Origin of the sequence: Mesorhizobium sp. M5C.F.Ca.ET.164.01.1.1, from assembly GCF_004792125.1 — a bacterium.
GTDB lineage: Bacteria > Pseudomonadota > Alphaproteobacteria > Rhizobiales > Rhizobiaceae > Mesorhizobium > Mesorhizobium wenxiniae.
The window spans coordinates 114,623-226,437 of the sequence record NZ_SRTG01000006.1; the positions used below are offsets into that span (position 1 = coordinate 114,623).

At 62.1% G+C, this 111,815-nt stretch carries 115 protein-coding genes, 2 tRNA genes and 2 pseudogenes (2 of these 119 running past the window's edge); 68 read left to right on the forward strand and 51 right to left on the reverse strand.

Going from position 1 to position 111,815, the window contains the following annotated elements:
- Positions 1-232 carry the 3' portion of an EAL domain-containing protein gene (locus tag EN807_RS26120; RefSeq protein ID WP_135937388.1) on the forward strand. It extends 2,348 nt beyond the left edge of the window, so the window shows 232 of its 2,580 coding nt (coding positions 2,349-2,580); its start codon lies beyond the left edge, outside the window; the stop codon is at positions 230-232.
- A 115-nt stretch (positions 233-347) separates the two neighbouring features.
- Here EN807_RS26120 and EN807_RS26125 read toward each other — a convergent pair whose 3' ends face one another.
- The gene (locus tag EN807_RS26125) at positions 348-1,238 is read right to left on the reverse strand and encodes a hypothetical protein (RefSeq protein ID WP_135937256.1); all 891 of its coding nucleotides are present in this window, start codon (positions 1,236-1,238) and stop codon (positions 348-350) included.
- Between the two features lie 507 nt (positions 1,239-1,745).
- Here EN807_RS26125 and EN807_RS26130 point away from each other — a divergent pair.
- From EN807_RS26130 to EN807_RS26140, 3 genes are all read left to right on the forward strand, one after another.
- Complete coding sequence (locus EN807_RS26130) at positions 1,746-2,468, forward strand: LuxR family transcriptional regulator (protein WP_135937257.1); 723 nt, start codon at positions 1,746-1,748, stop codon at positions 2,466-2,468.
- 83 nt (positions 2,469-2,551) lie between these two features.
- Positions 2,552-3,208, forward strand: a complete 657-nt coding sequence (locus tag EN807_RS26135) for an acyl-homoserine-lactone synthase (RefSeq protein ID WP_135937258.1) — start codon at positions 2,552-2,554, stop codon at positions 3,206-3,208.
- A gap of 123 nt (positions 3,209-3,331) precedes the next feature.
- Positions 3,332-3,952, forward strand: a complete 621-nt coding sequence (locus EN807_RS26140) for a hypothetical protein (protein ID WP_135937259.1) — start codon at positions 3,332-3,334, stop codon at positions 3,950-3,952.
- Positions 3,953-4,296: 344 nt separating this feature from the next.
- Here the strand turns inward: EN807_RS26140 and EN807_RS26145 are convergent.
- Positions 4,297-4,370, reverse strand: a tRNA-Gln gene (locus tag EN807_RS26145).
- 355 nt (positions 4,371-4,725) lie between these two features.
- On the reverse strand, positions 4,726-5,658 hold the full coding sequence (locus EN807_RS26150) for a lysylphosphatidylglycerol synthase domain-containing protein (protein ID WP_135937260.1): 933 nt from the start codon (positions 5,656-5,658) through the stop codon (positions 4,726-4,728).
- A gap of 290 nt (positions 5,659-5,948) precedes the next feature.
- On the opposite strand from EN807_RS26150, the gene EN807_RS26155 reads away from it, so the two are divergent.
- Together EN807_RS26155 and EN807_RS26160 are read left to right on the forward strand one after the other, a co-directional pair.
- Positions 5,949-7,328 (forward strand): Ppx/GppA phosphatase family protein, encoded by a 1,380-nt coding sequence (locus EN807_RS26155; RefSeq protein ID WP_135937261.1) that lies wholly within the window; start codon positions 5,949-5,951, stop codon positions 7,326-7,328.
- 58 nt (positions 7,329-7,386) lie between these two features.
- Positions 7,387-8,082, forward strand: coding sequence for an RlmE family RNA methyltransferase (locus EN807_RS26160; RefSeq protein WP_065008018.1), 696 nt, complete (start codon positions 7,387-7,389; stop codon positions 8,080-8,082).
- 180 nt (positions 8,083-8,262) lie between these two features.
- Here the strand turns inward: EN807_RS26160 and EN807_RS26165 are convergent.
- Positions 8,263-8,797: pseudogene (locus tag EN807_RS26165) on the reverse strand (MFS transporter); the annotation flags it as partial.
- Positions 8,798-8,920: 123 nt separating this feature from the next.
- Between EN807_RS26165 and EN807_RS26170 the strand changes: the two are divergent.
- Positions 8,921-9,910 (forward strand): IS1595 family transposase, encoded by a 990-nt coding sequence (locus EN807_RS26170; protein WP_135937262.1) that lies wholly within the window; start codon positions 8,921-8,923, stop codon positions 9,908-9,910.
- 280 nt (positions 9,911-10,190) lie between these two features.
- Here the strand turns inward: EN807_RS26170 and EN807_RS26175 are convergent, their stop codons facing one another.
- Complete coding sequence (locus EN807_RS26175; protein ID WP_135937263.1) at positions 10,191-10,373, reverse strand: hypothetical protein; 183 nt, start codon at positions 10,371-10,373, stop codon at positions 10,191-10,193.
- On the opposite strand from EN807_RS26175, the gene EN807_RS26180 reads away from it, so the two are divergent.
- From EN807_RS26180 to EN807_RS26190, 3 genes are all read left to right on the forward strand, one after another.
- Positions 10,372-10,944 (forward strand): hypothetical protein, encoded by a 573-nt coding sequence (locus tag EN807_RS26180; protein WP_135937264.1) that lies wholly within the window; start codon positions 10,372-10,374, stop codon positions 10,942-10,944. The genes EN807_RS26175 and EN807_RS26180 overlap by 2 nt on opposite strands.
- Before the next feature lie 368 nt (positions 10,945-11,312).
- On the forward strand, positions 11,313-12,815 hold the full coding sequence (gene guaB, locus EN807_RS26185) for an IMP dehydrogenase (protein ID WP_065008021.1): 1,503 nt from the start codon (positions 11,313-11,315) through the stop codon (positions 12,813-12,815).
- Positions 12,816-12,840: 25 nt separating this feature from the next.
- On the forward strand, positions 12,841-13,383 hold the full coding sequence (locus EN807_RS26190; protein ID WP_189522579.1) for a hypothetical protein: 543 nt from the start codon (positions 12,841-12,843) through the stop codon (positions 13,381-13,383).
- Between the two features lie 42 nt (positions 13,384-13,425).
- Here EN807_RS26190 and rnd read toward each other — a convergent pair whose 3' ends face one another.
- From rnd to EN807_RS26210, 4 genes are all read right to left on the reverse strand, one after another.
- Positions 13,426-14,577 carry a ribonuclease D gene (rnd, locus tag EN807_RS26195; RefSeq protein ID WP_135937266.1) on the reverse strand — a complete coding sequence of 384 codons (1,152 nt, stop codon included), beginning with the start codon at positions 14,575-14,577 and terminating at the stop codon, positions 13,426-13,428.
- Positions 14,578-14,675: 98 nt separating this feature from the next.
- The gene (locus EN807_RS26200; protein ID WP_135937267.1) at positions 14,676-15,920 is read right to left on the reverse strand and encodes an MFS transporter; all 1,245 of its coding nucleotides are present in this window, start codon (positions 15,918-15,920) and stop codon (positions 14,676-14,678) included.
- A gap of 159 nt (positions 15,921-16,079) precedes the next feature.
- Positions 16,080-16,586 carry a DUF3280 domain-containing protein gene (locus EN807_RS26205; protein WP_135937268.1) on the reverse strand — a complete coding sequence of 169 codons (507 nt, stop codon included), beginning with the start codon at positions 16,584-16,586 and terminating at the stop codon, positions 16,080-16,082.
- A 245-nt stretch (positions 16,587-16,831) separates the two neighbouring features.
- A complete protein-coding gene (locus EN807_RS26210; protein WP_135937269.1) occupies positions 16,832-17,233 on the reverse strand; it encodes an MAPEG family protein in 402 nt (133 codons plus the stop codon).
- Positions 17,234-17,533: 300 nt separating this feature from the next.
- Between EN807_RS26210 and aspS the strand changes: the two genes are divergently transcribed.
- Positions 17,534-19,324 (forward strand): aspartate--tRNA ligase, encoded by a 1,791-nt coding sequence (gene aspS / locus EN807_RS26215; protein WP_189522586.1) that lies wholly within the window; start codon positions 17,534-17,536, stop codon positions 19,322-19,324.
- Between the two features lie 269 nt (positions 19,325-19,593).
- Here the strand turns inward: aspS and EN807_RS26225 are convergent, their stop codons facing one another.
- Entirely contained in the window at positions 19,594-20,784 is a 1,191-nt protein-coding gene (locus EN807_RS26225) for a hypothetical protein (protein ID WP_135937271.1), read from the reverse strand.
- Between the two features lie 264 nt (positions 20,785-21,048).
- Between EN807_RS26225 and parC the strand changes: the two genes are divergently transcribed.
- Both parC and EN807_RS26235 read left to right on the forward strand, forming a co-directional pair.
- The gene (gene parC / locus EN807_RS26230) at positions 21,049-23,301 is read left to right on the forward strand and encodes a DNA topoisomerase IV subunit A (protein ID WP_135937272.1); all 2,253 of its coding nucleotides are present in this window, start codon (positions 21,049-21,051) and stop codon (positions 23,299-23,301) included.
- A 260-nt stretch (positions 23,302-23,561) separates the two neighbouring features.
- Positions 23,562-24,770, forward strand: a complete 1,209-nt coding sequence (locus tag EN807_RS26235; RefSeq protein WP_135937273.1) for an AI-2E family transporter — start codon at positions 23,562-23,564, stop codon at positions 24,768-24,770.
- Here the strand turns inward: EN807_RS26235 and EN807_RS26240 are convergent.
- The 3 genes from EN807_RS26240 to EN807_RS26250 all read right to left on the reverse strand — a co-directional run bounded on the left by EN807_RS26240 (position 24,758) and on the right by EN807_RS26250 (position 27,152).
- Positions 24,758-25,654: a DMT family transporter gene (locus EN807_RS26240; protein ID WP_135937274.1), complete on the reverse strand. Its 897-nt coding sequence runs from the start codon at positions 25,652-25,654 to the stop codon at positions 24,758-24,760. The genes EN807_RS26235 and EN807_RS26240 overlap by 13 nt on opposite strands.
- Before the next feature lie 127 nt (positions 25,655-25,781).
- The gene (locus EN807_RS26245) at positions 25,782-26,546 is read right to left on the reverse strand and encodes an arginyltransferase (RefSeq protein ID WP_127314425.1); all 765 of its coding nucleotides are present in this window, start codon (positions 26,544-26,546) and stop codon (positions 25,782-25,784) included.
- A gap of 135 nt (positions 26,547-26,681) precedes the next feature.
- A complete protein-coding gene (locus EN807_RS26250) occupies positions 26,682-27,152 on the reverse strand; it encodes an RDD family protein (protein ID WP_135937275.1) in 471 nt (156 codons plus the stop codon).
- Between the two features lie 205 nt (positions 27,153-27,357).
- Here EN807_RS26250 and sthA point away from each other — a divergent pair, with 205 nt between their 5' ends.
- A complete protein-coding gene (gene sthA / locus EN807_RS26255; protein WP_135937276.1) occupies positions 27,358-28,746 on the forward strand; it encodes a Si-specific NAD(P)(+) transhydrogenase in 1,389 nt (462 codons plus the stop codon).
- A 12-nt stretch (positions 28,747-28,758) separates the two neighbouring features.
- Here sthA and EN807_RS26260 read toward each other — a convergent pair whose 3' ends face one another.
- Positions 28,759-29,430 (reverse strand): alpha/beta hydrolase, encoded by a 672-nt coding sequence (locus tag EN807_RS26260; RefSeq protein ID WP_135937277.1) that lies wholly within the window; start codon positions 29,428-29,430, stop codon positions 28,759-28,761.
- 205 nt (positions 29,431-29,635) lie between these two features.
- On the opposite strand from EN807_RS26260, the gene opgC reads away from it, so the two are divergent.
- Positions 29,636-30,811 carry an OpgC domain-containing protein gene (gene opgC / locus EN807_RS26265; RefSeq protein WP_135937278.1) on the forward strand — a complete coding sequence of 392 codons (1,176 nt, stop codon included), beginning with the start codon at positions 29,636-29,638 and terminating at the stop codon, positions 30,809-30,811.
- A 10-nt stretch (positions 30,812-30,821) separates the two neighbouring features.
- Here opgC and EN807_RS26270 read toward each other — a convergent pair whose 3' ends face one another.
- The gene (locus tag EN807_RS26270; protein ID WP_135937279.1) at positions 30,822-31,904 is read right to left on the reverse strand and encodes a LacI family DNA-binding transcriptional regulator; all 1,083 of its coding nucleotides are present in this window, start codon (positions 31,902-31,904) and stop codon (positions 30,822-30,824) included.
- A 143-nt stretch (positions 31,905-32,047) separates the two neighbouring features.
- On the opposite strand from EN807_RS26270, the gene EN807_RS26275 reads away from it, so the two are divergent.
- Positions 32,048-32,191, forward strand: a complete 144-nt coding sequence (locus tag EN807_RS26275; RefSeq protein ID WP_127314430.1) for a hypothetical protein — start codon at positions 32,048-32,050, stop codon at positions 32,189-32,191.
- 64 nt (positions 32,192-32,255) lie between these two features.
- The gene (locus tag EN807_RS35735; protein WP_189522580.1) at positions 32,256-32,420 is read left to right on the forward strand and encodes a hypothetical protein; all 165 of its coding nucleotides are present in this window, start codon (positions 32,256-32,258) and stop codon (positions 32,418-32,420) included.
- 106 nt (positions 32,421-32,526) lie between these two features.
- Here the strand turns inward: EN807_RS35735 and EN807_RS26280 are convergent, their stop codons facing one another.
- Complete coding sequence (locus EN807_RS26280; RefSeq protein ID WP_135937280.1) at positions 32,527-32,901, reverse strand: DUF423 domain-containing protein; 375 nt, start codon at positions 32,899-32,901, stop codon at positions 32,527-32,529.
- A 43-nt stretch (positions 32,902-32,944) separates the two neighbouring features.
- Positions 32,945-34,204 (reverse strand): multidrug efflux MFS transporter, encoded by a 1,260-nt coding sequence (locus EN807_RS26285; RefSeq protein WP_135937281.1) that lies wholly within the window; start codon positions 34,202-34,204, stop codon positions 32,945-32,947.
- Positions 34,205-34,380: 176 nt separating this feature from the next.
- Here EN807_RS26285 and EN807_RS26290 point away from each other — a divergent pair, with 176 nt between their 5' ends.
- Together EN807_RS26290 and EN807_RS26295 are read left to right on the forward strand one after the other, a co-directional pair.
- Complete coding sequence (locus tag EN807_RS26290; RefSeq protein ID WP_135937282.1) at positions 34,381-35,046, forward strand: GntR family transcriptional regulator; 666 nt, start codon at positions 34,381-34,383, stop codon at positions 35,044-35,046.
- 58 nt (positions 35,047-35,104) lie between these two features.
- On the forward strand, positions 35,105-35,365 hold the full coding sequence (locus EN807_RS26295; RefSeq protein WP_135937283.1) for a DUF982 domain-containing protein: 261 nt from the start codon (positions 35,105-35,107) through the stop codon (positions 35,363-35,365).
- A 55-nt stretch (positions 35,366-35,420) separates the two neighbouring features.
- On the opposite strand, the gene EN807_RS26300 is transcribed toward EN807_RS26295, so the two are convergent.
- Positions 35,421-35,579 carry a hypothetical protein gene (locus EN807_RS26300; RefSeq protein ID WP_023798419.1) on the reverse strand — a complete coding sequence of 53 codons (159 nt, stop codon included), beginning with the start codon at positions 35,577-35,579 and terminating at the stop codon, positions 35,421-35,423.
- Positions 35,580-36,056: 477 nt separating this feature from the next.
- Between EN807_RS26300 and EN807_RS26305 the strand changes: the two genes are divergently transcribed.
- The gene (locus EN807_RS26305) at positions 36,057-36,749 is read left to right on the forward strand and encodes a glycosyl transferase family 90 (protein WP_348640265.1); all 693 of its coding nucleotides are present in this window, start codon (positions 36,057-36,059) and stop codon (positions 36,747-36,749) included.
- 34 nt (positions 36,750-36,783) lie between these two features.
- Here the strand turns inward: EN807_RS26305 and EN807_RS26310 are convergent, their stop codons facing one another.
- Complete coding sequence (locus tag EN807_RS26310) at positions 36,784-37,827, reverse strand: aldo/keto reductase (RefSeq protein WP_135937284.1); 1,044 nt, start codon at positions 37,825-37,827, stop codon at positions 36,784-36,786.
- Positions 37,828-38,088: 261 nt separating this feature from the next.
- On the opposite strand from EN807_RS26310, the gene ppk2 reads away from it, so the two are divergent.
- Positions 38,089-39,009, forward strand: coding sequence for a polyphosphate kinase 2 (gene ppk2, locus EN807_RS26315; protein ID WP_135937285.1), 921 nt, complete (start codon positions 38,089-38,091; stop codon positions 39,007-39,009).
- Between the two features lie 236 nt (positions 39,010-39,245).
- Here the strand turns inward: ppk2 and EN807_RS26320 are convergent, their stop codons facing one another.
- Positions 39,246-39,890, reverse strand: a complete 645-nt coding sequence (locus tag EN807_RS26320; RefSeq protein WP_135937286.1) for a dihydrofolate reductase family protein — start codon at positions 39,888-39,890, stop codon at positions 39,246-39,248.
- A gap of 218 nt (positions 39,891-40,108) precedes the next feature.
- A complete protein-coding gene (gene hemB, locus EN807_RS26325) occupies positions 40,109-41,140 on the reverse strand; it encodes a porphobilinogen synthase (RefSeq protein WP_135937287.1) in 1,032 nt (343 codons plus the stop codon).
- Positions 41,141-41,346: 206 nt separating this feature from the next.
- Between hemB and EN807_RS26330 the strand changes: the two genes are divergently transcribed.
- The 4 genes from EN807_RS26330 (at position 41,347) to EN807_RS35740 (ending at position 44,232) form a co-directional block, all read left to right on the forward strand.
- A complete protein-coding gene (locus tag EN807_RS26330; protein WP_135937288.1) occupies positions 41,347-42,390 on the forward strand; it encodes an enoyl-CoA hydratase/isomerase family protein in 1,044 nt (347 codons plus the stop codon).
- Positions 42,387-42,809: a DUF6163 family protein gene (locus EN807_RS26335; protein ID WP_135937289.1), complete on the forward strand. Its 423-nt coding sequence runs from the start codon at positions 42,387-42,389 to the stop codon at positions 42,807-42,809. The genes EN807_RS26330 and EN807_RS26335 overlap by 4 nt, the downstream gene beginning before the upstream one ends.
- A 256-nt stretch (positions 42,810-43,065) precedes the next feature.
- Positions 43,066-43,581 carry a winged helix DNA-binding protein gene (locus EN807_RS26340; RefSeq protein WP_095485756.1) on the forward strand — a complete coding sequence of 172 codons (516 nt, stop codon included), beginning with the start codon at positions 43,066-43,068 and terminating at the stop codon, positions 43,579-43,581.
- A 486-nt stretch (positions 43,582-44,067) separates the two neighbouring features.
- Positions 44,068-44,232, forward strand: coding sequence for a hypothetical protein (locus EN807_RS35740; RefSeq protein ID WP_210240000.1), 165 nt, complete (start codon positions 44,068-44,070; stop codon positions 44,230-44,232).
- 1,082 nt (positions 44,233-45,314) lie between these two features.
- Here the strand turns inward: EN807_RS35740 and EN807_RS26345 are convergent.
- Both EN807_RS26345 and EN807_RS26350 read right to left on the reverse strand, forming a co-directional pair.
- Positions 45,315-46,145: a hypothetical protein gene (locus tag EN807_RS26345; RefSeq protein ID WP_135937290.1), complete on the reverse strand. Its 831-nt coding sequence runs from the start codon at positions 46,143-46,145 to the stop codon at positions 45,315-45,317.
- Between the two features lie 21 nt (positions 46,146-46,166).
- Positions 46,167-46,775: a hypothetical protein gene (locus tag EN807_RS26350; RefSeq protein ID WP_135937291.1), complete on the reverse strand. Its 609-nt coding sequence runs from the start codon at positions 46,773-46,775 to the stop codon at positions 46,167-46,169.
- Between the two features lie 387 nt (positions 46,776-47,162).
- Between EN807_RS26350 and EN807_RS26355 the strand changes: the two genes are divergently transcribed.
- The 3 genes from EN807_RS26355 (at position 47,163) to EN807_RS26370 (ending at position 50,759) form a co-directional block, all read left to right on the forward strand.
- Positions 47,163-48,416 carry a L,D-transpeptidase family protein gene (locus tag EN807_RS26355; protein ID WP_135937292.1) on the forward strand — a complete coding sequence of 418 codons (1,254 nt, stop codon included), beginning with the start codon at positions 47,163-47,165 and terminating at the stop codon, positions 48,414-48,416.
- A gap of 365 nt (positions 48,417-48,781) precedes the next feature.
- A complete protein-coding gene (gene glyA, locus EN807_RS26365) occupies positions 48,782-50,095 on the forward strand; it encodes a serine hydroxymethyltransferase (protein WP_135937294.1) in 1,314 nt (437 codons plus the stop codon).
- 82 nt (positions 50,096-50,177) lie between these two features.
- Complete coding sequence (locus EN807_RS26370) at positions 50,178-50,759, forward strand: hypothetical protein (RefSeq protein WP_135937295.1); 582 nt, start codon at positions 50,178-50,180, stop codon at positions 50,757-50,759.
- An 80-nt stretch (positions 50,760-50,839) separates the two neighbouring features.
- Here EN807_RS26370 and EN807_RS26375 read toward each other — a convergent pair whose 3' ends face one another.
- The gene (locus tag EN807_RS26375; protein ID WP_135937296.1) at positions 50,840-51,154 is read right to left on the reverse strand and encodes a hypothetical protein; all 315 of its coding nucleotides are present in this window, start codon (positions 51,152-51,154) and stop codon (positions 50,840-50,842) included.
- Positions 51,155-51,341: 187 nt separating this feature from the next.
- Between EN807_RS26375 and nrdR the strand changes: the two genes are divergently transcribed.
- From nrdR to EN807_RS26435, 11 genes are all read left to right on the forward strand, one after another.
- Positions 51,342-51,818: a transcriptional regulator NrdR gene (nrdR, locus tag EN807_RS26380; RefSeq protein WP_127314444.1), complete on the forward strand. Its 477-nt coding sequence runs from the start codon at positions 51,342-51,344 to the stop codon at positions 51,816-51,818.
- 2 nt (positions 51,819-51,820) lie between these two features.
- Positions 51,821-52,945 carry a bifunctional diaminohydroxyphosphoribosylaminopyrimidine deaminase/5-amino-6-(5-phosphoribosylamino)uracil reductase RibD gene (gene ribD, locus EN807_RS26385; protein ID WP_135937297.1) on the forward strand — a complete coding sequence of 375 codons (1,125 nt, stop codon included), beginning with the start codon at positions 51,821-51,823 and terminating at the stop codon, positions 52,943-52,945.
- Positions 52,945-53,562, forward strand: coding sequence for a riboflavin synthase (locus tag EN807_RS26390; RefSeq protein ID WP_135937298.1), 618 nt, complete (start codon positions 52,945-52,947; stop codon positions 53,560-53,562). Before ribD ends, EN807_RS26390 begins: the two co-directional genes overlap by 1 nt.
- Positions 53,563-53,656: 94 nt before the next feature.
- Positions 53,657-54,151, forward strand: a complete 495-nt coding sequence (ribH, locus tag EN807_RS26395) for a 6,7-dimethyl-8-ribityllumazine synthase (RefSeq protein ID WP_127319900.1) — start codon at positions 53,657-53,659, stop codon at positions 54,149-54,151.
- Complete coding sequence (gene nusB / locus EN807_RS26400) at positions 54,148-54,648, forward strand: transcription antitermination factor NusB (RefSeq protein WP_135937299.1); 501 nt, start codon at positions 54,148-54,150, stop codon at positions 54,646-54,648. Before ribH ends, nusB begins: the two co-directional genes overlap by 4 nt.
- A complete protein-coding gene (locus EN807_RS26405; RefSeq protein ID WP_135937300.1) occupies positions 54,645-55,865 on the forward strand; it encodes an MFS transporter in 1,221 nt (406 codons plus the stop codon). Before nusB ends, EN807_RS26405 begins: the two co-directional genes overlap by 4 nt.
- Positions 55,866-56,142: 277 nt before the next feature.
- Complete coding sequence (locus tag EN807_RS26410; protein ID WP_135937301.1) at positions 56,143-57,054, forward strand: ABC transporter substrate-binding protein; 912 nt, start codon at positions 56,143-56,145, stop codon at positions 57,052-57,054.
- A gap of 251 nt (positions 57,055-57,305) precedes the next feature.
- Positions 57,306-58,472: an ABC transporter permease gene (locus EN807_RS26420; RefSeq protein ID WP_135937390.1), complete on the forward strand. Its 1,167-nt coding sequence runs from the start codon at positions 57,306-57,308 to the stop codon at positions 58,470-58,472.
- Positions 58,469-59,407, forward strand: a complete 939-nt coding sequence (locus tag EN807_RS26425) for an ABC transporter ATP-binding protein (RefSeq protein ID WP_135937302.1) — start codon at positions 58,469-58,471, stop codon at positions 59,405-59,407. The genes EN807_RS26420 and EN807_RS26425 overlap by 4 nt, the downstream gene beginning before the upstream one ends.
- Positions 59,404-60,168 (forward strand): ABC transporter permease, encoded by a 765-nt coding sequence (locus EN807_RS26430; protein ID WP_127319910.1) that lies wholly within the window; start codon positions 59,404-59,406, stop codon positions 60,166-60,168. Before EN807_RS26425 ends, EN807_RS26430 begins: the two co-directional genes overlap by 4 nt.
- 268 nt (positions 60,169-60,436) lie before the next feature.
- Positions 60,437-62,578, forward strand: a complete 2,142-nt coding sequence (locus EN807_RS26435; RefSeq protein ID WP_135937303.1) for a sodium-translocating pyrophosphatase — start codon at positions 60,437-60,439, stop codon at positions 62,576-62,578.
- A gap of 272 nt (positions 62,579-62,850) precedes the next feature.
- Here EN807_RS26435 and EN807_RS26440 read toward each other — a convergent pair whose 3' ends face one another.
- Complete coding sequence (locus tag EN807_RS26440) at positions 62,851-63,396, reverse strand: outer membrane protein assembly factor BamE (RefSeq protein WP_135937304.1); 546 nt, start codon at positions 63,394-63,396, stop codon at positions 62,851-62,853.
- A 114-nt stretch (positions 63,397-63,510) separates the two neighbouring features.
- Here EN807_RS26440 and EN807_RS26445 point away from each other — a divergent pair, with 114 nt between their 5' ends.
- The 7 genes from EN807_RS26445 to EN807_RS26475 all read left to right on the forward strand — a co-directional run bounded on the left by EN807_RS26445 (position 63,511) and on the right by EN807_RS26475 (position 68,617).
- Complete coding sequence (locus EN807_RS26445) at positions 63,511-64,053, forward strand: ubiquinol-cytochrome C chaperone family protein (protein WP_135937305.1); 543 nt, start codon at positions 63,511-63,513, stop codon at positions 64,051-64,053.
- A 6-nt stretch (positions 64,054-64,059) separates the two neighbouring features.
- Complete coding sequence (locus tag EN807_RS26450; protein WP_135937306.1) at positions 64,060-64,623, forward strand: DUF177 domain-containing protein; 564 nt, start codon at positions 64,060-64,062, stop codon at positions 64,621-64,623.
- Positions 64,624-64,753: 130 nt separating this feature from the next.
- Positions 64,754-65,824, forward strand: a complete 1,071-nt coding sequence (plsX, locus tag EN807_RS26455; RefSeq protein WP_135937307.1) for a phosphate acyltransferase PlsX — start codon at positions 64,754-64,756, stop codon at positions 65,822-65,824.
- 9 nt (positions 65,825-65,833) lie between these two features.
- Complete coding sequence (locus EN807_RS26460) at positions 65,834-66,805, forward strand: beta-ketoacyl-ACP synthase III (RefSeq protein WP_065008063.1); 972 nt, start codon at positions 65,834-65,836, stop codon at positions 66,803-66,805.
- 104 nt (positions 66,806-66,909) lie between these two features.
- Positions 66,910-67,233: an integration host factor subunit alpha gene (locus EN807_RS26465; RefSeq protein WP_126041188.1), complete on the forward strand. Its 324-nt coding sequence runs from the start codon at positions 66,910-66,912 to the stop codon at positions 67,231-67,233.
- Positions 67,234-67,429: 196 nt separating this feature from the next.
- On the forward strand, positions 67,430-67,972 hold the full coding sequence (locus EN807_RS26470; protein WP_065008065.1) for a MerR family transcriptional regulator: 543 nt from the start codon (positions 67,430-67,432) through the stop codon (positions 67,970-67,972).
- Between the two features lie 306 nt (positions 67,973-68,278).
- On the forward strand, positions 68,279-68,617 hold the full coding sequence (locus EN807_RS26475; protein ID WP_127318881.1) for a hypothetical protein: 339 nt from the start codon (positions 68,279-68,281) through the stop codon (positions 68,615-68,617).
- 56 nt (positions 68,618-68,673) lie between these two features.
- Here the strand turns inward: EN807_RS26475 and EN807_RS26480 are convergent, their stop codons facing one another.
- A complete protein-coding gene (locus EN807_RS26480) occupies positions 68,674-68,949 on the reverse strand; it encodes a hypothetical protein (protein WP_135937308.1) in 276 nt (91 codons plus the stop codon).
- A gap of 66 nt (positions 68,950-69,015) precedes the next feature.
- Here EN807_RS26480 and EN807_RS26485 point away from each other — a divergent pair, with 66 nt between their 5' ends.
- The 3 genes from EN807_RS26485 (at position 69,016) to EN807_RS26495 (ending at position 69,941) form a co-directional block, all read left to right on the forward strand.
- The gene (locus EN807_RS26485; RefSeq protein WP_135937309.1) at positions 69,016-69,294 is read left to right on the forward strand and encodes a hypothetical protein; all 279 of its coding nucleotides are present in this window, start codon (positions 69,016-69,018) and stop codon (positions 69,292-69,294) included.
- Between the two features lie 105 nt (positions 69,295-69,399).
- Positions 69,400-69,684, forward strand: a complete 285-nt coding sequence (locus EN807_RS26490; RefSeq protein ID WP_095521717.1) for a helix-turn-helix transcriptional regulator — start codon at positions 69,400-69,402, stop codon at positions 69,682-69,684.
- Positions 69,685-69,864: 180 nt separating this feature from the next.
- Positions 69,865-69,941, forward strand: a tRNA-Pro gene (locus EN807_RS26495).
- A gap of 31 nt (positions 69,942-69,972) precedes the next feature.
- On the opposite strand, the gene EN807_RS26500 is transcribed toward EN807_RS26495, so the two are convergent.
- From EN807_RS26500 to EN807_RS26515, 4 genes are all read right to left on the reverse strand, one after another.
- Positions 69,973-71,232, reverse strand: a complete 1,260-nt coding sequence (locus EN807_RS26500) for an O-antigen ligase family protein (RefSeq protein ID WP_135937310.1) — start codon at positions 71,230-71,232, stop codon at positions 69,973-69,975.
- Positions 71,229-72,764 carry an undecaprenyl-phosphate glucose phosphotransferase gene (locus EN807_RS26505; protein WP_135937311.1) on the reverse strand — a complete coding sequence of 512 codons (1,536 nt, stop codon included), beginning with the start codon at positions 72,762-72,764 and terminating at the stop codon, positions 71,229-71,231. The genes EN807_RS26500 and EN807_RS26505 overlap by 4 nt, the downstream gene beginning before the upstream one ends.
- 107 nt (positions 72,765-72,871) lie before the next feature.
- Positions 72,872-74,002: a glycosyltransferase family 4 protein gene (locus EN807_RS26510; protein ID WP_135937312.1), complete on the reverse strand. Its 1,131-nt coding sequence runs from the start codon at positions 74,000-74,002 to the stop codon at positions 72,872-72,874.
- 5 nt (positions 74,003-74,007) lie between these two features.
- Positions 74,008-74,571: a polysaccharide biosynthesis/export family protein gene (locus EN807_RS26515; protein ID WP_127209626.1), complete on the reverse strand. Its 564-nt coding sequence runs from the start codon at positions 74,569-74,571 to the stop codon at positions 74,008-74,010.
- Positions 74,572-74,930: 359 nt separating this feature from the next.
- Between EN807_RS26515 and EN807_RS26520 the strand changes: the two genes are divergently transcribed.
- Positions 74,931-77,120, forward strand: a complete 2,190-nt coding sequence (locus tag EN807_RS26520; protein WP_135937313.1) for an exopolysaccharide transport family protein — start codon at positions 74,931-74,933, stop codon at positions 77,118-77,120.
- A 48-nt stretch (positions 77,121-77,168) separates the two neighbouring features.
- On the opposite strand, the gene EN807_RS26525 is transcribed toward EN807_RS26520, so the two are convergent.
- Positions 77,169-78,398 (reverse strand): GNAT family N-acetyltransferase, encoded by a 1,230-nt coding sequence (locus EN807_RS26525; RefSeq protein WP_135937314.1) that lies wholly within the window; start codon positions 78,396-78,398, stop codon positions 77,169-77,171.
- A gap of 90 nt (positions 78,399-78,488) precedes the next feature.
- Between EN807_RS26525 and EN807_RS26530 the strand changes: the two genes are divergently transcribed.
- The gene (locus EN807_RS26530; protein ID WP_135937315.1) at positions 78,489-79,544 is read left to right on the forward strand and encodes a polysaccharide deacetylase family protein; all 1,056 of its coding nucleotides are present in this window, start codon (positions 78,489-78,491) and stop codon (positions 79,542-79,544) included.
- A 143-nt stretch (positions 79,545-79,687) separates the two neighbouring features.
- Here EN807_RS26530 and EN807_RS36790 read toward each other — a convergent pair.
- Positions 79,688-79,904: pseudogene (locus tag EN807_RS36790) on the reverse strand (sulfite exporter TauE/SafE family protein); the annotation flags it as partial.
- 177 nt (positions 79,905-80,081) lie between these two features.
- On the opposite strand from EN807_RS36790, the gene EN807_RS26540 reads away from it, so the two are divergent.
- The 4 genes from EN807_RS26540 (at position 80,082) to EN807_RS26555 (ending at position 82,540) form a co-directional block, all read left to right on the forward strand.
- Entirely contained in the window at positions 80,082-80,528 is a 447-nt protein-coding gene (locus EN807_RS26540; protein WP_135937316.1) for a thiosulfate oxidation carrier protein SoxY, read from the forward strand.
- A gap of 15 nt (positions 80,529-80,543) precedes the next feature.
- A complete protein-coding gene (gene soxZ / locus EN807_RS26545; protein ID WP_189522582.1) occupies positions 80,544-80,870 on the forward strand; it encodes a thiosulfate oxidation carrier complex protein SoxZ in 327 nt (108 codons plus the stop codon).
- 90 nt (positions 80,871-80,960) lie between these two features.
- Positions 80,961-81,275: a c-type cytochrome gene (locus EN807_RS26550; protein ID WP_135937317.1), complete on the forward strand. Its 315-nt coding sequence runs from the start codon at positions 80,961-80,963 to the stop codon at positions 81,273-81,275.
- Complete coding sequence (locus tag EN807_RS26555) at positions 81,272-82,540, forward strand: NAD(P)/FAD-dependent oxidoreductase (RefSeq protein ID WP_135937318.1); 1,269 nt, start codon at positions 81,272-81,274, stop codon at positions 82,538-82,540. Before EN807_RS26550 ends, EN807_RS26555 begins: the two co-directional genes overlap by 4 nt.
- Here the strand turns inward: EN807_RS26555 and EN807_RS26560 are convergent.
- The 9 genes from EN807_RS26560 to EN807_RS26600 form a co-directional block, all read right to left on the reverse strand.
- A complete protein-coding gene (locus EN807_RS26560) occupies positions 82,518-84,734 on the reverse strand; it encodes a heavy metal translocating P-type ATPase (protein WP_246684366.1) in 2,217 nt (738 codons plus the stop codon). The genes EN807_RS26555 and EN807_RS26560 overlap by 23 nt on opposite strands.
- Positions 84,731-85,459: a sulfite exporter TauE/SafE family protein gene (locus tag EN807_RS26565; protein ID WP_135937319.1), complete on the reverse strand. Its 729-nt coding sequence runs from the start codon at positions 85,457-85,459 to the stop codon at positions 84,731-84,733. Before EN807_RS26565 ends, EN807_RS26560 begins: the two co-directional genes overlap by 4 nt.
- A gap of 30 nt (positions 85,460-85,489) precedes the next feature.
- Positions 85,490-85,612 (reverse strand): hypothetical protein, encoded by a 123-nt coding sequence (locus EN807_RS37485; RefSeq protein ID WP_281034079.1) that lies wholly within the window; start codon positions 85,610-85,612, stop codon positions 85,490-85,492.
- Between the two features lie 153 nt (positions 85,613-85,765).
- Positions 85,766-85,990, reverse strand: a complete 225-nt coding sequence (locus EN807_RS26570) for a hypothetical protein (RefSeq protein ID WP_065007038.1) — start codon at positions 85,988-85,990, stop codon at positions 85,766-85,768.
- Between the two features lie 150 nt (positions 85,991-86,140).
- The gene (locus tag EN807_RS26580; RefSeq protein ID WP_135937320.1) at positions 86,141-87,805 is read right to left on the reverse strand and encodes a cbb3-type cytochrome c oxidase subunit II; all 1,665 of its coding nucleotides are present in this window, start codon (positions 87,803-87,805) and stop codon (positions 86,141-86,143) included.
- Positions 87,802-89,244: a cbb3-type cytochrome c oxidase subunit I gene (locus EN807_RS26585; protein WP_135937391.1), complete on the reverse strand. Its 1,443-nt coding sequence runs from the start codon at positions 89,242-89,244 to the stop codon at positions 87,802-87,804. Before EN807_RS26585 ends, EN807_RS26580 begins: the two co-directional genes overlap by 4 nt.
- 145 nt (positions 89,245-89,389) lie before the next feature.
- Positions 89,390-89,854: a hypothetical protein gene (locus tag EN807_RS26590; protein ID WP_246684372.1), complete on the reverse strand. Its 465-nt coding sequence runs from the start codon at positions 89,852-89,854 to the stop codon at positions 89,390-89,392.
- Between the two features lie 12 nt (positions 89,855-89,866).
- Complete coding sequence (locus EN807_RS26595; protein ID WP_135937321.1) at positions 89,867-91,012, reverse strand: metallophosphoesterase; 1,146 nt, start codon at positions 91,010-91,012, stop codon at positions 89,867-89,869.
- A gap of 90 nt (positions 91,013-91,102) precedes the next feature.
- The gene (locus EN807_RS26600; RefSeq protein WP_246684374.1) at positions 91,103-91,819 is read right to left on the reverse strand and encodes a carboxypeptidase regulatory-like domain-containing protein; all 717 of its coding nucleotides are present in this window, start codon (positions 91,817-91,819) and stop codon (positions 91,103-91,105) included.
- A 172-nt stretch (positions 91,820-91,991) separates the two neighbouring features.
- On the opposite strand from EN807_RS26600, the gene EN807_RS26605 reads away from it, so the two are divergent.
- The 4 genes from EN807_RS26605 to groL all read left to right on the forward strand — a co-directional run bounded on the left by EN807_RS26605 (position 91,992) and on the right by groL (position 96,060).
- Positions 91,992-92,597 (forward strand): SCO family protein, encoded by a 606-nt coding sequence (locus EN807_RS26605; RefSeq protein ID WP_135937322.1) that lies wholly within the window; start codon positions 91,992-91,994, stop codon positions 92,595-92,597.
- Between the two features lie 80 nt (positions 92,598-92,677).
- Complete coding sequence (locus tag EN807_RS26610; RefSeq protein WP_135937323.1) at positions 92,678-92,920, forward strand: hypothetical protein; 243 nt, start codon at positions 92,678-92,680, stop codon at positions 92,918-92,920.
- A gap of 173 nt (positions 92,921-93,093) precedes the next feature.
- On the forward strand, positions 93,094-94,362 hold the full coding sequence (gene hemA / locus EN807_RS26615; protein ID WP_135937394.1) for a 5-aminolevulinate synthase: 1,269 nt from the start codon (positions 93,094-93,096) through the stop codon (positions 94,360-94,362).
- Between the two features lie 54 nt (positions 94,363-94,416).
- Positions 94,417-96,060, forward strand: a complete 1,644-nt coding sequence (gene groL / locus EN807_RS26620) for a chaperonin GroEL (protein WP_135937324.1) — start codon at positions 94,417-94,419, stop codon at positions 96,058-96,060.
- Positions 96,061-96,275: 215 nt separating this feature from the next.
- On the opposite strand, the gene EN807_RS26625 is transcribed toward groL, so the two are convergent.
- Positions 96,276-96,494, reverse strand: coding sequence for a DUF2842 domain-containing protein (locus EN807_RS26625; protein WP_029353452.1), 219 nt, complete (start codon positions 96,492-96,494; stop codon positions 96,276-96,278).
- Positions 96,495-96,646: 152 nt separating this feature from the next.
- Here EN807_RS26625 and EN807_RS26630 point away from each other — a divergent pair, with 152 nt between their 5' ends.
- Positions 96,647-97,738, forward strand: coding sequence for a COX15/CtaA family protein (locus tag EN807_RS26630; RefSeq protein ID WP_135937325.1), 1,092 nt, complete (start codon positions 96,647-96,649; stop codon positions 97,736-97,738).
- Here the strand turns inward: EN807_RS26630 and EN807_RS26635 are convergent.
- The 3 genes from EN807_RS26635 to speB are packed head-to-tail and all read right to left on the reverse strand — an operon-like array spanning position 97,728 to position 100,537.
- Complete coding sequence (locus EN807_RS26635; RefSeq protein ID WP_135937326.1) at positions 97,728-98,567, reverse strand: aminoglycoside phosphotransferase family protein; 840 nt, start codon at positions 98,565-98,567, stop codon at positions 97,728-97,730. The two genes, EN807_RS26630 and EN807_RS26635, sit on opposite strands and share 11 nt — an antisense overlap.
- Positions 98,568-99,500 carry an N-acetyl-gamma-glutamyl-phosphate reductase gene (argC, locus tag EN807_RS26640; RefSeq protein WP_135937327.1) on the reverse strand — a complete coding sequence of 311 codons (933 nt, stop codon included), beginning with the start codon at positions 99,498-99,500 and terminating at the stop codon, positions 98,568-98,570.
- Between the two features lie 29 nt (positions 99,501-99,529).
- Positions 99,530-100,537: an agmatinase gene (gene speB / locus EN807_RS26645; RefSeq protein WP_135937328.1), complete on the reverse strand. Its 1,008-nt coding sequence runs from the start codon at positions 100,535-100,537 to the stop codon at positions 99,530-99,532.
- A gap of 401 nt (positions 100,538-100,938) precedes the next feature.
- On the opposite strand from speB, the gene EN807_RS26650 reads away from it, so the two are divergent.
- Positions 100,939-101,997 (forward strand): glycerophosphodiester phosphodiesterase family protein, encoded by a 1,059-nt coding sequence (locus EN807_RS26650; protein ID WP_135937329.1) that lies wholly within the window; start codon positions 100,939-100,941, stop codon positions 101,995-101,997.
- A 58-nt stretch (positions 101,998-102,055) separates the two neighbouring features.
- On the opposite strand, the gene EN807_RS26655 is transcribed toward EN807_RS26650, so the two are convergent.
- Complete coding sequence (locus EN807_RS26655; RefSeq protein ID WP_135937330.1) at positions 102,056-102,928, reverse strand: aldo/keto reductase family oxidoreductase; 873 nt, start codon at positions 102,926-102,928, stop codon at positions 102,056-102,058.
- 95 nt (positions 102,929-103,023) lie between these two features.
- Here EN807_RS26655 and EN807_RS26660 point away from each other — a divergent pair, with 95 nt between their 5' ends.
- Positions 103,024-103,932, forward strand: a complete 909-nt coding sequence (locus tag EN807_RS26660) for a LysR family transcriptional regulator (RefSeq protein ID WP_135937331.1) — start codon at positions 103,024-103,026, stop codon at positions 103,930-103,932.
- A gap of 78 nt (positions 103,933-104,010) precedes the next feature.
- Here EN807_RS26660 and rpsI read toward each other — a convergent pair whose 3' ends face one another.
- The 4 genes from rpsI to EN807_RS26680 all read right to left on the reverse strand — a co-directional run bounded on the left by rpsI (position 104,011) and on the right by EN807_RS26680 (position 106,436).
- Positions 104,011-104,493 (reverse strand): 30S ribosomal protein S9, encoded by a 483-nt coding sequence (gene rpsI, locus EN807_RS26665; RefSeq protein WP_023717316.1) that lies wholly within the window; start codon positions 104,491-104,493, stop codon positions 104,011-104,013.
- 1 nt (position 104,494) lies between these two features.
- The gene (rplM, locus tag EN807_RS26670) at positions 104,495-104,959 is read right to left on the reverse strand and encodes a 50S ribosomal protein L13 (protein ID WP_023798353.1); all 465 of its coding nucleotides are present in this window, start codon (positions 104,957-104,959) and stop codon (positions 104,495-104,497) included.
- A gap of 264 nt (positions 104,960-105,223) precedes the next feature.
- On the reverse strand, positions 105,224-105,874 hold the full coding sequence (locus tag EN807_RS26675) for a LysE family translocator (protein WP_135937332.1): 651 nt from the start codon (positions 105,872-105,874) through the stop codon (positions 105,224-105,226).
- A gap of 97 nt (positions 105,875-105,971) precedes the next feature.
- Positions 105,972-106,436, reverse strand: a complete 465-nt coding sequence (locus tag EN807_RS26680; protein ID WP_135937333.1) for a PaaI family thioesterase — start codon at positions 106,434-106,436, stop codon at positions 105,972-105,974.
- 171 nt (positions 106,437-106,607) lie between these two features.
- On the opposite strand from EN807_RS26680, the gene EN807_RS26685 reads away from it, so the two are divergent.
- The 6 genes from EN807_RS26685 (at position 106,608) to EN807_RS26710 (ending at position 110,972) form a co-directional block, all read left to right on the forward strand.
- Positions 106,608-107,429, forward strand: a complete 822-nt coding sequence (locus tag EN807_RS26685) for an enoyl-CoA hydratase (protein WP_135937334.1) — start codon at positions 106,608-106,610, stop codon at positions 107,427-107,429.
- A gap of 16 nt (positions 107,430-107,445) precedes the next feature.
- A complete protein-coding gene (locus tag EN807_RS26690; protein ID WP_127318167.1) occupies positions 107,446-107,868 on the forward strand; it encodes a VOC family protein in 423 nt (140 codons plus the stop codon).
- 10 nt (positions 107,869-107,878) lie between these two features.
- Complete coding sequence (locus EN807_RS26695) at positions 107,879-108,655, forward strand: AAA family ATPase (protein ID WP_135937335.1); 777 nt, start codon at positions 107,879-107,881, stop codon at positions 108,653-108,655.
- Positions 108,652-109,173 (forward strand): CoA-binding protein, encoded by a 522-nt coding sequence (locus tag EN807_RS26700; RefSeq protein ID WP_127318171.1) that lies wholly within the window; start codon positions 108,652-108,654, stop codon positions 109,171-109,173. Before EN807_RS26695 ends, EN807_RS26700 begins: the two co-directional genes overlap by 4 nt.
- A 146-nt stretch (positions 109,174-109,319) precedes the next feature.
- Positions 109,320-110,600 carry an O-acetylhomoserine aminocarboxypropyltransferase gene (locus EN807_RS26705; protein WP_135937336.1) on the forward strand — a complete coding sequence of 427 codons (1,281 nt, stop codon included), beginning with the start codon at positions 109,320-109,322 and terminating at the stop codon, positions 110,598-110,600.
- A gap of 21 nt (positions 110,601-110,621) precedes the next feature.
- Positions 110,622-110,972: a cupin domain-containing protein gene (locus EN807_RS26710; protein ID WP_135937337.1), complete on the forward strand. Its 351-nt coding sequence runs from the start codon at positions 110,622-110,624 to the stop codon at positions 110,970-110,972.
- On the opposite strand, the gene EN807_RS26715 is transcribed toward EN807_RS26710, so the two are convergent.
- Positions 110,973-111,815 carry the 3' portion of a cytochrome P450 gene (locus tag EN807_RS26715; RefSeq protein ID WP_135937338.1) on the reverse strand. Its footprint extends 414 nt past the window's final position, so 843 of the gene's 1,257 nt are visible here — the last part of the coding sequence; its start codon lies beyond the right edge, outside the window — the gene reads right to left on this strand; its stop codon occupies positions 110,973-110,975.

The following is a 111,815-nucleotide window of genomic DNA, read 5'->3' on the forward strand; positions in this document are numbered from 1 at the left end:
CATCCCAATTGTCAAATCGCCGCAACGAAGGCAGGTCGTCTCGTCGATCATTGAAATCGGCAAATCCCTGGGTATTGAGGTCGTAGCGGAGGGTGTCGAGACGATGGAGCACGCACAGACACTCAAGAGCTTGGGCTGCGACATACTGCAGGGTTATGCCTTCGGGCATGCGTTGGATTCCGACGGACTAAAGGCCTTTGTTCGATCTCGGCGTCTGCGCACGGCCAGCTAACTGTTGACGTCCGCCTCAAGGCCTCCGGCAGGGAAGCCGATCTGCACGCACACGACGGGCTTGTACGGCAGCGGTGTATGACTGGCTTGGTGCGTGAATCTGTCTTTCGGGCGGTTCAGTCTCGGCGATGGATACGCATCTCGATGATGCTGCTTTCCACTAGCGACTGCACTCCCGCGCTTCCAATGCCTGAAGCGTAATCGGCGAATGCCCAGATGCCTACGTTGAAGGTGTATTCGCCCGGGTCGATTCGTCCTCCCATGCCACCGGGGAATACGCTCGTGAAGCCTGTCCGAACGCTCTCATTCTCTGATAGGCCGCTCACGCGTCTGCGCCACAACGGAAAGGTGCCCGCCATCAAGACCTGGCCACCCTTCATAAAAGTCGTCTCCAGGCCACCCTCCGAGGTGGCGCTCGCACCAATGCCGCGTGCCCCAATGGCGAAGGAATGGCGTGATGAGCGCGGCGCGAACAACTCGACGGCGATCGGACGATCGGTCCGCACGATGCAGCCGACGCCGATGTGTGCGTGGACAAAACGGCTGGCGCCACCCGCGACCCCGCCGCCGGCGCGCGCATCCACGCCGAGGCGTCCCCGTTGGTCGCCGCTCTGGCTGAACGGAGGGGCCCCTCCGTTGTGATGCCATCTCCAGGCGAAGTCGTAGGGAGGAAGCCGCTGCTCGACGCTGCTGTCAGTCGGCGACGCAGGGATCACGTGATCGCGCCCTCCGCCAGGCGGGCCCTGCAGGCGCAGGCGGTCCTTAGCCTTGAATGGCCGCATGCCGACCCCTTCGAGCGCCTCTGCAACTCCGGGGTCCGCTCGGATCAGCTTCGCAAGGCGCGCCGTGATCGCGTCATGCAGCTTGTCCTCCTCGGCCGCTCGCTCGCGCGCGGCGTCGGCCTCCGCACGCGTGCGCTCCGCCGCCGACGCGATCGACTGCTCGACTATTTCGCGCTGACCCGGCGCCAGGCTCGCACTGAAGTAGATTTCGATGCCCTCAGGCATGGCGATATCCCCCCGTTCGAACGCTTGAGCTTAAGACCACGATTTTGGTCCCGGCGAAGCGATGGTCAAGAAGAAAGTTAGCGATCTCTAATGATTGTCTGTGAGCAGTGGGGACGCCAGCTTGCGGTTCCCCGCTGCAGGTCGGGCCTAATCCGATCGCGCCCGCTCTCCGCCAGAGGCGCGGGCCTTTTTCATTCGTTCGGCCGATGCGCCTGCCTATGGCGAAGATAGCATCGAGAGTCCGTTTGCTGTTCTCAGCGGCGGCTTTCAAGAATTACTGCTGCGCGCAGCGTTGCACCGGAGATGGGTCGCCGATAGGTGCCGAGGTCGAAACGATCCATTCCCTTCTCATAAGTCTGCCGGCGACCCCGGGCCGATTGCGAAGAAGTTGCGCTGGCACGAGTGTGGGGAAACGCAACCGTTGTGATTGGCAAGGTAGCGGTGGTATATTTGAAGATTCTAATTTGAGGTATGCTAATATTTCGGCGAGGAGACGGGGCCTCTGGCATGATCGATTCAGACGTGTTCGACTTTGTCGAACGCTGCAGGAAACACACAGCTACCGGGGCGCTGCTGAGCGACCTGCTCGAAACCGTGAGGAATCTCGGCTTCGAGCACCTCATCCTTAGCGGCGTGCCGCTCGGTGGGCAGAAGCTTGCACCGATGGTTGAACTGAATGGCTGGCCGGCCGGCTGGTTCGAACGCTATGTCGAAGCCGAGCATGCCGCAGTTGATGGTGTTTGCATCTACTCGGCAAAGACCTTGAAGCCGTTCCTTTGGTCCGAAGTCCCGGCAAAGTGGTCAGACACAGAAGGCTCACGACGCGTCGCCGGCGAGGCGACGGAGTTTGGCATCTGGAGCGGCTTCGCCGTGCCGATGCTCAGCGTTCACCACTGGCAATCCGTGCTGTCGTTTGCCTCTTCGGCCAAGTGCTGCACGCTCTCGCCGCGCCATCAAGTGCAACTGGTTACGATGGCAGTCTACGCCGGCATGTCGATCCAAGCTTTGTCGAACGAGGATGACGGCGACGAGGGCCTGCTGACCGACCGGGAAAAAGAGGTGCTCTTGTGGGCTGCGGCCGGCAAGACATCGTCGGAGACATCCCAAATCCTTGGCCTGACCGAGCGCACGGTCAAATGGCACTCCACACGAGCCAGGGAAGCTTTTGGCGTCGTAACGACCACGCAAGCGGTGGTCGAGGCAGTGCGCCGACGTTTGATCCATCCCTAAACGCGTCAACTGTCCCATCGGACAGGTGACGTATATTAGCGCGACTGCGAATATCCCTTTGAGAACGATCGGGGGATCGCGCCATGATAACGGCCCACGTAGTCAACGCGCATAACAAGCATCTCTATGAAAACGAATTCGACGAGTTTCTGCGCCGGCGGCACGATTTCTTCGTGCATCAAAAACACTGGCGCCCTCCGAGCCCGGACGGTCGCGAGCTAGACCAATTCGATACGGATGCAGCGACCTACTTGCTGGGTATTGAAGAAGGTCGCGTCGTGACCTCGGCTCGATTGATCCCAACGAGCGAGCCGCACATGGTCTCGGAGGTCTTTTCTCACATGTGCGAAAAATCGGGCGTCCCCAGGCGTCCCGATTGGGCCGAATGGACCCGCACCTTCGTCGTTCCCGACAAACGCTCGACCGGATTGCGGGGCACGCTGACACAGCTCTGCTGCGCGGTGATGGAATACGCGTTGGACGAGGGTTTGAGCGCGGTCGGCGGCGTCCAGGAAACCTACTTCATGCCGCACCATGGGGCGCTGAAATGGCGGGCCGAGCCGATGGGCATGGCCAGGGAAGAAAACGGCGAGTGGTACATCGTCGCGTATATCGAGGTGAATGAGGCGGCGCTCGCGAGCGTGCGGAAGATACTGGGGATCAACCACTCACTGCTCGTTCGGCGCGGAGCCCAGCTTCCATTTCTCCGTTGGCCTGAGGAGCGCTTGGAGGTCGCCTGATGAGCTCAAGTGGACCATCCTTAGAAGGCGATCGCGTAAAACTATTTTTGTCGACGAGACATGCAGCAACGACGAGGAGAAAGACCATGCAACCCGCAGTGATAATCGAAGTTCTTGTATTGCTTGATGCGTGGTGTTCTTGAAGAGCCCAAGACCGGCATATACATGCACGAGGAGGAGAAAATGCACCGACCGCTACTAACTGCGTTACTTGGAGCTTCTGTCATATTTTCGCTCAATCTGGGTTCGTCGGCAGGAGAACCCAAGTCTGTAACGGGAAAAGTGACTTTAAAAGCCAATTGTACGTCTGGGGCAACTGGAGGTGATGGTCGAAGGAAGTCCTGTTACTCTCCTTGGCAGGAGTATAAGACGCCGGGAGATTTCGTCATTGCGGAACGCTCCAAGGCGATCCGGATGACTTCCGCGAACGGTTCGGCGAACGACTGTAACAACCACTTCGATGGATATGTCGAGGTGATTCCCGGCACGGGCATCATGCAGCCGACAATATTCCGCCTGCAGGCGCATGCGCGCAGCCCAAGAGGGCATTGGTCAGGGCGAGGATGGACTTACTGCGAGGCGGATTTTGTGCAGGTCGAGATACAGCGGCTTTCGGAAGAGGAGAAGACGCAGGTGTCGGCATTGCAACCAGTTAAGGGAGAAACGGAGCCCCAAGCAGATTTGGGTGGGCACGGTGTTGAGCCTGCCAGTGTCCAGTTCGAGGAGTCGATCGTTTCGGAGTAAAGCATGGCACTTAGCTTTCGCCGGCCAGGAATGGGCGGCGAAAGCGTCGTGCCCTGCAGTTATGATATCAGCACTGCTCGCACGCCTCGTACCCTGTGGCGAGCAACGCGTGCTGTCTCGGATCGGGAAAAAGCAAGGAATTGGCAGTGGGCCGGGTACAAACAGGGAGACCAACCCACTCTGATGGCGGGCGTTTCCTCGTCGCAATGTGTTGCTATCCATGTTGCCATTCGCAGCCTCCGCTCATTCCCAAGCGTTACAAATCAAGGGCTTGCGTTGCGACATGTAGCACGACCTAGCAAATGAGTTCTGGCCGTGTTAATACCTAAGTCATTGAAATCGTTTGGCTGGGGAACCTGGATTCGAACCAGGACTAACGGAGTCAGAGTCCGTGGGTCTACCGTTAACCTATTCCCCAGCAGGACGCGGTTGAAGAAAACCGCGGGCAGGGCGGCGATGGCGCCGCGCGTGCCTTGTAGCCGCCGCCGGAAAATAGTCAAGCCTGCCCAGGCATTTCAATTCGGCTCTTACACACTCCGGGGCGAGATAGCGAGGCCACTGCATCGCTGCGTTCTTCGGCCACTGTAACGGCATGGATCCTAGGGTCTCCGCGACGTCGCTTCGCTCCCGCTCCGCCCTAGGATGACGAAGGCGTGGCGGCTTATGGCTGGTCGCAAATGTTGGAAATTGGCACTAGTCGAACAGGAGGGCCTCACTGGCGTTGTGCCCCATTCTTCACGCGCATCTTCAGTCCGAAACGATTGCCCGGCATCTCAATTCCCACTCCGGCCGAGCTGCGAGTGCTCGAAGTACAGCACGACGCCAAGCGCTATCACCAGCGGGATGATCAGGTAGAACAGCCGGAACACCAGGAGTGCGGCCAGCACACCGACCGGGTCCATGTGCGACAGGCCGGCGAGGAAGACGACTTCGAACACGCCGAGTCCGCCCGGCGCATGCGAGATCTGGGCGACCGAGAACGACACCAGGAAGATGCCGAGCACGACGAAATAGCCGGGATTACCAGCCGCTGGCAGGGCGAAGAAGATGATCGCCGCCGCTGCCAGAAGCTCGATCGGGCCGATCAGCAATTGCCGCGCGACGATCGGCAGGGCCGGATAATGGATCTGAAAGCTGCCGATCTTCAGCGGTCTGAGATGCAGCCAACTGCCGAAGACATAGGCCGCCACCAGCAGCAGCATGGCGACGCCCGCGGCCATGGTCAGGCCATGATGCGGTGCGCCGGAGAACCGGTCGATGATTTCAGGCTCGAAGACCAGCACCAGGCCGGAGACGAGGATCGTCGACAGCACGAAGGTGATCCAGCAGATCGCCACCAGCACGCCGACATCCTTTCCGGTGAGGCCCCTGGTTCCGTAGGCGCGGTAGCGGATCACAGCGCCTGAAAATACCGAGCCGCCGATGTTGTGCGACAGCGCATAAGTAGTGAATGAGCAGAAGGTGACGAAGAGCCAAGAGACCTTCTTGCCGATATGCAGGAGCGCGATGTGGTCGTAGCCGGCCAGCGATGCATAAGCGATGACCGAGCTCAGCGCGGCGAGCATCCAGCCGCGGGCAGGGATGGCGACGATGCCGTCCCAGACATCGTCGAGCGAGATGCCGCGCAGTTCGTGCAGTAGCAGCCACAGCGAGAATACGACCGCCGCAATGCCGACGACCGGCCAGAAATAGCGCCTCCAGTTCATGGCGTGACGATCATGCGTTGCAGCCCCGTTGCCCTCTTTCGGTTCGCGTCAGGGAAACTGGCCGCGATTCCGAATGTTCCATTCCGCCATTTCAGAAATGCCTTATCGAAGCCGGCTATTCAACCGGCAACGCGCGGCTCTTCCTGCTGCCGCTTCATGCCGCCGGCAAAATTCGGCCCCTGCGCTCTTGGTGATCCGGCCCGGCGCTGCTAGTCTGGCGGCAACTTAGAACACATGAAAGCGCCTGCTGCGTCCGAACTCCGGTTCGCGCGGCGCCGGAAGGAACGACAGTGGAAGACCACGACACCGGCGCTGGCGCGCCGGAAGTGGGCGTGTCCAGGGCTTTGCCGCCGCGTTCAGGCCAGGCAAGCCCATCCGCCGGTCGGCAGAATGGCCGCCCGGTGCAGCCTTGGTCCGGTCACGGACAGGCAGGCGACGCGTCCCAGCATCAGAATGGCCAGAATCAGAAGGCCAAGACCAGGAAGCGGCGCAAACGCCGGCGCGGCCGCAAGGTTTTCGTGCGCGATGACGCACACCTCGCGGCGGCCGGGCTGTCGGCGGCCGCCGACAGCGCTCCAGCCAGCCGTCCTCCCGAGGCGATCGTCGCGCCTTTGCCCTCAGCTGCGCCAAGCAGGCCGGAGCAGGATGTTCGCCGCCCACCGGCACAGGAACTGCCGGTGTTTGCGGCACTCGATCTCGGCACGAACAATTGCCGGCTGCTGGTGGCGGTGCCGACGCGCCACGGCCAGTTCCGCGTCATCGACGCTTTCTCGCGCATCGTCAGGCTGGGCGAGGGCCTCACCGCCAATGGCCGGCTTGGGCAGCCGGCGATGGACCGTGCGGTGGAGGCGCTGAAGATCTGCGGCGACAAATTGCGCAGCCGCAAGATCAGGAAGGCCCGGCTGATCGCCACCGAAGCCTGCCGCACGGCCGCGAACGGCGCCGAGTTCCTCGACCGCGTCGAGCGCGAGGCCGGCTTGAAGCTCGAAATCATCGACCGCCAGACCGAGGCGCGGCTGGCGGTGTCGGGCTGCGGCTCGCTGGTCGACCGCGACACGCAAGGCGTCGTCCTGTTCGACATCGGCGGCGGCTCCTCGGAAATCGCGCTGATCGACCTCACCGGCCACCGCTCGCCGAGGCTCGCCAACCATATCGTCTCCTGGACGTCGCTGCCGGTCGGCGTGGTCTCGCTGGCCGAGCGCTTCGGCGGCCGCACCGTCACCCGCGAGGTTTTCGCCGCCATGGTCGAGGATGTGGCTGTGCGCCTGCGTGCCTTTGATGGGCGCGACCGGCTGAGTCACGTGCTCGCCAGCCCGAAATTTCATCTGCTCGGCACCTCGGGCACGGTGACGACGCTGGCCGGCGTCCACCTTGACCTGGAACGCTACGATCGCCGCCGGGTCGACGGGCTGTGGATGGATCGCGACAGCGTCGACCGTATGGTCGAGAAGCTGGTCGGCTGGGATTTTCAGCAGCGCGTCGCCAATCCGTGCATCGGCGCCGATCGCGCCGATCTGGTGCTGGCCGGCTGCGCCATCCTGGAAGCGATCCGCGCGGTGTGGCCGTCGGAGCGGCTGCGCGTTGCCGACCGCGGCCTGCGCGAGGGCATATTGAGCGAATTGATGGCCGACGACGGCGTCTGGCGCAACAATGGGCGTGGCAGAGCATGATCCCGAAAAGTGGCAATCGGTTTTCGGAAAAGATCATGCTCAATCAAGAAGTCAGGCAATGACCAAGAAACCGGAAAAACCAGGCTCTGCCGGCATTCGCGTGCTGAAGACGCGGATCAAGAAGAAAAGCGGCCTGAAGGAATCGTCGCGCCGCTGGCTGCAGCGCCACATCAACGATCCCTATGTCCAGCGTTCCAAGGCCGACGGCTACCGCTCGCGCGCGGCCTACAAGCTGATCGAGATCGACGACAAGCACCATCTGCTCAAGCCCGGCATGAAGGTCATCGACCTTGGTGCGGCACCCGGCGGCTGGTGCCAGGTCGCCGCCGCGCGGACGAAATCGACGGCCGAACACCCGCATGTCGTCGGCATCGACTATCTGGAGATGGACGCGGTGCCCGGCGCGCCAGTGCTGCTGATGGATTTTCTCGACCCGCAGGCCCCGGAAAAGCTCGCCGAAACGCTCGGCGGCCAACCGGACATCGTGCTCTCCGACATGGCGGCGCCGACCACCGGCCACCGCCGGACCGATCACATCCGCACCATGTATCTGTGCGAGGTAGCCGCCGATTTCGCCCTGTCGGTACTGAAGCCGGGCGGCCATTTCCTCGCCAAGACGTTTCAGGGCGGCGCCGAGAACGAATTGCTCGCCAGGCTCAAGCAGAATTTCCGCTCGGTCCATCACGTCAAGCCGCCGGCCTCGCGCGATGAGTCGGTCGAGCTTTATCTGCTCGCGAAGGATTTTAAGGGTTAGCGTCTTTTCCTTCTCCCCTTGTGGGAGAAGGTGGCCTCGTGAAGCGAGGTCGGATGAGGGGTGTTCCAGCTTGGCAACACGCTTGCAGTTATCATCGCCTCGTTTCTTGCAACACCCCTCATCCGTATCGGCGCTGCGCGCCGATCCACCTTCTCCCACATGGGGAGAAGGGAAGGAGCCTCAACCACCAGGCGGGCTCGCCTCCAGCGTCTTGGGCGCCGTCAGCCCGCCATATCCTGACACGGCGTTGCCGGCGTCCGGCGCCAGCCGCATGAACGACAGCGATGCGGCGGCCGACACGGCCGCGACGATGAAGAACGCGATGTGGAAGTCGCTCAGCGTCAGCGGCCCGCCATGGATTGTCGTCGACACTTCCAGGATGCCGCCGGCCAGCGCCACGCCGAGCGCGATCGACAGTTGCTGGAACACCGCGGCGATCGGTGTTGCCCGGCTGGTATCGGCGGTCGAAATCTCGGCATAGGCAAGCGCGTTGATGCCGGTGAAAAACATCGAGCGGATGAAGCCGCCGACGAGCAGGGCGGCGAGGATCAGCACATAGGGCGTGTCGGGCGTGAACAAGCCGTTGGCGATCGACGCCGCCGCGATCACGGCAGGCAGGGCGGTTACCACGGCTCAGGTCGGATGTCGCCTTACCTTGCCGTCACATTTGTGCGACCAGGGCAGCGGTGCCAGCCAGGAGCCCTGCGAAGAATGGCGCCGAAAAAAATCCGCCGCCGCAGCGGGTCGCAGGCGCAAATCAGCACCATGAATAAATTCCTAATTATATACTTGACGTACCAGACGAAATTTGCGATAACGAATCCAAGGAGTTACCGCAATGTTCGATCTGACCGCCGCAATTTACCACGACGCCGACAAGGCCCGCGAACATCTGGAGGCTATCCATTGGCCTCATGGTCCGGTCTGCCCTCATTGCGGCAATGCCAATCCAGAACGCATCACGAAGCTGGCTGGCAAGTCCACGCGTCCCGGCGTCTACAAGTGCAACGAATGCCGCCTACCGTTCTCTGTCACTGTCGGCACCGTCTTCGAGCGCTCCAAAATCCCGCTGCATAAGTGGGTGCTGGCTTCGCATCTCTATGCGTCGTCCAAGAAAGGCATGAGCGCTCACCAGCTGCACCGTATGCTTGGCGTCACCTACAAGACCGCTTGGTTCATGGCGCACCGCATCCGCGAAGCCATGAAGGAAGACGTTGCATCGTCTGGCCCGCTTGGTGGTGAAGGCAAGATCATCGAAGCCGACGAAACCTACTTCGGCAAGCGCGAGACGCCGCGAAAACATGCACGCCCACGTCCCAAGGGTTGGAAACCCACCAAGTCGGGCAAGTCAGGCGGCGCGCAGAAGCGCGTCGTTGTTGGCCTTGTCGAGCGTGGCGGCAAGTCCCGCATGTTCCATTTGAATGACGCCAACATGGCAACTGTTCGCGACGTGCTGGTGCGCAACGTATCCCGTGACACAACGCTCTATACCGACTCATCGGGCCTCTACACCCGCACCGGCGAGGAATACGCCTCACACAAGACAACCAATCATTCCGTTGGCGAGTACGTCCGCTATGAGGACGGCGCGTCGATCCATTCGAACACGATTGAAAACGTGTTCTCAGTCTTCAAGCGCGGCATGGTCGGCGTCTATCAGCATTGCGGCGAGGCCCATTTGCACCGCTACTTGGCCGAGTTCGATTTCCGCTATAACCGTCGCGCCGCCCTGAAAGTCTCGGATGCAGAACGTGCCGCCGACTTGCTTCGCATGGCCCGCGACAAGCGCCTTACCTATCGGCGGATTGGTGAAGCCGGTATCGCCTAAGCAAAAGGCACGAAAACTTCTCCGCTTGCGAAAGAAACGCCGACTCGACTCTGAGTAGGCGTTTCATCATTGTTTCGTCGGTCTTGTGATTCGGTCGTCACCACACCTCGCGGGCACACCTCTAAGGCGGGCCACTGCCCGAGAAAGGAGGTGATACGCATGAGCAAGACCTACAAGATCGGCCAGAGTGCCGTGACGGGCCGCTTTACGACGGTGAAAACTGCCCAAAGCAAACCCACCACGCACATTGTTCGCACGATCAAAAAGTGACGTAGCTAGGCTACTGACCTTCCGGGCGGTTGTTCTTCGCGGGATTGCCGCCCGGTTTCCGTTTTGCATTCGTCTTGGTTAATGGCCGGTTAACCGGCTTGTTCCCCGTCCTGTGATCGGGCGGCGTTTTCAGCAGGCGGCGCAAAACCTCGTCGCCCTTTTCCTGGTCTTTGTCTTTGGGGGTTTTTGTCATGGAAGAATACCGCGTCACCTTGGACAAGGGCGGCTTAAACCGCGATTTCGTTTTCGTCGGCGGCCCGCTGGATAAGCCGGAAGGTTTGGACGAATTATTTAGCGCCCTTGGCGTCGCTTCTGCTCAGTGGGCGCGACTAGAACAACATATTGATGCGGTGCTCATCCACGTCAATAACCGCGAGCACTCAAACACCATTTTCAATGCCGACCACCCAATTAGTTTTCAGAACAAGGTGAAGTTGCTGAAACGATGGTTCAATCAACATCCGGCTCTGGCTAACCTTACCGTGGACATCCGCACGCTGACCACCAAACTGAAGGAACTAAACCCGCACCGTAACAACCTGATTCACGGAGTGCTTGAAAGCTGGGATGCCGCCACCAAAACATGCGTTCTGCGAACTATAAAGTTCATCGGAGATGACGAATTCAACCTGTCGACTCACGAATACACGATTGAGGGGATCAAGACCGTTTCCGAGTTGACTGCGATGTCCAACCGCTACCTGTCAACGATCTCGCGAACGATCTTCACGAAAGATGCGCTCGCACAACTGCGAACACCTTGACCGCGCACTCCGCGTCCAAATCGTCGTTGTCGTCCCATTGATGGCGATTAATCAACCTCGCCAATTCGTCAAGGCAAGCGGGGGTCATCCCTTCGGGCAGGATAACCCCGTTATGTTCTTTTGCCGGCCTGTCGGGCAATTTCCATATCCTTCGGAATTTGGTACGTCAAGTATATAATTAGGAATAAATTCCTAGCATAATTGCCGTCACACAAAGCGATGACCACGCGCCCACATACGTACACAACCAATCGGCTTTTCATCGGCGACGGGACGTGTTACGAGCCAGCGCCAATCCTGAAAGGGAAGAAGACGAGTCGGCGCTGTCCATCCGGTCCAGCGCTTTTCATGCATTCCGAGGGCTGGCCATGGCAAAGATTATCGAAACGTCCACGGGCGCATTGGCGCTGACCTTTGACGATGTGCTGCTGCAGCCGGGTCATTCCGAGGTCATGCCGGGCGAGACCGACATCCGCACCCGCATTGCCGGCGACATCGACCTCAACGTGCCGATCCTGTCCGCCGCCATGGATACCGTGACCGAGGCGCGTCTTGCCATCGCCATGGCCCAGGCTGGCGGCATCGGCGTCATCCACCGCAATTTCTCGCCGGCCGAACAGGCCGAGCAGGTGCGGCAGGTCAAGAAATTCGAATCCGGCATGGTGGTCAACCCCGTTACCATCGGCCCCGACGCGACGCTCGCCGACGCCTTGGGGCTGATGCGCACCTACAGCATCTCGGGCATTCCGGTGGTCGAGAATGGCGGCGCCGGCGGGCATAAGGTCGGACGGCTGGTCGGCATCCTGACCAACCGCGACGTGCGCTTCGCTTCCGACCCGGCCCAGAAAGTCTACGAGTTGATGACCCGTGAGAACCTGATCACGGTCAAGGAAAATGTCGATCAGGACGAGGCCAAGCGGCTCCTGCACCAGCACCGCATCGAAAAGCTGGTCGTGGTCGATAGCGACGGCAATTGCGTCGGGCTGATCACCGTCAAGGACATCGAGAAGTCGCAGCTCAACCCGCACGCCACCAAGGACGTGCAGGGACGCTTGCGCGCGGCGGCCGCCACCAGCGTCGGCGATGACGGTTTTGAGCGCGCCGAGCGGCTCATCGACGCCGGCGTCGACCTTCTGGTGATCGATACCGCGCATGGTCATTCGCAACGCGTGCTCGATGCGGTGACGCGGGCTAAAAAGCTGTCCAATTCGGTCCGCATCCTGGCCGGTAACGTCGCCACGTCAGAAGGCACGCTGGCGCTGATCGATGCCGGCGCCGATGCCGTCAAGGTCGGCATCGGGCCCGGCTCCATCTGCACCACCCGCATCGTCGCCGGCGTCGGCGTGCCGCAGCTTTCGGCAATCATGTCGGCGGTCGAGACAGCGCAGAAATCGGGCGTCTCGGTCATTGCCGATGGCGGCATCAAATATTCCGGCGATCTCGCCAAGGCGCTCGCCGCCGGCGCCAGTGCCGCCATGATCGGCTCGCTGCTGGCCGGCACCGACGAGAGCCCGGGCGAAGTCTATCTGCACCAAGGCCGCTCGTTCAAAGCCTATCGCGGCATGGGCTCGGTCGGCGCCATGGCCCGCGGCTCCGCCGACCGTTACTTCCAGGCCGAGGTGCGCGACACGCTGAAACTGGTGCCGGAAGGCATCGAAGGGCAGGTGCCCTACAAAGGACCTGTGTCCGGCGTGCTGCACCAGCTTGCGGGCGGCCTGAAAGCCGCTATGGGTTATGTCGGCGGGCGCGATCTTGCCGATTTCCGCGATCGCGCCACCTTTGTACGCATATCCAACGCCGGACTTCGTGAAAGCCACGCCCATGACGTCACGATCACCCGCGAAAGCCCGAATTACCCCGGCGGAGCCTAACCAGCTCGCACGAAGCCTGACGGCAATGATGCTGCGGCTGACACGCCACGCTGCACCGCTCTGTTTTGTCGCGATGGCGGTTTTCGTCGCCATGACGGCGATGGAGTTCCTCTATTTCCGCCAGCTGAGTGGTGGCCTGCCGTCGCTCGATTTGCGCTGGACCGGTTTCACCCCGGATGAGGGCATGGCCTGGTTGACGGCGCTCGGCCGTCGCGGCAGCGAGATCATTCTGGTCTGGCACTATCTGACCTTCGACCTCTTGTTCCCGGCGCTGCTGTCGCTGACGCTGGTCAGCCTGATCCTGGCCACAGGGCGGCGGCTGAAGACCTTCCGGGCTCTTTCCGCACAGCTTCAATCATTATTCGCGCTCGTCCTGGTGCTGCCCTACACGCTTGCCGACTATGCGCAGAACATCGCGGTGGCCCGGCTGCTCTCGGATTTCCTCTCGGCCAATCCGGATGCGCTGTCCTTCGCCTCGGCGCTGATCGTCACCAAATTCGCGCTTCTGGCGATACCGGTGATCGTCATCGCGGTTTTCCACCTGGCCGGTCAGCCGCGCCAGCGTTGACTTCCCTTCTCCCACAACAAGGGGAGAAGGATGTGGCAGACGCTACACATCGAACAGCGCGATCTTGCGCTTGTCGAACTTGATCGCAATCTCGCCGCGCACCAGTTTGAGCGCGGCCTCGCCGAACACGGCGCGTCGCCAGCCATGCAAGGCCGGCACGTCGGCGGCCTCGCCCTCGGCGGCGATGCGGTCGATGTCGTCGCTGGAGGCCAGCACCTTCGAAGCGACGCCCTCCCTTTCGGCGACGATCCGCAACAGGACTTTCAACAATTCCGCGGCGGCATTGGAGCCTTCGGGCGGCTGATAACTCTTCGGCAGCTTCGGCATCTCTTCCCTGGGCAAGGCAAGCGCGCTGTTGACCGCGCCAAGCAGCGCCGTTGCCGTTGCCGATCGTTCCCAACCCTTCGGCGTGGTGCGCAGCTTGCCGAGTGCTGCCGCATCGCGCGGCGCCTGCTGCGCCACCTCGTAGATGGCGTCGTCCTTGAGCACCCGGCCGCGCGGCACGTCGCGTTCGCGCGCCTCGCGCTCGCGCCATGCCGCCACCGCTTGCACGATCGCCAGCTCCTGCGGCTTGCGCAGCCGCATCTTCAGCCGCTTCCAGGCATCCTCCGGATGCGGATCGTAGGTCTGACGCGCAGTCAGCACCTCCATCTCTTCGTTCAGCCAATGAGCGCGGTTTTCCCGCACCAGTTCGGCGCTGAGGTGCTGGTAGACCTCGATTAGATGGGTGACATCGGCGAGCGCGTAGTCGAGCTGCTTTTCGGAAAGCGGCCGGTGGCGCCAGTCGGTGAAACGTGAGGACTTGTCGAGCCGAGCGCCGGTGATCTTCTGGACGAGCTGATCATAGGAGACGCTGTCGCCGAAGCCGCAAACCATCGCCGCCACCTGGGTATCGAACACCGGATGCGGGACCAGGTCGCCGAGATGAACGATGATTTCGATGTCCTGGCGCGCAGCATGGAAGACTTTGACGATGGCCTCGTTGGCCATCAGCCTGAAGAACGGCTTCAGGTCGATATCGGGTGACAGCGGATCGATCAGCGCCGTCACCCCGGGCGCCGCGATCTGGATCAGGCAGAGGATCGGCCAAAAGGTCGTCTCGCGTATGAATTCGGTGTCGACGGTGACGAAATCCGACTTTTCGAACGCGGCAACAGCGGTCTCAAGTTCTTCTTGGGTGGTGATGACGTGCATCAAATCGCTTTTGGCAAAAGGGTAAGGTCTCCTTCAATTTCAGCCGCGCGGGCTTTCGTCAAGCGGCAGCCCCGGGTTCAAGACATAGGGGACCGTCATCATTGCTTCGCAGGCCCGTCGGAATCATCGTTGCGCTTGGCCAGTCGGGCGAAGACCGTCGATGTACGCAAAAGGCCGATGAAACGGCTGCGATGGCCGGCCGGCACGCCCGATCGCACCTGCATCCGGTACAGGATGACGACGGCAAAGATCGCGTAGACGGTGGCGGTGAACACGAACAGCGCGCTTGGCCCGAAATACTGCATCGCCGTCGAGGCGGCGAACGGGCCGCCAATGGCGCCGAAGGAATAGAACAGCATCAGCGCCGCGTTGATCAGCACAAACTCGCCTTTGTCGGCGCGGTCGTTGGAATGCGCCGCCGATAGCGAGTAGAGCGGCATGGCGAAGCAGCCGAAGATGAAGACGATCACGAAGTTGAGGGAAGGGTCGCTGCGCGCCCAGAACACCAGCGCCAGCGATGCGAGCAGCGCGCAGCACGTCGTTATCAGCAGCACGGAACGCCGGTCCCAGCGGTCGGACAGATAGCCGAGCGGATACTGGATGATGGCGCCGCCGAAGATGCCGACGCTGACAAAGGTGACGACGTCGGTAACCGACATGCCGATCTGTTCGGCATAGACCGGCGACAATGTGCGAAAGGCGCTGTTGGTGACACCGACGGCAATGCAGCCGAAGCAGCCGAGCGGCGAAATCCGCCAGACGCGGGCCAGGTCGAGCTTGACGTCTTCCGGCGGGGTCGGGTTGGAGCGGTCGCCGAGCGACACCGGCACCAGCGAGAGCGTGATCATGATCGACATGACGGCGAAGATGGCGAAACCGCTGGCGCCGACGATCGGGATCAGGAACTGTGCGCCCGTGACCGAACCGATGTCGACCATCCGGTAGATGGCCAGCACACGCGCGCGGTCCTTGTTGGCTGCCCCGGAATTGAGCCAGGCTTCCATGATGGTGAACAGGCCGGCGAAGCAGAAGCCGCCGGCGAGGCGCAATACGCACCACATGACCGGGTCGACGACCAGCACCAAAAGCAATGTCCCGGCGGAAGCGATCGCCGCCAGCGCGGAAAAGGCGCGGACATGGCCGACGGCCTTCATGATGTGGGTGACGGCGAGGCAGCCGAGCAGGAAGCCGGCGAAATAGAACGTGCCCATCAGGCCGATGGTCGAGGCCGAAAATCCCTCCTGCGCACCGCGCAGCGCGATCAGGGTGCTCTGCAGGCCGTTGCCGCCGAGCAGGATGCCGGCGGCAATAAGGAGCGGGATCAGAGGGCGCATGGAGGACATGAAGGAAGGCCTGTCGTTGATCCTTCTTGAACCATCGCCCGCGCCAATGCCAGCGGCAATTCCCGGCAATTAGCAGACCAGCGGCGACAATCAGTTTCTCGGTTTTAGCTGAGGGGCGATCTTTCGCGCTCCCGATGGCGCGCTAGGGTGATGGGCGTCCTACCGCAGAATTCTGTTCGTCATCAGCCATTTGACGGAGCGGGGCCACGCGTAGTTCGGCCCCATGCGAAGATCGGTAAAGCCCTGAGAAACAGGTTTCCCGGTTTCAGCGTCGAGGATGCGAATGAACATGGTGTGTTCTGTTCGGTTGACGCGCGTTACGACGCCCAGCAAGGCAAGAGATGCGCCGTGCTCTTTGGCGATTTTGCTTTCACAGCCACCGCAATTGCGCAATCCGTGCGGTGCAACCGCCTGCTCATCTGTCGCTGGCGCATCAACCACTGTAAAACGTCCGGACTGGGAGAGCATGTCCTTCGCCACTTGTGCCGACTCGGACAGATAGCGCCTATCGTGTTCATCCGGGGGAATTATTCCTGCCCCAGCGCTCTTGTCCTCCAATTCGAAAGGAAACACCTCGATTGACACCGGCTTTGTCTGCTGAGCGTGTGCAAATGTACAGGTGCCAACAAGCAGCGTCACCAGGACGGTCAATGTGCGAAAGCGCATGATAGTCCTCCCATCGTGACGGCCATTGTACACGGCTCGACCACCCTGATCACGATCAAAGCAGAAGATAGCAGTCGCCTTCCGTCAGCCGAAGCGCCTCAGGCTGAAGGAAGTAGACTTCGCCACGCGGTCATAAAGCTGCGCGGGGCACGGCTACTGACGACCACTATCTCGCACTGACCGCAGCCGACCTGATCTAACTCAAAACTGCAAGGTCGCGACGCCGCCGTGACGGCGGTCGGGCACTATAGCTCGGGCCAGGCTGACGCAAACAAAAGAAGGACAATTCCGACGAACGCGACGTTCCAGACGAGCGAACGGAGCAGGGGGACGCCTGCTGCGTAAAGTGGCAGGTAAACCAGCCTGGCTGAAAGATAGAGACCAGCTCCCCACTCGCTGAGCGCGCTCTCGCGGCCGAGCGCATGGACAAGGAAGACCGCGGCCACAAACACCGGGAACGTCTCGAGGAAATTTCGAAGCGCCCGTTCTAGGCGGCCTGCGACTCCGGTGAGCGGGGGCATTTCGGCATCACGAGAGCTGGCCGTCCAGCGATAACCTCGCTGGAGACTGGCTGCGTGGGAGGAGATAATAATTTGGATCAGACAGACCACGCAGCTTGCTGCAAGCGCCACCAGTTCGAAGCTCATCCACCTCACTCCTGTCCGTTCCTTAAGACGTCACTCGAGCCGTGCATTGTGTGCCGATTAAAGCCTGATCGCGACGTTTGATCTGTAATCGACCAGTCACCGCCGAGAGCAAACCCCGCACCATTCAACATCGCGCGACACGTTTTCCACGGCGGGGGTTCACAAGCCGAAGTTCGAACGAAGTTGCTCCCGAGCGCCGCCTGCCTTGACAAAGGCGGCCTCTCATGTGCTTTTCGCCCAAATTTTCGGGCCGGGCCATCATGCCTTGGCCGCAATCAACATCCGGACTTATCAATGACAATGCATCGTTACCGCAGCCATACCTGTGCCCAGTTGAGGAAGAGCGACGTCGGCTCTTCCGTTCGCCTGTCGGGCTGGGTTCATCGCGTGCGTGATCATGGCGGCCTGCTCTTCATCGATTTGCGCGACCACTATGGTCTGACCCAGATCGTCGCCGACCCGGATTCGCCGGCTTTCAAGATTGCCGAGACCGTGCGCGGCGAGTGGGTCATCCGTGTCGACGGCGAGGTCAAGGCCCGCCTGGCCGAGACCGCGAACGCCAACCTGCCGACCGGCGAGATCGAGGTTTTCGCGCGCGAGATCGAAGTGCTGTCGGCGGCCAAGGAACTGCCGCTGCCGGTGTTCGGCGAGCCGGATTATCCCGAGGACATTCGTCTCAAATATCGCTTCCTCGACCTGCGCCGCGACACGCTGCACAAGAACATCGTGGCGCGCACGAAGATCATCGCCGAGATGCGCAAGCGCATGGGCGAGGTCGGCTTCACCGAATTCTCGACACCGATCCTGACCGCTTCGTCGCCCGAAGGCGCGCGCGACTTCCTGGTGCCGTCGCGCATCCATCCCGGCACCTTCTACGCGCTGCCGCAGGCACCGCAGATATACAAGCAATTGATCATGGTGTCGGGCTTCGATCGTTACTTCCAGATCGCGCCGTGTTTCCGCGACGAGGACCCGCGCGCCGACCGCCTGCCGGGCGAATTCTACCAGCTCGACCTGGAAATGAGCTTCGTCGAGCAGGACGACGTGCTCCAAACGATGGAGCCTGTCATCCGCGCGGTCTTCGAGACCTTTGCCGCTGGCAAGCCGGTGACGCAGGAGTTTCCGCGCATTGCCTATGACGTTGCCATGCGCAAATACGGCACCGACAAGCCGGACCTGCGCAACCCGATCGAGATGCAGGCGGTCTCCGATCATTTCCGCGATTCCGGCTTCAAGGTGTTCGCCAACATCCTTGCCAACGACCCGAAGGCTGAGGTCTGGGCCATTCCGGCCAGGACCGGCGGTTCGCGCGCCTTCTGCGACCGCATGAATTCCTGGGCGCAGGGCGAGGGCCAGCCGGGCCTCGGCTATATCTTCTGGCGCAAGGAGGGCGAGAAGCTCGAAGGCGCCGGTCCGCTCGCCAAGAACATCGGCGAGGAGCGCACCGAGGCGATCCGCCAGCAACTTGGTCTTGCCGATGGCGACGCCGCCTTCTTCGTCGCCGGCGACCCGAAGAAATTCGTCTCGTTCGCGGGCGCGGCGCGCACTCGCGCCGGCGAGGAGCTGAACCTTGTCGACCGCGACCGCTTCGAACTGTGCTGGATCGTCGACTTTCCCTTCTTCGAATGGAACGAGGACGAGAAAAAGATCGATTTCGCCCACAATCCGTTTTCCATGCCGCAAGGTGGCATCGACGTGCTCAACGGCGAGGATCTGCTTGGGATCAAGGCGTTCCAGTATGACATGGTCTGCAATGGTTTCGAGATCGCGTCTGGCGGCATCCGCAACCATCTGCGGGAAACCATGGTCAAGGCATTCGAGACTGTCGGGCTGGACCGCGAGACGGTCGAGGAGCGCTTCGGCGGCCTCTACCGCGCCTTCCAGTACGGCGCACCGCCGCATGGCGGCATGGCGGCCGGCATCGACCGCGTCGTCATGCTGCTGGTCGGCGCCAAAAACCTGCGCGAAGTGACGATGTTCCCGATGAACCAGCAGGCCTATGACCTGTTGATGAGCGCGCCGTCGGAAGCGAGCCCGCAACAGCTTCGCGAATTGGCGCTGCGAGTCGCGGTGACCAAGAAAGAAGCTTAAAAACCTCCCGCAACCGATTCTAAACGCTGTCGGTTTGCGCTGCCCCTCATTGCCCTGCCGGGCTTTTCTCCCCGTATAGTGACTGGGAGAAAGATGCCGTCACGAATGGTTTCGCCAGCTGCCTGCGTTGCAAAATGGGCGCCAAGGTCGCGGCCATTTCCCTTCTCCCCGTCACTATACGGGGAGAAGGTGCCGTCAGACGGATAAGGGGCGGCGCTGACACTTCCAATGCAAGCGCATTTTGCAAAACCGGCCAGAGACCGCTCCGGTCAGTCTTCGTTCGCCTTGACCGTCACGCCAAGCGTCTTCGGCAGGTCGAGCGGGTTGGACATGGCACCCGCCATGATCAGCGCGAACGGCACTGCCGCCGGCGGCTCGGCCAAGATCTCGAGGCTCTGCGGATCGTCGAGAAATTTGCCGACTGCCGCCGACACTTGCGCCGTCAATTCGGGATTGTTGAGCTGCGCCATGCCGAAAGGCACGATCGCCTTGGCCTGGTTGGCGATGTCCTTGCCGGACATGCCTTGCTGCTTGCCGACATAGTCCAGCACCTTGTTGGTCAGCGAATCGTCGTCGAAGCGAATCGAAGCGCTGTTGAACGAAAGCTGCTGCAGGACGCCGAGCATGGCCATGCCTTGCGCCGAGTTGTCGGCGCCTTCGGGCTGAGCCGCCATCTTCTTCTGCATCTCCTGCAGCGACTTGATGACGTCCAACGTGTAGCCGCCGAGACCGAAGGTCATGCCGAGCGTTCCGGCATTGTCGACGGAGATGTCGTATTTCGACAGCTCCATCTTGCCGTCCGCGGGCTGCCAGGTGCCCTCCATTTGAAGGTTCCCGGTGATGTTCTGGTAACCGAGCGCGTTGATCACGTCCTTGGACTTCGGGTCCTCGACCAGCGTCAGGTCGGCATTGAACTTTTCCGTGGTCCCGGAAAATTCCATCGCCTTGCCGTCGGCCGGTGGGGTGATTTCGATGGCGAGTCCGTCCATCGAGAATGCGGTCTTGTCGGCAACCTTGACCGTCATGTTGTCGAGTTCGGCCGATTTATACATCATCATTGAGCCCAGCGGGCCTGTGGCGCCGTCAGCCGGAACCGTCATGTCGTGGATGATGAAGGGGCTAAGGTCGACCGTGAGGCCGTCCTCGCTGTGCCGGAACGCCGCAGTCGAGACGGTTTCGATTTCATAGCCGCCATTGGCTTCGGTCACGCCTTCGAGTGTGACGTCACCGATCTTGAACGGTTCCTTTTCGGCCGCCGGTTTGAAGGCCACGCCTTGCAGCACCATGCTGGAGGCATCGCCCGTCACCCCGGTCCAGGAGATGTCGACGCCCTGGGCGGCGAGAGCCGCCTTCAGCCGGTCGGCGACTGCCGCATCCTGCGCCAAGGCCGCGTTCAGCGGCAGCGTCAGCAGGAAGGTCGAAAGGGCGAGTTTGTTGAGTGTCGAGCGTCTGATCGTCATCGCGAGTCCCCTGAGAGTGTCCTGAAGATTGTTTTTTCAACTCGTTGCGCCGTCACCCTTCCGTGATGAACTGGACGGGAAAAAGGCGTTCTCCCGCACAATGGTCGAAAACCATGGCGAAAGGCAAATCCGATCCATTGCCATAGAGCCGGGATGTAACCGATTGATGTTGGTCGGCGCAGCAGTGCGTCCAGTTCATGTTGCGGAAGGAGGCGCAGTCAAGCGCCTCTTGCCGCGAATCACCCGCTCGGCTAGTCCCAGCCCATGGGAAAAAGGCTTTTGCCGCCTGGCGATGGCGGTGGCGACAACATCGAGCCGGTCGATCTGAAGAAAGCGCTGGAAGAGCGCTATCTCGCCTATGCGCTGTCGACCATCATGCACCGGGCGCTGCCGGATGTGCGCGACGGGCTGAAGCCGGTCCATCGCCGCATCATGCATGCCATGCGGCTGCTCAGGCTCAACCCCGACCAGGGGTTCGCCAAATGCGCCCGCATCGTCGGCGAGGTGATGGGCAAGTTTCATCCGCATGGCGACCAGTCGATCTACGACGCGCTGGTGCGGCTGGCGCAGGATTTTTCGATGCGCTATCCCCTGGTCGACGGGCAGGGCAATTTCGGCAATATCGACGGCGATAACGCCGCCGCCATGCGCTACACCGAAGCGCGCATGACCGATGTGGCGACCGAGCTGCTGTCCGGCATCACCGAGGATGCGGTCGACTATCGGCCGACCTACAATGAGGAGGACGAGGAGCCGGTCGTGCTGCCCGGCGCCTTCCCGAACCTGCTCGCCAACGGCTCGTCCGGCATTGCCGTGGGCATGGCGACCTCGATCCCGCCGCACAATGCCGCCGAGCTCTGCGACGCCGCGCTGCATCTGATCGAGCACCCCGATGCGCCGGTGACGGCGTTGATGGACTTCGTCCAAGGTCCGGATTTTCCGACAGGCGGCATCATCGTCGATAGCCGCGCGTCGATCCTCGAAGCCTATGAAACCGGTCGCGGTGGTTTCCGCGTCAGGGCGAAATGGAGCCAGGAGGACCAGGGCAGGGGCACGTGGAGCATCGTCGTCACCGAAATCCCCTACGGCGTCCAGAAGGCGCGGCTGATCGAAAAGATCGCCGAGCTTCTGATGGCGCGCAAATTGCCGCTGCTCGAAGACATCCGCGACGAGAGCGCCGAAGACGTCCGCGTCGTGCTGGTACCGAAGAGCCGTTCAGTCGATCCCGGCATCCTGATGGAATCGCTGTTCAAGCTGACCGAGCTCGAAAGCCGCTTTCCGCTCAACATGAACGTCCTGTCGCGCGGCAAGATACCAAACGTGCTGTCGCTGAAAGGCGTGCTCAAGGAATGGCTGGAGCACCGCCGCGAGGTGCTGATCCGCCGCTCCAGGCATCGCTTGGGCGAGATCGAAAGGCGGCTGGAGATCCTCGCCGGCTATCTGATCGCCTATCTCAACATCGACGAGGTGATCAGGATCATCCGCGAGGAGGACGAGCCCAAGCAAGTGATGATGGCGCGCTGGTCGCTCACCGACAACCAGGCCGAAGCCATCCTCAACATGCGGCTGAGGGCCCTGCGCAAGCTCGAGGAATTCGAGATCCGCAAGGAATTCGACGGCCTCACTATCGAGAAAAAGCAGATCGAGGCGCTGCTTGCGTCCGACGCCAGGCAGTGGTCGACGATCAAGTGGGAAGTCTCCAGCATCCGCGAGAAATTCGGACCGGAGACCGAGCTCGGCAAGCGCCGGACCCAGTTCGCCGACGCGCCCGAACATGACCTGACCGATATCGCCCATGCGATGATCGAGCGTGAGCCGGTCACCGTGGTCGTTTCGGAAAAGGGCTGGCTCAGGGCGATGAAAGGTCACCTGACCGATCATTCGTTGCTGACCTTCAAGGAGGGCGACAGCCTCAAGCTCGCCTTCCACGCCCAGACCACCGACAAGGTGCTGGTCTTCACCACTGGCGGCAAGTTCTACACGATCGGCGCCGACCGGCTGCCGGGCGGGCGCGGCCATGGCGAACCGATCCGCATCATTGTCGACATGGACAACGACCAGGACATCGTCACCGCCTTTGTCCATGATCCCAAACGCAAGCTGCTGCTGGTGTCTCACGACGGCAATGGCTTCATCGTGCCGGAAGAGGAAGTCGTCGCCAACACCCGCAAGGGGAAGCAGGTCATGAACGTCAAGGCGCCCGACGAGGCCCAGCGCTGCGTTCCGGTCGCCGGCGACCATCTCGCCATCGTCGGCGAGAACCGCAAGATGCTGGTCTTCCCGCTCGCCGAGATCCCTGAGATGGGTCGCGGCAAGGGCGTTCGCCTGCAGAAATACAAGGATGGCGGCGTCCTCGACCTCAAGACCTTCACGCTCGCAGGCGGTCTCTCCTGGCAGGATTCGGCCGACCGCACCTTCATTAAATCACGTGAAGAGCTGATAGAGTGGATTGGTGCTCGAGCCTCGGCCGGACGCATGGTGCCGAAGGGATTCCCGAGGACGGGGAAATTTGGGTAGCTGCTAATCTCCCCTTGAGGGGGAGCTGGCCGGTAGGCCAGAGGGGCCGCCGCGCGTAAGGCGCCAGCCTCCCCTGTTCGCAATAAGAGGTCGCGTCTGAACGTCCCGACCCCCTGTCGCCTTCGGCGACATCTCCCCCTCAAGGGGGGAGATTAGCGCCTCCATGCAAACATTTGGAATGTCGTCACGATTGCTGCACTATCATGGTACATAAGCATCGCTACATAAAGGGGACACACGCCTTTGGGAGAAATGGGCATTTGAAAGAAGCCAGGATTAAGAAACCGGAAGGGCAGCAGCGCTTATTCGGCCTGTCGACGCCGGTCAGATCCGCCGTCATTCCGCCGCTGTCGGCGGCGCGCTGGCTCCTGGTGCTGATCGTTGCCGCCGGGGTCTATTTCTTTCATGGTTTCCTGGTCCCGGTGCTGGCTGCTCTCGTCATCGCCTTTGCCAGCTGGCCGGCCTATCGGCGGCTGCTTGCTGCTGTCGGCGGCAACCGCACGATCGCCGCGACATTGGCGATCCTGTTCATCCTCACTTTCCTGGTGGTGCCGATCGCGCTCGCCGGCGCCTACGCCAGCAACGAAGTCCGCGAATGGGTCGGCTGGGCGATCGAAACCAACCGCGAAGGCGCGGTGACGCCGCACTGGATCGCCACGCTGCCTGTGGTGGGCGACTGGCTGAACGAGCAGTGGACGCGCAATCTCGGCCATCCCGGCGGCATCGGCGAACTGATCCAGTTGATCAGCGGCGCCAACATCGGCAGCATCTACCGCGGCGTGCTGGCCGCCGGCGGCAGCGCCTTCGGTCTTCTGCTGGCGCTGCTGTTCATGATGATCGCGCTGTTCTTTGCCTATCGCGACGGCGAGCATTTTGCCGGGCAGGTCGACCGTCTCGGCGAACGCATCCTGCCGACCAGGTGGGAGCGGATTTCACGCGTCGTGCCGGCGACGATTTCCTCGACGGTGACCGGCATGACCATTATCGCCATCGGCGAGGGGGTGGTGCTGGGCGTGGCCTACTGGCTGGCCGGCGTGCCGTCGCCGGTGACGCTCGGCGCCCTGACCGGCATCATGGCGCTGATCCCCGGCGGCGCACCGCTGTCCTTCACGCTTGTTTCGATCTATCTCGCCGCCAGCGGCTCGCCGATGGCCGGGTTGGCGCTGTTCATCTGGGGGAGCGTCGAACTGTTCATCGTCGACAAGACACTGCGTCCGAAACTGGTCGGCGGCCCGATAAAGCTGCCGTTCCTGCCGACCTTTTTCGGCCTGATCGGCGGCGTCAAGACGATGGGCTTTCTCGGCCTGTTCATCGGCCCGGTGCTGATGGCATTGCTGGTCGCGATCTGGCGCGAATGGCTGCGCGAGGTGGAATTGGCCGACGAACTTGCCGCCGCAGCACCGGCGGAGCTGGAAGGGTCGCCGCCGCAAATCGAAATCGTTGCCGAGAAGAAGTCTCAGGCCGGGTGACTGACCGCAAGCCTTGCGCGGCGCTTGCGCCCCTCATGCAGTTGCCATAGCGAATGGGCGACCAGCGTGACGATCAGGATCGCGCCGCCGATCAGGCTGTTGCGCGACGGCGTCTCGGCAAAGATCATCCACATCCAGACCGGCGCCAGCACAGTTTCGAGTAGATAGAACATCGCCACTTCCGGTCCCGAAATATATTTCGGCCCGTTGGCGAGGCAGAAGAACGAGATCGGCATGATGACGGCGCCGTTGAAGATGATCCACCACGGCGCGTTCACCTGAAGGCCTTCGCCTGAGACCATGAACACTGCGACGGCCAGGGGCAGGATCACGCCGATCAGCGATGTGAACCCCATGTCCTTGCCGCTGGCACGCGAGATGGTGATGGCCAGCGCGATGAAGAAAGCCGAGCACAGCGCCATGAGATCGCCGAACAGGTGCCCGGTGCCGATCGAATCGCCGACGATGATCGCGACGCCGACAATCATGACCAGCATCGCGGCGACCGTGACCAGTCGTGGCCGCTCCTTCAGGAACAGCCAGGACAGCAGTGCCGCGAACACGGTGTTGAAGGCCAGGATGAAGACCAGATTGGCGGTCGTGGTGTAATAGATACTGGTGACGAAGGTGACCGAGGTCAGTCCGTAGCATATCGCGACAACGAGCCCCGACCATCCGGGGATGAGCTGCGGCGCGTTCCTGCTCAGCGAGCGCCAGACGGCCCAGATGATCAGCGCCGCGACCAAGGTGGTGCCGGTGCGCAGCAGGAGGATCGTCCACGCGCCGCCGTCGGCGAGCCGGATCAGTGGAATGTCGATGGTCAGCGTCAGCCCGCCGATGGCGGTGATGAGAAGGCCCTTCTGGTGATCGTTGTGGGACGACATGGCAATTCTCGCAATGATGTGGAGGCAGGCGCAAAATTGGCCCAGCGTCTGTCGTTCCAGCCAAGCGGCCGAAAACCAGCGGCATCCCCCTTGAAACAGATTTAAGGATGGTTGGCGAAGGGGCGGATCAGCGCGAAACCGCTTCGTGGTCGTAGCGTTCCCAGCCTTTCGGGCCGAGATGCTCCTGCGGCATGAAGCGCATCTTATAGTTCATCTTGCGCGAGCCGTTGACCCAGTAGCCGAGATAGACATGGGGCAAGCCCATCGCCCTGGCGCGGGCGATGTGGTCGAGGATCATGAAGGTGCCGAGCGAGCGGTCCTCGAAGTCCGGATTGAAATAGGAATAGACCATCGACAGGCCGTCGGCCATCTTGTCGGTGAGCGCCACCGCGATCAGCTCGCCCTGGCCCTTGCCGGTGATGAAGCTGTCGGGGCCGCGGCGCCGGTATTCGATGACCTTGGTATCAACATGGGTGTCCTCGACCATCATGGCGTAGTCGAGCACCGTCATGTCGGACATGCCGCCGCGGCGATGGCGGGCATCGAGATAGCTGCGGAACAGCGAATACTGCTCGGTGGATGGTTGCGCGTCGTGCATGGCGCCGATGAGGTCTGAATTGTGTTGTATCACCCGCTTCATGTTGCGGCTGGCAGTGAATTCCTGGGCCAGGATGCGTACCGAAACGCAGGCGCGGCAGGTCTCGCAGGCCGGCCGGTAGGCGATGTTCTGCGATCGCCGGAAGCCGCCTTGCGTCAATAGGTCGTTCATCTCCGATGCCTTGTCGCCGACCAGATGCGTGAACACCTTGCGCTCGAACTGGCCCTCAAGATACGGGCACGGCGACGGCGCGGTCAGGAAGAACTGCGGCGACTGGGTAGGATGGTGCGTCATCGAACCTTGGAAACACTCCTGCGAATCATACCTTTGGCGCGGACGGCGAAAAATTCAACAGGATTGTGAAGGCGTGGGGGAGCGGAAGCCGTCACTTTGCACATAAAAGCTCGCGGGACTGATGAAAAGCTGATCTTAGCGGTCACTGCGGCTGACCACTGTGCCCAGCAGCAGGTCGTGCAACGTGCGTTTGCGGTCGGCAAACAGCGAGACCAGAAGGACCAGCGGCGTCAGGATGACGTTGCCGGCCCAGAACAGCACCGAATGCACCACCGCCGTCAGCCCGTCGATGCGGGTGCCGTCCAGACGGTCGAGCCGGATTCCCATCATCTTCATGCCTGTCGTGGCCTGGTCGGCGCTGCCGAGCGTATTCCAGATGTAGAGGATGGCGACGGCCGGCACCAGGACGGAAAACAGCATCCAGCCGAGGCCGAGCGTCAGAATCCCGAGGAAGAATACCAGGAGCGCGAACGGAATGGTGAGCAGCGCGACGATGCAATAGTCGATGACGAAGGCGAGGACACGCCGCGTGCGCACGCCGTCATAGGCCCTGATATCATCGAGCCGGGAGGTGATGATTTCGCCGTCGAGAACGCGCGCGTTCATGTCATTTCCTCGCAATCAGGCCCGGGATAGGGTGCGGGCCGCCTGGTTTTGAAATGGTGAAGTCTTGCGACGGAATCAAGATCGGGCGTTTCCGCCGCATGCGGTGGAAACGGGCACCGGGTACAGCCCGAATCGGTTGAATTTGCAGCGCCGATGGCGTTAGCTTGCTGCAGTGCAACAAAGTGCAGGCGAGGGGCAGGGCGACATGGATTACGACATGCTGGTCATCGGCAGCGGCCCTTCCGGGCGCCGCGCCGCGGTGCAGTCGGCCAAGCTCGGCAAATCCGTGCTGGTGGTCGACAGGGGCCGGCGTCTTGGCGGTGTTTCCGTGCATACCGGCACCATCCCGTCGAAGACGCTGCGGGAAACCGTGCTCAATCTCTCCGGCTGGCGCGAGCGCGGCTTCTACGGGCGCGGCTACCGGGTCAAGCAGGACATTTCGGTCGGCGATCTGATCGAACGCCTGCACAAGACGCTCGATCACGAGGTCGAGGTGCTGCAACACCAGTTCATGCGCAACACGGTCAAGAGCGCGCGCGCCGCAGTCAAGTTTCTCGGTCCCAACAGAGCGAGCCTGACGACGGAAACCGGCGACTACAGCGAAGTCGGTTTTGCGCATGCGCTGATCGCGGTCGGTACCCGCCCGCACCGGCCGCGCGACGTGCCTTTCGACAAGATCCGTATCTTCGACAGCGACGAGATGCTGGAGCTCGAGCGCTTGCCGCGGACATTGACGGTGATCGGCGCCGGCGTCATCGGCGTCGAGTACGCGACGATCTTTTCGGCGCTCGACGTGCCGGTGACGCTGGTCGAGCCGCGCAACACCATCCTCGATTTCGTCGACCGCGAGATCGTCGACGATTTCATCCATCAGATGCGTGACCGCGGCATGACGATCCGGCTCGGCAGTGCGGTCAAGGAGATTGCCTCGAAACCCGACTACGCCGAGGTGACGCTTGCCGACGGCCGCACCATACGCTCGGAGATGGTGCTCTATGCCGCGGGGCGCAATGGCAATGTCGGCGCGCTCGGCCTGGACGTGGTCGGCATCGAGGCCGACTCCCGGGGTCGCATCAAGGTCGATCCGCAGACCTTCCGGACCAGCGCGCCGAACATTTATGCCGCCGGTGATGTCATTGGCTTTCCGAGCCTCGCCTCGACCTCGATGGAACAGGGCAGGGTGGCCGCCTGCCACGCCTTCGGCGTGCCCTTGCCACCGCCGCCGGAAACGTTTCCCTACGGCATCTACGCCGTGCCGGAAATCTCGACCGTCGGCCAGTCCGAGGAGCAGGTGCGCGAGAGCGGCGGCGCGTATGAGGTCGGCGTGGCGCGCTTCCGCGAAACCTCGCGGGGCCATATCATGGGCGTCAACACCGGCTTCCTGAAGCTTCTGTTTTCGATCGAAACGCGCCGGTTGCTCGGCGCGCATATCGTCGGCGAGGGCGCGACCGAACTGATCCATATCGGCCAGGCGGTGATCAATCTCGGTGGCACCGTCGATTTCTTCGTCAACAACACCTTCAACTATCCGACGCTGGCCGAAGCCTACAAGATCGCCGGGCTGGATGCCTGGAACCGGATGGGGCGAGGGTAAGATCTCGGCTCATCAATTTGCCTGCGCAATAGTGGTTGCCGGGCCGGCCAGCCATTGCCTGACGATTTCAGCATCCCGATCGCCGATTTCATGGCCGGAGGCGATCGTGTGGGCCTCGACCTCGGCACCATGCCGGCCGAGCAGTCCGACCAGCGCGAGTGCGAAGGGCCCGTAGGTGAGGTCGGCGGCGCCGGATATGATTGCCACCCGTGCCTTGCGGAGATCCGCCGGCGGCACCTCGTCCAGCACGGGCATGGGCCGCAGCAATGCTGCTCGGGCGATGAGCTGCGGATGCAGCAGCATCACGCTTGAAACCAGGTTGGCGCCGTTCGAATAGCCGAGAAAAATTCCCCGGGAGAGGACGAGGTCGTGGCGTTTCGCCACCTCGGTGATGAAGGCCGCGAAAGCGTCCGCCTCTTTGCGGATGCTACCCTGTTCGAAGCGTATGGGCGAGATCCGTCTGAACCAGCGGAAACCGTCCTCCTGGGCGATACGGCCACGCACCGCCACCGACACAGCGTGCGGCGCGATTTGCTGCCCCAACGCGACCAGAGTGGTCTCGTCGACACCAGATCCATGCAGCAGAAAAAGGCATTCGCCGGTTGGTTCTGCTGGTCTGTAGAGGCGATAGAAAAACGGCAGGTCGCGCCGCAAAAAGCCGTCTTCCGGAGGTTTTTCGGCCATAGTTGCATCCTTTTGATTTCGCGTCGTTTTTGTTCATTTGCCGGCTTCAAAACGGAATATTTTCGGGCTCCTTCAAAGTTGATTGAACCGGGCGCATTTCAGTCCGTTTGTTCGCGATATGCTCCTGCGGGGAGGAATCGAAGCGGTGCGTCGGGCGGTCGCATCGATCGCCGGCATGAACAACCAGCTTTGAGGCCTTTTATCGATGACCATGCCAAATTCGGAACGCGATACGCGTATCGATGTGTTCCGCGCTCTCGCTCTGCTGATCATATTTGTCGACCACGTCCCGGGCACGCTTTTCGAAACCCTGACCTATAAGAATCTTGGTTTTTCGGATGCCGCCGAGGCCTTCGTGCTGATCTCCGGCATGTCAGTCGCGCTCGCCTACGGCTCAAAATTCCAGTCCGGAAACAGGCTCGTGGCGACACTGAAATTGTGGCGTCGCGCCGGTGTGCTCTATGTCGCCCACATTGTCACGACGATGGTGGTGCTGGCCATCTTCTGCGCGGCGGCGGTGTTCGCGAAGCGGCCGGACATGCTGACGCTGATCAACATCGAGCCATTGATCAGGAACCCGCAGCAAGCGCTGATCGGCATCGTCACGCTTGGCCATCAGCTCGGCTACAACAACATCCTGCCGGTCTATGCGGTGCTGCTGCTGATGACGCCAACCTTCCTGCTGTTCATCAGCCACAGGCCTTTGGCGGCGCTCGCCCTATCCGGAGCCCTATGGCTGGTTGCCGGGATCTACCAGATCGCCCCGCCGAATTATCCTGAGCCCGGCTTCTGGTTCCTCAATCCGCTGTCGTGGCAATTCCTCTTCAACATCGGCCTGGCGAGCATGCTGCATATCAGGCGCGGCGGCACCATTCCAGTCAATCGCTGGCTGGTCGGCGCGTCGGCGGTCTATGTCGCGGCGGCGTTGGTCTGGGTGCACAGCCCGCTATGGGGGCACGTGTCGTGGCTGGACCTGCCGGTGGTGCTGACCGGCTTCGACAAGACATTTTTGTCGCTGCCGAGGCTGCTGCACATCCTGGCGGTGACCTATCTGATTGTGGCGTTTCCTGCTGTCTCGAACCTGTTCCGCACCGGCCGCGACCATCCGCTCGCCATATTGGGCAAACGATCGCTGCCGGTTTTCATCTCCGGCACGGTCATGGCCATGGCGGCGCAGGTGATGAAGCTGCTCAACCCGGGCGGGTTTGCCTTTGACAGCTTGCTGATCGCCGCCGGCATCGCCATGCAGTTCGTGCTCGCCTATTATCTCGAATGGCTGTCGGGTATTGGGCGGTCCGGCATGAGCAAGCCGGTCCGCAGCGAGGCGCCGCCTGTCCATGCGTCCTTCGGTGTGGGTGCGATGGCGACTACCAACCGGTAGACGTTCGGGCTCAGGCTGTTTTGGGCGGCGGCCCGGAAGAGGCCCTGACGACAAGCTCGACGCCGAGCGTCTCGCGCCGCACCGTGCCGTCGAAATCGAGGATCGTTCGCGCGGCCCGGCGGCCGATCTCGGCAATCGGCTGGGCGATCGTGGTGAGCGCAGGATCGCAAAGGGCGGCGTCAGGCACGCCGTCGAAGCCGATGATGGAGACGTCGCCGGGAACCGCGATACCACGCGCGGCCAACCATTCGATCGCGACCATGGCAATCCGGTCCGACATCGCCAGGATGGCTGTCGGCGGCTCTGCCGCGGCGAAGATCGTCTCGAGACCTGCTCTGGTGCTGGCTTCGTCGTTTTCGGTCTCGTATACCGGAATCCCGGCGGTATCGACGCCGAACCGGGAAAGTGCCTCGAAATAGCCGACGAGGCGATCGCGCGTGCCGGGGTAGACGGCCGTCCGAACCTGCTCCGGCGAGACAGGACCGGTCCTGTCGTCGGCGAAAGGCAGCGACAGAACGGCGAAGCGTCGATGGCCAAGCTCGGCAAGATGGTGCGCCGCCAGGCGGGCGCCGGCGACATTGTCGACGCCGATTGCCGAAACAGTGTCGTCGTCGAAGCCGAGCTCAAGCGCGACGAAGGGGAGTTTGCGTTCGCGCGTCAGTTCGACCAAGCGTGAGCCGCCCTCGATGCAGAACAGGATGAAGCCGTCGACCAGCGCGCTCTGGATGTTCCAGGCAAGCTTCTCCTGATTGCCGGCCGATACCAGCGCGATGCCGGCGCCGGTGGCGTCACATGCCTCGGAAATCCCGGCCATCATCGCGCGGGCAAAGGGATCGTCGAAGAAATAGGACAGCGGCTCGGTCGTGGCGACGCCGATCGCGTTGACCTTTCCGGCACGCAGCAGCCGGCCCTTCGGATCGGGACCTGCATAGCCCATCGCCTCGGCCGCCGCCTTGACGCGCTCGCGGACTTCCTCGCGTACGATCTCGGGACGGCTGAACACGTTGGAGGCGGTGCCGTGCGAAACCCCTGCGGCCTTGGCTATGTCGGCCAGCCGGATGGATCGTGTATTGCCTTCGGTGGATGACGCCATTTTCTGCCTCCGGACTCCCTATCCAACATCTAGCACCTTTGTTGGATCGATTCAAATTTTGCTTGACATTGGTGCATTTGGGTGTATTTTTGAATCGATCCAAGTTTAGCGGCCAACTGTCGATCGGATCGAAGGAGAGAGCCATGCACCCCGTTAATTATCTGTTCGAAGACATCTATCGCAATGACTGGAGCATTACCTCCAACGCGGTGACCCGGAAACGTCGCGGCAGCGCCGGCCCGTGGATCCGCGATCTGCGTTTTCTCGTGGAGCGCAAGCGGAGCTGATCGGCACGGCATTTTCGGGGCTGTCGATTGGATCGATTCAAGTTTGAAAAAAGGAAATCAGGCCATGCATCCGATCAATCATTTGTTCGAAGACATCTATCGCAACTATTGGGGCATCTCACCGGCCATCAATAGGCCGGAGCGGCGCCGCCTGACCAAGCCGGCGGCACGCAATCGCGACCTGCCGGTCCGGCCCGAACGCCGGCAATATTGGCCATCGTCTGACTGACCGTGGTTTGGCGGAACCCGGCCGTTTCGCCCGCAAGCGCCGCACTTTGAGGTGGGGAGGGCTAGGATGCCAGCCGGACTCCCCGATTGGTCCGGGGAATGCCGTCTCAGGGGCGCGGGCGCGCCAGCGCCGAGGCTGCAACCGCCAGCCAGCCGGCGATGAGCAGGGTGCCGCCGATCGGCGCCGACATCGGGAAAAGCCGCGAGCCGAGGAAGTCCCGGGCGAGGAGATCACCGCAGAATAACACAAGCCCGACTAGAAGAATGACGCTTGCGGTTAGCAGGATCCGGTTTGCGCCGACGAGGCCGACGGCAAGAAAGACCGGCGCATGCATGAGCAGGAACGACGCGACCGTACCGACGAAAGCGCCGCCCAGATGTGCCGCCGCGGCGGAAAGCGTCACGCCGGCCGCGCCGCACAGGCCGCCGGTGAAAACGAGGATGCGGCCGCTGCCGCTTGCTTGTTGCTCGGCCGTGCTCATGTGTCTCTGGTCTCCGTGAAGCAGTGATAGCCCGCAAACGGTGTCAGGATTTGCGTGCCTGCACCAGCATGTCGCGTCCGCGGCGTGACTGGACCAGCCAGTTATACGCCGCTCCGGCCGCCATCAGCACGGATGTGCCGAGAAATACCGCGCGCATGCCGAAATGACCGCCGACGAAGCCGCCGAGCAGCGGCCCGGCGACCTGTCCGACATACTGCGCCGAGATCGACAAGCCGAGCACATTCCCGCCGACGCCGTCCGGAACATTGTGGCGGATGACGCTGGTGATGCAGGGCAAGAGGCCGCCAAGCGCCAACCCCATCAGGAAACGCAGTCCAACGAGCTGCCAGCCCTGCGTGACGAAGGCCTGCGGGATCAGCAGCAGCGCCGAGACGGCAAGCGCCCCAATGATGACGTTCCAGTGACCGACGCGGTCTGCGAGCTTGCCGAGTCGCGAGGCCGACAGGATGGCGCCAAGTGCTGCCGCCGACATGACGACGCCGGAGGTCAGTGTTAGCAGGCTTTGGTCCTCGATGAGCTGCTGGACGTAGACCGTGATGATCGGCTCGATCGACATGGTGGCGAAGCTCAACAGCGTGCCGGTCGCCAGCATGGCGACGACCGGGCGCTTGTCCGAGATTTGCGACCAACCGCGTTTCGGCTTCTCAGTCGATGCTGATTTGTCGGCTACCGGGCGAGGGTTCTCCTCGATGAGAAAAGTCGTTGCCAGGAACGCCAGGAAAATGACTCCGCCGGCGAGCAGGAAGGTTGCGCGGATGCCGATCAAGGGCGGCAGCGCGCCGCCGAGCAGGGGGCCGACGAGGGCGCCTGCGGTGATGCCGGCCGACAGCACGCCAAGCGCCCAGCCTGACCGGTCCTTCGGCGTTTGCATGGCGACGAGAATGGTCGAACCCGAGGAATAGCCGCCGGCGAAACCGATCAGCAGGCGCAGCAGCACCAATTGCCAGACAGTCTCCACCATGCCGGTCAGCGACATGCAGGCGGCCATGCCGAAACTGGCACGCACCAGCATCAGCTTGCGGCCGTAGCGGTCGCCCAGCCGTCCCCACAGCGGCGCCACCAGCGCGGCGGCGAAGAACGTCGCGCCATAGGCGATGCCGGACCACTGCACGATCGCCGCGTGCCCCTCGGCACCCAGCTGCTCGACGTAAAGCGGCAGGAAGGGCAACAGCAGCGTCATCGCGACAAGCGTGCTGAACGAGCCGGCAAAGCACACGGCGAGATTGCGGCGCCAGTGGATGTTGTGGGCGCCTTGCGTGGCAGGGGTGGCGTCTTGCGGCATGTCCTGTCCTGTCCGGCAAGTCTGTCGGCGGCTTGCTGCGGATACCGTTTTGGGATACCAAGTTGGTATCCGTCATGGACGCAAGCTCGACGGCTGTCAATGCGGCGCTCTCAAACGTGATCGCCAAACCCTGAACGCGACCAGTTAGCCAGAATAAATAGCCAGAACGGAACCCCATGTCGCAGATGCAGAATGTCGAAAAACAGCTTCGCGGAATGATCCTCGGCCTCGAGATCGGCCCGGGCGAGCGGCTGACGGAGCGCTGGATCGAAAGCCGCTTCGGGGCCTCGCGTACGCCGGTCAGGGCAGCATTGCTGCGGCTCGAGACGGAAGGTCTGGTCTGCCGCGACGGGCGCGGCTGGACGGTGTCGCCGATCAACCTCACCGAGCTCGAGCAGATCGCCGTCTACCGCGACGCGGTCGAGGTCGCAGCGGTCAAGCTGACTTGTGCCTTGGAGGACAGGAGCGCCGTCGACGTCATCGAGGCGATGCTGGACTCCTGCGACGCCGGCACCCCGCGCGAGGAATGCCATCGCGTCGGCATGGATTTTCACATCGAGCTCGCACGCCTGTCCGGCAACGAGTTCCTGTTTCGGGCGGTTCGTGACGCGATGACGAGGCTCTCCCGCGCGCGCTGGCTGGAGGTGCGCGACGAGGCGGCGCTGAGCCGTGCCTGGGCCGAACATCATGCCATTCTGGCGGCAGTGCGGGCTGGCGACGCAGACGAGGCGGCACACCGGCTTTCGGCCCATATCGTCGGCAGCCGCGACCGGCTGGTGACGTCGCTGCACAACGACCGGCGCGGCCTGCGTGCCAGGGGATTTGCCGTCGTCGCGGCGTGATTGCGGAGGCAACCACTTTCGCCCTCGCTTCGCTGGCGCCGATGGCGTAAGAGCGGCGATGGAAAACAACCGATTTGAAACACCTGTGACCGTCAAGTCGGGCGCGGAGGGAACCACTCAGCTCTTGCGTACGGTCCGCGAGGCTTCCGACTTCCTCCTCAACAACTGGCCCGGCAAGCGCAGTCCAAAGCATCGCGAAGCGCTGCAGGCCTGCCATGATGCGCTGGCCGGCGACAAACCGGCGATGACCGCAAGGCGCGCCTTCATCGCCGCCGCGCGCGAGGTGAACGTGTTCGTCAGCGACAAGGCGCAGGCCTGAAGACGCAGCGGGATTCCTAGGCCAAATCCGATCCGCCTCGCGGGCTGGATGCGTTTTACTCTGCCGTTTCCGTTTCGGTCTCGGACGTGGTCTCGTCTTCGGGTTTCGAACGTTCCTTGGCTGCCACCTTGGCCGCCTGCTTTTCCGCCTTCTTGGCGGCCTTCTGCCGGTCGCGTTCCTTGCGTTCCTGGCCGTAATTCGGTGCTCGCGCCATATCTCTTCCTTTCACAATCCCAAGGTTCTTAGCCCTGCCTAGGAGCATTGGGCTCCAAACACAACACCGCAAAGAGCGATCGGCTCCATACACAGCCGGCAGGCTAGCTGAACACGGTTCTGTGGCTTGCAACATAGCTGGCACAATGGTGTAGGAGGGGCCGGGGGGCAAATCACAAGCCTACTTTTTACCAAGTGACCGATGGCCACCCTTTAAAGAAACGCACAGAAGCTATTCTACTATGCGCGCAATGCCGTACGCGATATTGCACCAGGCGATGTTCCGCCGCAGGCTCGCCGGGCTGCTCGATCAGGCCAGGCTTTCGGATGGATCGGTCCGCGCGCGTCTCAATTATTACAATAGGTTAAAGGCGCCTTTCGCGCCGAGCGCCGGCGCCGTGCCGGTCAGCCGGCTGCCGAGAGGCCGGAGCATGTAAACTACGATCTGAAGGAATTTGCCCGCTACTTCGATCCCGATTTGCGCATCGACCTCGGATTCGGCGACGTCATCGAAGTGCCTGCGATGCCGTCGATCGTCAAGGATCGGCCGATCGCCGGCGACAACAGGAACGGGGTCCTGTTCAAGCTCAACAAGTTCCGCCACTTCCACATGCCCGCCGACGATGTAGCCTTCGCGGACAAGCTTCCGGTTGCGGTGTGGCGCGGCGAGCTCAACAACCCGATAAGGACCTTGCTTCTCGAGGCCGCGCGCGATCTGCCCTTTTGCGATGTCGGCACGCCCAAACCGACGGCAGCGCCGGAATATCGCAAACCTTATCTGAGCATCGATCAGCAGCGGCGCTGTCGCTATATCATTTCGCTCGAAGGCAACGATGTGGCGACCAACCTAAAATGGATCATGAGTTCGAATTCGCTGTGCCTGATGCCGCCGCCGACATATGAGACATGGTTCGCCGAAAGCGAACTCGTGGCCGATGTTCACTATGTGCCGCTCGAACCTGATTTCACGAATCTTGCCGAGCGGGTGCAATATCTCGAACGTCATCCGACCGAGGCCGAGCGCATCGTTGCCGCCGCCAACGCCTATTGCCGCAAGTTCGCCGACGAACGGGCCGAGCAGGCGATCTGCTTGCTCGTGCTCTACAAGTACTTCGTGCTCAGCGGCCAGATCGAGTCTGATCCCGAGGTCTGGCGTTTTATCTCAGGCTAACCCGCGGCGACCTTCGACCAGATCCGGACCGTTGTCAGATATCTTCCCGGTCAAGAACCAGATCGGCCGGACCAAACCGGTCCTTTGCCGTGAACTGCTGGTGCCAGTAGGGATACAGGACGGGCGGGCGGCTCACAGCGTCCAGGCGTGCGCGCTCATCGCTGGTCAGCACCAGGCTTGCAGCGGCGATATTGTCCTTGAACTGCGCTTCGGTCCGTCCGCCGATCACCAGCGAGCTGACGGCCGGCCGGCCGAGCAGCCAGGCAAGCGCCACCTGCGCTGCCGAGACGCCATGGTTCTTGCCGATATAGGCAAGCACATCGACGATCCGCCACAGCCGGTCCTCATCACGGATCGGCGGTTCCGTCCAGCCGCTGAGCTGGCGGGAGGTGGCCTGGTCGCGGTGGTATTTGCCGGACAGCAGTCCACCGGCGAGCGGGCTCCACACCAACACGCCAAGCCCCTGGTCGACCGAGATCGGCAGCAGTTCATATTCGGCTTCGCGTGCTTCCAGCGTGTAGTGGATCTGCTGGGTGACGAAGCGCGGCTGGTGCTGGCGGTCGCTGATCCCCAGCGCCTTCATCACTTGCCAGCCGGAATAGTTGGAACAGCCGACATAGCGGACCTTACCCTGGCTGACGAGCGTGTCGAGCGCGGCGATGGTCTCCTCGAGCGGCGTCGTGCCGTCCCATTCGTGCAGGAAATAGATGTCGATGACGTCGGTCCTGAGGCGCTTCAGGCTCTTCTCGCACTCGCGGATCAGATGGTAGCGCGACAGCCCTTCGTCGTTGGGGCCCGTGCCGATCCGCATTCGCGCCTTGGAGGCGATCAGCACATCGCCCTTGCGTTTGCCGCCGAGCGCTTCGCCGATGATCTCTTCCGAAAGCCCGTTCGAATAGACATTGGCGGTGTCGATGAGATTGATGCCGGAATCGATGCAGAGGTCGATCATCCGGCGCGCCTCGTCGAGATCGGTCTTGCCGACCGCCGAAAATGCGCCGGCGCCGCCAAAGGTCATGGTGCCCATGGTCAGCGTCGAAACCTTCAGCCCGGAACGGCCGAGAGTGCGGTATTCCATGTCAGATCCTCGCAATTGCGTTGAGAAGGGCTGCTTCGAAGGCCGCCCGAGGGGAGCCTGGCATTTGTAGGACAATCGGAGCCGCTTGTCGTGCATGCCATTGGAGGCCGATCGATCACATCTCCCGGATTTGCGCGAGCCGGCACACAGGCCGGCTGCAATAAAACCGTCATTGCCGGCCTGTATGCAAGTCGGCTCAAGGTGTTCGGTCTTGGCCGGCAGGCCGGACGCCGACAGGGGCTCGCACGCGGAGCAGCATAAATGACCGAAGCAAAACAGAATTCTCCTGCCAAGGACTGGCTGGAGGCGGAGCTCGCCGACACGCTTGACGAAGATTACGAGCTGGAAATGTCGGAACCGGCGCTGTCGCTGGAGATCGCCAAGATCTACAAGAAAGCGCATCCGCCCTCGATGGATCGCCAGCAATATTTTCGCGACCTGATCACGCTGCAATCCGAATTGATCAAGCTGCAGTCCTGGGTGGCATATCACAAGAAGAAGCTGGTCGTGGTTTTCGAGGGCCGCGATTCGGCCGGCAAGGGCGGCGTCATCAAGCGCATCACCCAGCGGCTCAATCCGCGCATCTGCCGCGTCGTAGCCTTGCCGGCGCCGACCGAACGCGAAAAGTCGCAATGGTATTTCCAGCGCTACGTCCCGCATCTGCCGGCAGGCGGCGAGATCGTGCTGTTCGACCGCTCCTGGTACAACCGCTCCGGCGTCGAAAAGGTGATGGGATTTGCCGAACCGGATCAGGTCGAGGAGTTTTTTCGCGACGTGCCGGAGTTCGAGCGCATGCTCGTCCGCTCCGGCATCACGCTGGTCAAATACTGGTTCTCCATCACCGACGAGGAGCAGCAGATGCGTTTCCAGATGCGCATCCATGATCCGATGAAGCAGTGGAAGCTGTCGCCGATGGACTTGCAGTCGCGCGTGCGCTGGGAGCAGTACACCAAGGCCAAGGAAGAGACGTTCGCCCGCACCAACATTCCCGAAGCCCCCTGGTTCATCGTCGAAGGCAACGACAAGAAGCGGGCGCGGCTGAACTGCATCGATCATCTCCTCAAGCAGATGCCTTATGAAGAAGTGCCGCACGAAGAGATCACGCTGCCCGACCGCGTCTTCAATCCCGAATACGAGCGCCAGGTGCTGCCGCGCGAGCTGTATGTACCGGAGAAGTATTGAGGCAGGGTTCCCTTCTCCCCGTCAGTATACCGGGAGAAGGTGCCGGCAGGCGGATGAGGGGCGGCGCCGACCTCGGCAGTTGAACCCGGCCAAGTTACTGCGTGGGCCAAGCTCATTCTGACGCAATCTTCGATCGATCGCGCCGCCCCTCTTTGCACTGCCGCGCATTTCTCCCCGTATAGTGACGGGGAGAAATGGGCTTTCGCCAATCACCAACGTTGCAGAAGTGCCGCTAGCTAAGCCCGCTTGATGATGACGTGCGTGGCAAGCGGCGTCGCCACCTGTTCGGTGCACTGATAGCCGAGCTTGAGCATGTCGAGGCCGGCAAAAAGGTTCTCACCCTTGCCGAGCAGCAGCGGCGACACCGCCAGGTGCATCTCGTCAATCAGCTTCTCCTGCAGATATTGCCGGATGGTGGCGACGCCGCCGCCGACCCGAACATCCTTGCCGCCGGCCGCCGCCTTCGCCTGTTCCAGCGCCGAGTGGATGCCGTCGGTTACGAAATAGAAAGTCGTGCCGCCTTCCATCACAATAGGGTCGCGTGGATGGTGGGTCAGCACAAAGACCGGTACGTGGTATGGTGGATTGTCGCCCCACCAGCCTTTCCAGTTCTCGTCAGGCCATTCGCCGCGGATCGGGCCGAACATGTTGCGGCCCAGGATCCAGGCGCCGACATTTTCGAAGCTGCGCACGGTGAACGCCTCGTCGGTATCAATGGTGCCGCCCTCCTTGCCAACCATCTGACGAAATGTGCGGGTGCCGACCATCCATTTGTGCAGATCTTCTCCGCCGACACCGAGAGGATTGCTGAGATCCTGGTCAGGACCGGCGCCGAAGCCGTCGATCGACAGGGTGAAAGCGTTGACGCGAAGTTTGGACATGAGAGCCTCCTCGATAACCAGTTGCGTTATGCAATCAGTTATTGGTAGCTTAACTGATTGCGATTTGCAAGCGGTGTTTGGAACACGGCAAGGCGAAAGCGAAGAGCCAGGCGACTCTCGCTGCGTTTCACCGGCCGGAAACTGAAATTGTCCTGTATGTCGAAGCGGATCGCCGGCTATTGTTCGCGCCGCGAACCAATGTTCGGCTGAAGGGGATGCTACCCCTCCAGCATCGCCGCCACTTCGGGCGCAAAATAGGTGAGGATGCCGTCGCAGCCGGCGCGCTTGAAGGCTAGCAGCGATTCCAACATCGCCTTGTCGCCGTCGATCCAGCCATTGGCGGCAGCCGCCTTGATCATCGAATATTCGCCCGACACCTGATAGGCGAAGGTCGGCATCCGGAATTCGTCCTTCAGCCTGCGGATGATGTCGAGATAGGGCAGGCCGGGCTTGACCATCAGCATGTCGGCGCCCTCGGCGAGGTCCTGCTCGGCCTCGCGCACGGCCTCGTCGGAATTGGCGTGGTCGAGATAGTAGGTCTTCTTGTCGCCCTTGAGCAGGCCGGCGGTGCCGACCGCCTCGCGATAGGGCCCGTAGAAAGCGGAGGCGAATTTCGTCGCGTAGGACATGATCGCCACATCCTGAAAACCATTGGCGTCGAGCGCGTCGCGGATGGCGCCGATGCGGCCGTCCATCATGTCGGAAGGGGCAATGATATCGGCGCCGGCCGCCGCCTGGATGACGGCAGCCGCAGTGACCTGCTCCACGGTCTGGTCGTTGACGATGATGCCGTCGCGCAAGATCCCGTCGTGGCCGTGCGAGGTGAAGGGATCGAGCGCTGCGTCGGTGATGATGCCGATCTCTGGCACCGCGTGGTTGATGGCGCGCGTGGCGCGGTTGATGATGTTTTCCGGATCGAGGATATGCGAGCCGGTCTGGTCGCGCAGGCCGAGCGCGACATTCGGGAAGGTGGCGATCGCCGGAATGCCGAGCTTTGCCGCGCGCTCGGCCTCCTTGACGGCAAGGTCGAGCGACAGGCGGAAGACGCCGGGCATGGCGGCGATCGGTTCGCGAATATTCTTCCCATCGACGACGAAGATCGGCCAGATCAGGTCGTCGACGGAGAGCCGGTTCTCCTGGACGAGGCGGCGCGACCAGTCGGCCTTGCGCATGCGGCGCAAACGGCGGCTGCCGGTGATCTCGTCGACGCTGCGCGCGCCGGCAGGCTTTGCTGGGGTGAATTTGTTCATCGCCAAAACTCCGGATCGGCAGCTTTTACCACGAGCTTCCGCCGCTGACCAATGCGCCACGATTGTGCCAGGCTGGCATTACCTGGATATCGGTATACCAAATCCGGCTGACCGTTGCAGGACAGGATTGACCTTGGCATTGACGCACCCATGCGCCACGCTTTAGCACTTCAGTCCCGGCGGCGCAGGGGAGGGAATGTCAGGCGATGGATTTTGGCGGCAGCGACGAGATCCGCTTCGAACGATTGGACAGGGCCCGCATCGTCACGCTGACGCGGCCGCAAGCGCTCAATGCCGTCACCCACCGCATGGTCAAGGCGCTCGACAAGGCGCTGCGCGCCTGGGAGCGGGACGACGGCGTCGACGTCGTCGGCGTCAAGGCCGAGGGCAGGGCGTTTTCGGCCGGCGGCGACATCCTCCACATCTACGAGGCCGGCCAGGCGGGAAAGCCGCCGGTCGATTTCTTCGCCGACGAATACCGGCTGAACGCCCGCATCGCGCGGTTCAAAAAACCCTATGTCGCCCTGATCGACGGCATCGTCATGGGCGGCGGCGTCGGCATCTCGTTCCACGGTTCGCATCGGGTGCTGACCGAAAACGCCCAATTCGCCATGCCGGAAGTCGGCATCGGCTTTTTCCCGGATGTCGGCGCCAGTCATCTCCTGCCGAACCTTGGCGGCAGTTTCGGCATGTATCTGGCCCTGACCGGAAACCGCATCCGCTATGGCGACGCTTTGTGGTCGGGCCTGGCGACGCATACGATCAAGGCGCAGGACCAGGCCGGTTTTCTCGACCGGCTGGTCGCGACCGGCGACCCGGAATCGGCGCTGCGCGGCTTTTCCGTCCCGGCCCGCCGCGAGACTGACAGTCAGACGCTGGAAGCGATCGCCCGGCATTTCGCGCAAGCGTCGCTGGGTGACGTCATCGGCAGCCTGGAGCGCGCCGCACCCGCCGATGCGTTCGCGGCAAAGACGCTGGCGACGATCCGCACCCGCTCGCCGACCAGTCTGCATGTCGCCTGGCGCGAGATCAACCACGGGCTGACACTATCGATGGACGAGTGCATGCGGATGGAATTCCGCATCCTCAACCGTATGCTTGCCGGCCACGATTTCTACGAAGGCATCCGCGCTGCCATCATCGACAAGGGCTCGACGCCGCAATGGCGGCCGGCAGGCATCGACGACGTCAGTGCTGCCGAGGTCGATGCCTATTTTGCTCCGCTCGGCGAACGGGAACTCGAGCTGTGAGCGACGTCACGTCGAGACGCGTCGTGCTCCAGCCCTCGACGGTCGAGGTCATCTTCGCCTGGTTCCAGCGCGTCATATCGGGCTACTGCCTGTTGTTCGGGATTTTGTACTGGATCCGGCTGATCGGCTTCTATCCCGGCTCGTTTTGGCGCTTCGACCTGATGCCGGTGCATTGGCAGGTGGCGGCGGTGACGCTCGCCGTCTTCTTCCCCTTCGCCGCCGCCGGTCTGTGGATGCTGGCCTCCTGGGGGCCGGTGATCTGGTTCATCTGCGCGGCGACCGAGATCGTCATGTATGCCGGCTTTCCCCAGCTCTTCGGCCACCGGCCGCTGATCCTCGCCTCGCATGCGGCGGTGGCGCTGCTCTACATCGTCTTTCGCGTGGTGATCTGGATGCAGAAGCGCCAGAGCCGGCAATAGAGCATTGGACCGATACTCAACAAGAATAGCGCCGCGCGTCCCATTGGACGCGCAAATTTCGCCCGGAAACATTGGCTAAATCTTTAGGTTAATCATCCTTGTTCGGGTGACCCTTCGTTAAGCCTCTTTCGAAACCTCTTACCGGTAAGCTCTTGTTAGCCCTAGCGTTTAAGTCGAATTTTATGAGTATTCGATAGTGTCGCGATCAAGGTGAAAAACAAAAAAATCACCAGGCGACAAACGAGAGGCAAAGACAATGATCAATTCCCGTCCGGCGGCGAAGACCGCCAACGTATCCGATGACCGCCGCGAGGCAATCCGTTCGCTGTACATGGAATCGCTGCAGCTGGTGGAGCGGCTGCACCGCCGTTTGCTTGACGTGATCAAGGACGAATTCGACCGCAACGGCCGTTCCGACATCAACGCCATCCAGGCGCTGCTGCTCTTCAACATCGGCAATTCGGAGCTGACCGCCGGCGAACTGCGCTCGCGCGGCTATTATCTCGGCTCGAACGTCTCCTACAATCTGAAGAAGCTGGTCGATCTCGGCTTCATCAACCACCAGCGCTCGCGCATCGACCGTCGTTCGGTGCGGGTCTCGCTGACGCCGAAGGGCAGTGAGGTGGCGGAAGTCGTCGGCGGCCTCTACGAGCGCCATGTCGGCTCGATCGAGCAGGTCGGCGGCATCAACACGGAAGAATTCAAGCAGATGAACCGCGCCCTGCAGCGGCTGGATCGGTTCTGGAACGATACCATCGCTTATCGGATGTAATTGATTTAACTGGTGTACGGCAGCCTAAAGGGTGCAACGCAAGCGCACAAAGAGGCGCAAAGTGCACCTGGCCGCATCCAGCTAGGTTGCAACTGCGTTGCAGCCGAATTCCAATCCGGCGGCGGAGTGCATCTCCGTCGCCGGTTTTGTTTGGGGTGGGGATAACCTGTGAAAATCGGGTACGACAATAGAATCGAGTCGTCCCGACTTGCCACATACCGTATTTTCAGGGGTGCGCTGATTCGCAGCGTCCTGAGGCCAGCAATGGGTCTAGCACACCCAGCCAGCCTCAGAATCGAATGACCTGCAATTTGATTGGAGTCGCACGCAGGCCACAGGAGAAAGGAAGCGGAAATATCCGTCCCCGACGCGTCGGATATAACCGATAAGCCTTCTCTGGAGCAAGTGCGATCTCCGCACCTTTGGAGAACATACATGAAACCTTTTCCACCAGTACCCCTTGTCCCCCGGCGTTCGTCGCCACGAATGTCTGACGAAATGGCAGCCAAGGCCAAGGCTCTGCTCGGCCTTGGGTACAGTCAGCAGGACATCGCGACCTTGCTCGGCGTCAATCAAGGCAGGGTCAGCGAAGTGAATACGGGCAGTCGGTTCGGCGGCGTTCCGCCAGCCCAGCTCGAATTACCCCTTTAAAGTGTCGGAGCCGGGAGAGAAGTCACTCGACGTCTCTCTGCGCCCGGGTATCCTCTCCAACGCCGCCCCAACCCATCAACCAACGGCGGCTTGGCGAGGGCCGCTCGCGGCGGGCGCTTGCAGGGTAAGGCCGTCCACTCCATGTGACGGGTGATGAATTCAGGGTTCGGCGCGTGTCACCCTGGGTTTCACTATCGGAGATGTTGTTGGGGCGTGGTTGTTCGCTCTCTGGCTCTGCATTGACTGGTTTTTCAACCTCGATTTGCTCACGGAGGCGTTCTGTGGGGCCTGGGTAGTGAGCAACTGCGCCATCGACAAGATGGTGGAATAAGCCCAGTCGTGTAGCCGGAAGGCCGCAGGGCGGTTCGATTCCGTCCCCCACTCGATTTCAAGGACCTCGGCAGCGCCGGGTCCTTTACATTTATCCACATCGGAACGCGTGCGCCTGGCGTGAACATTCATCGCGGCTGTCGCCGCCGCGATCGGGTGGTTGTTGGAGAGTTGAAGCTGGGCCGCGGCGCGACTCTATCCTGATATTAAAAGCGGGACCGCCTGGTTAGGACGCCCCGCTCCAAGTTAGCCTACCGCCCAAGGGCGGCGATCAAGAACCGAAGTACCACCGCAGCACATCATTACGATGTAGAGCACGGTAGTCACCGTGAGTACCGAGATATGGGCTTCGCCGAGAACCGGATAGTAACCATTGGAGGTTGTACGTCCGGGTCTGTCAGCACCGATCAAACCCCAGGTTCAAGGTTGAAGCGGCTTCGCGAACTCTGACCGAGGGGTGTGTACATCACCTGGTCCTGGCCTATGATTTGTTCAGCTTTGAATCTCGATTTGATTGAGTTCAGTTGAATTCAGGTTCTGTTCGGTTTTCGATTCGGTTCTGTTTCGGGACCTTGGAGCGACTTCGATTCTGCTACGGGTCGGGTTTCTGTCGGATCAATCACACATCGTCAAACGGATGGCTCGCGGCGGTTCCACGAATTTCTGGGCATTGGCCGAAAAACAAAATCGTGGCCGGGCTGGCGTCCATCAAGAGGGTCCACAAGCCTGGCCGCGGATTCTTTCGATCTCCGTTATCTGCCTGTGGAGGTAGAACCGACCGTAAATTGGAACGGCCGGGCGTCTGGCGGGATCGTGAAATAGGTTATCCCGGCCTGAACGACGCCAATCATCACCAGTGCGACTGTCAACCAACCAATCCGGCTTTGCTGCTTCTTGTTGTCTGTGTGGCGCCGCTCTTCCAACTCGTATTCTGATAGCCCACTCATTCCTTTGGGCAGCAGACCAAAGGAATGATGTTGGCATGCGCCTAGGTACCCGGCATCGGCCAGCGATTCGAGCAGCATCTGGTAATACTGGAGCAGCCGGTCGTGCTGAGGATGGCTGAAGCTCCGATGGGTGTGCAAATCTTCCATGAGGCCGATCGGCCCTATTCGAAAGTCATGCTCGGCTTCGGTCTTGGTGATGAAGTACCGTAGTACTTCTATTCGGTCGTGACGAACCAGCGTCTCGGCGTTGAAAAAGCTCTGTTTCCGCTTTTCCCAAAAAACGAGCCAATAGGCGTGACCGAAAAGTCGCTGCAGGAGATACAAAAGCGGGGCACGATAGACGATCGTATAGCCCCACAGATAATGGTCGAGCTTGAACTCGAATGTACCAAGCATTCGATTCGGGATGATCGCTTCATATCCGGGTTCGCCATTTCCGTTGAAATACAGGACCTTCACGCCTTCGGGCACTAGACCCCTGACTAGATGCTCCTTGACGAAGACCCGCTCGACCAAATGGACAACAAAAAAGTTGTTCGTTAGCGACCGTGGTGGCGACAGCGGAATTCGATCTGGAGCCGGTCGTTTCATGACCGCGTCGATTGCTGTCCGATAAAGCCATGATGTAATGCACATCACCCGCCCCCTCAGAGAAGTTTACTTGACTGGCGGAATGCCCAAAACGCCGGTAACGACTCCGACGTAAAACCCGATAATCGTCTGGATCATGCTGCCGGCGAACCTCAGCTTGTCCGCGTCTTTGGTATACAAATAAAGCCCCATAAACAGCAGCAGGAACAGGGTAAGAGCTACGATCATAAATATCATGATGGCGGGCCGGTAGATCGTGGGGTCCGTGATGTTAGACAAGGTGTCGGCGTGGGCGGCCGTCACAAGACTTGGAATGCTCACGTCGTCCAGCTTCCCACCCGGCACGTTCGCCAATGCCTTTAACCCAGCGTCGAGCGCCGCCCTCATCTCCGCCAGCGGCTCGCCGGCCTTCGAGTCAGGATACTGATGGAAGATTGCTTCGAGGGTCCGGGTGTTCTGGTCGGCGATCTGTATAGCCTGACTCATTGCCACGAAATCAGGAACCATCACCTGAACATCGCGGGATGCGTGAAAACCCAGCAAGCTGCTGACGATGCCCAACAGTATACCGGCACCACATGCGATGAGCAGCGTTGATAGAAAGCTTCGATAGCTGGCTTTGATGCGTCCCAAGGCGGAAAGCTTCGCCAGTTCTTCTGCTGTTTGCTCTGTCATGACGTCCCCCGAATCCTCAGCGGCCCAAGTCTACATCATCGCAATAGTTTGCGCTTTGCGGTTGAATCGCTTTCCCCTTATCCTTCGAAGTAATGGAATCCCAAAGCCGACAAACGCCGACCGGTGCCGAAAAGCATCGGTCTTTCCGTTTCGTGATACCGGCCGATCCAAATCACGGTCAGGGCCACGTTGCCGCCATATTCCCGGTGAAAGCGAGGATGCGGGTGATGTTGCGGCGAAAGCCGGCGTCTCCCTGAACGCGCGTCGCCCCCGGCGCGCTCTCGCGGAAGTGATAGGGGTCATGGTTGGCGAATTGTTAACAATGCCAACCCTAGAGTGCGGGCGGCATCGCCCGGTGAAATTGTTACAGGAATGTCTGGAGCGTACATGAGAACCAGTCGCCGTTTCTTCCTTTCCGGAGCCTCCGCGTTGGCCGCGACGATGCTTGCCGGTGGTGCCAGCGCGCAGGACGTGATCGCGGATATCCTGAAATCCTCAGGCCGCGGCAACTGGAACGACCAGTTCGACGCCCGCGCCAGCCAGGGCGGCAAGGTGGCCTCGACGCTGCCGATCGTCAGCCTGCAGACCGTTGCGTACACCGAGCAGGCGATAGCGCAGTATCAGAACATTGTCGCGCAGGGCGGCTGGGAGCCGGTCCCGGATACCAAGAAATTGCAGCTCGGTGTTGTCGACCCCGACGTGGTGCCATTGCGCAGGCGCTTGATGATTTCGGGCGACCTGGCGCAGAGCGCCGGCCTGTCAGAGGCCTTCGATTCCTATGTCGATGCGGCGGTCAAGCGCTTCCAGGCGCGCCATGGCCTGCCTTCCGACGGGACCCTGGGCCAATATACCTATGCGGCGATGAATGTTTCGGCGCAGGTCCGGCTTGGCCAGCTGCAGACGAATCTGCAGCGGCTGAACGAACGCGCCGGCACGCTGGGCAACCGTTATGTGTTGGTCGACATCCCGGGCGCCCAGATCGAGGCGGTCGAGAACGACCGCGTCGTGCTGCGCCACACCGCCGTTGTCGGCAAGATCGACCGCCAGACGCCGATCGTCGATTCCAAGATCAATGAGATCATCGTCAATCCCTACTGGAACGCGCCGGTATCGATCGTGCGCAAGGATATCATTCCGCTGATGCGGAAGGACCCCAATTACCTCAAGGACAGCAAGATCCGCCTGTTCGCACCGGATGGCAGCGAGGTCGATCCGCTGACCGTCGACTGGTCGACCGACGACGCGGAGAAATACCGCTTCCGTCAGGATCCGGGCGCCGGCAACGCGATGGCCTCGGTCAAGATCAATTTCCCGAGCCCGGACGGCGTCTACATGCACGACACGCCGCAGCAGAGCCTGTTCGGCAAGATGATGCGCTTCGATTCCTCGGGTTGCGTGCGCGTCCAGAACGTGCGCGACCTCGTCACCTGGATCCTGCGCGACACGCCGGGCTGGAACCGCCAGTATTTCGAGTCGGCGATCAAGAGTGGCGAGAACATCCCGGTGCAGGTCACCAATCCGGTGCCGGTCTATTTCCTTTACATCTCGGCCTGGTCGACGGGGCCTGGCGTCGCGCAGTTCCGCGACGACATCTACGGGCTCGACGGAGCCAACGAGCTGCAAATCACCTCTGCGCTCTAAGCGACTGATCTTTTTGCTGAAAGGCCGCCGGTGAGGGCGGCCTTTTTGTGTCCGGCTGGAGGGCGCGCTTCGCGCCGGGTCCGGAAAGCGCCGTTCGGTACAGAGCCATGCAAGTCGCCACGCGGCCAAGGCGCGGTGCTCGCCATGTTTCGCAGCCGTGAGATCAACGACCATACGAAGCAGGCGCTGCTGACCGAGATCACGCTCACCGAGGCGTTGCTGAACGGCCGGCGGGCAAGAAAATAGGTGGCTCTTTGGCCTGGCTGCCGCAATCCGACCAGCAAATTTCGCGCCGCAAACGTGGCGGGGCGAAATCAACTGTGTTAATGGCGCGGCAGACCCCCCGGACAACAAGGATCTCAAGGATGGCAACAGCAGCGGCAGTGTCGAACAAATTCGAATCCTTCTTCGAAACCACGCTTGCCGATGCCGACCCGGAGATTTTCGGCGCGATCCGCAACGAACTCGGCCGCCAGCGCCACGAGATCGAGCTGATCGCATCGGAAAACATTGTCTCCCGCGCCGTGCTGGAAGCGCAGGGGTCGATCATGACCAACAAATACGCCGAGGGCTATCCGGGCAAGCGCTACTATGGCGGCTGCCAGTTCGTCGACGTGGCCGAGGAACTAGCCATCGAGCGTGCGAAAAAGCTGTTCGGCTGTAACTTCGCCAACGTCCAACCGAATTCCGGCAGCCAGATGAACCAGGCGGTGTTCCTGGCGCTGCTGCAGCCCGGTGATATCTTCATGGGTCTCGACCTGAACTCGGGCGGGCATCTGACCCATGGCTCGCCGGTCAATATGAGCGGCAAATGGTTCAAGGTCGTTTCCTACGGCGTGCGCAGGGACGATCATCTGCTCGACATGGATGCGATCGAGAAGACCGCCCACGAGACCAAGCCGAAGCTGATCCTGGCCGGCGGCACCGCCTATTCGCGCGTCTGGGACTGGAAGCGCTTTCGCGAGATCGCCGACTCGATCGGCGCCTATCTGATGGTCGACATGGCCCATATTGCCGGCCTGGTCGCCGGTGGCGTGCATCCGTCGCCGCTGCCCTATGCCCATGTGGTGACCACCACCACGCACAAGTCGCTGCGCGGCCCGCGTGGCGGCATGATCCTGTGCAACGACGAGGATATCGCCAAGAAGATGAATTCGGCCGTGTTTCCGGGCCTGCAGGGTGGCCCGCTGATGCATGTCATCGCCGCCAAGGCGGTGGCCTTCGGCGAAGCGCTGAAGCCAAGCTTCAAACTCTACGCCGAGAGCGTTGCCGCCAATGCCAAGGCGCTTGCCTCCAGCCTGCAGGAAACCGGTCTCGACATCGTCTCCGGCGGCACCGACAACCATCTGATGCTGGTCGACCTGCGCCCGAAGAACGCCACCGGCAAACGCGCCGAGGCAGCGCTTGGCCGCGCCAACATCACCTGCAACAAGAACGGCATCCCTTTCGATCCCGAAAAGCCGTTCGTCACCTCGGGCGTGCGGCTCGGCACGCCGGCCGGCACCACGCGCGGTTTCGGCCAGGCCGAGTTCCGCGAGATCGGCAAGCTGATCGCCGAGGTGCTGGACGGGCTCAAGGCCGCGAATTCCGACGAGGGCAATGCAGCCGTCGAGGCAGCGGTGAAGGCGAAGGTGGCCGCGCTGACGAATCGTTTTCCGCTCTATCCCTATCTCGGTTGAGCTCACGCAAAGTGTCGTCCCTTATCAGCCGGACGAAGAGCACTGTTTCAGTGGGGACGGAGTCCGGACAGGAGCCTTGACGATGATGCAGATTTTCCGTGTCGCTGGCTTTGCCGCGCTTGGCGTGTTGGCGACACTGACCACCTTGCCGCTGTCTGCTTTGGCACAGTCTGCGCCCACCCCAGCCGCACCGAAGACCGAAACCTTCGGCAAGTGGTCCACCACTGTGGACGAGATCGATACCGGTGAGGATCTGCGCAAGACCTGTGTCGCCTCGACCGCCTTTCTCGACGCGAGCGGTGCCAGCGGCACCCTCACGCTCGCCATCTCGAATGGTGATGCACTGCCGCCCGATGGCTATCCAACCCTTGTCATCGCCATGAGGAACAAGGACTTGCCGACTGGCGAGAACATTCCTGCGGTGTTCGGCGACAGCAACGGCAACGTCAAGGCGACCGTCAATGCCCTTGCCGGCGGACGATGGATGATGAACAACAAGACCGAGATCAGCCTGGCGCTGCTGCGTGCCATGCGCCGCGCCAGCGAACTCGACGTCACCTTCGCCGACATGCCGGTCGCGACGGTATCGATGGACGGCTTCACCAAGGCCTATCGCAGTCTTGGCGTATCCTGTGGATTCCCGACCGGCGACGTCGCGCCGTAAGACTGCACCGGAAGCCGATCCTGCCGAACTGAACGAATGCTTGCGTTCTCCGCCGCCAGATGGCTACGGCGTCGCATTGCTTAAAAAGACTCTAACGTTTCAACAATCCACTGGCCATCGGCGTCAACGTAGATGAAATATTTCTGGAGAGACGATAAGGTTCTCATCTGCCGAAATATCGATATAGATTGGCCAGCCAGAATAATTCTGTAACCATGATCCCGTCTAACAAAGTCGGTCACGCGTGGCGGTTCCGCTTCAGCGACAAACCAAGGACTGACAGCCGTATTGACCGTCATAGCCGTGCCGTCATCAAAGGCCACTATGCACACGTCGTTCTCCTTTGAGATGGACGTAACGAGTTTTCCCTGCAGCCTTTTGCCTAAAAAATTCACAAGCCCTCTCCTTCAGCCGCTCCTGGCGCCGATGGTTTTGTAGCATCGGCGGTCTTTTCTCGCGACAATTCTCACGGCGGCTGGCATCGGTTCGACTAGGTCCTGAGCCAGCGCTTGTTTCTGGTCTTTGATTCCACTCCGAAAGCTACTAAGTCCTTGGTCGTTTCGAATCCTACAAAGGCTCTCCATGCGCTGTCCCTACTGCCAGTCCGAAGATACGCAGGTGAAGGATTCGCGCCCCGCCGAAGACGGCGCGGCGATCCGCAGGCGGCGCGTCTGCCCCGATTGCGGCGGCCGCTTCACCACCTTCGAGCGTGTGCAGTTGCGCGACCTCGTGGTGGTGAAGAAGTCCGGACGCAAGGTGCCGTTCGACCGCGACAAGCTGCTGCGCTCGGTCGAGATCGCGGTGCGCAAGCGCAATGTCGATCCCGAGCGCATCGACCGCGCGGTGACCGGCATCGTGCGCCAGCTCGAAAGTTCGGGCGAGACGGAAGTCGCCTCCGGCGAGGTCGGCCGCCTAGTGATGGAGGCGCTGAAATCGCTCGACGACGTCGCCTATGTGCGCTTTGCCTCGGTCTACCGCAATTTCCGCGAGGCCAAGGATTTTCACGACGTGCTGGGTGAACTGAAGGGCGACGAGCTCAAGGACGAGGACGCTGGCTGAGCATGGCAAAGCCCAGCCAAGCCGAACAAGAGGTTCTTGATCGCCGCTTCATGGCGGCAGCACTCAGGCTGTCGCGCAAAAATGCCGGGCGGACCGCGACCAACCCTTCCGTCGGCACGCTGATCGTGCGTGACGACGGCACCGGGCCGATGATCGTCGGCACCGGTGTCACCGCGGTCGGCGGCCGGCCGCATGCCGAGACCGAGGCGCTGGCCGAGGCCGGCGAGCTCGCACGCGGCGCCACCGCCTATGTCACACTGGAGCCCTGCGCCCACCATGGCCGCACGCCGCCTTGCGCCAGTGCACTGCTCAATGCCGGCGTCACGCGGGTGGTCGGGGCTGTGAGCGACCCCGACCCACGCGTGTCCGGCAAGGGCTATGCGATCCTGCGTGCCGCCGGTGTCGAGGTTGTCGAAAGGGTGCTCGCGGCAGAAGCCGCCGAGCAGATGGCCGGCTATCTCATTCGATCTCTGAAAAAACGTCCGGAAGTGATCCTGAAACTTGCGCTTTCCAGCGACGGCAAGATCGGCATGGAAGGCGAGGGGCAAGTCTCGATCACCGGCGACATCGCCCGGCGCGAAGTCTATCTGATGCGGGCCGAAGCCGACGGCATATTGATCGGCATCGGCACGGCACTGGAGGACGATCCGGCGCTGACGGTGCGGTTGCCGGGTCTGGAGAACCGTTCGCCGGCGCGCATCGTGCTCGACCGGCAGATCAGGCTGCCGGAAACGTCGAAGCTGGTCGCCGGCGTCAACCGGGTTCCGCTCTATGTCGCCGCCTGCGCCGAAGCCGACCCATACCGGCGGGCCGCGCTCGAACGCGCCGGCGTGCGCTTCATCGGCACCGAGACGTATGAAGGCGATATCGCGCTGCCGGAACTGCTCGAGGATCTGGCCGCGCTCGGCATGGCGAGCGTGCTGGTCGAGGGCGGCGCCAAGGTGGCCAAGGCCTTCCTCGCCGAAGGGCTGGTCGACCGCATCGTGCTGTTCCAGGGGCAGGAGCCGATCGGCAAGGGCGGTATTGCATCGCCCATCGACGCCGACCATATCCCGGCAGGATTTCGCAAATTGCGCGACATGCGTTTCGGCGAAGACAGCTACGCGGAGTGGATAAGGGACATCTGATGTTTACCGGGATTGTCACCGATGTCGGCACCGTCGCTGCCGTGAAGCCGCTGAGAGAGGGCGTCGGCCTGCGCATCGACACCGCCTATGACCCGCAGACGATCACCATTGGTGCTTCGATTTCCTGCGGCGGCGTCTGCCTGACGGTGACGGCGCTGCCGGAAAGCGGCGCCAATGCGTGCTGGTTCGAGGTCGAGGCCTGGGAAGAAGCGCTCAGGCTGACGACGGCCATGAGCTGGAAATCCGGCACGAGGGTCAATCTGGAGCGGGCGCTGAAGATCGGCGACGAACTCGGTGGTCACATCGTGTCTGGCCATGTCGACGGCATGGCCGAGATCGTGGCGCGCAAGGAGGAAGGCGACGCCGTGCGCTTCACGCTGGACGCCCCGCGTGACTTGGCCAAATTCATCGCGCCCAAGGGCTCCGTCGCGCTCGACGGCACCTCGCTCACCGTCAACAAGGTCGAAGGCACGCGCTTCGACGTGTTGCTGATCCATCACTCGCTGACCGTGACCACCTGGGGCGAACGCCAGGTCGGCGACCGGGTGAATCTCGAGATCGACACCATGGCCCGCTACGCGGCACGCTTGGTGGAGGCGGCGAAAGAGGGGCTTTGAGCCGCCCTCGGAAATTTGACGCAGTCCGACTCTCTGACAAAGCTTGCGAACGCGGTTGCTTCGGCCTAAGTCACCGGCGATCCCGGAGACATCTATGGCTGGCACATCCCAACACGGCAAAGCGTTCATTCGCCCGAAGAAGAAGGCCCACCTTCTTATCATCGAGGCACGCTTCCATGACGATCTTGCCGATGCGCTGCTCGAAGGCGCGACAAGCGCGCTCGAGGAAGCGGGCGCGACATACGACGTCGTCACCGTCCCGGGCTCGCTCGAGATTCCCGCGGTGATTTCCTTCGCGCTTGACGGCGCGGCCGAAGGCGGGCCGAGCTATGACGGTTTTGTCGCCCTTGGTACCATCGTGCGCGGTGACACCTATCATTTCGACATCGTCGCCAATGAATCGAGCCGCGCCCTGATGGACTTGTCCGTGCAGGAAGCGGTCTGCATCGGCAACGGCATCCTGACCACCGAAAATGACGAACAGGCCTGGACGCGGGCCAAACGCTCGGAAGGCGACAAGGGCGGCTTTGCCGCGCGTGCGGCGCTGACTATGATTGCCCTCAAGCAACAATTGGGAGAGCGATCGTGAGCGGGCCCGCGTCACCCGGCCAGGCCGCAGCACGCCACGCCAACAAGCGCGGTGCTGCCCGTCTGGCCGCCGTGCAGGCGCTCTATCAGATGGATGTGGCCGGCAGCGGCGTCTTCGAAATCACCGCCGAATATGAGGCGTTCAGGCTCGGCAAGGAAGTCGACGGCGCGCTCTATCGCGAGGCGGACGCACAATGGTTTCGCGCCGTCCTCGCCGGCGTCGTCGAGAACCAGAAAACCATCGATCCGATCATCCGCCAGGCGCTGACCGAGGACTGGCCGCTGTCCAGGCTCGATTCGACGCTGCGCGCCATATTGCGCGCCGGCGTCTACGAACTGATCAAGCGAGAGGACGTGCCGGTGGCTGTGATCGTTTCGGAATATGTCGACATCGCCAAGGCGTTTTACGAAGAAGATGAGCCGAAGCTGGTCAACGCGGTGCTCGATCGCGTGTCGCGCCGGGTGCGCGGCGAAGGGCGTGGCAAGGACGCTTCATGACGGCCGTCGCTATCGCCGAGGCTGGCAGGGAAGCGCGCCGCACGGCGCTCATCCTTGCCGCTTCGCAGGCGATTATCGGTTCGGCCGCACCCATCGCCATTTCCGTCGGCGGGTTGGCCGGACATTATCTGCTCGGCTCCGACAAGTCGCTGGCGACCGCACCGATCACCGGCTTCAACGTCGGCGTGGCGCTCGGCGCCTTGCCGGCCGCCGCCATCATCCGCCGGCTCGGCCAGCGCGACGGCTTCATGACCGGCACGATCGTCACTGCGCTCGGTGGTCTGATCGCCACGCTGGCGCTGTTTCAAGCCAGCTTTTGGCTCTTCGCCTTCGGCCTGCTGGTGATCGGCATCGGGGGTGCCTTCGTCCAGCAATTCCGCTTCGCCGCCGCCGACAACGCGCCATTTCAATTCAAGGCGCGCGCCATCTCCTTCGTGCTGGCCGGCGGCATCGTCACCGCCATCCTTGGCCCGCAGATCGTTATCTTCACCCGCGAATTGTTTGCGCCGGTGATGTTTGCCGGCTCGTTTGCGTCCATCCTGGTGCTGGCGGCGGTCGGCGCTGCCATCCTGTCGCTCCTGCGCATCCCGGCCAAGGCAGCCGGCAAAGCGGATATCACCGACAGCGACGCACGGCCGCTCTCCGAGATCGTGACCAGGCCGCGCTTTGTGGCGGCGCTGTTTTGTGCCGTCGGCAGTTATGCGCTGATGAGCTTCGTCATGACCGGCGCGCCGCTCGCCATGGTCGGCTGCGGCCTTTCGACGGACGACGCCACGCTCGGCATTTCCTGGCATGTCATGGCGATGTTCGCGCCGAGCTTCTTCACCGGCTCGCTGATCTATCGCTTCGGCGCCGAACGGATCGTCGCAACCGGACTTGTGTTGCTCATCGGCTGCGCCGTGGTAGCGCTGTCGGGCTTGGCACTGTGGCAGTTCTGGACAGCGCTGATCCTGCTCGGTCTCGGCTGGAATTTCGGCTTCATCGGCGCCACCGCCATGGTCGCCGACAGCTACCGGCCATCCGAAAAGGGCAAGGTCCAGGGTTTTCACGACTTCGTCCTGTTCGGCTCCGTCGCTTTCGCCTCGCTGATGTCGGGCGCCGTCTACAACGCCTGGGGCTGGGAGATGCTGAACTGGATCATCTTCCCGGTGACGGTGCTGTGCTTCGTGGCACTGGGTGTGTTGAAGATGACAAGCGCGCGGCCGACCAGCGCATGACCCCGAACCGGAGGTTCGCTTCGGCGAAATCGGAACCGATTTCGCTGGGCATCATGCGCAAAATCAAAAGTGCTAAAGCGTCCTTTGCGCGTCCAAGGGGACGCGCGGCGCTGTAGTGACATGACGCTGTCGGGATCAGACAGCAGCGGATTCACCGCATCCGAACAAAATTATTGCGCCCGTCCCCCTTCATATGAAACCGTGTACCCCGACGGGGCATTGAAGGCATGCTCATATGCGGCAGCCGCAGTCCGGTTCTCAGCAAGGGATTTGTGAAATGTTTTCAGTCAAGGTTCTGGCCGGAGCGGCGGTGGCGCTTGGCATCACCGCAGCCTCGGCGAGCGCTCAGGTGGTCGTGTCGTCGAAAATCGACACTGAGGGCGGTGTGCTCGGCAACATCATCCAACTCGTGCTGAACGCCAACGACATCCAGACCACCGACCGTATCCAGCTCGGCGGCACTCCTGTGGTGCGCAAGGCCATCACCGCCGGCGAGATCGACATCTATCCCGAATACACCGGCAACGCCGCCTTCTTCTTCGAAAAGGCCGACGATCCCGTGTGGAAGGATGCCGCCAAGGGCTATGAAACGGCCAAGAAGCTCGACTATGACGCCAACAAGATCGTCTGGCTGTCGCCGTCGCCGGCCAACAACACCTGGGCGATTGCGCTGCGCAAGGATGTCGCCGAGACCAACAAGCTGGCGACGCTGTCCGACTTCGGCAAATATGTCTCCGGCGGTGGCCAGGTGGTGCTGGCGGCCTCGGCCGAGTTCGTCAATTCGGCTGCCGCGCTGCCGGCCTTCCAGACCGCCTATGGCTTCACGCTCAAGCCGGACCAGCTGATCACGCTGTCCGGCGGCGATACCGCGGCGACCATCGCCGCTGCCGCGAACCAGACCAACGGCGCCAACGCCGCCATGGTCTACGGCACCGATGGCGGCATCGCGCCGTCCGGACTGGTCGTGCTCGAAGACGACAAGGGCGTGCAGCCGGTCTATCAGCCGGCGCCGATCATCCGCGAGGCGGTACTGAAGGAACATCCCGAAATCGAGACGCTGCTGAGGCCGGTCTTCGCCAAGCTCGATCTCGTTACCCTGCAGGAACTGAACGGCCGCGTGCAGGTCGGCGGCGAGCCGGTCAAAGGCGTCGCCGAAGACTTTTTGAAGAAGAACGGGTTTTTGGAGTAAGCCGTTCCTGAAATCGTGGCATCGGTGCGCGGCGCCCCCCTCTGGCCTGCCGGCCATCTCCCCCTCAAGGGGGGAGATCAGATGTCGCGACGGCTTTCCCCACCTTTCAGCTGTGCAAGGTGTATACCGGCGCTGACGCTGCCAATCTCTCCCCTTGAGGGGGAGATGGCCGGCAGGCCAGAGGGGGGCGCGGCGGAGCGCGACGGTCCTGACGTCAGATCCTCAAGTCGCCGCGATCGCACATGCAAGTCATGACAGTCCGGTTCGACAAGCTCGGCGTGGTCATTGCCGCGATCGTTGCCTATGCGGCGTTCGCAGCACCCTTCGCCACCTTCCGCGCCAACCGCATCGTGCCCGGCGAGGCGCGCTCGATCCTTGATTCCTTGCCGGCGGCGGTCGGCCCATTGCTGCTGGCGATCCTCGTCATCGCGGCAATCATCGCGCTCTCGAAAACGCCGCTCGTCCTGCGCCTTGCGGCTAGCGTGATCGCGCTTGCAGCCCTTGCCATCCTGATCGGCGTCGCCGGCAGCTTCCTGACGCCTGAGGGTAATACGTTCGCGCGCATTTCGCCCGCCTCGGGTTTCTGGCTGCTCATCTTCGCCTTCACGCTTTTGCTTGCCGATGTGCTGACGCGATTGAATCTGTCGCCATGGGCACGCCTCGGCGTGCTCGTCATAGCTGCGCTGGCAATCGGCCTGCTTTTGGCTTCGGGAAGTTGGAACAGCCTGTCGATCCTCAAGGAATATGCCAACCGCGCCGACAGTTTCTGGGCGGAGGGCTCCAAGCATGTGACGCTGGCGCTGGGCTCGCTGGCGGCGGCGGTGGTCGTTGGTCTGCCGCTCGGCATCCTCTGCCACCGCGTCGACAAATTTCGCGCCGGCGTGCTGAATGTGCTCAACATCATCCAGACCATTCCTTCCATCGCGCTGTTCGGCCTGCTGATCGCGCCGCTCGGCTGGGTCGCCACGCATGTGCCGGGAGCGGCGGCGCTTGGCATTCGCGGCATCGGCACCGCCCCCGCCTTCCTCGCGCTGTTCCTCTATTCGCTGCTGCCTGTGGTGGCCAACACCGTGGTCGGGCTTGCCGGCGTGCCGCGCGCCGCCAACGACGCCGCGCGCGGCATGGGCATGACCGATCGCCAGCGCCTGTTCGGCGTCGAGTTTCCGCTGGCTTTTCCGGTCATCCTCACTGGCATCCGCATCGTGCTGGTCCAGAACATCGGCCTCGCCACCATTGCCGCGCTGATCGGCGGCGGCGGCTTCGGCGTGTTCGTGTTCCAGGGCGTCGGCCAGACGGCGATGGACCTGGTGCTGCTCGGCGCCGTGCCGACGGTGGCGATGGCCTTTGCTGCCGCCATCATCCTCGACGCGGTGATCGAAATGACCTCCACCAAGAGACGCGAGGCACAGCCGGCATGATCGAAATCGAAGGCATTACCAAGCGTTATGACGCAACGACTGTCGTCGACGACGTGTCGATGGTTATCGAGCCGCGCACTATCGCCGTCATTGTCGGCACCTCCGGCTCCGGCAAGACGACGCTGCTTCGCATGATCAACCGGCTGGTCGAGCCGACCGCTGGCGTGATCAAGCTCGACGGCGCCGACAACCGCTCGCTGCCCGGCTACGAACTGCGCCGCAGCATCGGCTACGCCATCCAGGGCCACGGCCTGTTTCCGCACCGCACAGTGGCGCAGAACATCGCCACCGTGCCGGTGCTGCTCGGCTGGGACAGGGCTCGCATCAAGGCCCGCGTCGAAGAGTTAATGACGCTCTATCAGCTCGACCCCGAGGCGTTCGGGCCGCGCTATCCGCACGAGCTTTCCGGTGGCCAGCAGCAGCGCGTCGGCGTTGCCCGCGCGCTTGCCGCCGAGCCGAACGTGCTGTTGATGGACGAGCCCTTCGGCGCACTCGATCCGATCATCCGCAACAAGGCGCAGGAGGATCTTCTGGCGATCCAGAGGCGCTTCGGCACCACCATCATCCTCGTCACCCATGACATGGAAGAGGCGGTGCATATGGGCGACAAGATCGCGGTGATGGATGCCGGCAAGCTGGTGCAATATGCCAAGCCCGCCGAGATCCTGGCGAAGCCGGCCAGCGCCTTCGTCGAGACACTGGTCGGCGCCAGCGAAAAACCGTTCAGGCTGCTGTCGCTCGGCTGGGTGCGCGACGCGGTGGAAAAGGGCACCGCCGAAGGCGAGGCGATCCCCGACGACGCCAGCCAGCGCGATGCGCTGGCTGAACTCCTCTGGTCGGGACGCCCGGCGCTGCCGGTGAAAGGCGCCGACGGCAAGCCGCTCGGCCGCGTGACGGTGGACGGGCTGGTGAAACGCGCGGCGAGGCCGGCGTGAAAGAGGCCGGTGTAAAAGCCTGGCTTCCGTCGCTGCTCAGGCTTGTCCTGGTGGTGTTGCTGGTTGCGTTCGTGACCAATCCCGGCTGGTTCGAACCGCTGCTGAAGCCGCTGACCGAGAACAACGCGCCGGCAATCTACAATCAGGGCAGCCTTTTGACGTTGACGCTGCTGCATCTGAGGACCGTGCTGATCGCGACGGTGGCGGCGACCATCGTTGCCGTGGCGCTCGCCATCCTGGTCACCCGACCGGCCGGCGTCGAATTCCTGCCGCTGTCGCGCAGCCTGGTCAATATCGGCCAGACCTTTCCGCCGGTGGCGGTGCTGGCGCTGGCCGTGCCGGCGGTCGGCTTTGGCGAGAGGCCGACACTGATCGCGCTGTTTCTCTACGGCCTTCTGCCGATCTTCGAGAACGCGCTGACCGGGCTGACGACGCTGCCGGCCAATGTGGTCGAGGCGGCGCGCGGCGCCGGCATGACCGGCTGGCAAAGGCTGGTCAAGGTCGAGCTGCCGCTCAGCGCGCCGATCATCCTCGGCGGTATCCGGCTGTCGGTGGTCATCAGCCTCGCCACCGCGACGATCGGCTCGACCGTGGCGGCCAGGACGCTGGGCGAGGTGATCATCGCCGGTCTGTTGTCGAACAACCTCGCCTTCGTCCTGCAGGGCGGCCTGATCGTTGCCGCCCTTGCCGTGCTGATCTATGACGGGCTGTCGGCGATCGAGCGCTACACCGCGCGCCGCATGGGGCAGGAGACGGCGTAGCCGACAAATCAGCTCAGATATCGCCTTGCTCATCTCGGTGGGAAACAGTGATTTCCATGACCCGACCGGGTTCTGAAGTGAAAGATAGCGGCTCTACCGAGAGGCTTTGGGCGAAAGCCGGGCAAAAACCGAACAATATCTTGACGTTCGCACCCCTGTTTCGCATAAGCCGGTGCGAAGGGAGCGGATTCCGCGCGCGGAATCCGCTCCCCGTCTCAACGGCCCAGGGAGGGGTTCTTTTGGGTCATCAATCGAGGAAAATCCGGCAATGACCATAATTTCAGCTGTCATCGCCTGCGGTCTGCTTTCAGTCCTTTACGCCATCTGGGCGACAAAATCGGTCCTCGCGGCCGATCAGGGCAACGCACGCATGCAGGAAATTTCCGCGGCCATCCGCGAAGGCGCGCAAGCCTATCTGGCGCGCCAGTACACCACCATCGCCATCGTCGGCGTCGTGGTCCTGCTGCTCGCGTGGTGGCTGCTTTCGATCACCGCCGCCATCGGGTTCCTGATCGGCGCCGTTCTGTCGGGCGCAGCCGGCTTCATCGGCATGCACGTCTCGGTGCGCGCCAATGTGCGCACCGCGCAGGCGGCTTCCAACAGCCTCGCTGCCGGCCTCGAGATCGCCTTCAAGTCGGGCGCCATCACCGGCATGCTGGTCGCCGGCCTGGCCTTGCTCGGCGTCTCGATCTACTACCTGATCCTCACCCAATTCATGGGCCTTCAGCCCAATGACCGTGTCGTCATCGACTCGCTGGTTTCGCTCGGCTTCGGCGCCTCGCTGATCTCGATCTTCGCCCGTCTCGGCGGCGGCATCTTCACCAAGGGCGCCGACGTCGGCGGCGATCTCGTCGGCAAGGTCGAAGCCGGCATTCCCGAAGACGATCCACGCAATCCGGCCACCATCGCCGACAATGTCGGCGACAATGTCGGCGACTGCGCCGGCATGGCCGCCGACCTGTTCGAGACCTATGCGGTGACCGTCGTCGCCACCATGGTCCTCGCCGCCATCTTCTTCGGCGGCACCGCCGTTCTCAGCGCCACAATGCTCTATCCGCTGGCCATCTGCGGCGCCTGCATCCTGACGTCCATCGTCGGCACTTTCTTCGTCAAGCTTGGCTCCAACGGCTCGATCATGGGCGCACTCTACAAGGGCCTGATCGTCACCGGCCTGCTGTCGATCGTCGGGCTCGGCATCGCCACCTCGGCAACGCTGGGCTGGGGCGAGATCGGAACGGTCGCCGGCATGGCCGTCACCGGCACGAACCTGTTCATCTGCGGCCTGATCGGTCTCGCGGTGACCGGCCTCATCGTGGTGATCACCGAATACTACACCGGCACCGACAAGCGTCCGGTGAACTCCATCGCCCAGGCTTCGGTCACCGGTCACGGCACCAACGTCATCCAGGGTCTTGCGGTCTCGCTGGAATCGACGGCACTTCCGGCGATCGTCATCGTCGGCGGCATCATATCGACCTACCAGCTCGCCGGCCTCTACGGCACGGCGATCGCAGTCACCACGATGCTCGGGCTTGCCGGTATGATCGTTGCGCTCGACGCCTTCGGCCCGGTTACCGACAATGCCGGCGGCATCGCCGAAATGGCCGGCTTGCCCAAGGAAGTGCGCCAATCCACCGATGCGCTCGACGCGGTCGGCAACACAACCAAGGCGGTGACCAAGGGTTACGCCATCGGTTCCGCCGGTCTCGGCGCGCTGGTGCTGTTTGCGGCCTACTCCAACGACCTGAAGTTCTTTGCCGCCAATAGCGACAAATATCCTTACTTCCAGGGCATGGGCGAAGTCTCTTTCGACCTCTCCAACCCTTACGTCGTCGCCGGTCTGATCTTCGGCGGCCTGATTCCGTATCTGTTCGGCGGCATCGCCATGACGGCTGTCGGCCGTGCGGCGGGCGCCATCGTCGAGGAGGTGCGCAAGCAGTTCCGCGAGGATCCGGGCATCATGGCCGGCACGTCGAAGCCGAACTATGCGCGTGCGGTCGACCTTCTGACCAAGGCGGCGATCCGGGAAATGATCATCCCGTCGCTGCTGCCGGTGCTGGCGCCGCTGGTCGTCTATTTCGGCGTGCTGGTGCTCTCGGGCTCGAAAGCATCCGCTTTTGCAGCGCTCGGCGCTTCGCTGCTCGGCGTCATCGTCAACGGCCTGTTCGTCGCCATCTCGATGACCTCCGGCGGCGGCGCTTGGGACAACGCGAAAAAATCGTTCGAGGACGGCTTCACCGGCAAGGACGGCGTCAAGCACCTCAAGGGTTCCGAGGCGCACAAAGCCTCGGTGACCGGCGACACTGTCGGCGATCCCTACAAGGACACCGCCGGTCCGGCAGTCAACCCGGCGATCAAGATCACCAACATCGTCGCCCTGCTGCTGCTGGCCGTGCTCGCGCACGGCTGAGTCCGCTCGGCCGTTCCAGGGCCGAAATCCAGAACCGAGCCCGCGGGACGATCCCCGCGGGTTTTTCGTTTTTTTGGAAGTGCAGCGTCAGGACAGTGACGTCCGTGACGGGCCGAGATCGCGTTCAAGTCGTCTGGGCCCGCAGCCTGCGACGGTGGCTTGCTGTCTCAAAACAAAAACCCGCAGGATCGCTCCCGCGGGTTTTCGGTCGCCTGAGATGTTGCTGCTTTCAGGGAAGCAAAAGGAAGGGATGAGAAGCCGATTCTGATGGATCAGGTGCCGCTGAGCGAGCTGCCGCCGCCACCGGGGAGGCCGGGCGCCAGCTTGCTGGCGCCGTTGATGATCTGGCTGAGGAAGTTCTGGTCCTTGCCGCCGGTCGGCGTGGTCCGCGAGATGAAGTCGAACACCTTGCCGTCCTTCAAGCCGTAATTGGCGATCTGGGTAACGCGCCCGTCCTCGCCGAAATAGACGGCCAGCACCTTCTGGTCGACCAGCCTCGGCTTGTCGAAGGCGACGTAACGCTTGCGCGTCTGTGAGATGTAGTAGAAGGCTTCGTTGTCGAAAGTCGCCTTCGTCGACGGCGTGCCGAGCGCCAGAAGTACCTGTTCGCGGCTCGAGCCGACCGGCACCAGGTCAATCGCCTGCTGGTCGATGACGTAGCCCTGCGTCAGCGTCTCGCTCGGATTGAGATCACCGATCATCTTCGACGAGTTGCAGGCGGAAAGCGCCGAAGCAACCACCAGCAGCGAGATCGCGCCGGCGGATCTGGGCAAAGCGGACCTGGGCAGAAAAGTCGACTTGAATTTCAGCGCGCGCAACTACAACTCCATTAGCTGGCCGCAACTTGCGCTGGGCCGCAAAACCGGTAAACCAGCTTGCTCGCCGATGCAACAAGGCCAATTCAACAAACGGTCCCCGGGAGACCACCCTCAATGTTCCAGCGCCTTTTTGGTCGCGAACGTCACGCCAACCGCGCTATCACCGAGGCGCTTTACGCACAAATCGTGGCAGCGGCGCGGCAAACGGTGTTTTATTCCGACTGGAATGTACCCGACACGCCGCTCGGCCGCTTCGAGATGCTGTCGCTGCACATGTTCCTGTTCCAGCACCGGCTGCGCGGCGAGGGCGGTGTTGCCGGGGAGGTCGCGCAGGTGCTGATCGACGAATTCTTCATGGATGTCGAGCATTCGCTGCGGGAACTGGGCATCGGCGACGTCGGCGTGCCGAAGCGCATGAAGAAACTGGCGAAGATGTTCTATGGCCGCACCGCCGCCTATGACGATGCGCTGGAACGAAACGACCATGATGCACTCGTCGCTGCCCTTGCCCGCAATGTCAGGCCCGATGCCGGCACCTGGCCGCAAGCAACGCATCTGGCCGGCTACGTCGCCGATGTCTCCAAGCGACTCGCCGAACAGGCGACCGAATCGATTGTTTCCGGCACGGTGGCATTCCCCGTCGCCAAGACTATCTAAGGAAAGATGAAACACGCTGATTCCCAGAGCCCCGATCACCAGAGCCCCGTGTCCTTCGTGGCCAATGTCGCCCGGCTGCCGCAAAAGGGACTGCCGGTGGTGATCGAGGCCGACGCCGCGCAGCGCGCCGCGCTAGCGGGCGAGCACGAGTTGCTCTCGGTCGAGAACTACCGCGCCGAACTGCTGGTGGCGCCATGGAAGCGCAACGGCGTCAAGGTCAGCGGCCGCGTCGAGGCCGATATCACCCAAGCCTGCGTCGTCACCCTCGACCCGGTCGAGGCGCATATCGACGAAGCGGTCGACGCACTGTTTCTGCCGGAGCAGCCCAAGCTCGGACGGCAGGGTTTCGAGGGCGGCGGCGAGATAATGCTCGATGCCGAAGGGCCGGACAGTCCTGAAACGTTCTCCGGCAATTCGATTGACGTCGGGGCGCTCGCCGAACAGTTCTTTGGGTTGGCGATCGATCCCTATCCGCGCAAGCAAGGCGTTTCGATGGAGGCTGCCGACGATGCCGGGACTGCGGAAAGCGAATTCCAGCAAAAGCTGCGTTCCCTGCTGGGAAAATCCTGAAAACCCGACCCAATCGGAGAAAGCCGGTTGTGCGGCAGCCCAAAAACGCTATTTTCGCCGAACCTTCGCGAGCCCCAAACCGTTGCCAGCGCCAGGCGCTCGCTCAAGCAAACTGTGAGATGAACACCGCGTGATCAGGATTTCCATCGATGCCATGGGCGGCGATCACGGACCAAGCGTGGTCATCCCGGCGCTCATGACGGTCGCGACCCGGCGTCCCGACATTCGCTTCGTCATCTATGGTCGCGAGGAGGCAGTGCGCCCCGAACTCGCAAAACTCCCGAAGCTGGCGGAAGTGAGCGAGTTCATCCACTGCGACATAGCAGTCAGGATGGACGACAAGCCGAGCCAGGCGCTGCGCCATGGCCGCTGGAAGTCGTCGATGTGGAAAGCGGTCGAGGCGGTCAAGGCAGGCACTGCCGACGCCTGCATCTCGGCCGGCAACACCGGCGCGCTGATGGCGATGTCGAGATTCTGCCTTCGCACCATGGCGACCATCGACCGTCCGGCGATCGCGGCGCTCTGGCCGACATTGCGCGGCGAAAGCGTGGTGCTGGACGTCGGCGCCACCATCGGCGCGGATGCGCATCAACTGGTTGATTTCGCCATTTTGGGCACCGGCATGGCGCGCTCGGTGTTCGGCATCGAACGGCCGAGCATCGGTCTGCTCAACGTTGGCGTCGAGGAGATCAAGGGCCAGGAAGAGGTCAAGGAAGCGGGCCGCATGTTGCGCGAGGCCAACATGGCCTCGATGAACTACCATGGTTTCGTCGAGGGCGACGACATCGGCAAGGGCACGGTCGACGTGGTCGTCACCGAAGGATTTGCCGGCAACATCGCGCTGAAGACGGCGGAAGGCACGGTAAGACAGATCGCCGGTTACCTGCGCGCCGCGATGGACCGGACGCTGATGGCCAGGATCGGCTATATATTCGCCAAGGGCGCCTTCGATCGCCTGCGCGAAAAGATGGATGTCGGCCGCTCCAATGGCGGGGTTTTCCTGGGTCTGAACGGCATCGTGGTGAAAAGCCATGGCGGGGCTGATTCGGACGGCTTCGCGGCGGCGATCGAGCTTGGCTACGACATGGTTCGCAACAATCTGCTCGATCGCATCGAAGCCGATCTCGACCTGTTCCATGCGCGCAATCCGTATGCCCAGACAATTCGGAAATCCGACGTCGTTGCCGACGCAGAGGAATAGGAAAGAGCCTTGATCAGATCAGTCGTGCGCGGCACAGGCGCCGCGCTGCCCCGCCGCATCATGAAGAATGCCGATTTCGAAGGCATGGTCGAGACCTCCGACGAATGGATCGCCCAGCGCACCGGCATCCGCCAACGCCATATCGCGGCCGACGACGAGACCACGGCTTCGCTCGGCGAGGCGGCGGCGCGCGCAGCCCTCGACAATGCCGGCCTGACGCCTGCCGATATCGACCTGATCGTGCTAGCGACGTCGACGCCCAACAACACCTTTCCGGCGACCGCCGTCGACATCCAGAACCGGCTCGGCATGCATCACGGCTTCGCCTTCGACCTGCAGGCCGTGTGCTCGGGCTTCGTCTATGCGGTTACGACAGCCGACCTCTATATCCGCGGCGGTCTGGCCAAACGCGTGCTGGTGATCGGCTCGGAAACCTTCTCGCGCATCCTCGACTGGAGCGACCGCTCGACCTGCGTCCTGTTTGGCGACGGCGCCGGGGCGATGGTGCTGGAAGCAGGAGAGGGGGCGGGCAGCATTGCCGACCACGGCGTGCTGGCGGCCAGCCTGCGCTCCGACGGGGCCCACAAGGACAAGCTGTTCGTCGATGGTGGACCGTCGACCACCGGAACGGTGGGGCATCTCAGGATGGAAGGCCGCGAAGTGTTCAAGCACGCGGTCGGCATGATCACCGACGTCATCGAGGCGACGTTCTCAGCTGCCGGCATCACCGCTGAGGATCTCGACTGGTTCGTGCCGCATCAGGCGAATAAACGGATTATCGACGCTTCAGCCAAAAAGCTCGGGATAGCAGAGCAAAAGGTGGTCGTTACGGTCGATTTGCACGGCAACACCTCGGCCGCTTCCGTGCCGCTGGCTCTGTCGGTGGCGGTCGCCGACGGCCGTATCAAGAAGGGTGATCTGGTGCTGATCGAGGCGATGGGCGGGGGCTTCACCTGGGGCGCGGTTTTGGTTCGCTGGTAAGTGCCGAACTGACAGGTTCGGTCCTTGACCTTGCCGGATCAATTACTTAGGCTCTATCTTTGCTTGTATAGAGTTATGTTTTTGAGCTGATGGGGACGGTTCGCATGGGGGGAAAGACACTTACGCGCGCCGATCTTGCTGAAGCCGTTTATCGCAAGGTTGGCTTGTCGCGCACTGAATCGGCCGAGCTCGTCGAAGCGGTTCTGGACGAGATTTGCGAAGCTATCGTTCGCGGTGAGACGGTGAAATTGTCGTCGTTCGCGACGTTCCATGTCCGCTCCAAGAACGAGCGCATCGGGCGCAATCCGAAAACCGGCGAGGAAGTGCCGATCCTGCCGCGCCGCGTGATGACCTTCAAATCGTCGAATGTGCTGAAGAACCGCATCCTGCGCGCCCACCAGAACAGCAAGGCCAAGGGCGGCAAATAGCGCCTGCGCTTCAAAAGCCCGGTTGAAAACGGTTGCCCCCTTTGACGCCGGGCTTGAATATTGTTTTATAAACCGCTGAAATAAGGCCCGATTCGGCAGAACAAGCCGGATCGGAATGACTCTTTGTTGAGCGTGATCCTGGCCGAAAACCGATTCCCACTTTTCGGGATCATGCTCCAGCGTGAGGATTTCGCCCATGGACAAGAGCCCCGATGCTTTCCGCACCATCAGTGAGGTCGCAGAAGATCTCGACCTGCCGCAGCATGTGCTGCGTTTCTGGGAAACGCGTTTCAACCAGATCAAACCGATGAAGCGCGGCGGCGGCCGCCGCTACTACCGGCCGCAGGATGTCGAACTGATCAAGGGCATCCGCCACATGCTCTACGACCAGGGCTATACGATCAAGGGCGTGCAGAAGCTGCTGCGCGAGAACGGCAATCATTTCCTGGTCGCCATCGGCAGTGGCGACATGGCGGCCGTCGAGGCGATCTCGCAACGCCGGCAGGCCGATGCGGTGCCGCTCACGCCGGCAGCCCAGCCGCGCGGCGCCGATGACGAGATGCTGGTCGGCGAGCCCAAGGTGAAACCCAGCCGGCGCTTTTTCGGCCTGGGCAAGACCGACGACGAAGGCCCGGTGCAGCCAGGCACGTCGAAACTCTCGCGCGACAATCGCGCCTTGCTGCAGGAAGCGCTGTTCGACCTGCTGGAATGCAAGCGCCTGCTCGATCAGGTGCGATAGCGCATGACCCAAAAAATCGGAATCGATTTTCGGAAAGGAACACACGCAAAATTAAGGTGCGACAGCGTCCTTTGCGCGTCCAATAGGACGCCCGGCCCTGTAGTGCAGTCACCCAAAGGCATGCCCTCAGGCCTGACACGAGGGCGCGCAGGGGTTTGGGATAACACGACATGGATATAAGAACTTAAAGCGGGTCTCATGAACCCCTTCAGACGTGATGCGCTTTAAGGGCCGACCGATCGCCGTCAGAAACCGGAACTGCTTCCGGAATCATGCGTTCCTTTTCGCAAAGGAAGGAAGCGTATCATGGTATCATTTTCGACCCTCTCCGACATTGACCTTGAAAAGCAGGTCGCAGCCCTCTCCAGGGAACTGGCGGCGCTGAGAAAAGCCGTGTCCAGGCGCGGCAGCGCCTATTACGAGGACGGGCGTGACACCGCCTCGGACTACTATTCGGATCTTGCCGAGCGCCTCAATGAGGCTCTGCCTGCGATCAGGAGGCATAGCAGGGTGATAGAAAAGACAGCCCGCGATCACCCGGCGACAGCGGCCGCCGTCGGGCTGGTTGTGGTCGGGCTCGTCGCAAGCCTGTTCCTCAGCCGCCAGCAGAAAACGTCGCGAACGAGATCGAGATCGGCACGTTGAGACAAGAAAATGGCGGCCGTCCGTGGACGACCGCCAGTTTTGTCGACGACAGGCGATCAGCGCGCGAGCTTGATCTTGCTCTTCGGATCGGCCTTCATGAGCTGGCTGCACTTGCCGTAGACGGTGCCGTTCTTGTCTGTGACGTCGGTGTAGGTGCCTTTGCAGTCGATCTGCAGCACCAGACAGTTGCCGAAACCCTTGCAGACGGCGCCGCCACCGCTCGGATGGGTGCCGTCGGCGAAGGCCGAGCTCGGAACAGAAATCGAGCCGAAGGCCGAGACGACGATGGCAGCGGCGAGCGACAGGCGCTTGAAGTTCGAAATATCAGTCATTTGAGCATTTCCTTCTCTGCATCGAGGATCGCCGTCATGGCGTCCTTCCCGGTTGGGGATCGCCTTATGGCGTCCCATACCGTCTTGGTGCGGCCCGGAGAGGAAAGGTTCACGCGTCGGTTCAAAAAAATCGCAGCCCTGATGCGTTCTGCGTTGCATCAGGCTTCCGCCGCCGATTCGATCCTTTCAAAACGGCTGCCGAGCCAGCGACAGCCGGTTAAACAAGGGAGGTTGAACAATTTCGGCGATCGGCCAGTCAAAGAACTCGATCGGGGATGGCGGTTCTGTGCCGGTGCCGCCGAGGCCTGTGCCGGGGCTGCGCCGATCGGTATCACGATGCCGTGACGGCACCTTTGGCGCTTGGCAAATCACTACCGAGAGGGCATTCTCTGCGCCGTCTCAGGCAACATCTTGATTTGATCAAACTCTTTAAATCCACGGAGTTGCCAAATGCCCCAAATAGCAAGAAGCGAAGCTTTTTCCGAACTGTCGGCGACCGAAGCTGCGCCCGACCACAGCGCCCTCAAGGCCATCCGAGAAACCAGGGGATACAGCATGGAAGAGCTGTCTCTAACGTGCGGCCTGGCGATCGATGAAATCGCGGACATCGAGAACGGCAAGAATGCCGATCCGTCGAAGCTTCGGCGAATAGCCTCCGCACTTCGGCTTCCGGAAAACGCGCTGATCAATACAGCCGTGCTGACGCAATCCGTGGAAAATCGACGACCCGTCTGATAGCAGCGACGCCAGGAGGATCAAGCCAGACAAACGAGTTTAATTCTGGATTTGAAGTTTCTGAATGTTGACGACGTCCAACAGAGCAGGAACTTCAAATCCACCGTGCTGGGCATCGGCGTGACGGCCGCCGAATTCGGTTGACCCGAACCGGGTTATCACGATACATCGCGACCGGTCCGGAGTGTAGCGCAGCCCGGTAGCGCACTTGACTGGGGGTCAAGGGGTCGTCGGTTCGAATCCGGCCACTCCGACCATTCTAAACTTCGACTTGCCCCCAGAAATCCATCATGCCTTAGCCGCCGGCGCGGTCAGCTCCACCGGCCGCAACTGCCGCTGATGGCGGTATTCGAGCGCGATGGCGCCCCAGATCAGGCCGAGCAGCAGGTAGACGTGGCGCCAGTGATCGATGTCGATGAAGGTGCCCAGCCCGATATTGCCGACGAAGGCGACATAGGCGCACAGAAGATAGGGCTGCCACGGCCTGTCGCGCAGGAGAATGCGGAAACCGGCCGCTATCGTCCAGCAGGTCAGCGTCAGGAACGACACGAAGCCGAGCCAGCCATAATCCATCAGCATCTTCAGCCAGATATCGTGCGTGTCCTCGCCGAAAATCGTGCCGAAGACGAGCGGGCCGATGCCGAGCGGATGCTCCAGCGCCATCTGGAAACCGATCGTGTAGCGGGCGAAACGGCCGAGGCGGGCGGTATCGTAGCTCTGTTCCAGCTGGGCACGGCTGGAAAACATCTCCGAGACGCCCGGCAGCTGCAGGATGACGAGCATCGCAATGACCAGCAGCGAGACGGCGGCGATGGTCATGACGACGACACGCAGCCGGAACTTGCCGCTGGCGCTCTGCAGGAACAGGGCGCCGGTAAGCAGGATCGCCGAAACGCCGAACATGCCCCAGGCGCCGCGCGAGAAGGAGAAGAAAATGCCGGCCGTGATGATCAGCAGCGGCACCGCTAGCAAGGGCGTGCGTGCGATAGGGCCTGTCAGCAAGAGATAGAGGAGGTAAATGCCGGGCATCACCAGGAACGGCCCGAACACGTTCGGATCCTGAAAGGCGCCGGTCGCGCGGTCGTATTTGGTGAAGATCTCCGCCCCGGGAAAGGCATGGAAATAGCCTGCTATGCCGAGCAGCGAGGTCAGCACCGCCGACATCACATAGGCCAGGAAAGTAACCCGGTAGAGGTTTGGCTGGACCGATGTCACCGAGGCAAAGAACACCGCGGTGAAGGCGAGGAACAGCGACACGGAGAGATAGAGCGGGGTGCCGGCAATATCCGACATCTGGGTCATCGAGATCATGCCGCCGATGTTCATGACCACCAGCAGCACCAGCAGCGGCGCCGCCGCGCGCGATATGCGCAGGCCGAACAAGCACCACACTATGATCAGCCCGACCATGTAGAGGTCGTATGGCGCCGGCTCGGCGATGACGAAGCCGGACAGGAAGACGCCGAGGAAAACCGCGCTCGACGCAATCAGCACGATCAGCTTGGCGTTGACTGCAGCCGGCGGCAGTTCATGCGCGACGGCGCTCAATAGGCATTTTCCGTATTGAGCAGCCGGATCGGTGTCAGGAACAGGATTCTCAGATCGAACAACAGCGACCAGTTCTCGATATAATAGAGGTCGTATTCCGTGCGCATGCGGATCTTCTCGTTGGTGTCCATCTCGCCGCGCCAGCCATTGATCTGGGCCCAACCGGTGACGCCGGGCTTGACCTTGTGGCGTGCGAAATAGCCGTCGACCACCTCATTGTAGAGAAGGTTGTGCGACTGCGCGGCAATGGCATGCGGGCGCGGCCCAACCAGCGACAGCGAACCGAAAAGCGAATTGAAGAACTGGGGCAACTCGTCGATCGAGGTCTTGCGGATGAAGCGGCCGACGCGGGTGACGCGCGGGTCATTCTTGGTCACCGTCTGCTTGGCCGTCGGATCCGCCTTGTCCGTGTACATCGAACGGAACTTGTAGACCTCGATGATCTCGTTGTTGAAGCCATGCCGCTTCTGGTGGAACAGCACCGGTCCCTTGCTGTCGAGCTTGATGGCGATCGCGGTCACCAGCATGACTGGCAAGAACACGAGGATGCCGACGATCGAGAAGACGATGTCGAAGGCGCGTTTGGCGACCGAATCCCAGTCGTTGATCGGCTTGTCGAAGATATCGAGCATCGGCACCGAGCCGATGTATGAATAGGCGCGTGGCCGGAATTGCAGCGCGTTCGAATGCGCCGAGAGCCGGATATCGACCGGCAGCACCCACAGCTTCTTCAAAAGCTGCAGGACGCGCGATTCGGCGGTCAGCGGCAGCGACACGATCAGCATGTCGATGCGGGCGATGCGGGCGAACTCGATGAGCTCTGAAACGGTGCCGAGCTTCGGATAGCCGGCGACGATGGGTGGCGAGCGCTTGTCGCCGCGGTCGTCGAAGATGCCGCAGATACGGATGTCGTTGCAGGGCTGCTTTTCGACGGAGCGGATCAGGACTTCCGCCGCCGTACCGCCGCCGACGATGACGGCGCGGCGCTCCATGCGCCCGTCGCGCGCCCAGCGCCGGATCAGCTTCGACATCAGCAGCCTCAGGCCGAAGATCAGCATGAAGCCGACGACGAACCAGGTGCCGAAAAACAGGCGCGAATAGTCTTCCGACATCTTCATGGCGAATGCCGTCAGCGCCATCAAGGCGAAGGTGCCGGCCCAGACCAGCAGGAGACGGCCGAAATTGGCGAGCGGCCGCATCAACGAGACGACCTGGTAGCAGTCGGTGACGTCGAGCAGCACCACTGCGAGGAACGAGGCGGCGGCGATCGTCAGCGGGTATTGCCAGGCGAGATGGCTGAAGAAGCCGACATAGTAGAAATAGACGCAGAGGCCCGACAGCAACAGCAGCGCGAATTCGACCATGCGCAAGACGCCGCTGACCATGATCGGCGACATGGTATCGCGCCGGTATTGCGACGCGACCTGACGGGCGACGTCGTTCATCCCGCCAAGGCTATCGCTGTTGGTCGGGCCGTTGAATTTGCGCACCGCGTCTATCGAAAAGCGGCGTGCGGGATCGATCTCGTTCATGGGTGCATCCGCAAAGCTTCCCTCAGGTGAATAGCAACAGAGAGCTAAGAAACCCTTGAAACAACAGGTGGCTTTGGAGAAGCTTTGGGGTTAGCGCCCTTTTGGGGTTACCGCTTGAGCGCGGCGAAATAGGCCGTCTCGATCGCGGCGGCCATCACGTCGGCGCCGAATCGCGTCTTGAGGTCGGCGGTGTCGGGCATCAGGCTGCCGTAGGCATTGAGGTCGGCCAGCGCCGCGCTCATCTTGTTGCTGAGTTCGCGCGGGTCAGGCCGGATCAGGGCAGGGGAGCCGGCGCCAAAGATTTCCGGGATGCCGCCGACGGCGGTGGCGATCATTGATTTGCCGGCGGCGAGCGTTTCCAGAACGATGTAAGGCATGGCTTCCGCACGCGAGGGAACGATAACCAGTTCGGCCAGCGCGAAGGCTTTGCGCGCCGGCATCGGCGGCAGGAAGCGCGTATGGCCTTCGAGACCGAGCCGCTTCACTTGCGCATGGTAGCGCGGCAGGTCGTCGCCGTCTCCGACCATCACAGCTTTCACCGGGCGGCCGAGCCACGTTCCGGCAAGGACGAGCGCATCGATGAAGATGTCGGGTCCCTTGAGGTCGCGCATCATGCCGATATAGAGGACATCGGCCGCATTCTGCTCGGTTCGCACCGGCTCGAACTCGGCGGCGCTCAAGCCGTTGTAGACAAGGTTGTTCGGGATGGGCGGTTCGCCGACCTTCCTGTGATATGTCTGCCTTTCGTAATCGGAGACAAACAGAAGATAGTCGGTGAAGCGCGCCATGAACCGTTCGAGCGCGAAAAACAGCTTCCCCGTGGCGGTGGTCTCGTCATAGTGAAGAGAGCCGCCGTGAGGCGAATAAAGGCGGGCTACGCGAGACCTTGATACCCGCAACAATGAGCCGAACAGGCGGGCATAGGCGCCACCCTTGGCGCCGTGCCCGTGGAGCACGTCCGGCCGCAATTCCTTGATAAGCCCGAAGGTGCGCCAGGCCGAAGCGAGATCGCCCGGTCCGACATGCCGCTGCATTGGCGTCCGATGGATGCCGAGCGCCATTTTGCCCTTCATTTGCTCGAACAAATTTTCCTCAAAATCGCCACCCGTCGTCGAATCGCAGACGATGCCGACGGCATGCCCGGCGGCGACCTGCGCCTCGGTCAGGTCGCGCACGTGACGAAAAATCCCTCCGACAGGTGAGCGAAAGCAGTGGACGATCCTGAGTGTGTCCGCCACGTGGTCTAGAACAGGCGTTCGCGAACGTAGACCGTGTCGCCAGGCAGGAGTGGGTCGGAGGTGGCCACGCGACCGGTTATGACCTTGCCATTGATGTCGCGGGTGATGTCGACGCTTTCCTGGTTGGCGCGCGGGCTGAAACCGCCGGCGATGGCAATCGCCTTTTGCACGGTCAGGCCGGGAACATAGGAGTACTGGCCCGCGGCACCGACTTCGCCCATGATGAAGATCGGCCGGTAGCGGTCTATCTCGACCGAAACGTCCGGATCGCGCAGGTAGCCCTGGCGCAATTTGTCGGCGATCTCGCCTTCGAGTTGCTGTGCGGTGTGGCCGCGCGCCGGTACGGCGCCGACGAGCGGGATGGACAGGTAACCGGATTGGTCGACGCTGTAGACGTTGGTCAATCCTTCCTGCTCGAACACGGTGACGCGGACCCGGTCGCCGGCACCGAGGCGATAGGGCTGGTCGAGCATTTTATGGAAGGCGGCTGGCGCCGGCCGGTAGCTGGAGCAGCCGGCAAGCAACGACACGGCGAGCAGCGCGCGGAAGAGGGAAGCAGTGCTTTTCATGGCCGGACACGTACCTTCGACTGGCCGCTGTTACACCGCGGCAAACTCTGGGGATCGAGGTCCGTTATCATCCCGTTAGGGTTAATGGCCGGTAAAGGCGGGCGGCCGAAGCGGCGGCAACCGACAAAACACGGCCAGTTTTGATGCTTTGTTGCCGCTTGCGAGTAAAACCTAACATATACTTACCGCGATATTAACGGCTGAGTTACCATAGTTGTTTACGGTGCATCCTGACCAATGCATGTCGCCCAAAAGTGCGCAGCGGTTTTGGGACAACGACATGCATGAAAACAAAAGCTTAAAGCTCGTCGCATGAATCTGTTCAAACGCGACGTGCTTCAAGTACCGGAGCAGGATGCATGTCCGTTCAATCCGTGGCCGCAGATGTCGACGTCGATCTCAGGCAGCTCTTCGCAAGCCTTGCGAGGAATTGGCTGCGCATTCTTGTCGTGGCGCTTGTAGTAACCGGCCTGGCGTTCGCGCTCACCTGGCTCGCCACGCCGCATTACAGGGCCGAAACACGGCTTTTGATCGAGACGCGCGAATCGGTTTACACGCGCCCCGACGGCACCAATGACAACGACAAGCCGATTCTCGACGAGGAAGGCGTGACCAGCCAGGTCGAGGTTGTTTCCTCGACCGACATCCTCAAGCAGGTGGCGCAGAAGCTCAATCTGTCGCGGCTTCCCGAATTCGACGAGACGGCGGACATGCCGATGTTGAGCCGTCTGCTCGTCATCGCCGGCCTGAAAAGCGACCCCAACGAGATTCCGCCTGAAGAACGCGTGCTGACGAAGATGCGCGAGAAACTCAACGTCTATCGCGTTGAAAAATCACGGGTAATCGTCATCGAATTCTCCTCGGAAAATCCCAGGCTCGCCGCCGAAATTCCGAACGCCATCGCCGACGCCTACATCTCCGTCCAGGGCAATGCCAACATCGAATCGAATTCCGCCGCAACCGACTGGCTGGCGCCTGAGATCGCCGACCTGTCGAAGCGGGTTAAGGACGCCGAGGCCAAGGTAGCAAGCTACCGCGCCCAGTCCGATCTTTTGATGGGCGGCAACAATTCGGTGCTCGCCACCCAACAGCTTTCCGAACTGTCCAGCGAACTGTCGCGGGTGCGGGCCAATCGCGCATTGGCAGAAGCGACGGCCGACAGCGTGCGCAGGGCGCTGCAGAATGGCGGCTCGCTGGATGCGGTACCAGAAGTGCTGTCTTCCGAACTCATCCAGCGGCTGCGCGAGCGGCAGGTCGAGCTCAAGACCAACATCGCCGACCTTTCCACCTCCTTGCTCGACAATCATCCGCGCATCCGGGCGCTGAGATCGCAGCTTGCCGATCTCGACCGCCAGATCCGCAACGAGGCGGAAAAGATCATGAAAGGGCTGATGACGCAGGCGCAGACCGCTCAGGCCCGCGAAAACCAGCTTGTCGCCGACGTCAACACGCTGAAGGCTGCATCGGCGCGCGCCGGCGACCAGCAGGTCGAACTGGATGCGCTGCAGCGCGAAGCGACCGCCCAGCGGCAGTTGCTCGAATCCTACCTCACCCGTTACCGTGAGGCGTCTTCGCGCAAGGACAGCAACTATCTGCCGGTGGACGCCCGTGTCTTTTCCCGCGCGGTTGCGCCGTCCGAGCCCTATTTCCCGAAGATCCTGCCGATCACCGCTGCGGCCTTCGTCGGCTCGTTGCTGCTCATGGCGATCGTGACGCTTCTGCAAGAGCTGTTTTCGGGTCGCGCCATGCGGCCGGCCGCCGGCGCCCGCTTCGATCGGATCGAACAGGTCACTATGCCGGTTGCCCACGAACCGTCCAATCACGAACCGGCCGATATCGAAGACCTCGAGGATCGGGCGGCGGAAGCCCAGGCAGAGCCGCAGGCGGCTGGCGCGGCGCCAGCAACTTCCCCAGCAACTGGCGAGGACGTCAAGTCGGCGCGCCCCACCCTTGGCGAGGTCGAAATCGACAAGGCGGTGGAAGAACTGATCACAACCGGGGCGGCGCGCGCCATATTCGTGTCGCCGGAAGGCGACGAAGCGGCCGCCTCGTCGGTGCTAGTGGCGCGTGAGGTCTCCGACGCCGGCCTGCGTGTGCTCCTGCTCGATCTCACCGCCTCGGGCGCCGCCTCACGGCCGATGCTGGACAGCGGGCTGTTCCCGGGCATTACCAATCTGCTCGCCTCCGAAGCGCAGTTCAGCGACGTGATCCACCCCGATCTCTATTCGGACTGCCACGTCATTCCTGTCGGCACTGCCGATCCGGTCCGCGCCATGCGCGCCGCCGACCGGCTGCCGATCATCATGCAGTCGCTGACCACCGCCTACGATCTGGTCGTGGTCGAATGCGGACCAGCCGACGCGCAAGGCATCAACCGCCTTGTCGGCGAGGGCACCGAGGTCTTCCTGTCGCTGCTGGAGCCGAACGACGAGGTGGCGCAGGCCGCAGTCGAGTTGATCGAGAGCGGCTATCCCGACCTGACGCTGGTGACGCCGGTCGGCTATGAAACGCCAGGGACGCCGGTACCCGGACGACGCTCCGCCGCCTGAGACGGGTTCGATAATTCTGCTCGAACGCTCCGGAAATCTCGGCAGCGGTCAGCTGTCGTCTTCGCCCGCGGCACGTGCTGCCTGTCCGGCCGTCTTGCGGCGCAGCATCTTGGTCAGCTTCCAGATCGTCGGGCTGTTCTTGACGAAGGTTTTCAGGCGCGCGCCTTGCCGCAGGACAAACACCAGCGCGCGGCCCTTCATCGTCAGCGGAATCAGGACCTCGAAATGCTGGGTCTCGATATCGCACCACAGTCGCTTGTAGGGTTCGTCGCCGACCGAGAAATCATAGACATCGAATCCCCTCTCGCAGGCTTCCTCGATGTTGTCGAAGAACAGGAAGTCGCCGGGGCTGGCATGGGCGAGGTCGTCGTCGGCGATCGCTCCGAACTCGCAGATCAGGCGTTTTCCCGAGCGGCTCGATCCGGTGACGGCGCGAAGCTTGCCGGCGACTTCGAGCCCATGCAACACGAAGGACGGCTTGTCGTCGGAAAGCGCTTCGACGAACAACGCGCTGAAGAAAGCACGAACCTCCGGCTCACCGAAGACGTTGGGGATGCCCATCTTGCGGAAGCGGAACTCCTTCATCTCGAAAAACGCATCGAGCAGTCTGTTCGCCTCGTCCGCTGTCTGGGCCTCGATGCGGCGGTGGCTGCCGACGGCTTCTAACTTGCGCGCCTGCGAGCGGTGTCTCTTACGCCTGCGCTTGCCGCTCGCGCGGGATAGCAGTGCATCAAAGCCTCCCGCCAAGTCGACGGCCAGCGACAGGTTGGGGCTGGGAAAATGCGCAAGCGAGGCAAGCGGATTGGCAACGCCGTCGAGATCGGGCAGCAGCCGTTCCAGTGCGACGAGGTCGATGTCCGGCCGCGCCCTGGCGACCGCCGCCAGCATCGAGCGGATTGCCGCGCCATCCGCCCTGGTCAGCCAATGCGGGTCGGCGGCGGCGAAATTGCCGTTGGCATGGCGGCCGCCCATGAAACGGGCGACGCGGAACGGACCGCGGCTGGTGACTTCCAGAGCCAACGAAAAAGCCGGCCTGCCTTCAGCGTTCAGAGTCGCCAAAACAGTATCCGCTTCGGCATATTTGGCCCAGTTCAGGATCCAGGCCGGGCTCTGTGCCGGCGCGAACAGCGCCGAACGGCAGAACTCGGTATAGGCCGCAAGTGCCGCACCGTCGGCGACCGAGACCGACAGGCCAGGATGATCCGCAGGCAACGCGCGCGGCGCCGCCTCCATGGCTTCGAGCCGATTGCCGTCAAATGACGCGGTGGCGTCAACCATACCTCAATCCTTTAGGGCGTATTCACCGCGATTGGGGGCTCGCATAGGGCATTCCGTGCTTGGATGAGCCTAGGCGCAAAAGGTGAATGAATGATCGACGGGGGCGAGGCAATCCGGAAACTGGCGCTCAACGTCGTCCGCTACACCGGTCTTGCCCCGCTGGCCAAGTCGTTTGTCGGCGGCATCGGCGCCATCCTGATGCTGCATCGGGTCACCGCCACGCCGGAAAAGCCTGATAGCGTCAACCGGCATCTCAACATCGCGCCTGAGTTCCTCGACGCCGTGGTCGCCGACATGAAGGCGAACGGCTATACATTCGTCACGCTGGACGAGGCGATCGAACGCATCAAGGCCGGCGGCAAGGGTGGCCAGTTCGCGACGATCACCGCCGACGACGCCTACCGCGACAACATGACCGAGGCGCTGCCGGTGCTGGAAAAGCATGGCGCGCCGGTCACAATCTATGTCGCGCCGGGGCTGATAAACGGCGCCGCCGATCTATGGTGGGAGGTGGTCGAGGACATCGTCAGCGCGCGGGACCGGTTGATTCTGACCACACCGAACGGTCCGGTGACGATCGACTGCTCGACACCAGGCAAGAAACTCCAGGCCTTTACGCGCCTGCACGACTATCTGACGCTGGAGGTCCGCGAAGAGGACCAGCGCGCGGTGCTGCGTGAATTGGCGCGGTCGAACGCCATCGAGTTGAGCGCGCGCCAGAGCATGTTGATGAACTGGGACGAGATCCGCGCCATGGCAGGGCATCCGCTGGTGACGATCGGCGCGCATACGGTCAATCATCGCAATCTGAAGCGGCTTCCCGAAGCCGATGCGCGGCACGAGGTCGAAGACGTCACGCGCATATTGCAGGCCGAGCTCGGCGAGGCGCCGTGTCATTTCGCCTATCCCTATGGCTATGCCAGCGCGGTTGGCGACCGCGAAGTCGGCTTTGTCCGCGACGCCGGCTACGCCTCGGCGGTGACGACACGCCACGGCGTACTGCGCGCCGAACATGCCGGTTTCCTGCAAGCGCTGCCGCGCATTTCGGTCAACGGTCGCTATCAGAGCGTTGCCCATATCCGCACGATGCTGTCGGGTGTGACGACGCCGCTGGCCAATGCCGGCAAGATGCTTGTCACCATCTAGTGGTGAAAAGTCTGACACTTGGTACCGGTGGACGGCAAGAACCGACCCCTTGCGGACTATCCCTGATGGGGAGGTCAAGGGAACGTCGTGACCCTAACCCGTTCTTTTTCAGCCTTATCATGAATGTCGCGCATGCTTGTAAATCAGACATTGCGCTGGCGCGGTTCGAGCGCTCCAGTTAATTCGAGCGTCTGATAGCCGGCCAAGAGGGTGATCAGAGATCCGACAACCCGCAAGCGTCCTTTCCCTTGCCTTGACCATCTATCCCGACAGCGGTGCCGCAATAACGCCTCCAGCGATCAGGCCGGCGACCGAAGTTGGGTAGTCGCAGAATCCGCCGGCGTGCTCCCAACGGCCGGTAAAACAGAATGCATTGGTTTAAAGGGCGGCCATGGGCACTTCCGCGAGATTGCTCCAAGCGGTTGTCGGTGCTAAATTTCGCAGAAGCTGCCGCACTGATGTGTCCGAGTGCGCCGCCTGCCGCCGCCGATGTTCTTAGAGTGGCCTAAAGAGTGGCAGGGTTTGGAGACCGGGACGATGAGCTTGACGCGCCGCGATGTGTTGATCGCCGGGAGTGTGGGGTTTTCCGGGGTCGCGCTCTTCTCGCCGCGGAGCGCGCGTGCGAACGATGAAGCGCTGGATCTCGTCAAGCAGCTCACCGGACGGACGGCCACGGTGTCGGATCGCCTTCACCTGATAATGCCGGCGGCCTTCCCGACCGGTTACACCGTGCCCATGAGTCTTGACATCGACAGCCCCATGACCGAGGCCGACCATGTCAGGCAAATGCGCGTGTTCGCGCCGCAGAACCCGCTCATCGAGGTGGCCAGTTTCCACTTCGTCCCGCAACGCAGTCTGCCGCGCGTGTCGACACGCATCCGGCTTGCCAAACCCCAAAATGTCGTCGCTGTCGCCGAACTGAATGACGGCAATTTGCTGATGACCACGACGTGGGTTCGTGTCGCCACGGATGGCTGCGCCTGAGATCGGAGAGAGACAGTGACCACCCCGACACCACGCGTGATCGTGCCGAGCGCCGCGGCGAAGGGAGAGATTTTTCAGGTCAAGACCATCATCAGCCATGAGATGGAGACAGGGCTACGCCATAATGATCAAGGCAATGTGATCCCGCGCAAGATCATCAACAAGTTTGTCTGCCGCTACAACGAAACCGTGGTGTTCAGTGTCGATCTCCACGAGGCGATTTCGGCCAATCCGTTCTTCGAATTCTCCCTGCGCGCGACGGAGAGCGGCCGGCTCGATTTTGTTTGGGAAGAAGATGGCGGTGCCGTCTATGCATTGTCGCACCAGCTCACGGTTCGTTGAGATCGTGAGGCAATTGAACTGCGCGAATTGTGGTGTGACGAGTTGGGTGGGAGCGTGACCGCAAAACTCCTAAACAGACGGGCGTTCAGCATGCGCCCCGTCGTGGGATCTGCGATTGCCACAGGCTTCGTCCTGCTCGTCAGCCAATCCGGCGCGGCGGCGGGCGCCGATCAAGGCGCTCAACTCGCCGCGACCTGTGCGTCCTGCCATCGCCTTGATGGCCACGACAGAGGCATTCCCCCCATCATCGGGCTCGGCGAGGAGAGGCTCGCCAGCGCCCTGCTTGCCTACCGGGCGAGCCAGAGCCCCAGTCACATCATGCACGCTATCGCGCTCTCGCTCAGCGACGAGGAGATCGCAAGCGTCGCACGCTATGTCGCAGCTAGGGAAAGTAACCCGCCATGAAATCCTGGACGCGTCGCGAGTTCGGCCGCCTGACTGGAGCAGCGTTGCTAACGGCGCTCAACCAGCCGAAAGCGCGGGGCCAAGCCAAGGCGCGTGTCGTCGTGATCGGCGGCGGCATCGGCGGCGCAACGGTCGCCAAATATCTCGCCGCCAGTGCCACGGCTATCGAGGTGACCCTCGTTGAACCGCGGCAGAGCTACGCGACCTGTTTCTTCAGCAATCTCTATCTCGCCGGGCTGCGCCCGTTCGAATCGCTCAATCATGGTTATGAAGCGCTGGCAAAACAATATGGTATCACCGTCATTCATGAGTCCGCCGCGGCGATTCACCCGGCGGCTAAAACCGTTGCGCTGAACAACGGTTCAAAGCTCAGCTACGATCGTCTCGTTGTTGCGCCAGGCATCGCATTCAGGGATCGGGCGCTTGAGGGCTATGACGAAGCGGCGATGGAGATCATCCCGCACGCTTGGAATGCAGGGCAGCAAACGAGGCTGTTGCGCCAGCAACTGGAAAGCATGGAGGACGGCGGGCTGTTCGTGCTCGTTGCTCCGCCGAATCCGTTTCGCTGCCCGCCCGCCCCCTACGAGCGCGCTTCGCTCGTCGCATCCTATTTCCAGCGCCGCAAACCCAAGGCCAAAATTCTGATCCTCGATGCGAAAGACAGCTTCAACGCGCAGGACCTGTTCCAGGACGCTTGGAACCGCCACTATCCGGGAATGATCGAATGGCTACCGGCCCAGTTCACCGGCGGGGTCACAGCGATCGACGCGAAGACCCGGTCGGTGATCACCGCGGGAGCAACCTTCAAGGCCGCGGTGGCCAATGTCATCCCGGCGCAAATGGCCGGGCGCTTGGCGCATCAGGCAGGGCTCGCCAATCAGTCGGGCTGGTGTCCGGTCGATCCGGTCACCTTCGAATCGGCGCTGCAGCCCGGCGTCCATCTGGTCGGCGACGCGATCATCGGCGGGGATATGCCGAAATCCGCCTTCTGCGCCAACAGCCAGGCCAAAGCCTGTGCCTTTGCCATCGCGGCCGATCTCACCGGATCAGCGCGTTTCCCGGCGCATTTGTTCAACACCTGCTACACCTATCTCGCTCCCGACGATGCGTTCAGCAACGCCATCAGCTTCAAGCCCGTCGACGGGAAGCTCAAGAGCGTCATCAGCTTCGTCAGCAAGGTCGAGGAAAGCTCCGAGATCCGCCGGCAGGCTGCGCGCGCGGCGGAAGGCTGGTATGATGCCTTCACGCACGACGTGTTTGGCTGAAACGAAACTCAACTCCGCGCGACGGCCGGGCCGGCCATTGCGGAAATGCCGGCGCCATTGTGGGACGCTCCGCCCTGGTGCCGGATCGTTGCTCCGGGATCAGCGCTGGAACAGGATCGGGCAGCTGCTCCAGCCGCAGCGAATTCACCACCACGAGGATGCTCGAGCCGGCCATGACCGCCGCCGCAAGGATTGGCTGCAGAAGTCCGAATGCTGCGAACGTCAGCGCGACGAGGTTGTAGCCGAACGCCCACATAAGATTGGTCAAGATGGTCCTGCGGACCGCGCGGGCCACGTCGACGATCCAGGGCAGCATCCACAACCCGTCCGCAGGCAGCACGAGCGCCGCAGTCTCGCGGGCGAGATCTGTGGCGGAGCCGACGGCGATACCGACATCTGCGGCGGCCAGGACCGGCCCGTCATTCAGTCCATCGCCGACCATCCCCACCGAACCGTGGTCATGGCGGAGCCGATCCAGGGCCAGCCGCTTGGCCTCCGGCGAAAGGCCCGCTTGGACGTCCTTGACCCCGACCAGGGCCGCGATCCGCTCCGCCGCTTGCGCCAAGTCGCCGGTCAACAGCGTGGCGTCGAGCCCGCGCTCACGCAGGGCCGCGATCGCGGCCTGCGCCTCGGGAAGCGGTGAATCATCGAGCGACAGCACGGCGTGAACCTGCTCGCCCCAACCGACATAGACCACCGAATGACCGCTCGCCTCCAGCGACCGCGCATGCTCGGCCAGCGACGGGGGAAGCGGCCAGCCCAGGTCACTCATCAATCTGCCGTTCCCTGCCGCCACGGGCCGGCCTTCGGCGCTGCCGCGGATACCACGGCCGGGAACCGTCCGGACATTGCGGGTGACGAGCGGCGTGATGCCCCGCTGAGCGGCGGCTGCCGCGATGGCCCGCGCCAGACCATGCTCGGAAAGGCGTTCCAGACCGGCGGCGCGCGCCAGTACTTCGTCGATGCCGCCCTCCTCGCAGTCGACGCCGACGAGACGCGCTTTGCCCGCCGTCAGAGTGCCGGTCTTGTCGAAGGCGAGCAACCGGACACGCGCGAGGGTCTCGAGCACGCCGGGGTCGCGGACGAGGCAGCCGTGCCGCGCCAGCCGGCCGATGCCGAGTGATGTCGCCATCGGAGCAGCGAGGCCGACGGCACAAGGACAGGCAACCACCAGTACCGAGAGGCCAATCAGCAACGCCCGATCGAACGGCAATGACTGCGCCCAGTAAACGATCGTCAGCCCGCCGAGGGCGAGGACGAGCGGCACGGACACGCCAACGACGCGATCGGCAAGGCGCTGGGTTGGGCTGCGACGGCCCAGCGCTTCGCGCACCGACCGGCAAATCCGCGCCCAGCGGGTTGCGGTTCCGTCACCGCTGCTTTGGATCAGGAGCGGGCCGTCGATATTGATGCTGCCGGCAATCACCTTGGAGCCGGCGCCCTTTGTCACTTGCCGGCTTTCTCCGGTAATCACGGCTTCATCGGTGTTCGATTCCCCCTCGACAACCACGCCGTCGACCGGAATGCGCTCGCCTGGCCGGACCCGCACCAGCATGCCGGCCGACACCTCCCGCACCGGACGGCGGATCTCTGCCGCGCCATCGATCACGGTCGCGCTCTCGCTCTCTGCGGCCAGAAGAGGTTCGAGGTCGCGCGCTGCCCTGGCGCGGCCAACAGCCTCGAGATAGCGGCCAACGGTGAATAGCATCAGCACCATCACGGCGGTGTCGAAGTAGACATGCGTGCTGCCCTCGAACACGGCAAATGCCGAATAGAGGTAAGCGGCAGCGACGCCAAGCACGATGAGTGCCGACGACGTCACACGTCCCTGAATGCCATTGAGCCACATTTCGCGCAGATAGGGTCCGCCGAGAATCACCACCGCTGGCGTCGCGAAGATCCAGAGCAAAAGGTGAATCCACGGCAGCACGCCCGCATCGACGCCGGTGAACGCGTCCGAATAGAGGAGGAGGCTGAACATCATGATATTCATGGAGAGAAAGCCGCCTACGCCGAGCTGGATCAGAAGCCAGGCGGCTTCCCACTCCTCGTGTCTGCCGCTCTTCACCTGAAAGGCGATGCAACAGCCGTAGCAGCAGAACGCGCAAGCCTCACCGTTGAGCCTGCGCTCCATCGGGCGCACGCCGACGGGCAGCGAACAATGGCTACAGAGGATATCGCCATGCGCAGTCATGTGGGAAGTCCTCCCAGCCAGGCGTGTCCGATATGCGCGTCCGAGGGCAGGAGGCCACGGCCAAGCGTGATGAGACCGAGCAAAAGAATAAAGCCGCCGGCCAGCCGCACGCCACGCCGCCGCCAGACTGGGCCGAGTATCCGGCCGACGCCGCCCATCATCAACATCGCGGGAAAGGTTCCCAGTCCGAACGACGCCATGACGAGAAAGCCAGGAAGCGCTCCGGCGGTGCTCGCCGCCTGGGCGGCGAAGGCATAGACCAGGGGACATGGCAGGAAGCCGTTGAAAACGCCAAAGGCGAGCGGTGCGGCGCTGCTTTGGGCGGCCAACAGACCGCGTAGAGACCATGCAAATGTGCTGCCGCCAAATCCGGTCGCAAGGCGATGAAAGACCTGCAGCAAGCCGAAGAACTGCAACGCCATGGCAACCATGAGCAGGCCAGCGACGATCGCGAGAATTCGTTGTGCGACGTCGAGGGAGCCGTTCAAGAGCGGCGCCGCCGTTAGACCTTGCGTGGTGCAGATGACCTGACCGATCGCACCCGCGAGCCCGCCCAGAAAGCAGTAGGTTGTCAATCGGCCGGTATTATAGAGCAGGTGGCGAACGACGGTTGCGCCTCCGCCTCGCTGATCGCGGCCCAGTGCGCAGGCAAAGCCGCCGCACATGCCGACGCAATGAAAGCTGCCTGCAAATCCAGCGGCGAAGATCACGAGGTAGTAGATCATTGGCGTTTTCGCAGCGCCGCGTCCGCGCCGTTATTGCCGCACAAGATAGACAAGATAGACGATAAAGCCGACGGTGCAGCCGCCATAGATGAGGAAGCCGAGCATCTGCGGCAAGCCGGCGTCAGTGAGCTTGAAAATGGTGTCCTGTAGCATCCGCTGCTCCTATGTTAGCCGAAATAAAGACGAAGCACGTTTGTCGCCACCTCGAAGGCCAGAAAAAGGAGGTTCAATGCGGCGACCCCAAGGAGAATTCTGGCTACCAACATCTCCATCACTCCTGCCTTACCAGCCCTTGCGACAGTCTTCTTAGAACAGACGGCCGGGACCGAGCCCGCCCCAATAAACATACATGTAATACAGCCCCCAGGCGAACAGCAGGCAGTAGACGACGAGAAGCCATATGGGAATGAATCCCACACGCGCCTGTATCAGGCCGCCGGCATAGTCCTCCAGTTCAGGGTGCGAGCTTTGACGCACTTCCAGTTCCGGGTGCGTCGGGCTCTCCGGATCGCTGCTCTGCAGATCGCTCATTTTCCATCTCCCTTTCAAAAAACCCGTTGGCGGCTTTGTCGGTGCCGCTCAACGCGCCGGATAGGACGCCCCAGATGAACAAGAACAGGGCCGCCAGGCTCATCATCATGGCGCCCGCATAGGGTCCGGTAACTTCAAAACCGAGCATGGCTATCCTCCTGCGGGCGCCTGTTCCTCGCCAGGCGGCGCTGGCGGGCCGGACGCCGGCACCGCCGGATCGGGCACATACGCTCGCTCAGGCTTGTCAGCGACCAGCTCCAGATCGTTCAGCGCCGCGCGGACCTCCGTCTTGATCGAGAGCGGCTGCAGCGAGAGCGGGTCTTTATAGGCGGAAAGCGCCACCACGAAATAGGAAAGCGCCCACCGGTCCTCGTCGGGAAAGGAATCCCGATAGGACGGCATCGGCGTGCCGCTGAGGCCGGTAGTTATCGTCCGGAAGATGTCTTCGACGGCCGGGCCAGACTTGAACTGGCCGCTGGTGAGGTCGGCCGGCACGGCGGCGAACCCAAGATCATCCTTGAGGCCGGCAGCCTTCTCGCCGTCGCCCTTGCCGCCTTGGCCGTGGCACTCCCAGCACTTCGCCACCTGCCAAACCTCCTTGCCACGGTCCAGCATCGTCTGGGACGGGATCGGCGGGCGCCCGATATACAACGGTGGGCCAGGCGGTTCTTCGACGAAGAAAGCGTAAGGACTGGCGGGATCGGAACGGTCAACCGCTAGCTCATACTTGATGTACTGGATCACCGCCAGCCGATCGTTGAGCGGCAGTTCGTACCAAGGGGGCATTGCTGTGCCGCGGATGCCGCGAGTAATGGTGCGCAGCATGTCGCCGTCCGTGGGCAGGGGTTCTTTTGTCAACCTGAACTTGAAGACTGCGGACGTGAAGTCCCTGGGCCGCTGGTTAAACATAAAGGTGGCGGCCGGCCCGTTGCCGTCGCCTTTGGCACCGTGGCAACCGATGCAGCGGCGCTCATAGACTTCCTTGCCATAGGCAATCCATTCCTCGGAGCGCGGCATCGTCGCATCCATGACCTCCAGGCTCTGCGGCTCGAAAAGATCACGCCATTTACCCCGGTTCGTGCCGAGCTTCTGGAGGTAAGAAACGAGCGCCGCTACCGATTCCGTCTCCGCCACGATGCTGACGGTTTCCCCTGTGTATTCGTCGTTCGGCGTCAGGATGATCGGCTTTCTTTCGCGGGCCTTCAGCGGCACGAACAGCAACCCATACGCATTCGGCGTCAGCTGGATCGGTTGCTGGCTGTCGAAGTCGAACAGTCCTAGGGTGACCTCTGTCCTTTCCAGGGTCCGATTGCCAGCGCCGTCGTCAACGATACGGACCGCTGCATCGGGCTCGTGGAAGAGGCCGCGATACGGCGCCATTATCGAGTCCGGCACAAGCATCCGCGGATTGTAGAAGTGCGCCAGGTGCCATTCGTCGCTGTATTTCAGGCCGACGCGCGTCAGGTCCGGCCCGATCCGACGTGTGCCTAATAGGTGCGGCACGTCATAGGCGTATTCGCCCGCCTCGCTGACCGGTCCCCAGCGGCGGATCTCGCCGGTTACCGGCCGCACGAATTGCGAATGGCAGTACCAGCAGCCTTCGCGCAGGTAAATGCTGCGGCCGCGAAGCTGCTGCTCGGTGTAGTCCGTCGCCTCTGAAACCGTCCATTTCAGCTGGCCGAAATCCGTGCGCACCACAGAGGTCACGCGCGTAGTTCGCGAGGACGGCTCCACGAAGGGCAGCACGCCCTGCGTGATCACCGCAAGGGTGATGCAGAAGACGCCGGCGAACAGCGCGAAGAAGCGAACGTTCACTGCGCAGGCCCTCTCGCCGGGGCAGGGATAGGTGCCTCCACCGGCCCGCGGACGCGTCGCGCCTCAGCCGCCGGGCTGGTCAGCGCGGTCAGCATCAGATTCACCACCAGCAGCGACATACCGATATCCATGCTGATGCCTGCCAGGGTCCGCGCCAGCCAGTAGGGTTTCACCCAGACGAGCGAGTCGAGCCATTCGACCCCATTCATCCATTGATAACCCTGCTGCAGCCCGCCCGCTGTGAGGACCAGGCCCATGGTCGTGATGCCGACGGTGATCAGCCAGAACGACCAGTTGCCGAGCTTGAAGGACCAGAGTTCGCGCCCGAACAGCCGTGGCCAGGTATAGACGAGGCCCCCCATCGCCCAGACGACGAAGGTGCCGAACACGGTGAGATGCGAATGCGAGATGACGAAATCGGTGAAATGGGTCGGCTGCTGCAGCTGCCGCAGCGCCTCGGTCGAGCCCTGGAAGCAGCCGACGAGATACATGAGCGAGCCCATGATCAGGAACTTCGCCGGCAGGTTCCTGCCGAACTCATGCCACTTGCCCATCATGGTGCCGAAGAAGTTCACCAGCACCGTCCACACCGGAATGATCAGCAGCATCGACGTGACGACGGCCAAGGTCTCGGCCCAGTCCGCGATCGGGCTGTAGAGGTAATGGTGGATGCCTACGAATGGGTAGAACAATGCCAAGGACCAGAAGCCGACCAGCGAGAGCTTATGGGCATAGAGCGGATTTCGCGCGCTGATCGGCAGGAAATAATAGATGATCACGTAGCCCGCGGGCGTTAGCCACAGCCCGACGATGTAGTGGAGATAGAGGCCATGGAAGGCGGCGCTGTTGATGCCCGAGATCGTGTATGGCAGGATGAAGCTTCCAAGCACGAAGTTCATCGTCGTCCACACGAAAGTGGCGATCAGGTACCATAGCGCGACATAGATTGCCGGCTCGAGCCTTCGACTGATCGTGATCAGGAATTGCGCGGTAGCAACAGCCACCACGATGAAGAACGCGACCTTCGCGTAGAGCGGAAACTCTCCGGCTTCCAAACCGTCACTGTCGCCGATCAGCAAGCCGACCAAACCGGCAAGCGTTGCGACGTTCCAGACCCATGCGAGAAGAACCGACCACTCCGACCATATCACCCGCACCCCCGACAGACGAGGCACGAGATAGTAGCAAAGGCCGATGAAAAGCGTCGAGAAGGCGCCGAAGATGACACCGTTGACGTGGACCGGGCGCAGCCGGCCGAAGGTTAGCTCGAGGTTCCCCGATCCGAGATAGTCGGGGTAGTTGAAGGTGCTCGAGATCAGGACGCCGACGGATGGCGTCACCATCAACCAGAACATGCCGAAATAAAGCCAGGTCCGCACGACCCGATTGTCGACCAGCGCATCCAAGTCCACATTCGCGAACTTGCCGCGCAACTCCATTCCAGTCTCTGCCAACGCATAGACCTCCCCGCGCGGTTCCCGGGCCGCACCACTGCTTCAACTCCACCCTTCCCCATCGAGGTGTCACCCCGATGGGACTGGCTTCGCGCTCCCGTAAAGCCAGTACCCCCGGCTATCGACGAGACTAGTACTTGCCTGGCACCAGCACCGAGCCGGTGTTCGACCAGGTGATGTACGCCTCGAGCGCCTTCATCGCCTCCGATTCGGGATCGATCTTCTCGCCCTGGTTCGGTTTCTCGATGCACCAGTTAATCATGTCGCGCAGTGTCGCGAACTTGGCCATCGACGCCTGGAACTTCGGGAACGCCTGCGGGTGGGTATCGGAGGCCATCGGATGGCACATGGCGCAGGCCCACCCTGTGGTGGACAGCTTGACGCCCAACTGCTCCGCCATCGCCGCATCACCGTGGAACAGGAGGTCTCCCTTCCTGACCTCCTCCATGAACGCCTCTTGATAAAGTTTCAGCTGCTTTGGCGTCACCGGATCCTTGTTGGCACTGGCCGGCCCGAGGGCGACGGCAGCTGCGACGACTGCTCCTGCGACTGTGGAACGCCTCAGAATGCGCAGGAATGTTGGTGTGTTTATCATAGCCACCACCCTTTATGGATTTTCCCACGGGTACTGATTATCGGCGATGCGTGGCCGTAGGACCTCTCCAATGCTCTTGTCGTGGTCCTCCGGCGACTGAACGAAAACCTCCTTGCGGCCCCACATGATGTACTCGACGTCGACCTTGTCGTCGGCGTTTACATTCACGGTTTCCCAACCGACCCCATCGAAGTGATCGCCGGGGTCGACCCGGATCATCGGCTTGGTCAGCTTGGGGACGCCTTCCGGGGCATACGGCCACGGCCAGGAGGTCGCCAGCATGCCGATCGAGCGCATGCTGCCGATCTCGTTGTAGAGCACCTGGTGCACGTGACCATGGATGTTGGTAACCTTGGCATAAGGCTTCAGCACGTCATTCACTTCGCGCCAGTCGCGTACCCAGAAATTCCAGGGCGGGTAGTACTCGTACAGCGGATTGTGGCTGAAGATGACGATCGGCTTGGACTTATCCCAGTCGGCGAGTGTCTTCTGCATCCAGTCGAGTTGCTCGCGGCCGACACCGGCCCACGCGCCGGCAACCGTGCCGTCGAGGGTAGCCATGTGGCCCATGCGCTCCTCTGGCGTCATCTTCTTCGCTGTCCAGTAGTCCGGTCCCCGGCTGACCGTATCGAGCCCGATGAAGCGCACGCCTTTGTGATCGAAGGTCCAGTTGGGTTGGCCGAACAACTCGCCCCACTTCTTGCCCATATCCAGATACCAGTCATGCTCGCCCGGGATGTAGTACTTCTTGATCTTCAGATCCTTGAGGAGCTCAACGCCAAGCTCAAGTTCCTCGATCTTTCCGAGTTGGGCCAGGTCGCCGCCGAAGATCAGGAAGTCGGCCGGAGGATCCATGGCCTGGACCTCTTGCACGGCGCGCACCACCTTGTCGACGAAGCGCGTGTTGAGGGATCTCTCGTAGAGATGGGTGTCCGAAATCCAGGCAAACTTGAAGGGCGCTTCAGCGGCGTGAGCGACGTCGATGGTGTTGAGCAGCGGCCACCACGCGAAGGTCTGGCCGACAGAAGCGGCGCCGAACAACAGCGATCTGTGAATGAAGGTGCGGCGGGTGATTTGAAGCGAGTCGTCGGGGCGTACTCCAGGCTGCTGCAGCACCGCATGCATTTCGCGCCGAATGCGGTCAAGCTCGTCAGACATCAGGGTTCCTCCTCAGTGCAGACCGTTTCTTAAAGCGTCGGCCTTCTCGCAGGAACGCGACCCTGTTGAATCAGTGGGTCGCCCATTTTCTTATTTTTTCAGTTCAATCGTCAGACTGGTGGCCTTATTCTCCTCTACCTTTACGGGCTGCTCGATAGGCCCGGTGAAGGGGTGGATCGCCACGAGCTTGTAGTCCCCAGGCGGAACATCGGTTATGCTGAACTTGCCGTCGGCGCCGGTGACGGCGTAGTAGGGATTGTCCACCACATAGACCCAGCCTTCCATCCAGCCATGCGCGTCGCAGTCGATGCGGACAGTGCCGGCCCGCTTCAGTTCGACGGGTATCCGCTGGCCCTTGTTGGGTAGCGCCAGGTTGAAGGCGGTGCGCTTGCCATAATACCCGTGGGTGTTGTGGAGCATTGGGTCGCTGTTGACCACCTCCAGCGAACCGGCGGGTATCATCTGAACCGCGGGCTCAAAGCGACATTTGAGGTTGTTAAGCTCAGGCGGCTTTCCGGGCTCCGGCCAAGCCTTTCCCTGTGCCACGTCGACCAGCTGCACCGCCGCGTTCAGCACGGCCTGATCGCTGCCGACTTCGATCAGCGGCTCCTCGCGGGGGTCGCCGCACACCTCGATATCCTTGGTGGGGATGATCTTTGTTGTCGGCACGTCGCCGCGGTAGACGATCGTACCCTCGACCGTTCCGCCTCCCGTGACCGGACCCACTTCGTAGGCTTGCGCAGGCGCGGACATTGTCGCAACGAAAGTGATCGCCGCTAGCCCACTCATCAATTCGCGAATTGTCATAGCCACCTCCTTCATCTGGATGAGGGGCAACATTTTAAAATAGGGCCAAACCAGTACCATGTCTAGCCATTCAGCAAAAAAATATGATAAGGTTCGGCAGTTTAGGCGAGTTTGCTAGTCGCAAACGTCGCCGGGGTTTGGAGCGTCTTTCTCGAGGTACCGGAGGTACTTGATGAGCCGACGGCATGAACTCCTCGCTCCGGGCCTACGGTCCCTCATATCCCGCTTCTGCATCATATTCGCAGCGAGCCTGTCGATCTGCCAACCGCTCGTGCGGGCTGACGCGGCGCCGGTCACGGTCGGTGGCCCATTCACGCTCACGGCACCGGACGGAGCGACGGTCACCGATGAGACTTATCGCGGCAAATGGCTGCTGGTTTTCTTCGGCTATACGTCTTGTCCGGACATCTGTCCGACGACGCTGTCCTCAATCGCCGCGGCGATGGAGGAACTCGGCCCCGATGCCGCCAAACTGCAGCCGCTCTTCATCACCGTCGATCCAGAACGCGACACGCCTGAGGTGATGGGAAGCTTTACCGCGGCGTTCGATCCGCGCATCGTCGGACTGACCGGCAGCCCGCAACAGATCGCTGCGGTTTCGGAGGCATATGGCGCCTATGGTGTGGCGCGACACGGCGAGGCGGGCGGTGACGACTACCTAATGGATCACGGAACCTATATCTACATCATGAACCCACAGGGCCAATTCGTGGAGGGCCTAGACGCTGACACACCAAGCAGCGGCATTGCCGCAACGTTGGGTGAGCTGGTGCGATGACACGAGCCCTGGGATTGATGGAGATCACGACTATTCAGTTGATCGATCCATAGAAGTTGTCATCCGCAAGGAGAGCGGTCATGCAAAGACATACAAAGGAAGCTTCGGAGCTCAAGGCATTGATCCTCGCGGATCTTCACAAGGAGCCGGGATGCGAGCACGTCACCGATTTTATGATTCAACGGCTCGAAACCAAGGAGAACGGGGCAAACTGGACTGTCAAATATCTGGATCCTAATCAAGATAAGGTCTGTGAGACGATTCTGATAAACATCGCGCGAATGTTGCAGCTCAACTTCGACCTCCCTGAACGCGGGCCGTGAGGAACGATGCGAGCGGGATCGGCGCGCATCGCGCTTCGACATAATTCGTATGCAAGCAGGGGTATCTGGCGATGGCGAAACCCACAGCGTTGCACACCGGCAAACCAGGCGGCGTAAAGAACGTCATTGCGCTGCGGCGATTTGGACCTCCGACGACCGGAGATTCGGGCGATATGGTCGATCGGCAGGGGAGTATCTCGGAGCCAGGAATTACGAGTTATGACAGTTTCTTTGCGGATGCGATCGCGCGTCTGCAGGAGGAACGGCGTTACCGTGTGTTCGCGGACCTTGAGCGCATCGCCGGACGCTTTCCCAATGCCGTGTGGCATTCCCCGCATGGACCGAAGGACGTCGTGATCTGGTGCTCCAACGACTATCTCGGGATGGGACAACACCCAAAGGTGGTCGCCGCCATGGTGGAGACTGCTAGCCAACTGGGAACGGGAGCCGGCGGGACCCGCAATATCTCCGGCACCAGCCATCCGCTCGTAGAGCTCGAGGGCGAGCTTGCCGATCTCCACGGCAAGGAGGCAGCACTGGTCTTTACGTCCGGCTATGTCTCGAACCAGACTGGCATCTCGACCATCGCCAAGCTGATCCCCGGTTGTCTGATCCTGTCCGATGCTCTCAACCATAACTCGATGATCGAGGGTATTCGCCAGTCGGGTATGGAGAAGAGCATCTTTCGCCACAACGACGTCGATCATCTCGAGGATTTGTTGAAGACGGCGGGTCCGGATCGGCCAAAACTCATCGTTTTCGAAAGTCTCTATTCGATGGACGGCGACGTCGCGCCAATCAATCGCATTTGCGATATCGCCGATCGTTACGGCGCAATGACCTATCTCGACGAGGTCCATGCAGTGGGCATGTACGGCCCTCGCGGCGCCGGCATCGCCGCGCGCGACGGCGCCATGAACCGGATCGATGTGATCGAAGGCACGCTCGCCAAGGCCTTCGGCTGCCTCGGCGGCTATATCACGGGAAGTGCTGTTCTGATCGATGCGGTTCGTTCCTATGCTCCGGGTTTCATCTTCACCACCGCGTTGCCGCCGGCGATCTGCGCCGCGGCCACAGCGGCGATCCGGCATCTGAAAACCTCGCAGTGGGAGCGCAAGCGCCAGCAGGACCGCGTCCAGCGGGTCAAGGCGGCGCTGGGTGCCGCTGCGCTGCCGGTCATCCTGAGCGACACCCATATCGTGCCGGTGGCAGTCGGCGATCCGGCGCATTGCAAAGCGGCGAGCGACCTTCTGCTGAGCGAGCACCACATCTATATCCAGCCGATCAATTATCCGACTGTGGCGAAGGGAACCGAGCGGCTGCGCATCACGCCGACACCCTGTCATGAGGACATCATGATTGATCAGCTCGCGGCAGCTCTGTTCGATATCTGGAATAGGCTCGGGCTGCCACGGGACAATCTCGCCTGCACGGCCGAATGAAGCTTCGCCGTCGCCCGGACGTTCCTTGAAGATTAAGTCTTAAGGATCAAGGAAATGGCTGCTAAGGAAATCATGTTCTCGTTCGAAGCTCGCGACAGAATGCTGCGCGGCATTGACACCCTGGCGAATGCGGTGAGCGTCACGCTTGGCCCGCGGGGACACAACGTCGCGATCGGCAGGGAGCACGGCGCGCCGCGGGTCACGAAGGACGGCGTGACCGTCGCCAGAGAAATCGAACTCGACAACAAGTTCGAGAACATGGGCGCCCAGATGGTGCGCGAGATCGCAACAAGAACCTCCTATCAGGCCGGCGACGGCACGACCACCGCCGTAGTGCTCGCGCATGCGATCGCCCGGGAGGGCGCCAAGGCGGTGGCCGCCGGCATGAATCCCATGGACCTGAAGCGCGGCATCGATCTCGCGGTCGAAGCCGTCGTCGCGGAACTCAAAAACAACGCCACGAAGGTCACCTCGAACGTCGAGATCGCGCAAGTAGGCACCATCTCGGCCAACGGCGACAGGGAGATCGGCCGCTGCCTCGCCGACGCCATGAAGAGGGTCGGCAATGACGGCGTGATCACTGTCGAGGACGGGACGTCGCTCGAAACCGAACTCGAATTCGTCGAGGGCATGCAGTTCGACCGCGGCTATATCTCGCCCCATTTCATCACCAATCGCGCAAAGATGCGCGTCGAGATGCAGGATGCCTATGTCCTCATCAGCGAGAAGAAACTGTCCAGCCTGAACGAAGTACTGCCGCTGCTGGAGAAGGTGGTGCAGGCCGGCAAGCCGCTGCTCATCATCGCCGACGATGTCGAGGGTGAGGTGATTGCGGCGCTGGTGGTCAACAAGTTGCGCGGCGCTCTCAAGGTTGCAGCCGTGAAGGCGCCGGCCTACGGAAACCGCCGCAAGGCGATGCTGCAGGATCTCGCGCTGATGACCGACGGAACGATGATCTCGGAGGATTTGGGCATCAAGCTCGAGGACGCTTCCCTCGATATGCTCGGGCGCACCAAGAAGGTGATGATCGACAAGGCAAACACCACGATTGTCGGCGGCGCCGGCAAGCGGGCAAGCATCGAGGCCCGCATCGCCGAGATCAAGCTCGAGCTTGCGGAAACCACCTCCGATTACGACCGCGAGAAGCTCCAGGAGCGGCTGGCCAGGCTCGCCGGTGGCGTCGCCGTGATCCGGGTCGGCGGTGCCACCGAAGTCGAGGTCAGGGAGAAGAAGGATCGCATCGATGACGCGATGAACGCGACAAGAGCCGCGGTCGCGGAGGGCATTCTCCCGGGCGGCGGGGTCGCCTTGCTGCGCGCCGGCAGGGCGCTCAAGAAGCTCAAGGGCGGCAACGAGGACCAGCAGGTCGGCATCGCGATCGTCAGGAAGGCGATCACCTGGCCGGCTCGGCAGATCGCGATCAATGCCGGCCTGGAAGGCTCGGTTGTCATCGCCGGGATCCTCGAAAACGACGACAACGCCTATGGCTACGATGCCCAATCGGGCGTGTACGGGGATCTGGTGTTAAAGGGCATCATCGACCCGGCCAAGGTGGTGCGAACGGCGCTCCAGGGCGCGGCTTCGGTGGCGGGCCTCCTCATCATGACGGAGGCCATGGTGGCCGAAGTGCCTGGCCCGCCGCCGCCGGAGCTTCCCGGTCACGAGCATCATCATCACGATATGGATTTGGATTTCTGACCGCTTCGCGGTCGTAATCCGGGCTCGCGGCCATCAACAATGATGTCATCCGCTATCGAAGTGAGACAAGTCGTCGAGGATCACGGTATCCAAGGTCGGCTCATGGCGCCGCCGGCGCGTTCCGATCGGCGACACGTAAGGCAGAAAACCACCCTGAGCTGCCCTACACGTCGGGTACAGCGTCAGGCTTCACCACTAGCGGCGGCGAGCGAGCCTCAATTCTTCGGCCGCGGCGGCTCCAGGATCAGCCACTTGATGATGCCCATAGCCGGCAGCACCCACAGCATGCCGCTGAGCAGGAAGAACAGAAAATGCGCCCACGGTCCCGATTCCGCCAGTTGGGCCACCGCCACGATCGATGCGACCAGCGCATAGACGATGACCAACGCCACCAGCAGGAAGGTTCCAATCAGCTTCTTCAGGCGAATGGGCATTTCGCGATCCCGTTGATCCCTATCGCTTAGGCCCAAGGGAAGGGGCACGCAACCCGCAAGAAGCGGCGCGACGGCGTGCCGCGCTGTCCGGTCTTGCCAGTTGGATTGCGATGGTTCACCAATCCGCGACTGCAACCTGCCGGGACAAGCCTATGGCTGCCATATCAGCTGCCGCGCCTTTCGTGGCCCGCGACCGCGACCTGCGCAACCGGGCGCTGGTGCGCGGCTGGCTCTACGTCGTGCTGCTGATGCTGGTCGTGCTGGTGCTGGTCGGCGGCGCCACCAGGCTCACTGAGTCCGGCCTGTCAATCACCGAATGGCAGCCGATCCACGGCATCATCCCGCCGCTCAACGACGCCGAATGGCAGGAGGAGTTCCAGCGCTACCAGCAGATCCCGCAATATGCTGAGCTCAACCAGGGCATGAGCATCGAAGCGTTCAAGTCGATCTTCTGGTGGGAATGGGTGCACCGGATCCTCGCGCGGAGCGTCGGGATCGTTTTTGCCGTGCCGCTGGTGTTTTTCTGGGCGACGCGCCGCATCGAACGCGGTCTTGGACCGAAGCTGATCGGGATTCTTTTTCTCGGCGGCGTGCAGGGCGCGATCGGCTGGTGGATGGTGGCGTCCGGGCTGGTCGACCGGGTCTCCGTCAGCCAGTACCGGCTGGCAACGCATCTGACGCTGGCCGCGCTGATCTTCACCGCGACCATGGTGGTCGCGCGTGGATTGGCCCCACATTCCGAACCGGCCGCCGACCGTTCGACGCAGCGTCTGGCCGGCTTCCTCGTGCTGCTGGCGCTGATCCAGGTCTATCTCGGCGGGCTGGTCGCCGGGCTCGACGCCGGCCTGAGCTACAACACCTGGCCGCTGATGGACGGCAAGCTCATCCCCGGCGATCTGTTGATCCTCGAGCCGGCATGGCGCAACTTCTTCGAGAGCCCGAAGACGGTGCAGTTCATCCACCGGCTCGGCGCCTACGCGATCTTCGTCGCAGCACTTTGGCACATGATCGCGACGCACCGCCGCCAAACCGGCACGACGCATGCGCGCCGCGCGACGGTGCTGTTTCTGCTGGTGCTGGTGCAGGCCTTGATCGGCATCGGCACGCTGCTGATGCACGTGCCGCTGCATATGGCGCTGACGCATCAGGCATTCGCGCTTGTCCTGCTAGGGTTTGCTGCAGCGCATTGGCGCGGCACCAAAGGCGCTTATCCCCTGCCCAACCAGATCGCCGTCAGAGGCTGAGCCGCCCCGTCCTGATCGCCGTGGCAATGGACAACTCGCGGCCTTCCTCGACCGCGTTGTCGTCTTCATGGTGCCATGACGCCGATAGGCAGCCATAGGCGATGGCGTGATCCAGGATGGCGGGCGGTGTCTGGCCGAGCGTTCTAGCGAAGATCTCGGCCATGTGGGCAATCCGCTGGGGATCGCTGCAAAGGTCGTCGCGGTCGAGCGGGTTGTAGAACATGTTCGCCGCATCGAAGCCGGGATCGCCGAGAACGCCCTTCGGGTCGATCGCCAGCCAGCCGCGCGGTCCCTGCATGATATTGTCGTGATGCAGGTCGCCATGCAGCGGCAGCACGTCGACAGGATCGGCCAACAGCCGTTCCGCCGTCGCAGCCGCTTTGACGTAGAGGCTTTTTTCGCCGGCGTCGCGATCGATCTTCGCCTTCTTGAACAGACTGGAAAACCGTACCCGCAGCGGCTGAAGATCTCGTGGGGCAGGGTGGTCGGATGGCGAGAACAGGCTTGCCATCACCTCGGCCGCGATTGCTGTGGCGGCATTGTCTCCCTGCTCCGCGAGAACCTGCGACAGCAGCCTGTTGCCGGCATATTCGAGCAGCATGCTGTGGCCATCGCGATCAAGCAGCCGCACCGCGCCTTCGCCGCGCCGCCAGGCGAGAAAATGCTCGCCGCGTAATTCGTCGGCGACGTCGTCGAAAGGTTTGAGGGCCTTGACGATCGCCGGCGCGCCGTCCGCGCGAACAACCTTCCAGATGCGGCTGCTGAACGTCTCGGCAATCAGTTCTGGCGCGCTGACCTTCCAGCGTTCTGGAAATGTCGGAGCGTCCATTCAGTGCTTGAGGCCGAGCATCAGATCCATGTTCTGCACGGCAGCACCCGAGGCGCCCTTGCCGAGGTTGTCGTAGACGGCGAGCAGCAGCGCCTGGGCCCTGTCGTCATTGGCGAAGACATAGAGCTTCATCCGGTTGGTGCCGTTGTAGATTTCGGGGTCGATCTCCGGTACGCGCTCCAGATGCGCATAGGGCGCCACCTCGACCACGCCGCCATCAATCGCGGCGAAATGGTCGGCAATCGCCGCATGAAGCTCGGCGCCGGTCGGCACATAATCGAGGCCGCCGAGCTGCAGCGGCACCACGGTGATCATGCCTTGCGCGAAATTGCCGACCGCCGGCTGCATGATCGGGTCATGCGACAGCTTCGCATAGGTCCTGAGCTCCGGCACATGCTTGTGCTGCAGGGTCAGCCCGTAGGGCAGGAATTCCGACGCATCCTCGCCCTTGGCGACATAGCCCTCGATCATCGGCCGGCCGCCGCCCGAATAGCCCGAAATGCCATTGACGGTGACCGGAAAATCCGGCGGCAACAGCCCGGCCGCCACCAGCGGCCTGAGCGTCGCGATCGGGCCTTGCGGCCAGCAGCCCGGATTGGCGACTCGCTTCGCCCTGGCGATTGTCTTCGCCTGATCCTTGTCCATTTCGGCGAAGCCATATTCCCAACCTTCGGCCACGCGATGCGCGGTCGAGGCGTCGATAACCCTTGTGGTGTCGTTGGTGATCAGCGAAACGCTTTCTTTTGCGGCTGCATCCGGCAGGCACAGGATCGCGACATCGGCGGCGTTGAGGAACTCGGCTCTAGCAGCCGGTTCCTTGCGGCGCTCGGTCGGAATGGAGATGATCTCCAGGTCGCCGCGTTCGGCAAGCAGCGCCCTGATCTGCAGACCGGTGGTGCCGTGCTCGCCGTCGATGAAGATTTTCGGTTTCATTGCCTGCCTGAATTCCTGTTATCTCAAAGTTATATGCCGCTTGCCTGATTCAATGCGGCGACGGCGTGATTGCCGCTGTTCAGCTCTTCGAGTCGAGCCTTTCGTTCCGCCAGGAGCCCGAGATAGTGCATGGCCACTGTCGACCCGGCAATTGCCGTTATATCGGCGTGATCATAGGCGGGCGCAACCTCCACGACATCGGCGCCGACGATATCGACCTGATTGATCTGGCGCAGCACCGACAGGATTTTTGCCGAGGACGGCCCGCCGGCGACCGGTGTGCCGGTGCCGGGCGCGAAGGCCGGGTCGAGGCAATCGATATCGAAGGTGACGTAGGCCTTCTTGCCGCCGGTGCGGTCGACGATGGCATAGGCGATATCGGACGGCCGCATTTCCTCGACTTCGTGGCCGTACAGGATCTTGATGCCGAAGGTATCAGGCGCGTGGGTGCGGATGCCGATCTGGATCGAACGGTCGGGGTCGATAATGCCCTCCTTGACCGCACGGCCGACGAAGGAGCCGTGATCGATGCGCTTGCCGTCGTCCGGCCAGGTGTCCTGGTGGGCGTCGAACTGCACCATGGCCAGCGGGCCGTGGATGGCGGCATGCGCCTTGAGCAGCGGCCAGGTGACGAAATGGTCGCCGCCGAGCGACAGCAGGAAGGCGCCGGATTTCAGGATCTTTGCCGCCTCGCGCTCGATTGTAGCAGGTGTCTTCTGGTGATTGCCGCTGTCGAGCAGGCAATCGCCATAGTCGACCACGGCGAGATGTTCGAACAGATCGCGCGAAAACGGATACTGCGGATCGTTGTCGAGGATGGTCGAGGCGCGGCGAATCGCCTGCGGCCCGAAGCGCGCACCCGGCCGGTTGGTGACGGCGGCGTCGAAGGGGATGCCCCACACCACCGCGTCCGCGCCCTTCACGTCCTTCGTGTATTTGCGCCGCATGAACGACAGCGCGCCGGCATAGGTCGGCTCGAAGGACGCACCCGTCCTGGCCCGGGCGGTGAAGGCGTGGTCGATGTTGCTGTTCGGCATAAAGCGATCTCCTGTGCGTCGAGGCGCAACCTTATTGGATATAATTCTCAGAAATGCGACCCCTTCCGAGGCCATGGCCATTCGAGCCCGCTCACAAATTCTTGCTTGCCAAGTGAGCCCGCATGGCAAACCCGCATTGCGTAGGTAAGCATGAATGCAACCGTAAGTAGATAGCCGTCTCCGCATGGGATGGTGTCGGCCGCGGAGCGGAACAGATATGGGCGCGCCAAGCATCTCGGCAAGCTGATTGCCGGCGACCTGCTGATTGCCGGTTCGAGGTTTCAGAACGGCCGCTTCAGCCGGCATTGACCGGACTTCCGGCATTTGCGAAGCCGGCTTCGTTCACCAGGCTGTCACGTGCGTCGCTTAACCGGGGCTCCATCCGGTACGGAGCGATTCTCATGCGAATGACCTGGCTGAACCTTCTGCTCTCCGCCGCCTTGGCGCTGTTCACAGGCACGGCATCGGCAGGCGAAACACGCGCAAGACAGATTCTCGACCGTTTCGAACACGCCAACCAGTGGCGCGACCATGTTATGGTGGCGGCACACCGCGCCGGCAGCATGCAAGCCCGCAAAACGCTCTATGCGGAGAACTCGATCGCCGCCGTCGAGGCATCGATCGCGCTGGGTGCCGAAATCGTCGAGGTCGACGTCAGGCGCTCGAAGGACGGCCAGTTCGTTGTCATGCATGACAGCTGGCTCGACCGCACGACGAATTGCAATGGCGAGGTGATCAAGCGCACGCTGGCCGAACTCAAGACCTGCAGACTGGTGATTGAAGGCACCGGCGCTGTCACTGATGAGCCGGTTTCGACGCTGCGCGAGATGCTGATGGCGACCAAAGACAGGATCCTCATCAACATCGACAACAAGCTCGACGTCGACAGCCTGGCCGGCATGATCGCGGTCGCGCGCGATCTGGGCATGGCCGAACAGGTGATCGTCAAGGAGAACCTGTGGAATCCGGCCAGAATCACCACTGTCAAAGCCGCCATGGGCGCGATCGGCAGTGGTTTCCAGTTCATGCCGATTATCGCCGATGACGCGGTTCGCGACGCCGGTTTCGCCGAGAAGATCAGCGGGATCTTTTCGCCGCGCGCGGTCGAGATGATCAACTGGCGCGCGGGGTCAGAGGCGCTGACCGACACCGGTGGGCCGCTGTTCAGCCCCCGCATGCGCGCGGCAGCGATAAGGGGCGACTGGCACATCTGGGCCAACACCTACGCCATCGTCAACAAGCCGGGCGGCTTTCTTGCCGGCGGTCGCGGCGACGAACTGGCGGTGCTCGCCAGCCTACCGCGCGAGACCTACGGCTTCTGGGCCGAGCGCGGCGCCACCATCATCCAGACCGACGAGCCGAAAGCGGCGATCGACTGGCTGGCGGCGAACGGCTACCGCGTGCCCTATCCTGAAGAAGCGCGGCCGGCGGAGCCGGCAAACACCGCAAGCATCAACTAGACTGGATCGGAGCAGGCAAGGGAGCTGCTTCTCTTGGATGGTCGCCAGAGCCCGCCCGTCAGGCGGCCATCGCCACGCCGTCCAGCTCGCTGACGGCATCCTCCGGCAGATCGAGTCCGGCTGCGGCCAGGTTCTCCCTGAGATGCGCGACAGAGGAGGTGCCGGGAATCAGCAGGATATTGGGCGCGCGACGGAGCAGCCAGGCGAGCGCGACCTGCATCGGTGTGGCGCCGAGGCGCTGAGCGACGCCGGATAGGGTAGACGACTGCAGCGGGTTGAAGCCGCCGAGCGGAAAGAACGGCACATAGGCGATGCCGTCGCGGGCGAGTTTGTCGATCAAGGCATCGTCGCCCCTGTGCGCCAGATTGTATTGGTTCTGCACGCAGACGATCTTGGCGATCCGTCGCGCCTCTTCGATCTGCGCTGACGTGACATTGCTTAATCCGATGTGGCGCACCAGGCCCTGTTGCTGCAAGTCGGCCAGGACGGTCAACGGCGCCTCGATCGAGCCTTCGGCCGGGCCATGCGTATCGAACATGATCCTGAGGTTGACCACGTCCATCACGTCGAGCCTGAGATTGCGCAAATTGTCATGCACCGCCTGGGTCAGTTCTTCGGGGGAGAAGGCCGGGAGCCACGAGCCATCCGCGCCGCGACGGGCACCGATCTTGGTGACGATGGTGAGATCATCGGAATAGGGCGCGAGCGCTTCACGGATGAGTAGATTGGTGACGTGCGGGCCGTAGAAGTCGCTGGTGTCGATGTGGTTCACCCCGCGCGCAACGGCTTCGCGCAGCACGGCCAAGGCTGCGTCGTGATCTCTAGGCGGACCAAACACGCCGGGTCCTGCGAGCTGCATGGCGCCGTAGCCGAGCCGCTTCACGGTGCGGTCGCCGAGAGTGAACGTGCCTGATTTGTCTATGCTGGACATAGTCTGTCTCCTTCGATTGATGAGGCAGAAATAGCCGCTGTCTGCTGTCCTGATAATCCGTTACTATCCGCACGGGTTGTGCGGAATAGCGAACAATGAATGTCGAGCTTGGTGATCTGAATGCCTTTCTGGCGGTGGCGCGTGCTGGCGGTTTTCGCGAAGGCGCGCGTGCAAGCGGCGGCAGCGCGTCCGGTCTGAGCGAGGCGGTGCGCCGCCTCGAGACGCAGCTCGGTGTCAGGCTGCTTAACCGGACGACCCGCAGCGTCGTCTTGACCGACGCGGGTGCGAGCTTGCTGGCTCGGCTCGGCCCGGCCTTGACCGAGGTCGAGGCAGCACTTGATGTGGTCAACGGCTTCCGCGATCGACCGGCAGGTACATTGCGCCTCAACGTGCCGGTCAGCGCGGCGCGGCTGGTGCTGCCCGGCATTGTTCCGCGGTTTCTCGCCGCCTATCCCGGCATCCGGCTGGAGGTGATCGCCGAGGAGAGCTTTGTCGATGTGCTGGCGGCCGGCTGCGATGCCGGGATCCGTTACGACGAGCGGCTGGAACAGGACATGATCGCGGTGCCGATCGGACCGCGCCTGCAGCGTTTCGCCACTGCTGCCAGTCCTGCCTACCTTGACCGCCATGGCCGGCCGCAACACCCGCGCGACCTTATCGGCCACGCTTGCCTGCGCGGCCGCTTCTCCAGCGGCGCGATGCCGCTTTGGGAATTCGAGCGAGACGGCGAGGTGGTGCGGGTCGATCCGATGGGGCCGCTTCTGGTGACCCTAGGCGGGGCGGCCGATCTCGCCGTCGATGCAGCCATCGCCGGTACTGGCATTGTCAGCCTCTTCGAGGATTGGCTTCGCCCTTGCTTCGAGAGTGGCGCCCTTGAGCCGGTCCTTGAGCAATGGTGGCAGAGCTTCCCCGGGCCGTTCCTCTATTATCCCGGCCGGCGTCTCGTGCCGGCGCCGTTGCGGGCGTTTATCGACTTCATCAAGGCACCGGCCGATCGGTCTTGAATTTGGGACAGGTTAGTAATCGCCAAAGGAAAAGGCCGCCCGGAGGCGGCCTTTCGAGTGTTTGAAGCTGCGGAGCGCTTAGCGCTTCGAGAACTGGAAGCTGCGGCGGGCCTTCGCCTTGCCGTACTTCTTGCGCTCGACGACGCGACTGTCGCGGGTCAGGAAGCCGCCCTTCTTGAGCACGGCGCGCAGCGCCGGCTCGTAGTAGGTCAGCGCCTTGGAGATGCCGTGGCGCACAGCACCGGCCTGGCCGGAAAGCCCGCCGCCGATGACAGTGGCGACTATATCATACTGGCCGGCGCGGTTGGCGGCGATGATCGGCTGGTTGAGGATCATCTGCAGGACCGGGCGCGCGAAATATTCGGCGAACACCTTGTCGTTGACGACGATCTTGCCGGAGCCGGGCTTCACCCAGACGCGTGCGATGGCGTTCTTGCGCTTGCCGGTGGCATAGGCACGGCCTGACTTGTCGAGCTTCTGGACATGGACGGGTGCAGCCGGCTGCGTGTTGGTGTTGCCGGTGGCAGTTCCGAGTTCTGCGAGCGAGGAAAGCTCAGCCATTTTACGAAACCTTCTTGTTCTTGGCGTTCAGCTTGGCCACGTCGAGCGTGACGGGCTGCTGGGCGACATGCGGATGTTCCGTGCCTGCATAGACGCGGAGATTCTTCATCTGGCGACGGCCGAGCGGGCCACGCGGGATCATGCGTTCGACGGCCTTTTCGACGACACGCTCGGGGAAACGGCCCTCGAGCAGCTGGCGCGCGGTGCGCTCCTTGATGCCGCCGGGATGGCCGGTGTGCCAGTAATAGACCTTGTCGGTGAATTTCTTGCCGGTGAACACCACCTTGTCGGCATTGATAACGATGACGTTGTCGCCGTCGTCGACATGCGGGGTGAAGGTGGGCTTGTGTTTGCCGCGAAGATGATTGGCGATGACAGTGGCGAGACGGCCGACGACGAGACCCTCGGCGTCGATCAGCACCCACTTCTTCACCACATCCGCAGGCTTCTGCGAAAAGGTTGCCATGAATTGTTGCTTTCGGTTCGGACCTTCCCCATCGACGAACGACAAGGAAAGGCGTTTCTTGTTGCTTGGATTGGCGCCGAGCGCTTGCCCGCCGCCAAAAACAAAACGGCGGCCGTTAACGGGCCGCTGTTCTGTGAGGGCTTATAGGCGAGGCGAATTAGGCAGTCAAGCTGCATTTCTGGCAATCTCAGTAAGATTATCTTTTTAAATCAAACGGTTAAAATTTGTGGTATTATTATACCGCAGTCGAATTCATCAATTTGTTTAGCGCCGCCCGGGAATAGTTGCGGCCAGCAGCAGTCTAACGCCGACAGCGATCATGATCGCACCGGCCAGGCGTTTTTGCCAGACCAGAAAACCGGCATTGCGTGCCAGCCAGCCGCCGACCGTACCTGAGGCCAAGGCCGCAGCTCCCAGGACCAGAAGGCCCGTAGCCTTCATGGTGGCCCCGAGTACGATAAATTGCATCGCCGACGATCCTGTGGAGGCATGGACGAACTGCGGCAGCACTGCGAGCATGAAGACAAGTGCGGTAGGATTGGTCAGGTTGCAGATCATGCCTTGCCGAAAGGCGCCCGCCAAGCCTCCCTCCTGGGACGTGACGATGCTTTCTGTTTCCGCTTCCTTGCGCACGAGCAAGAACTTTGTCCCGATTGCAATGAGGTACGCCGCTCCGAGCAGTTGCAGCAGGCCATACGCGATAGGCGAGGACGTGATCAGCGATGCAAGTCCCATTGCCAGCAGCGGAATCTGGATCACGCCTGCGGAAATGCAGCCCGTCGCCGTTGCCAGTGCTGCCCGCTGGCCCTGTCCGATACCGCGGCTGATCACCAGAATCATGTCCGGGCCGGGGCCGGACAGCTGATAGCCAAGCACTGCGACCAGGAATGCCAGATAGGTGGGAAATTCGGGCATGTTTTTACGGGCCTGATTGGAGCTGCGAACGCGTCGTCGGACGTTTCGTTCCGTTGGGTCGTTTGGAACGAGCGGAAAGACGTATCCGACCTGCAAATCAGGCTTGTAATTGAAAGCTCTTCTTCGGCGGGATGGAATAGGTTCCTGTGGCGTGCGCTACCGTGTGTCCGTCCGGTCCGGCGACGATGTCGATATCGAACACCATCAGGCTCTTGCCCAGCTTTAGGATGCGGCAATGGGCGTCAATCGGCCCGGCCTCGGCCTTGCGGACAAAATTGATGTTGAAATTGGTGGTGACAGAAAGCGCATCGGGCCCGGCATGCGAAAGCACGCAGACATAGCCGCCTATGTCGGCCAGTGTGAACAGCGACGAGCCCGACACTGTTCCGCCGGGGCGCAAATGCCGCTCGTCGGCATTCAGCCGCACCGTGCAGCCGCCCGGAAACACGTCGATCGCCTCGTAGAAGGTGAACTGGTCGTTGAGCTGGGGATAGACGCTTTCCATCAAGGCATTGACTTCAGCCGCGGTTAGCACCGGTTTGAGGTTGCTCTGCTCGGGCATTATGTTCCTCGTTGATGGTGCTGATCTCGGCTTGCCGAATAAGGCGGCTGGGCCAATTGTTGCTCAATGAGAAAACACGTCTGACGACTGTTCTTCAATCGGCAGCGTGCTAGTTCTTTTGTTCCATGGCCCGCGCATGCGATGCCGCTGGCCGATGAAGAGGTTGGAGAAATGGCTGAAATCGTCGCGATCAAGCCGGCTGTTGCCGAAGGTCCTGTCGTCGCGAGGCTGGACAACGGCGTCCTGCGCCTCACGCTCGCCAATCCGCCGGCCAATGCCCTGTCGCTGGCGGTCATGGCGGCGCTGACGGCGGAACTCGACCGCGCAAAATCAGACAGATCCGTCCGCGTCATCATCCTGGCGGCGGCCGGAAAGGTGTTCTGCGCCGGACACGATCTAAAGGAGATGACCGCGCATCGTGGCGATGCCGATCGCGGCAAGGCATTCTTCGAGCAGACGTTTTCCGCTTGCGCGGCACTGATGCAGGCGATCGTGCGCCATCCCAGACCGGTGATCGCCGAGGTCGATGGTCTGGCCACGGCGGCCGGGGCACAACTGGTGGCGAGCTGCGATCTGGCGATCGCCTCGCATGAGGCGACCTTCTGCACGCCCGGCGTCAATATCGGCCTGTTCTGCTCGACGCCGATGGTGGCGCTGTCGCGCAACGTCTCGCGCAAGCACGCGATGGAGATGCTTTTGACCGGCGAGACGATCGATGCGGCGACGGCCAAGGAATTCGGCCTGGTCAATCGCGTGGTGCCGCGCGAATATCTGAATCAGATTCTCACCAAATACGCGCAAACCATTGCTGCAAAATCGTCTTTGGTCGTCAAGACCGGCAAGGAAGCCTTCTACGCGCAGGCCGAGATGGGGCTGGCCGAGGCCTATGCCTTTACCGGTCGCGTCATGGTCGAAAACATGCTGGCGCGCGACGCGGAAGAGGGCATCGGCGCCTTCATCGGCAAGCGCAAGCCGGAATGGACCGAGGAATAGACACGGAGGAATAGACATGGAGCCTCGCATCTCCATCGTCACCATCGCCGTCGACGATCTCGACCGCGCCACACGCTTCTACGAGGCGATGGGCCTGATCCGCCATGCCGGCATCACCGACGGCGTCACCTTCTTCCAAATGGGCGGCGTCATTCTCGGCCTGTTTCCGCGCGAAAGCGCCGAAGCGGATTCAGGCATCACCTTCGGCACGGCGCCGTCGGCGGTCTACCTCGCCTACAACACCCGCTCCGACACCGAAGTCGATGACGTGCTTGCGATGGCCGAGAAGGCCGGCGGTCGTATCGTCAAGCCGGCCGGCCGCGCCTTCTGGGGCGGCTGGTATGGCTATTTCGCCGACACGGAAGGGCATGTCTGGGAAGTGGCGCACAATCCGGCTTTTCCGATCGCGGAAGACGGCAGCATCTCGCTGCCGGGCTGACCGCCGCCGCATGGCTCCTCGCAAGCAACTGACGCGGCTGAATGCGCCCTATCTCAAGCGCATCCTGATCGAGCCCAGCCGTGTCGCAGATTGGGAAAAATATCCCTGGAATCTGCCGATCTTCCGTAGCCACGATTTCGAACTCGAATTCACCACGCCGATCACCATCATCGTCGGCGAGAACGGCACCGGCAAATCGACGCTGCTCGAGGCGATCGGCGCGCTGGCCGGATACGATGAAGCCGGCGGCGGCAAGGGCTACATGCCCATCGACCACTCCCGCGCCATCGACAGGAGCGGCGCGGCGCTCGCCGCAACGCTGCGCGGCCACTGGCTGCCGAAGGTGACCGCCGGCTGGTTCTTTCGCGCCGAATCTTTTTACTCCGTGGCGCGCTATCTCGACCAAGCGGCGCTGGATTCTGGTGCGGCGCCGCCCGACTTCCTGTCCTGGTCGCATGGCGAGGGCTTCATCCGCTTCTTCGAGGAGCGCTGCCGCCGGCAAGGCATCTACATCCTCGACGAGCCCGAAAGCGCTTTGTCGCCGACGCGCCAGATCGAGCTGATCAGGATGCTGCGGCGGATGGATCTGTCAGGTACGGCGCAAGTGATCATGGCGACGCATTCGCCGCTGCTGATGGCCTGTCCCGGCGCGCGGCTGTTCCGCATCAGCCGGTTCGGCCTCGATCCGACCGATTTTCACGATACCGATCATTTCCGCATGATGCGCAGTTTCTGCAATGATCCGGATGGTTTTCTCGCCGAAGCTCTGTATGAGGAAGAGGCATGAACCACGACGCCTACGACAATGCCTATATCACCGGCATCCTCAATTCGGTGAAGACCATCGCCATGGTCGGCGCGTCCGCCAATGATGTGCGGCCGAGCTACTTTGTGCTGAAATACCTGCTGGGCAAGGGGTTTTCGGTGTTCCCGATCAACCCCGGCCAGGCCGGCAAGGAAATCCTTGGCCGGATGACCTATGCCAGGCTCGCCGATGTTCCCGAGCCGATCGACATGGTCGACGTTTTTCGCGGCTCCACGGCAGTGCCGGGCGTCGTCGACGAGGTCTTGCGGCTCGATCCGTTGCCGAAAGTCATCTGGATGCAGCTTGGCGTGCGCCATGACGAGGCGGCGGCGCGCGCAGAGGCCGCCGGCATCAAGGTGGTGATGAACCGCTGCCCCAAGATCGAATATGGCAAGCTGTCGGGCGAAATCGGCTGGACCGGCGTTAATTCCGGCGTGCTGTCGTCGAAGAAGCCGCTGATGCGGCCGGGGTTCCAGAGCTTCGGCGTTCGCCAGAAGTAGACGGAAAGTCATTCCGCCAATCGGAACATTTTCTCGTGCCTCGATCACAGAACGTGCATCGAAGGGCATTTTCTCCTTTGCATTCGCGACCGGGCTTCGCCAAGAATGCCCGGCGTTTTTCAGACGGTTCAAAAGGGAGGTATTCGATGACCCGCACGCCCGGTTTCAACACGCTCGCCGTCCATGCGGGTGCCAAGCCCGATCCGGCGACCGGCGCGCGTGCCACGCCGATCTACCAGACGACCTCCTTTGTCTTCGATGATGCCGACCATGCCGCGTCGCTGTTCGGACTAAAGGCCTTCGGCAACATCTACACCCGCATCATGAACCCGACGCAGGCGGTGCTGGAAGAGCGTATCGCGGCACTCGAAGGCGGCACGGCGGGGCTGGCCGTGGCGTCGGGCCATGCCGCGCAGGTGCTCGTCTTCCATAATCTGATGCAGCCCGGCGACAATTTCGTCTCCGCGTCAAGGCTTTACGGCGGCTCGATCAACCAGTTCGGCCACGCCTTCAAGAATTTCGGCTGGCAGGTGCGCTGGGCCGACACCAACGACATCTCGACCTTCGAAAGCCAGATCGACGAAAAGACCAAGGCGATCTTCATCGAGAGCCTGGCCAATCCGGGCGGTGTCTTCGTCGACATCGAGAAGATCGGCGATACCGCCCGCAAGCACGGCCTGCCGCTGATCGTCGACAACACGCTGGCCTCGCCCTATCTGGTGCGGCCGATCGAGCATGGCGCCGACATCGTCGTGCATTCGCTGACCAAGTTCATCGGCGGCCACGGCAATTCGATCGGCGGCGCCATTGTCGACGGCGGCACCTTCGACTGGTCGAAATCCGGCAAATATCCGATGCTGTCGGAGCCGCGCCCCGAATATGGCGGCCTCGTCCTGCACGAAACCTTCGGCAATTTCGCTTTCGCCATTGCGGCGCGCGTGCTCGGCCTGCGCGACATGGGCCCGGCGATCTCGCCCTTCAATGCCTTCCTGATCCTGACCGGGCTGGAAACCCTGCCGCTCAGGATGCAGCGCCAGTGCGACAATGCGGTCACCGTCGCCGGCTGGCTGTCCAACCACCCAAAGGTCGCCTGGGTGTCCTATCCTGGCCTGCCCAGCGACAACAACAATGCGCTGCAGAAGAAGTATTCGCCGCTTGGCGCGGGTGCCGTGTTCACCTTCGGCCTGAAGGGCGGCTATGCGGCGGGCATCAAATTCGTCGAGGCGCTCGAACTGTTCTCGCACCTCGCCAATGTCGGTGATACCAAGTCGCTGGTCATCCACCCGGCATCGACCACGCATCGGCAGCTGTCCGACGAGCAGAAGGTCGCGGCAGGCGCCGGGCCGGATACGGTCAGGCTCTCGATTGGCATCGAGGATGTCAACGACATCGTCGCCGATCTGGAACAGGCTCTCGCCAACGTTTGATTCTGCTCGGAAGGAGCTTCCATGACCGCGCCGAAATTTCTCTCCGTCAATGTCGAAAACGTCGAGCCGGAACTTGGCGCGCCGGCGCCGGATCGTCTGATTTCAGGCGATCCGAAATTTCGCACCTGGAATGTCGAGGAACGCGACGGCGGGCTCTATGCCGGCATATGGGAGGCGACCCCGGGCAAATGGCGCATCGAGTATGACGAGTGGGAGTTCTGCCACATCCTGTCGGGCGTTTCAGTGATCGCTGAGGAGGGCGGCGAGGCGCGCACCGTCAGGGCCGGCGACAGTTTCGTGCTCAGGCCGGGCTTTAAGGGCAGCTGGGAAGTGCTTGAAACGACTCGCAAGGAGTATGTGATCAAGCTTTGATCACCGTCCAATGCGCACGGCGAGCGATTCCAGCCCATGGAAATGATAGGTGTCGCGGAAGCGCGGCTGTTCGGCCAGATAGAGCCGCGGTAGCCGGTCGAACAAGGTTTTCAGCGATACCTGCAATTCGAGCCGGGCGAGCGGTGCGCCGATGCAGAAATGAATGCCGGCGCCGAACGAGACGTTCTTCTGGTCCGCGCGATCCGGCCTGAAGGCGAAGGGTTCGGCAGACGCCGCCGGGTCGTGATTGGCCATGCCGAGCAGCAGGCCGATCGTCTCGCCCGGCCGCACGATGACACCGGGACCGACCTCGATCTCTTCATAGGCATAACGCGTAAACATGTGCAGCGGCGCGTCGAAGCGCAGGCATTCCTCGACCGTGGCGGCTGTCGTTTGTGGCGAGGTGAAGAAGCGGCGGGGGTCGCCGCCTTGCGCGAGGATCGCGTGCACCGCATTGCCGGTCTGGTGGACGGTCGCCTCGTGGCCGGCATTGAGCAGCAAGACAGCCGAGGACACCAGTTCGTCCTCGGAGAGTTTTTGGCCATCGTCCTGCGCCGAGATCAGCAGCGACAACAGATCGTCGCCGGGGTTTTGGCGCCGCTCGGCAACATAGCCGCGCAGGAAATCCGAAAAATCCCGCGCCGCGCGATTGGCCGTTTCTTCCGTCTCACGCGTGCGGCCATGCATGTACATGGCGACCATCTGATGCGACCAGTCGAGCAGTTGCGGTCCCATCTCGACCGGCACGCCGAGCATTTCGGCAATGATGGTGATCGGCAAAGGCGATGCGAAAGCCGGCAGCAGGTCGACCTGGTCCGGTTCGAAACGGTCGATCAGCTCGTT

Coding starts and splice junctions, on each gene's coding strand:
- EN807_RS26125 (WP_135937256.1), bottom strand. CDS start 1,238: ATGCCTGAGGGCATCGAAATCTACTTCAGTGCGAGCCTGGCGCCGGGT.
- EN807_RS26130 (WP_135937257.1), top strand. CDS start 1,746: ATGATCGATTCAGACGTGTTCGACTTTGTCGAACGCTGCAGGAAACAC.
- EN807_RS26135 (WP_135937258.1), top strand. CDS start 2,552: ATGATAACGGCCCACGTAGTCAACGCGCATAACAAGCATCTCTATGAA.
- EN807_RS26150 (WP_135937260.1), bottom strand. CDS start 5,658: ATGAACTGGAGGCGCTATTTCTGGCCGGTCGTCGGCATTGCGGCGGTC.
- EN807_RS26160 (WP_065008018.1), top strand. CDS start 7,387: ATGACCAAGAAACCGGAAAAACCAGGCTCTGCCGGCATTCGCGTGCTG.
- EN807_RS26170 (WP_135937262.1), top strand. CDS start 8,921: ATGTTCGATCTGACCGCCGCAATTTACCACGACGCCGACAAGGCCCGC.
- EN807_RS26180 (WP_135937264.1), top strand. CDS start 10,372: ATGGAAGAATACCGCGTCACCTTGGACAAGGGCGGCTTAAACCGCGAT.
- EN807_RS26175 (WP_135937263.1), bottom strand. CDS start 10,373: ATGACAAAAACCCCCAAAGACAAAGACCAGGAAAAGGGCGACGAGGTT.
- guaB (WP_065008021.1), top strand. CDS start 11,313: ATGGCAAAGATTATCGAAACGTCCACGGGCGCATTGGCGCTGACCTTT.
- EN807_RS26190 (WP_189522579.1), top strand. CDS start 12,841: ATGATGCTGCGGCTGACACGCCACGCTGCACCGCTCTGTTTTGTCGCG.
- rnd (WP_135937266.1), bottom strand. CDS start 14,577: ATGCACGTCATCACCACCCAAGAAGAACTTGAGACCGCTGTTGCCGCG.
- EN807_RS26200 (WP_135937267.1), bottom strand. CDS start 15,920: ATGTCCTCCATGCGCCCTCTGATCCCGCTCCTTATTGCCGCCGGCATC.
- EN807_RS26205 (WP_135937268.1), bottom strand. CDS start 16,586: ATGCGCTTTCGCACATTGACCGTCCTGGTGACGCTGCTTGTTGGCACC.
- EN807_RS26210 (WP_135937269.1), bottom strand. CDS start 17,233: ATGAGCTTCGAACTGGTGGCGCTTGCAGCAAGCTGCGTGGTCTGTCTG.
- aspS (WP_189522586.1), top strand. CDS start 17,534: ATGCATCGTTACCGCAGCCATACCTGTGCCCAGTTGAGGAAGAGCGAC.
- EN807_RS26225 (WP_135937271.1), bottom strand. CDS start 20,784: ATGACGATCAGACGCTCGACACTCAACAAACTCGCCCTTTCGACCTTC.
- parC (WP_135937272.1), top strand. CDS start 21,049: ATGGGAAAAAGGCTTTTGCCGCCTGGCGATGGCGGTGGCGACAACATC.
- EN807_RS26240 (WP_135937274.1), bottom strand. CDS start 25,654: ATGTCGTCCCACAACGATCACCAGAAGGGCCTTCTCATCACCGCCATC.
- EN807_RS26245 (WP_127314425.1), bottom strand. CDS start 26,546: ATGACGCACCATCCTACCCAGTCGCCGCAGTTCTTCCTGACCGCGCCG.
- EN807_RS26250 (WP_135937275.1), bottom strand. CDS start 27,152: ATGAACGCGCGCGTTCTCGACGGCGAAATCATCACCTCCCGGCTCGAT.
- sthA (WP_135937276.1), top strand. CDS start 27,358: ATGGATTACGACATGCTGGTCATCGGCAGCGGCCCTTCCGGGCGCCGC.
- EN807_RS26260 (WP_135937277.1), bottom strand. CDS start 29,430: ATGGCCGAAAAACCTCCGGAAGACGGCTTTTTGCGGCGCGACCTGCCG.
- opgC (WP_135937278.1), top strand. CDS start 29,636: ATGACCATGCCAAATTCGGAACGCGATACGCGTATCGATGTGTTCCGC.
- EN807_RS26270 (WP_135937279.1), bottom strand. CDS start 31,904: ATGGCGTCATCCACCGAAGGCAATACACGATCCATCCGGCTGGCCGAC.
- EN807_RS26275 (WP_127314430.1), top strand. CDS start 32,048: ATGCACCCCGTTAATTATCTGTTCGAAGACATCTATCGCAATGACTGG.
- EN807_RS35735 (WP_189522580.1), top strand. CDS start 32,256: ATGCATCCGATCAATCATTTGTTCGAAGACATCTATCGCAACTATTGG.
- EN807_RS26280 (WP_135937280.1), bottom strand. CDS start 32,901: ATGAGCACGGCCGAGCAACAAGCAAGCGGCAGCGGCCGCATCCTCGTT.
- EN807_RS26285 (WP_135937281.1), bottom strand. CDS start 34,204: ATGCCGCAAGACGCCACCCCTGCCACGCAAGGCGCCCACAACATCCAC.
- EN807_RS26290 (WP_135937282.1), top strand. CDS start 34,381: ATGTCGCAGATGCAGAATGTCGAAAAACAGCTTCGCGGAATGATCCTC.
- EN807_RS26295 (WP_135937283.1), top strand. CDS start 35,105: ATGGAAAACAACCGATTTGAAACACCTGTGACCGTCAAGTCGGGCGCG.
- EN807_RS26300 (WP_023798419.1), bottom strand. CDS start 35,579: ATGGCGCGAGCACCGAATTACGGCCAGGAACGCAAGGAACGCGACCGG.
- EN807_RS26310 (WP_135937284.1), bottom strand. CDS start 37,827: ATGGAATACCGCACTCTCGGCCGTTCCGGGCTGAAGGTTTCGACGCTG.
- ppk2 (WP_135937285.1), top strand. CDS start 38,089: ATGACCGAAGCAAAACAGAATTCTCCTGCCAAGGACTGGCTGGAGGCG.
- EN807_RS26320 (WP_135937286.1), bottom strand. CDS start 39,890: ATGTCCAAACTTCGCGTCAACGCTTTCACCCTGTCGATCGACGGCTTC.
- hemB (WP_135937287.1), bottom strand. CDS start 41,140: ATGAACAAATTCACCCCAGCAAAGCCTGCCGGCGCGCGCAGCGTCGAC.
- EN807_RS26330 (WP_135937288.1), top strand. CDS start 41,347: ATGGATTTTGGCGGCAGCGACGAGATCCGCTTCGAACGATTGGACAGG.
- EN807_RS26340 (WP_095485756.1), top strand. CDS start 43,066: ATGATCAATTCCCGTCCGGCGGCGAAGACCGCCAACGTATCCGATGAC.
- EN807_RS35740 (WP_210240000.1), top strand. CDS start 44,068: ATGTCTGACGAAATGGCAGCCAAGGCCAAGGCTCTGCTCGGCCTTGGG.
- EN807_RS26345 (WP_135937290.1), bottom strand. CDS start 46,145: ATGTGCATTACATCATGGCTTTATCGGACAGCAATCGACGCGGTCATG.
- EN807_RS26350 (WP_135937291.1), bottom strand. CDS start 46,775: ATGACAGAGCAAACAGCAGAAGAACTGGCGAAGCTTTCCGCCTTGGGA.
- EN807_RS26355 (WP_135937292.1), top strand. CDS start 47,163: ATGAGAACCAGTCGCCGTTTCTTCCTTTCCGGAGCCTCCGCGTTGGCC.
- glyA (WP_135937294.1), top strand. CDS start 48,782: ATGGCAACAGCAGCGGCAGTGTCGAACAAATTCGAATCCTTCTTCGAA.
- EN807_RS26370 (WP_135937295.1), top strand. CDS start 50,178: ATGATGCAGATTTTCCGTGTCGCTGGCTTTGCCGCGCTTGGCGTGTTG.
- nrdR (WP_127314444.1), top strand. CDS start 51,342: ATGCGCTGTCCCTACTGCCAGTCCGAAGATACGCAGGTGAAGGATTCG.
- ribD (WP_135937297.1), top strand. CDS start 51,821: ATGGCAAAGCCCAGCCAAGCCGAACAAGAGGTTCTTGATCGCCGCTTC.
- EN807_RS26390 (WP_135937298.1), top strand. CDS start 52,945: ATGTTTACCGGGATTGTCACCGATGTCGGCACCGTCGCTGCCGTGAAG.
- ribH (WP_127319900.1), top strand. CDS start 53,657: ATGGCTGGCACATCCCAACACGGCAAAGCGTTCATTCGCCCGAAGAAG.
- EN807_RS26405 (WP_135937300.1), top strand. CDS start 54,645: ATGACGGCCGTCGCTATCGCCGAGGCTGGCAGGGAAGCGCGCCGCACG.
- EN807_RS26410 (WP_135937301.1), top strand. CDS start 56,143: ATGTTTTCAGTCAAGGTTCTGGCCGGAGCGGCGGTGGCGCTTGGCATC.
- EN807_RS26420 (WP_135937390.1), top strand. CDS start 57,306: ATGACAGTCCGGTTCGACAAGCTCGGCGTGGTCATTGCCGCGATCGTT.
- EN807_RS26425 (WP_135937302.1), top strand. CDS start 58,469: ATGATCGAAATCGAAGGCATTACCAAGCGTTATGACGCAACGACTGTC.
- EN807_RS26435 (WP_135937303.1), top strand. CDS start 60,437: ATGACCATAATTTCAGCTGTCATCGCCTGCGGTCTGCTTTCAGTCCTT.
- EN807_RS26445 (WP_135937305.1), top strand. CDS start 63,511: ATGTTCCAGCGCCTTTTTGGTCGCGAACGTCACGCCAACCGCGCTATC.
- EN807_RS26450 (WP_135937306.1), top strand. CDS start 64,060: ATGAAACACGCTGATTCCCAGAGCCCCGATCACCAGAGCCCCGTGTCC.
- EN807_RS26465 (WP_126041188.1), top strand. CDS start 66,910: ATGGGGGGAAAGACACTTACGCGCGCCGATCTTGCTGAAGCCGTTTAT.
- EN807_RS26470 (WP_065008065.1), top strand. CDS start 67,430: ATGGACAAGAGCCCCGATGCTTTCCGCACCATCAGTGAGGTCGCAGAA.
- EN807_RS26475 (WP_127318881.1), top strand. CDS start 68,279: ATGGTATCATTTTCGACCCTCTCCGACATTGACCTTGAAAAGCAGGTC.
- EN807_RS26480 (WP_135937308.1), bottom strand. CDS start 68,949: ATGACTGATATTTCGAACTTCAAGCGCCTGTCGCTCGCCGCTGCCATC.
- EN807_RS26485 (WP_135937309.1), top strand. CDS start 69,016: ATGGCGTCCCATACCGTCTTGGTGCGGCCCGGAGAGGAAAGGTTCACG.
- EN807_RS26490 (WP_095521717.1), top strand. CDS start 69,400: ATGCCCCAAATAGCAAGAAGCGAAGCTTTTTCCGAACTGTCGGCGACC.
- EN807_RS26505 (WP_135937311.1), bottom strand. CDS start 72,764: ATGAACGAGATCGATCCCGCACGCCGCTTTTCGATAGACGCGGTGCGC.
- EN807_RS26515 (WP_127209626.1), bottom strand. CDS start 74,571: ATGAAAAGCACTGCTTCCCTCTTCCGCGCGCTGCTCGCCGTGTCGTTG.
- EN807_RS26520 (WP_135937313.1), top strand. CDS start 74,931: ATGTCCGTTCAATCCGTGGCCGCAGATGTCGACGTCGATCTCAGGCAG.
- EN807_RS26525 (WP_135937314.1), bottom strand. CDS start 78,398: ATGGTTGACGCCACCGCGTCATTTGACGGCAATCGGCTCGAAGCCATG.
- EN807_RS26530 (WP_135937315.1), top strand. CDS start 78,489: ATGATCGACGGGGGCGAGGCAATCCGGAAACTGGCGCTCAACGTCGTC.
- EN807_RS26540 (WP_135937316.1), top strand. CDS start 80,082: ATGAGCTTGACGCGCCGCGATGTGTTGATCGCCGGGAGTGTGGGGTTT.
- EN807_RS26550 (WP_135937317.1), top strand. CDS start 80,961: ATGCGCCCCGTCGTGGGATCTGCGATTGCCACAGGCTTCGTCCTGCTC.
- EN807_RS26555 (WP_135937318.1), top strand. CDS start 81,272: ATGAAATCCTGGACGCGTCGCGAGTTCGGCCGCCTGACTGGAGCAGCG.
- EN807_RS26560 (WP_246684366.1), bottom strand. CDS start 84,734: ATGACTGCGCATGGCGATATCCTCTGTAGCCATTGTTCGCTGCCCGTC.
- EN807_RS26565 (WP_135937319.1), bottom strand. CDS start 85,459: ATGATCTACTACCTCGTGATCTTCGCCGCTGGATTTGCAGGCAGCTTT.
- EN807_RS37485 (WP_281034079.1), bottom strand. CDS start 85,612: ATGCTACAGGACACCATTTTCAAGCTCACTGACGCCGGCTTGCCGCAG.
- EN807_RS26570 (WP_065007038.1), bottom strand. CDS start 85,990: ATGAGCGATCTGCAGAGCAGCGATCCGGAGAGCCCGACGCACCCGGAA.
- EN807_RS26585 (WP_135937391.1), bottom strand. CDS start 89,244: ATGGAGTTGCGCGGCAAGTTCGCGAATGTGGACTTGGATGCGCTGGTC.
- EN807_RS26590 (WP_246684372.1), bottom strand. CDS start 89,854: ATGATAAACACACCAACATTCCTGCGCATTCTGAGGCGTTCCACAGTC.
- EN807_RS26595 (WP_135937321.1), bottom strand. CDS start 91,012: ATGTCTGACGAGCTTGACCGCATTCGGCGCGAAATGCATGCGGTGCTG.
- EN807_RS26600 (WP_246684374.1), bottom strand. CDS start 91,819: ATGACAATTCGCGAATTGATGAGTGGGCTAGCGGCGATCACTTTCGTT.
- EN807_RS26605 (WP_135937322.1), top strand. CDS start 91,992: ATGAGCCGACGGCATGAACTCCTCGCTCCGGGCCTACGGTCCCTCATA.
- EN807_RS26610 (WP_135937323.1), top strand. CDS start 92,678: ATGCAAAGACATACAAAGGAAGCTTCGGAGCTCAAGGCATTGATCCTC.
- hemA (WP_135937394.1), top strand. CDS start 93,094: ATGGTCGATCGGCAGGGGAGTATCTCGGAGCCAGGAATTACGAGTTAT.
- groL (WP_135937324.1), top strand. CDS start 94,417: ATGGCTGCTAAGGAAATCATGTTCTCGTTCGAAGCTCGCGACAGAATG.
- EN807_RS26625 (WP_029353452.1), bottom strand. CDS start 96,494: ATGCCCATTCGCCTGAAGAAGCTGATTGGAACCTTCCTGCTGGTGGCG.
- EN807_RS26630 (WP_135937325.1), top strand. CDS start 96,647: ATGGCTGCCATATCAGCTGCCGCGCCTTTCGTGGCCCGCGACCGCGAC.
- EN807_RS26635 (WP_135937326.1), bottom strand. CDS start 98,567: ATGGACGCTCCGACATTTCCAGAACGCTGGAAGGTCAGCGCGCCAGAA.
- argC (WP_135937327.1), bottom strand. CDS start 99,500: ATGAAACCGAAAATCTTCATCGACGGCGAGCACGGCACCACCGGTCTG.
- speB (WP_135937328.1), bottom strand. CDS start 100,537: ATGCCGAACAGCAACATCGACCACGCCTTCACCGCCCGGGCCAGGACG.
- EN807_RS26650 (WP_135937329.1), top strand. CDS start 100,939: ATGCGAATGACCTGGCTGAACCTTCTGCTCTCCGCCGCCTTGGCGCTG.
- EN807_RS26655 (WP_135937330.1), bottom strand. CDS start 102,928: ATGTCCAGCATAGACAAATCAGGCACGTTCACTCTCGGCGACCGCACC.
- EN807_RS26660 (WP_135937331.1), top strand. CDS start 103,024: ATGAATGTCGAGCTTGGTGATCTGAATGCCTTTCTGGCGGTGGCGCGT.
- rpsI (WP_023717316.1), bottom strand. CDS start 104,493: ATGGCTGAGCTTTCCTCGCTCGCAGAACTCGGAACTGCCACCGGCAAC.
- rplM (WP_023798353.1), bottom strand. CDS start 104,959: ATGGCAACCTTTTCGCAGAAGCCTGCGGATGTGGTGAAGAAGTGGGTG.
- EN807_RS26675 (WP_135937332.1), bottom strand. CDS start 105,874: ATGCCCGAATTTCCCACCTATCTGGCATTCCTGGTCGCAGTGCTTGGC.
- EN807_RS26680 (WP_135937333.1), bottom strand. CDS start 106,436: ATGCCCGAGCAGAGCAACCTCAAACCGGTGCTAACCGCGGCTGAAGTC.
- EN807_RS26685 (WP_135937334.1), top strand. CDS start 106,608: ATGGCTGAAATCGTCGCGATCAAGCCGGCTGTTGCCGAAGGTCCTGTC.
- EN807_RS26690 (WP_127318167.1), top strand. CDS start 107,446: ATGGAGCCTCGCATCTCCATCGTCACCATCGCCGTCGACGATCTCGAC.
- EN807_RS26695 (WP_135937335.1), top strand. CDS start 107,879: ATGGCTCCTCGCAAGCAACTGACGCGGCTGAATGCGCCCTATCTCAAG.
- EN807_RS26700 (WP_127318171.1), top strand. CDS start 108,652: ATGAACCACGACGCCTACGACAATGCCTATATCACCGGCATCCTCAAT.
- EN807_RS26705 (WP_135937336.1), top strand. CDS start 109,320: ATGACCCGCACGCCCGGTTTCAACACGCTCGCCGTCCATGCGGGTGCC.
- EN807_RS26710 (WP_135937337.1), top strand. CDS start 110,622: ATGACCGCGCCGAAATTTCTCTCCGTCAATGTCGAAAACGTCGAGCCG.